The organism is Mitsuaria sp. MSU3D (genome assembly GCF_056867975.1).
Genome location: NZ_CP200314.1, coordinates 4,764,600 through 4,879,273, shown reverse-complemented (window position 1 = coordinate 4,879,273; position 114,674 = coordinate 4,764,600). Strand labels below are relative to the sequence as shown.

The 114,674-nt window shown below is 67.9% G+C and carries 93 protein-coding genes (2 of these 93 cut by a window edge); 56 read left to right on the top strand and 37 right to left on the bottom strand.

From position 1 onward, the window contains the following. The 4 genes from AC1VNM_RS21380 to AC1VNM_RS21365 form a co-directional block, all read right to left on the bottom strand. Positions 1-508, bottom strand: the 5' portion of a protein-coding gene (locus tag AC1VNM_RS21380) for an aldose epimerase family protein (protein WP_483108228.1). Its footprint begins 287 nt before the window's first position; the window shows 508 of its 795 coding nt (coding positions 1-508); it begins with the start codon at positions 506-508; its stop codon lies beyond the left edge, outside the window. 136 nt (positions 509-644) lie between these two features. Next, the gene (locus tag AC1VNM_RS21375) at positions 645-1,787 is read right to left on the bottom strand and encodes an HD-GYP domain-containing protein (protein ID WP_483108227.1); all 1,143 of its coding nucleotides are present in this window, start codon (positions 1,785-1,787) and stop codon (positions 645-647) included. 192 nt (positions 1,788-1,979) lie between these two features. Beyond that, positions 1,980-3,101, bottom strand: coding sequence for an alkene reductase (locus AC1VNM_RS21370; RefSeq protein WP_483108226.1), 1,122 nt, complete (start codon positions 3,099-3,101; stop codon positions 1,980-1,982). 39 nt (positions 3,102-3,140) lie between these two features. Next, complete coding sequence (locus AC1VNM_RS21365; RefSeq protein WP_483108225.1) at positions 3,141-3,845, bottom strand: SDR family oxidoreductase; 705 nt, start codon at positions 3,843-3,845, stop codon at positions 3,141-3,143. A 96-nt stretch (positions 3,846-3,941) separates the two neighbouring features. Between AC1VNM_RS21365 and AC1VNM_RS21360 the strand changes: the two genes are divergently transcribed. Further along, the gene (locus tag AC1VNM_RS21360) at positions 3,942-4,853 is read left to right on the top strand and encodes a LysR family transcriptional regulator (RefSeq protein WP_483108224.1); all 912 of its coding nucleotides are present in this window, start codon (positions 3,942-3,944) and stop codon (positions 4,851-4,853) included. Between the two features lie 47 nt (positions 4,854-4,900). Here the strand turns inward: AC1VNM_RS21360 and AC1VNM_RS21355 are convergent, their stop codons facing one another. Further along, positions 4,901-5,767 (bottom strand): alpha/beta fold hydrolase, encoded by an 867-nt coding sequence (locus AC1VNM_RS21355; RefSeq protein WP_377159109.1) that lies wholly within the window; start codon positions 5,765-5,767, stop codon positions 4,901-4,903. 158 nt (positions 5,768-5,925) lie between these two features. Here AC1VNM_RS21355 and AC1VNM_RS21350 point away from each other — a divergent pair, with 158 nt between their 5' ends. Beyond that, positions 5,926-6,849 (top strand): LysR family transcriptional regulator, encoded by a 924-nt coding sequence (locus tag AC1VNM_RS21350; protein ID WP_483108223.1) that lies wholly within the window; start codon positions 5,926-5,928, stop codon positions 6,847-6,849. A 3-nt stretch (positions 6,850-6,852) separates the two neighbouring features. On the opposite strand, the gene AC1VNM_RS21345 is transcribed toward AC1VNM_RS21350, so the two are convergent. After that, positions 6,853-7,320 (bottom strand): Cd(II)/Pb(II)-responsive transcriptional regulator, encoded by a 468-nt coding sequence (locus AC1VNM_RS21345; RefSeq protein ID WP_431100771.1) that lies wholly within the window; start codon positions 7,318-7,320, stop codon positions 6,853-6,855. A gap of 56 nt (positions 7,321-7,376) precedes the next feature. On the opposite strand from AC1VNM_RS21345, the gene AC1VNM_RS21340 reads away from it, so the two are divergent. From AC1VNM_RS21340 to AC1VNM_RS21320, 5 genes are all read left to right on the top strand, one after another. Beyond that, positions 7,377-9,773 carry a heavy metal translocating P-type ATPase gene (locus tag AC1VNM_RS21340; RefSeq protein WP_483108222.1) on the top strand — a complete coding sequence of 799 codons (2,397 nt, stop codon included), beginning with the start codon at positions 7,377-7,379 and terminating at the stop codon, positions 9,771-9,773. Between the two features lie 217 nt (positions 9,774-9,990). Beyond that, positions 9,991-11,532, top strand: coding sequence for a peptide MFS transporter (locus AC1VNM_RS21335; RefSeq protein ID WP_377159113.1), 1,542 nt, complete (start codon positions 9,991-9,993; stop codon positions 11,530-11,532). Between the two features lie 351 nt (positions 11,533-11,883). Further along, positions 11,884-13,077: an efflux RND transporter periplasmic adaptor subunit gene (locus AC1VNM_RS21330; RefSeq protein ID WP_483108221.1), complete on the top strand. Its 1,194-nt coding sequence runs from the start codon at positions 11,884-11,886 to the stop codon at positions 13,075-13,077. An 18-nt stretch (positions 13,078-13,095) separates the two neighbouring features. Continuing rightward, positions 13,096-16,392, top strand: coding sequence for an efflux RND transporter permease subunit (locus tag AC1VNM_RS21325; protein ID WP_377159115.1), 3,297 nt, complete (start codon positions 13,096-13,098; stop codon positions 16,390-16,392). Then, positions 16,389-17,828: an efflux transporter outer membrane subunit gene (locus AC1VNM_RS21320; protein WP_483108220.1), complete on the top strand. Its 1,440-nt coding sequence runs from the start codon at positions 16,389-16,391 to the stop codon at positions 17,826-17,828. Before AC1VNM_RS21325 ends, AC1VNM_RS21320 begins: the two co-directional genes overlap by 4 nt. A gap of 1 nt (position 17,829) precedes the next feature. Here AC1VNM_RS21320 and AC1VNM_RS21315 read toward each other — a convergent pair whose 3' ends face one another. The 9 genes from AC1VNM_RS21315 to AC1VNM_RS21275 form a co-directional block, all read right to left on the bottom strand. Beyond that, complete coding sequence (locus AC1VNM_RS21315; RefSeq protein ID WP_483108219.1) at positions 17,830-19,947, bottom strand: alpha/beta hydrolase domain-containing protein; 2,118 nt, start codon at positions 19,945-19,947, stop codon at positions 17,830-17,832. Next, positions 19,947-20,768 (bottom strand): LytR/AlgR family response regulator transcription factor, encoded by an 822-nt coding sequence (locus tag AC1VNM_RS21310; protein WP_483108218.1) that lies wholly within the window; start codon positions 20,766-20,768, stop codon positions 19,947-19,949. Before AC1VNM_RS21310 ends, AC1VNM_RS21315 begins: the two co-directional genes overlap by 1 nt. An 84-nt stretch (positions 20,769-20,852) precedes the next feature. After that, a complete protein-coding gene (locus AC1VNM_RS21305; protein ID WP_483108217.1) occupies positions 20,853-22,031 on the bottom strand; it encodes a sensor histidine kinase in 1,179 nt (392 codons plus the stop codon). A 189-nt stretch (positions 22,032-22,220) separates the two neighbouring features. Then, positions 22,221-22,976, bottom strand: coding sequence for a class II glutamine amidotransferase (locus AC1VNM_RS21300; protein ID WP_483108216.1), 756 nt, complete (start codon positions 22,974-22,976; stop codon positions 22,221-22,223). A 54-nt stretch (positions 22,977-23,030) separates the two neighbouring features. Beyond that, positions 23,031-24,278 carry an NAD(P)/FAD-dependent oxidoreductase gene (locus AC1VNM_RS21295; RefSeq protein ID WP_483108215.1) on the bottom strand — a complete coding sequence of 416 codons (1,248 nt, stop codon included), beginning with the start codon at positions 24,276-24,278 and terminating at the stop codon, positions 23,031-23,033. A 188-nt stretch (positions 24,279-24,466) separates the two neighbouring features. Beyond that, positions 24,467-27,145 carry a TonB-dependent receptor plug domain-containing protein gene (locus AC1VNM_RS21290; protein ID WP_377159122.1) on the bottom strand — a complete coding sequence of 893 codons (2,679 nt, stop codon included), beginning with the start codon at positions 27,143-27,145 and terminating at the stop codon, positions 24,467-24,469. 591 nt (positions 27,146-27,736) lie between these two features. Beyond that, positions 27,737-30,478 (bottom strand): TonB-dependent receptor plug domain-containing protein, encoded by a 2,742-nt coding sequence (locus AC1VNM_RS21285; protein WP_483108214.1) that lies wholly within the window; start codon positions 30,476-30,478, stop codon positions 27,737-27,739. A 364-nt stretch (positions 30,479-30,842) separates the two neighbouring features. Then, positions 30,843-33,530, bottom strand: coding sequence for a TonB-dependent receptor (locus AC1VNM_RS21280; protein ID WP_483108213.1), 2,688 nt, complete (start codon positions 33,528-33,530; stop codon positions 30,843-30,845). Positions 33,531-33,864: 334 nt separating this feature from the next. Then, positions 33,865-36,072, bottom strand: coding sequence for a malate synthase G (locus AC1VNM_RS21275; protein WP_483108212.1), 2,208 nt, complete (start codon positions 36,070-36,072; stop codon positions 33,865-33,867). Positions 36,073-36,245: 173 nt separating this feature from the next. Here AC1VNM_RS21275 and AC1VNM_RS21270 point away from each other — a divergent pair, with 173 nt between their 5' ends. Together AC1VNM_RS21270 and AC1VNM_RS21265 are read left to right on the top strand one after the other, a co-directional pair. Beyond that, the gene (locus AC1VNM_RS21270; RefSeq protein ID WP_377159126.1) at positions 36,246-37,172 is read left to right on the top strand and encodes a LysR family transcriptional regulator; all 927 of its coding nucleotides are present in this window, start codon (positions 36,246-36,248) and stop codon (positions 37,170-37,172) included. Continuing rightward, positions 37,169-37,624: a DUF2214 family protein gene (locus AC1VNM_RS21265; RefSeq protein WP_377159127.1), complete on the top strand. Its 456-nt coding sequence runs from the start codon at positions 37,169-37,171 to the stop codon at positions 37,622-37,624. Before AC1VNM_RS21270 ends, AC1VNM_RS21265 begins: the two co-directional genes overlap by 4 nt. Positions 37,625-37,744: 120 nt before the next feature. Here the strand turns inward: AC1VNM_RS21265 and AC1VNM_RS21260 are convergent, their stop codons facing one another. After that, on the bottom strand, positions 37,745-38,074 hold the full coding sequence (locus AC1VNM_RS21260; protein ID WP_377159128.1) for a PsiF family protein: 330 nt from the start codon (positions 38,072-38,074) through the stop codon (positions 37,745-37,747). 167 nt (positions 38,075-38,241) lie between these two features. Beyond that, a complete protein-coding gene (locus AC1VNM_RS21255; protein ID WP_483108211.1) occupies positions 38,242-39,624 on the bottom strand; it encodes a serine/threonine-protein kinase in 1,383 nt (460 codons plus the stop codon). Between the two features lie 86 nt (positions 39,625-39,710). On the opposite strand from AC1VNM_RS21255, the gene argS reads away from it, so the two are divergent. The 11 genes from argS to AC1VNM_RS21200 all read left to right on the top strand — a co-directional run bounded on the left by argS (position 39,711) and on the right by AC1VNM_RS21200 (position 52,733). Next, positions 39,711-41,441, top strand: a complete 1,731-nt coding sequence (gene argS / locus AC1VNM_RS21250) for an arginine--tRNA ligase (protein WP_483108210.1) — start codon at positions 39,711-39,713, stop codon at positions 41,439-41,441. Then, positions 41,438-42,112 (top strand): SPOR domain-containing protein, encoded by a 675-nt coding sequence (locus tag AC1VNM_RS21245; RefSeq protein ID WP_377159131.1) that lies wholly within the window; start codon positions 41,438-41,440, stop codon positions 42,110-42,112. The genes argS and AC1VNM_RS21245 overlap by 4 nt, the downstream gene beginning before the upstream one ends. A gap of 117 nt (positions 42,113-42,229) precedes the next feature. Then, a complete protein-coding gene (locus tag AC1VNM_RS21240; protein ID WP_483108209.1) occupies positions 42,230-42,910 on the top strand; it encodes a thiol:disulfide interchange protein DsbA/DsbL in 681 nt (226 codons plus the stop codon). Between the two features lie 191 nt (positions 42,911-43,101). Further along, positions 43,102-44,025 carry an SPFH domain-containing protein gene (locus AC1VNM_RS21235; RefSeq protein ID WP_377159133.1) on the top strand — a complete coding sequence of 308 codons (924 nt, stop codon included), beginning with the start codon at positions 43,102-43,104 and terminating at the stop codon, positions 44,023-44,025. An 87-nt stretch (positions 44,026-44,112) separates the two neighbouring features. Next, the gene (locus AC1VNM_RS21230) at positions 44,113-44,700 is read left to right on the top strand and encodes a hypothetical protein (protein WP_483108208.1); all 588 of its coding nucleotides are present in this window, start codon (positions 44,113-44,115) and stop codon (positions 44,698-44,700) included. 18 nt (positions 44,701-44,718) lie between these two features. Further along, a complete protein-coding gene (locus AC1VNM_RS21225; RefSeq protein WP_483108207.1) occupies positions 44,719-44,991 on the top strand; it encodes a type II toxin-antitoxin system antitoxin in 273 nt (90 codons plus the stop codon). 66 nt (positions 44,992-45,057) lie between these two features. Continuing rightward, positions 45,058-45,687, top strand: a complete 630-nt coding sequence (locus tag AC1VNM_RS21220; protein ID WP_483108206.1) for a TetR/AcrR family transcriptional regulator — start codon at positions 45,058-45,060, stop codon at positions 45,685-45,687. 354 nt (positions 45,688-46,041) lie between these two features. Then, positions 46,042-47,328, top strand: a complete 1,287-nt coding sequence (locus tag AC1VNM_RS21215) for a solute carrier family 23 protein (RefSeq protein ID WP_483108205.1) — start codon at positions 46,042-46,044, stop codon at positions 47,326-47,328. Positions 47,329-47,426: 98 nt separating this feature from the next. Next, positions 47,427-49,622 (top strand): GGDEF domain-containing protein, encoded by a 2,196-nt coding sequence (locus tag AC1VNM_RS21210; protein WP_483108204.1) that lies wholly within the window; start codon positions 47,427-47,429, stop codon positions 49,620-49,622. A 56-nt stretch (positions 49,623-49,678) separates the two neighbouring features. Next, positions 49,679-51,694, top strand: a complete 2,016-nt coding sequence (locus AC1VNM_RS21205; RefSeq protein WP_483108203.1) for a GGDEF domain-containing protein — start codon at positions 49,679-49,681, stop codon at positions 51,692-51,694. 46 nt (positions 51,695-51,740) lie between these two features. Then, positions 51,741-52,733 carry a Bug family tripartite tricarboxylate transporter substrate binding protein gene (locus tag AC1VNM_RS21200; protein ID WP_483108202.1) on the top strand — a complete coding sequence of 331 codons (993 nt, stop codon included), beginning with the start codon at positions 51,741-51,743 and terminating at the stop codon, positions 52,731-52,733. 144 nt (positions 52,734-52,877) lie between these two features. Here the strand turns inward: AC1VNM_RS21200 and AC1VNM_RS21195 are convergent, their stop codons facing one another. Next, positions 52,878-53,663: an exodeoxyribonuclease III gene (locus tag AC1VNM_RS21195; protein WP_483108201.1), complete on the bottom strand. Its 786-nt coding sequence runs from the start codon at positions 53,661-53,663 to the stop codon at positions 52,878-52,880. A 351-nt stretch (positions 53,664-54,014) separates the two neighbouring features. Here AC1VNM_RS21195 and AC1VNM_RS21190 point away from each other — a divergent pair, with 351 nt between their 5' ends. The 3 genes from AC1VNM_RS21190 (at position 54,015) to AC1VNM_RS21180 (ending at position 57,949) form a co-directional block, all read left to right on the top strand. Continuing rightward, entirely contained in the window at positions 54,015-56,276 is a 2,262-nt protein-coding gene (locus AC1VNM_RS21190; RefSeq protein ID WP_377159142.1) for a TonB-dependent receptor, read from the top strand. Positions 56,277-56,486: 210 nt separating this feature from the next. Continuing rightward, positions 56,487-57,188 (top strand): orotate phosphoribosyltransferase, encoded by a 702-nt coding sequence (gene pyrE / locus AC1VNM_RS21185; RefSeq protein ID WP_483108200.1) that lies wholly within the window; start codon positions 56,487-56,489, stop codon positions 57,186-57,188. Beyond that, complete coding sequence (locus AC1VNM_RS21180; RefSeq protein ID WP_377159143.1) at positions 57,188-57,949, top strand: hypothetical protein; 762 nt, start codon at positions 57,188-57,190, stop codon at positions 57,947-57,949. The genes pyrE and AC1VNM_RS21180 overlap by 1 nt, the downstream gene beginning before the upstream one ends. 54 nt (positions 57,950-58,003) lie before the next feature. Here AC1VNM_RS21180 and gatB read toward each other — a convergent pair whose 3' ends face one another. The 3 genes from gatB to gatC are packed head-to-tail and all read right to left on the bottom strand — an operon-like array spanning position 58,004 to position 61,250. Beyond that, complete coding sequence (gene gatB / locus AC1VNM_RS21175) at positions 58,004-59,458, bottom strand: Asp-tRNA(Asn)/Glu-tRNA(Gln) amidotransferase subunit GatB (RefSeq protein WP_483108199.1); 1,455 nt, start codon at positions 59,456-59,458, stop codon at positions 58,004-58,006. A gap of 5 nt (positions 59,459-59,463) precedes the next feature. After that, positions 59,464-60,954 (bottom strand): Asp-tRNA(Asn)/Glu-tRNA(Gln) amidotransferase subunit GatA, encoded by a 1,491-nt coding sequence (gene gatA, locus AC1VNM_RS21170; protein WP_377159144.1) that lies wholly within the window; start codon positions 60,952-60,954, stop codon positions 59,464-59,466. Then, the gene (gatC, locus tag AC1VNM_RS21165; RefSeq protein WP_377159145.1) at positions 60,951-61,250 is read right to left on the bottom strand and encodes an Asp-tRNA(Asn)/Glu-tRNA(Gln) amidotransferase subunit GatC; all 300 of its coding nucleotides are present in this window, start codon (positions 61,248-61,250) and stop codon (positions 60,951-60,953) included. The genes gatA and gatC overlap by 4 nt, the downstream gene beginning before the upstream one ends. Before the next feature lie 308 nt (positions 61,251-61,558). Here gatC and AC1VNM_RS21160 point away from each other — a divergent pair, with 308 nt between their 5' ends. The 5 genes from AC1VNM_RS21160 to rodA are packed head-to-tail and all read left to right on the top strand — an operon-like array spanning position 61,559 to position 67,417. Next, positions 61,559-62,602, top strand: a complete 1,044-nt coding sequence (locus tag AC1VNM_RS21160) for a rod shape-determining protein (RefSeq protein WP_067280645.1) — start codon at positions 61,559-61,561, stop codon at positions 62,600-62,602. A gap of 55 nt (positions 62,603-62,657) precedes the next feature. Then, entirely contained in the window at positions 62,658-63,638 is a 981-nt protein-coding gene (gene mreC, locus AC1VNM_RS21155; RefSeq protein ID WP_431100728.1) for a rod shape-determining protein MreC, read from the top strand. After that, positions 63,635-64,156 (top strand): rod shape-determining protein MreD, encoded by a 522-nt coding sequence (gene mreD, locus AC1VNM_RS21150; RefSeq protein WP_377159147.1) that lies wholly within the window; start codon positions 63,635-63,637, stop codon positions 64,154-64,156. The genes mreC and mreD overlap by 4 nt, the downstream gene beginning before the upstream one ends. Before the next feature lie 22 nt (positions 64,157-64,178). Further along, on the top strand, positions 64,179-66,266 hold the full coding sequence (mrdA, locus tag AC1VNM_RS21145; protein WP_483108198.1) for a penicillin-binding protein 2: 2,088 nt from the start codon (positions 64,179-64,181) through the stop codon (positions 66,264-66,266). Next, positions 66,263-67,417 carry a rod shape-determining protein RodA gene (gene rodA / locus AC1VNM_RS21140; RefSeq protein WP_377159149.1) on the top strand — a complete coding sequence of 385 codons (1,155 nt, stop codon included), beginning with the start codon at positions 66,263-66,265 and terminating at the stop codon, positions 67,415-67,417. Before mrdA ends, rodA begins: the two co-directional genes overlap by 4 nt. A gap of 30 nt (positions 67,418-67,447) precedes the next feature. Here rodA and AC1VNM_RS21135 read toward each other — a convergent pair whose 3' ends face one another. Further along, positions 67,448-68,953, bottom strand: coding sequence for a sensor histidine kinase (locus AC1VNM_RS21135; protein WP_483108197.1), 1,506 nt, complete (start codon positions 68,951-68,953; stop codon positions 67,448-67,450). 71 nt (positions 68,954-69,024) lie between these two features. Next, on the bottom strand, positions 69,025-69,696 hold the full coding sequence (locus AC1VNM_RS21130) for a response regulator (RefSeq protein ID WP_091730277.1): 672 nt from the start codon (positions 69,694-69,696) through the stop codon (positions 69,025-69,027). A 318-nt stretch (positions 69,697-70,014) separates the two neighbouring features. On the opposite strand from AC1VNM_RS21130, the gene recA reads away from it, so the two are divergent. From recA to AC1VNM_RS21070, 12 genes are all read left to right on the top strand, one after another. Further along, on the top strand, positions 70,015-71,061 hold the full coding sequence (gene recA, locus AC1VNM_RS21125) for a recombinase RecA (RefSeq protein ID WP_431100723.1): 1,047 nt from the start codon (positions 70,015-70,017) through the stop codon (positions 71,059-71,061). A 15-nt stretch (positions 71,062-71,076) separates the two neighbouring features. After that, positions 71,077-71,640, top strand: a complete 564-nt coding sequence (locus AC1VNM_RS21120; RefSeq protein ID WP_483108196.1) for a regulatory protein RecX — start codon at positions 71,077-71,079, stop codon at positions 71,638-71,640. 438 nt (positions 71,641-72,078) lie between these two features. Further along, a complete protein-coding gene (gene sucC, locus AC1VNM_RS21115; RefSeq protein ID WP_483108195.1) occupies positions 72,079-73,239 on the top strand; it encodes an ADP-forming succinate--CoA ligase subunit beta in 1,161 nt (386 codons plus the stop codon). 27 nt (positions 73,240-73,266) lie between these two features. Next, a complete protein-coding gene (sucD, locus tag AC1VNM_RS21110) occupies positions 73,267-74,160 on the top strand; it encodes a succinate--CoA ligase subunit alpha (RefSeq protein WP_297524421.1) in 894 nt (297 codons plus the stop codon). A 192-nt stretch (positions 74,161-74,352) separates the two neighbouring features. Then, positions 74,353-75,084: a TerC family protein gene (locus AC1VNM_RS21105; RefSeq protein WP_483109314.1), complete on the top strand. Its 732-nt coding sequence runs from the start codon at positions 74,353-74,355 to the stop codon at positions 75,082-75,084. Between the two features lie 84 nt (positions 75,085-75,168). Further along, positions 75,169-76,173, top strand: a complete 1,005-nt coding sequence (locus tag AC1VNM_RS21100; RefSeq protein WP_483108194.1) for a serine/threonine-protein kinase — start codon at positions 75,169-75,171, stop codon at positions 76,171-76,173. After that, entirely contained in the window at positions 76,170-76,964 is a 795-nt protein-coding gene (locus AC1VNM_RS21095) for a Stp1/IreP family PP2C-type Ser/Thr phosphatase (protein ID WP_377159154.1), read from the top strand. Before AC1VNM_RS21100 ends, AC1VNM_RS21095 begins: the two co-directional genes overlap by 4 nt. A 40-nt stretch (positions 76,965-77,004) precedes the next feature. Then, the gene (locus tag AC1VNM_RS21090) at positions 77,005-77,661 is read left to right on the top strand and encodes an FHA domain-containing protein (RefSeq protein WP_377159155.1); all 657 of its coding nucleotides are present in this window, start codon (positions 77,005-77,007) and stop codon (positions 77,659-77,661) included. A gap of 241 nt (positions 77,662-77,902) precedes the next feature. Then, complete coding sequence (locus AC1VNM_RS21085; RefSeq protein ID WP_483108193.1) at positions 77,903-78,685, top strand: MBL fold metallo-hydrolase; 783 nt, start codon at positions 77,903-77,905, stop codon at positions 78,683-78,685. A 287-nt stretch (positions 78,686-78,972) separates the two neighbouring features. Beyond that, complete coding sequence (locus AC1VNM_RS21080) at positions 78,973-79,392, top strand: pilin (protein ID WP_483108192.1); 420 nt, start codon at positions 78,973-78,975, stop codon at positions 79,390-79,392. Between the two features lie 96 nt (positions 79,393-79,488). Continuing rightward, positions 79,489-80,250 carry a TfpX/TfpZ family type IV pilin accessory protein gene (gene tfpZ / locus AC1VNM_RS21075; protein ID WP_483108191.1) on the top strand — a complete coding sequence of 254 codons (762 nt, stop codon included), beginning with the start codon at positions 79,489-79,491 and terminating at the stop codon, positions 80,248-80,250. Positions 80,251-80,330: 80 nt separating this feature from the next. Further along, positions 80,331-82,121: a PglL family O-oligosaccharyltransferase gene (locus tag AC1VNM_RS21070; protein ID WP_483108190.1), complete on the top strand. Its 1,791-nt coding sequence runs from the start codon at positions 80,331-80,333 to the stop codon at positions 82,119-82,121. 41 nt (positions 82,122-82,162) lie between these two features. On the opposite strand, the gene moaC is transcribed toward AC1VNM_RS21070, so the two are convergent. Continuing rightward, a complete protein-coding gene (gene moaC, locus AC1VNM_RS21065; RefSeq protein WP_483108189.1) occupies positions 82,163-82,645 on the bottom strand; it encodes a cyclic pyranopterin monophosphate synthase MoaC in 483 nt (160 codons plus the stop codon). On the opposite strand from moaC, the gene AC1VNM_RS21060 reads away from it, so the two are divergent. Further along, on the top strand, positions 82,581-84,278 hold the full coding sequence (locus AC1VNM_RS21060; protein WP_483108188.1) for a M48 family metalloprotease: 1,698 nt from the start codon (positions 82,581-82,583) through the stop codon (positions 84,276-84,278). The genes moaC and AC1VNM_RS21060 overlap by 65 nt on opposite strands. A 7-nt stretch (positions 84,279-84,285) precedes the next feature. On the opposite strand, the gene AC1VNM_RS21055 is transcribed toward AC1VNM_RS21060, so the two are convergent. Then, positions 84,286-84,642 (bottom strand): phage holin family protein, encoded by a 357-nt coding sequence (locus AC1VNM_RS21055; protein WP_377159163.1) that lies wholly within the window; start codon positions 84,640-84,642, stop codon positions 84,286-84,288. Between the two features lie 302 nt (positions 84,643-84,944). Here AC1VNM_RS21055 and AC1VNM_RS21050 point away from each other — a divergent pair, with 302 nt between their 5' ends. The 9 genes from AC1VNM_RS21050 (at position 84,945) to AC1VNM_RS21010 (ending at position 94,797) form a co-directional block, all read left to right on the top strand. Continuing rightward, the gene (locus tag AC1VNM_RS21050; RefSeq protein ID WP_483108187.1) at positions 84,945-85,934 is read left to right on the top strand and encodes a TerC family protein; all 990 of its coding nucleotides are present in this window, start codon (positions 84,945-84,947) and stop codon (positions 85,932-85,934) included. A 353-nt stretch (positions 85,935-86,287) separates the two neighbouring features. Then, positions 86,288-88,546, top strand: coding sequence for a catecholate siderophore receptor Fiu (locus tag AC1VNM_RS21045; RefSeq protein WP_483108186.1), 2,259 nt, complete (start codon positions 86,288-86,290; stop codon positions 88,544-88,546). A 102-nt stretch (positions 88,547-88,648) separates the two neighbouring features. Continuing rightward, positions 88,649-89,329: a Fe2+-dependent dioxygenase gene (locus AC1VNM_RS21040; protein WP_377159166.1), complete on the top strand. Its 681-nt coding sequence runs from the start codon at positions 88,649-88,651 to the stop codon at positions 89,327-89,329. After that, positions 89,326-89,976 (top strand): PepSY-associated TM helix domain-containing protein, encoded by a 651-nt coding sequence (locus AC1VNM_RS21035; protein WP_483108185.1) that lies wholly within the window; start codon positions 89,326-89,328, stop codon positions 89,974-89,976. Before AC1VNM_RS21040 ends, AC1VNM_RS21035 begins: the two co-directional genes overlap by 4 nt. A gap of 127 nt (positions 89,977-90,103) precedes the next feature. After that, the gene (locus AC1VNM_RS21030) at positions 90,104-90,649 is read left to right on the top strand and encodes a DUF2271 domain-containing protein (RefSeq protein ID WP_431100710.1); all 546 of its coding nucleotides are present in this window, start codon (positions 90,104-90,106) and stop codon (positions 90,647-90,649) included. Between the two features lie 44 nt (positions 90,650-90,693). After that, complete coding sequence (locus AC1VNM_RS21025; RefSeq protein ID WP_483108184.1) at positions 90,694-91,554, top strand: DUF4198 domain-containing protein; 861 nt, start codon at positions 90,694-90,696, stop codon at positions 91,552-91,554. Further along, positions 91,551-92,636: an FAD:protein FMN transferase gene (locus tag AC1VNM_RS21020; RefSeq protein WP_483108183.1), complete on the top strand. Its 1,086-nt coding sequence runs from the start codon at positions 91,551-91,553 to the stop codon at positions 92,634-92,636. The genes AC1VNM_RS21025 and AC1VNM_RS21020 overlap by 4 nt, the downstream gene beginning before the upstream one ends. Then, positions 92,636-94,090, top strand: coding sequence for a sulfite reductase subunit alpha (locus AC1VNM_RS21015; RefSeq protein ID WP_483108182.1), 1,455 nt, complete (start codon positions 92,636-92,638; stop codon positions 94,088-94,090). Before AC1VNM_RS21020 ends, AC1VNM_RS21015 begins: the two co-directional genes overlap by 1 nt. 284 nt (positions 94,091-94,374) lie before the next feature. Further along, the gene (locus AC1VNM_RS21010) at positions 94,375-94,797 is read left to right on the top strand and encodes an SWIB/MDM2 domain-containing protein (protein WP_377159173.1); all 423 of its coding nucleotides are present in this window, start codon (positions 94,375-94,377) and stop codon (positions 94,795-94,797) included. Between the two features lie 102 nt (positions 94,798-94,899). Here AC1VNM_RS21010 and AC1VNM_RS21005 read toward each other — a convergent pair whose 3' ends face one another. Next, positions 94,900-95,277, bottom strand: coding sequence for a response regulator (locus tag AC1VNM_RS21005; protein ID WP_377159174.1), 378 nt, complete (start codon positions 95,275-95,277; stop codon positions 94,900-94,902). A gap of 308 nt (positions 95,278-95,585) precedes the next feature. On the opposite strand from AC1VNM_RS21005, the gene AC1VNM_RS21000 reads away from it, so the two are divergent. Then, positions 95,586-96,377, top strand: coding sequence for an MHFG family PEP-CTERM protein (locus AC1VNM_RS21000; RefSeq protein WP_483108181.1), 792 nt, complete (start codon positions 95,586-95,588; stop codon positions 96,375-96,377). Between the two features lie 166 nt (positions 96,378-96,543). Here AC1VNM_RS21000 and uvrA read toward each other — a convergent pair whose 3' ends face one another. Further along, positions 96,544-99,552, bottom strand: a complete 3,009-nt coding sequence (gene uvrA / locus AC1VNM_RS20995) for an excinuclease ABC subunit UvrA (protein ID WP_483108180.1) — start codon at positions 99,550-99,552, stop codon at positions 96,544-96,546. Positions 99,553-99,743: 191 nt separating this feature from the next. Between uvrA and AC1VNM_RS20990 the strand changes: the two genes are divergently transcribed. The 3 genes from AC1VNM_RS20990 (at position 99,744) to AC1VNM_RS20980 (ending at position 102,709) form a co-directional block, all read left to right on the top strand. Further along, the gene (locus tag AC1VNM_RS20990) at positions 99,744-101,753 is read left to right on the top strand and encodes a putative bifunctional diguanylate cyclase/phosphodiesterase (RefSeq protein ID WP_377161688.1); all 2,010 of its coding nucleotides are present in this window, start codon (positions 99,744-99,746) and stop codon (positions 101,751-101,753) included. 155 nt (positions 101,754-101,908) lie between these two features. Then, positions 101,909-102,091 (top strand): hypothetical protein, encoded by a 183-nt coding sequence (locus AC1VNM_RS20985; protein ID WP_377159177.1) that lies wholly within the window; start codon positions 101,909-101,911, stop codon positions 102,089-102,091. Between the two features lie 315 nt (positions 102,092-102,406). Continuing rightward, positions 102,407-102,709 carry a hypothetical protein gene (locus AC1VNM_RS20980; protein WP_483108179.1) on the top strand — a complete coding sequence of 101 codons (303 nt, stop codon included), beginning with the start codon at positions 102,407-102,409 and terminating at the stop codon, positions 102,707-102,709. A gap of 166 nt (positions 102,710-102,875) precedes the next feature. Here the strand turns inward: AC1VNM_RS20980 and recQ are convergent, their stop codons facing one another. Continuing rightward, positions 102,876-104,744: a DNA helicase RecQ gene (gene recQ / locus AC1VNM_RS20975; protein WP_483108178.1), complete on the bottom strand. Its 1,869-nt coding sequence runs from the start codon at positions 104,742-104,744 to the stop codon at positions 102,876-102,878. 126 nt (positions 104,745-104,870) lie between these two features. Between recQ and AC1VNM_RS20970 the strand changes: the two genes are divergently transcribed. Continuing rightward, positions 104,871-105,839, top strand: a complete 969-nt coding sequence (locus tag AC1VNM_RS20970) for a GGDEF domain-containing protein (protein WP_483108177.1) — start codon at positions 104,871-104,873, stop codon at positions 105,837-105,839. 237 nt (positions 105,840-106,076) lie between these two features. Beyond that, positions 106,077-106,634 carry a single-stranded DNA-binding protein gene (locus AC1VNM_RS20965; RefSeq protein WP_088408626.1) on the top strand — a complete coding sequence of 186 codons (558 nt, stop codon included), beginning with the start codon at positions 106,077-106,079 and terminating at the stop codon, positions 106,632-106,634. A 148-nt stretch (positions 106,635-106,782) separates the two neighbouring features. Here AC1VNM_RS20965 and AC1VNM_RS20960 read toward each other — a convergent pair whose 3' ends face one another. The 9 genes from AC1VNM_RS20960 to AC1VNM_RS20920 all read right to left on the bottom strand — a co-directional run. Further along, a complete protein-coding gene (locus tag AC1VNM_RS20960; RefSeq protein WP_483108176.1) occupies positions 106,783-107,736 on the bottom strand; it encodes a hypothetical protein in 954 nt (317 codons plus the stop codon). Between the two features lie 566 nt (positions 107,737-108,302). After that, positions 108,303-108,776 carry a RidA family protein gene (locus tag AC1VNM_RS20955; protein WP_377159182.1) on the bottom strand — a complete coding sequence of 158 codons (474 nt, stop codon included), beginning with the start codon at positions 108,774-108,776 and terminating at the stop codon, positions 108,303-108,305. A 39-nt stretch (positions 108,777-108,815) separates the two neighbouring features. Continuing rightward, positions 108,816-109,502 carry a YoaK family protein gene (locus AC1VNM_RS20950; protein ID WP_483108175.1) on the bottom strand — a complete coding sequence of 229 codons (687 nt, stop codon included), beginning with the start codon at positions 109,500-109,502 and terminating at the stop codon, positions 108,816-108,818. Continuing rightward, positions 109,499-109,951, bottom strand: coding sequence for a DoxX family protein (locus AC1VNM_RS20945; RefSeq protein WP_483108174.1), 453 nt, complete (start codon positions 109,949-109,951; stop codon positions 109,499-109,501). The genes AC1VNM_RS20950 and AC1VNM_RS20945 overlap by 4 nt, the downstream gene beginning before the upstream one ends. Positions 109,952-110,044: 93 nt before the next feature. Continuing rightward, entirely contained in the window at positions 110,045-111,973 is a 1,929-nt protein-coding gene (locus AC1VNM_RS20940; RefSeq protein ID WP_483109313.1) for an amidohydrolase, read from the bottom strand. Further along, the gene (locus tag AC1VNM_RS20935) at positions 111,966-112,256 is read right to left on the bottom strand and encodes a XapX domain-containing protein (RefSeq protein WP_377159185.1); all 291 of its coding nucleotides are present in this window, start codon (positions 112,254-112,256) and stop codon (positions 111,966-111,968) included. Before AC1VNM_RS20935 ends, AC1VNM_RS20940 begins: the two co-directional genes overlap by 8 nt. Positions 112,257-112,287: 31 nt before the next feature. Then, positions 112,288-112,941: a hydrolase gene (locus AC1VNM_RS20930; protein ID WP_377159186.1), complete on the bottom strand. Its 654-nt coding sequence runs from the start codon at positions 112,939-112,941 to the stop codon at positions 112,288-112,290. 79 nt (positions 112,942-113,020) lie between these two features. Beyond that, on the bottom strand, positions 113,021-114,013 hold the full coding sequence (locus tag AC1VNM_RS20925; protein ID WP_483108173.1) for an alpha/beta fold hydrolase: 993 nt from the start codon (positions 114,011-114,013) through the stop codon (positions 113,021-113,023). A gap of 132 nt (positions 114,014-114,145) precedes the next feature. Then, positions 114,146-114,674, bottom strand: the 3' portion of a protein-coding gene (locus tag AC1VNM_RS20920; RefSeq protein ID WP_377159188.1) for a response regulator. It continues 104 nt past the right edge of the window; only the last 529 of its 633 coding nucleotides appear in the window; its start codon lies off the right edge, out of view; the stop codon is at positions 114,146-114,148.

The following is a 114,674-nucleotide window of genomic DNA, read 5'->3' as shown; positions in this document are numbered from 1 at the left end:
GATCGCGGCCGGAGAGCTTCACCACGTCCAGGGAGTCGTCCAGCCACGCGGCGTCGGCGAAGTCTTCCGGGAAGTTCAGCAGCCACCCCAGGCGCGCCGGCATCGGCATGCGGCTCAGGTTGCGCACCGACAGGCTCCAGTCCAGCCGGTGTTCGTCCAGGCGGAAGGTCTGGCTCGCCTGCAACCCCCAGGTGCCCGGCGAGGGGCTGCGAGGATGCAGCATCAGCGTCATCGCGTCGGGCGCCTGCTGGGTGACGCGCCAAGGCTCGTCGAAGGCGCCCGGGTCCGGGACCAGGGCCGCCATGTCCTCGGGCACGTCGGACGGAGGCGCCAGTCTCACCGCGCCGCCGCCGATCAGCCTGCCCCGCTCGATCAGCAGCGGGCGCAGCCACGGTTGACGACCGCCGGGCCCGCTCTCCCCCAGCCAGCGCAACCGTCCGCCGCGATCCGGCGCGATCACCGCGCGCCAGCGCCCCGATTTCAGTTCGACGACTTGACCCACATGCATCCCCCATGTCCAAAAGCGGCGGAGTCTGCGCGCGAGGGCATGGGTCCAGCTCTACCGAAAGAGGGGTGGATCCTTGCAGGTGTGATGCATCGAGGTGGGTCGGCTGCAAGGCTTTGCAGGGCGCCCCTCGCGGCCGCTACGCGCCGGCGATCAGCGCGGCGATGCGCTCGTCGGAGAGGCGGATCGGCGAGGCGTGCGTGGGCAGCAGGGCGACCACAGCGTGGTCCTCGCGGCTGCTGTCGCGCAGCACCGGCGTGTGGCGCGGCTCGCCATTGGCGTTGGTCAAGGCCGACACCATCGGACGGTGCGCCTTGTCGCCGTTGCGCACCACCAGCCCCACCTCGCCGCTGGCCAGCCGCACCAGGCTGCCCGGCGGAAAGATGCCGAAGGACTTGATCAGCGCCGCCGCCAGCGGGCTTTGCGCCGCCATCTGGTGGAGCTCGCGACCCGCCTGTGCGGCGCTCATCGCGGGCCGGTTGGCCCGGCTGCTCAGGCGCGCGGTGTAGATGTCGGCGTAGCGCAGCATCTCGGCCAGTTCACCGACGTCGCTGATCCCGTGCGGGTAGCCGCGTCCGTCCGGCGTCTCGTGGTGCTGCAGCACGGCGTCCAGCCAGTCGGGATCGTCGATGCCGGCGGCGCTCAGCATCTCAACGCTGCGGATCGGATGTTCATTGATCGCCTCGCGCTGCATCGACGTCAGCGGCGAGACCTGGCTGGACAGCCGCGCCTGCAGGTCCAGCATGCCCAGGTTCATCGTCAGCGCGGCCTGGAAGGCGCGCCGCTGGTCGTCCGGACCCCAGCCCAGATAGCGGGCCGCCGCGTGGCACGCGGTGGCTGCATGCAAGGAATGCGTAACGCCGTAGTGCCCGCTAGTGGATTCAGGCTGTCGCACCACCTGTGAGAGTGCGACCTCGGGCGAGCTGTCGATCAGGGTCAGCATCAGCGCCGTCGCGCCGTCGAGCGCCCCGGCCATGCGATCGGGCGACGCCGAGAGGGCGTTGCGCACATCCTGCATGCCGCGGTCCCATTCCTCGGGCAGCCGGTCGCGCAGGTAGGCGGCGGAGCGCGTCGGCGCGGGCGTGGCCTGGCGCGCGGACTCGGCGAGTTCGTTCGCGTCGACCAGCGCGCCGCGACGCATCAGCGCGTCGAGCTGCGCCGCGTCGGCGATCACCTGCCCGCGCGCAAGCAGCAGCGTCCTGTCGGTGTCGCGCACGCTGAAGGCGAGCGGCTGACCGAGGACGATCCGGTTCTTGACCGATGACAGTGAACAGACACGCATGACAGACGTGGGGAGCGGAGGGCAGGCCGGCCACGTGTCGACATGTCTTGAAGTTGTAACGTGGGCGGCCCGGACTCTACATCGTCCGTTCGGGCTCCGACCTGAACGGTCGCGGCAGCCCCCGCGCCCCGGTGGGGCGGGAAAGCGCCGACTCCGTCACGGATCGGCGCCCGGGGACAGGCGGCTGGCCGGTCAGGCGGCGACGGCCGTGACGCCCGCGGCGGTCTCGGTGGCCGCCGGATAGTCGCTGTACCCGGCCGCGGTGCCGCCGAAGAGCGACTCGCCGTCGAAGCCCGCGAGGGGCAGGTCTTGCCGCAGCCGCGCTGGCAGGTCCGGGTTGGCGATGAACGCGCGCCCGAAGGCGACCAGGTCCACCAGACCCGAGGCCAGCAACGACCGGGCGCGCGCGGCGTCGTAACCACCCGCGACGATGATCCGGCCATCGTAGGTCTTGCGCAGCGCGCGGCGGAAGTCCTCCGGCACCTGCGGCGCATCGTCCCAGTCCGCCTCGGCCAGATGGAGGTAGCCGACGCCTCGGCGGGACAGCTCGCGCGCGGCCTGCAGGATGGTCGGGATGATGTCGGGGCAGTTCATGTTGCGCGCGGTGATGAAGGGCGCCATCCGCACGCCGATGCGCGCCGGATCCACCTCCGCGGCCACGGCGTCCACCACCTCCAGCAGGAAGCGCAGGCGGTGCTCGCGGGGGCCGCCGTACTCGTCCTCGCGGTGGTTGGAGGTCGTGCGCAGGAACTGGTCGATCAGGTAGCCGTTGGCGGCATGGATCTCCACGCCGTCGAAGCCCGCGCGCATCGCGTTGGCGGCGGCGCGACGGAAGTCGTCGACGACGGCGCGGATCTCGTCGCGCGACAGCGCGCGCGGCACCGGGCAGTCGACCATGCGGCCGATGCCGTCCTCGCCGGCGACCCAGACGCGCGCCTCGGGCGACAGCGCCGACGGTGCGACCGGCAGTCCGCCGTCGTGGAAGACTTGATGGGACATCCGGCCGACGTGCCACAGCTGCAGCACCATGCGGCCGCCGGCGCGGTGCACCGCCCGGGTGACGAGCTGCCAGCCGGCGACCTGTTCGTCGCTGTGGATGCCCGGCGTGAAGCTGTAGCCCTGCCCCTGCGGCGAGATCTGCGTGGCTTCGCTGACGATCAGCGCGGCGCTCGCGCGCTGCGCGTAGTAGTCGGCCATCAGCGTGTTGGGGATGTTGCCGGGCTGGGTGCTCCGGGCGCGGGTCATCGGCGCCATCACGACGCGGTGGGGCAGCGTCAGCGGGCCGAGGGTGATCGGGGTGAAGAGATCGGTCATGGGGGGGCCTTGAGGAGGGGTCGGGCGAATCGCCCCGGGTCACTGGATGAGGGCGCCGCCGTCGATGTCGATGACGGCGCCGGTGACGAACGGGTTGTCGATGACGAACAGATATCCGGCGGCAATGTCCTGCGGGCGACCCGCGCGGCCGGCGGGCAAGGTCGACGCGGCCTTGGTCAGCATCGCGTCGCGTGCCGCAGGCGCCATGCCGTCGTAGGCCTCCGTGTCGGTCAGTCCGGGGCTGACGACGTTGATGCGCAACGGGGCCAGTTCGCGCGCCAGCACCTTGGCGCCGGCCTCGATCGCGGCGTTCATCGCCGTCTTGACGAAGGTGCCGGGCGTGGCGCGTCGCGCCAGGAAGCCCGAGGTCAAGGTCAGCGTGCCGCCCGGGCGCAGCCGGCCGGCGGCCGCGCGGGCCACGGCGATCGCGCCCCAGAACTTGACGTCGAACGCCGCCTTGGCGGCGGCCAGGTCCAGCGAGGCGACGGGGCCGCCCGGCGCTTGCGACCCCGCGGTGACGACGACATGGTCCACCGGTCCGATCGTGGCGAGGAAGGCCTCCACGGCCGCCGGATCGGCGATGTCCAGGTCGGTCGATCGACCCGCGACGACGACGCGGCCCGGGCGTGCGCGGAGCGCGTCCGCCACGGCGCGCCCGATGCCGGAGGTGCCGCCGAAGACGACGCTGACGGTGTCCGCCGTGAAGGCGGAGGAGGCATGGGCTGGGGCGGGTTGAGTGTCCATGTTTGTTCCAGGCTGTTTGATGGTTGACAGTCTGGAACTGATGGGCTCGGGGTTGAGGTCCCTGGCGGACGAAGCTTTTTCAAAGAAAATCGAACAATGGCCCGGATTGCTGACCTCGAACTGCTGGTGCGCATCGCCGACCTCGGCAACCTCACAGCCGCGGCGAAGGCCCTGGACTGGTCACCCGCCGCTGCCAGCGCGTCGCTCAAGCGCCTGGAGGAGGAGCTGGGCTTCCCGCTGTTCGTGCGCAGCACCCGCAGCCTGCGCCTGTCCGGCGAAGGCCAGCGCTACCTGCCGCATGCGCGCGCCGCGTTGCGGGCGCTGATCGATGGGCGCGATGAAGCGCTTGCAGGGCGCGAGGCGCTCAGCGGCGAACTGCATCTGACGGTGCCCTCCGACCTGGGCCGCCATGTGCTGCTGCCGTGGCTGGAACAGTTCCAGGAACGCCATCCAGCGCTCACGCTGCGACTGCAGATCGGCGATCCGCTGACGGACCTGCTGCGACGTCCGGTCGACGCCGCCGTCCGCTACGGCCAACCGGCGAGCGGTGCCCAGGTCGCGTTGCCGCTGCTGCCGGACTGCCGCCGGGTGCTGGTCGCCGCGCCGCATTACCTGGCGCTGAATGGCATGCCGACGTCGCCCGAGGACATGTCGCGCCACGAGGCACTGCGCTACCTCGTCGCCGGCGAGGTGCCGACCCACTGGCCCGTCGAGATCGCCGGCCAGCCAGTGGGACTGCCACTCGCCGGACGTCGCGTCGCCGACGACGGCGAGGTCGTCAAGCGCTGGGCGCTGGCCGGCCTGGGGCTGGCCTACAAGTCGTGGCCGGACGTGGCCCAGGAACTGGCCAGCGGCCAGCTGGTCCACGTCAATCCGCACTGGCGCGGTGACCCGGCGCCCCTGCACCTGATCGTGCCGGGCCGCGCACAGCTGTCCCCCGCGCTGCGGCTGGTCCGGGACGAACTCCGCCGACGGCTGGAGGAATTCGCCCGGGCCATGCCGCGCTGAGCGGCGGCGTCGGCTCGTCCCAGGCTCACCCCTGGTTCATCCCTGGTTCAACCGAAGACCGCCTTGATCTCGGCTGCGACCTGCGGGGCGAACTCATCCAGCACGAAGTGGCCGCCGTCCAGCCAGACCAGCCTGGCCTCGGGCAGGTCGTTCAGGTAGGCACGCGCACCGGGCGGGATGAAGATCGGATCGTTCTTCCCCCAGACGATCAGCGTCTTCGGGCGGTAGCGGCGGAAGGCGGCCTGCCACTCCGGATAGAGCGCGACGTTGGTCTTGTAGTTCTCCAGCAGGTCGACGTTGGCGTCCTGCATGCCGGGCCGGTCCAGCAGCGCCTGATCGACGATCCAGTGATCCGGGTCGATCAACTCGGGGTCCTTCACGCCGACCAGCCAGTGCCACTTCGTGCCGGCCATGGTGATGAGCTGGCGCGCGGGCGCTTCGCTCTCCGGCGTGCGCGATGCCCACAGCGGGCCGAACACCGACTTGGCTTCCTCGCCCACGCCGTCCAGGTAGGCGTTGGCGTTCTGGATGATGAAGCCCTTCACCTGCTCGGGCCGTTGCTGAAAGAGACGGAAACCGATCGGACCGCCGTAGTCCTGCATGTAGAGCGTGTACGAGCTCAGTTCGAGTGCGTCGACGAGCCCGGCGACATGCGCCGCCAGGTGGTCGAAGGTGTACGCGAAGTCCTCGCGCTTGGGCGCGTCCGAGTGACCGAAGCCGATGTAGTCCGGCGCGATCACGTGGAAGCGGTCCGCCAGCAGCGGGATCAGCGGATTGAACATCCGGCTGCTGGTCGGCAGGCCGTGCAGCAGCAGCAAGGTCGGGGCGGTCGGGTCGCCGGCCTCGCGATAGAACACCTGGCGACCGAGAACGGTCGCGGTGCGGTGGCGGATGGCAATGTTGGTGGCGCTCATGGCGGTGTCCTTGGCGCCCTCCCCGGGTCGGCGACCCGCCTTGGAAGGCATGGGATGCAGTCTCCGCATTCCCGGATTTCTGCGGAAGCCGCTAGGATCGAGAGCAACCCTCCCGAAAACTGGAAGGCCTGGCCGCTGACGCCCGGTCGCGAGTGCGCATGGATCGAATCGACGCAATGGCGATGCTGATCGCCGCCGTGGACGCCGGCAGCCTGTCGAAGGCGAGTCAGCGGCTCGGGCTGCCGCTGGCGACCGTGAGCCGCAAGGTCGCCGACCTGGAGAAGCACCTGCGCGCGTCACTGCTGATCCGCTCGGCCAAGGGCCTGGACCTGACCGACGCGGGACGCTCCTACGTGGAGGCGGCGCGGACGATCCTCGACCAGCTCGACGAGGCCGAGCGCGCCGCCGCCGGCGAGTACACCGAGCCGCGCGGCGAGTTGATCGTGACCGCGCCGACGATGTTCGGGCGCTTGCACGTGCTGCCAACGGTGATGGCCTTCCTGGATGCTTTTCCCGAAATCGCCGTGGAGCTCAAGTTCACCGACCGGGTCACGCATTTCCTCGACGACCAGATCGACGTCGCCCTGCGCATCGGCGAGTTGCCGGACAGCAGCCTGGTCGCCACGCGACTCGGCGAGTGCCGCCACGTCCTCTGCGCGTCGCCCGCCTACCTGGCCAGTCACGGGGCGCCGGAGACGCCGGACGACCTGCGTCGCCACCGCGTGGTGTCCTTCGGGAGTCTCTCCAGCGACGGCGAGTGGCCGTTCCGGCAGGATGGCGCGGTGCGCACCGGGACGTTCCGATCGCGCCTGAGCGTGACGACGATCGACGCCGCCATCGATGCCGCGCGCGCCGGCGCGGGCCTGGCGCGGGTGCTGTCGTACCAGGTGAACGAGGACGTCCGGGCAGGTCGGCTGCGACTCGTGCTGGAGCCCTTCGAGCCCGCGCCGCGGCCGGTGCATCTGATGTATGCGCCGCGCAGCCAGAGCCGGCTGCCGTTGAAGCTGCGGGCGTTCATCGACTTTGCGGTACCGCGGCTGCGGGAGCGGCTCGTGCAGGCCGCGCTGCCGTCGGCGGGCTGAGCGTCAGGTACGAGCGACGCTGCTGCGCGGCGCTGTCGGCGCCTCATCCGGATGGCAGGCGCACGCCTCGCCATGCGCCGCCGACACGAGCTCTTCGAGGATCCCGCAGGCGTGATGGTCGTGGTCCGCGTCGCAGCGCTTCTGCAGGGCGACGAGCTGCGCCTCCAGCGCCCGCATGCTCTGCAGCCGAGCGCGGACCTTGCCGAGCTGCGATGCCACCAGCACGTCGACCTTCACGAGCTCCTCCGGATCGCGGGTCTCCAGACTGTTCAGCAGCAGCGTGACGTCCGCCAGCGACATGTCCAGCGCCCGGCAGTGCCGGATGAAGGCCAGACGCTCCAGGTGCTCATGGGCGTAGTCGCGGTAGCCGTTCTCGCTCCGCGCGGGCGGAGGCAGCAGGCCGCTCTTCTCGTAGAAGCGGATGGTTTCGATGTCCACGCCGGTGGACTTGCTCAGTTCGCCGATTCGCATGTCGATCAGGATAGCCGCTTGACCTTGGAGCGGCTACAGACTATCCAATCGACCCCATGGCACATCAGGAACACGATCACCGCCCCGCCGCGCCCGAGTCTTCGGCCTCGTCCTGCGGGGGATGTTGCGGTCACGCCGCCGACGTCGCGACAGCCGCACTCGTCGCGCCAGCCGCCACGCCCGCTCATCGACACGCGGGCCATGCGCACGGACACGGGCAGGGTCACGACCACGACCACGACCACGACCACGACCACGGGCATGGCGCATCGTGCGCGGCGCCCGCGCCGAAGTCTCCGGCCCCGAGCGCCGAGGAACTGGCCGGCACCACACGCCAGCGCTACTTCATCGCCGGCATGGATTGCCCCACCGAGGAAGGCCTGCTGCGCAAGCAACTCCAAGGCAAGCACGGCGTGGTCGCGCTGGAGTTCGACCTGATCAACCGCCTGCTCGACGTGCACCACCGCCTGCCCGACGACGCGCCGTTGCGCGCCGCGATCAGCGCGGCCGGCATGAGCGCCGAGGCCATCGAGGCCGAAGCCCCGCCGCCCGTGCCGCCGCCGGCGATCTCGACCAGCCTGCGCTGGCGCATGGCGATCGCCGGCGTTGCCGCGATCGCGGCGGAGACGCTGGCGTTCTCCGGCTTCGACGAGTCCGGTCCGCTGGTGATCGCGCTGGCGGTCGCGACGATGCTGCTCGGCGGTCTGCCGACCTTGCGCAAGGGCTGGATCGCGCTGAAGAGCGTGACGCTCAACATCCACCTGCTGATGAGCCTCGCGGTCATCGGTGCGATCGTGCTCGGCCAGTGGCCGGAGGCGGCGATGGTGGTGTGGCTGTTCGGCCTGTCCGAGATGATGGAGAGCCTGAGCCTGGCTCGCGCCCGCGACGCGATCCGCGCGTTGACGCAGCTCGCGCCGGAGACCGCGCAGGTGCAAGGCACCGATGGTCGCTGGACCTCGGTGCCCGCGGCAGACGTGGCGATCGGCGCGCGGGTTCGTGTCCCTCCGGGCGAACGCGTGCCGCTCGACGGCCGCCTGCTCACGGGCCGCTCCAGCCTGAACGAAGCGGCCCTGACCGGCGAGGCGATGCCGGTGGACAAGGCACCCGGCGATGCGTTGCTGGCCGGCAGCATCAACGGTGACGGCTTGCTCGAAATGACCGTCACCGCCGGCAAGGGCCACACGCTGCTCGACCGCATGGCCGCGGCCGTGCAGCAGGCCCAGTCGCAGCGCGCGCCGACGCAGGCCTTCATCGACCGCTTCGCCCGTGTCTACACGCCGGCGGTGGTGCTCGTGGCCGTCGCGCTGGCGGTGCTGCCGCCGCTGCTGGGCTTCGGGACCTGGAGCGACTGGATCTACAAGGGCCTGGTGCTGCTGGTGATCGCGTGCCCCTGCGCGCTGGTGATCTCCACGCCGGTGACGGTCGTCAGCGGCTTGGCCGCGGCGGCGCGGCGCGGCATCCTGATCAAGGGCGGGCTCTACCTGGAGCGCGCCCGGCAGCTGAAGACGCTGGCCTTCGACAAGACCGGCACGCTGACCGAAGGCAAGCCGCAACTGGCGGCGGTGCAGCCGCTGTACCCGTCGGTGAACGCCGATCAGGCGCTGCACCTGGCCGCGCGGCTCGATGCCGGCAGCACGCACCCGCTCGCACAGGCGATCGTCGCGGCGCACGCGCAGCGCGTGGGGTCCGTGCTGGAGCCGGTCGATCACCTGCAGAACCTGCCGGGCCTGGGCCTGACCGCGCAACTGGACGGCGCCGAATTCGCGCTCGGCAACGAACGTCTGGCCGAGCAGCGCGGCGCCGTCGACGACGAGGCTCGCAACGCGGCCCGTGCGCTCCAGGCGCAGGGCCACACGCTGGTCTGGCTGATGCGAGGCGCGCAGACGCTGGCCTTGCTGGCGCTGTCGGACACGCCGAGACCCGAGGCCGCCGAGGTGCTCAAGACGCTGCGCGCGCGCGGCCTGTCGCTGACGATGCTCAGCGGCGACCAGCGCGCGAGCGCCGTCGCGATGGCGGGCCGCCTCGGCATGCCGGAGGACGCCGTGCGCGCGCCGCTGCTGCCGCAGGACAAGCTCGACGCGATCGCGACGCTCGCGGACGAGCAGGGACCGGTCGCGATGATCGGCGACGGCGTCAACGACGCGCCGGCGCTGGCCCGCGCCGACATCGCGATCGCGATGGGCGCCGCCGGCAGCGCGACCGCGCTGGAGACCGCCGACATCGCGCTGATGCAGGACGACCTGCGCAAGCTGCCCGAGCTGATCGACCTGTCCGAGCGCGTCGCGACGGTGTTGAAGCAGAACATCGTCGTCGCGCTGGGGCTGAAGGCGATCGTGGCGGCGTTGACGCTCGCGGGCATCGGGTCCCTATGGCTGGCGGTGCTGGCCGACGCGGGCGCGAGCCTGCTGGTGGTGCTCAACGGCTTGCGGCTGCTGCGCGAAGAGCGCCCCTGACGGCCATCCCTACCTAGGGTGAGCCCTAGTGCGGACGGGCCGGTTCCAGCTGACCTTTGGCTGACAATGGCGCCGCCTGCCGCTGGCGGGCCCCAAGGGATCGGATCGATCCGGGGCCTGGACCAGCGGCAAACGCGTTCTGATCCCTGGAACGCGGTTTCCCGTGACCCGGAGCGCCGGGTCATTGATCCCTCAGCGATCCATCACGGAGCGTCGTTTGAACACAATTCAAACTCCCGGAGCGCGGCAGACCATCCTCGGCCAGCCCAACAGCCTGTTCGTCCTGTTCTTCACCGAAATGTGGGAACGGTTCTCCTACTACGGCATGCGGGCGCTGCTCGTGCTGTACCTGATCTCCGAGGCCGCCAAGGGCGGTTGGGGCTGGACGCGCGAGGAGGCGACGAGCCTCTACGGCACGTACACGATGCTCGTGTACCTGACGCCGATCATCGGCGGCTACATCGCGGACCGGTTCCTCGGCACGCGGCGCTCGGTGGTGCTGGGCGGCTTCATCATCGCGGCGGGCCACATCGCGCTGTTCTTCGACACCAAGGCGACCTTCTACGTCGGCCTGGGTCTGGTGATCCTGGGCACCGGCCTGTTCAAGCCGAACATCTCGGCGATCGTCGGCCAGCTCTACAACAAGGACAACGAGGGCCAGCGCGACGGCGGCTACACGCTGTTCTACATGGGCGTGAACGCGGGCGCCTTCTTCGGCATCTCGCTGTGCGGCTACATCGGCGAGAAGATCGGCTGGCACTACGGCTTCGGCCTGGCGGCGGTGTTCATGATCCTGGGCGCGCTGCAGTTCTGGCTGGCGCAGGGCATCTTCGGCGACATCGGCGGTGCGCCGGGCAAGGACGCGCCGCTGGTGGACGCGAGCGAGCCGCTGGACGACACGCCCGCGCACATCGTGCGCGACCGGCTGATCGCGATCGGCGTGTTCTCGTTCTTCACGATCTTCTTCTGGTTCGCCTTCGAGCAGGCCGGCGGATCGATGACCATCTTCGCTGCGGACTACACCGACCGCGCGCTGGTGGGCACGAGCGGGCTGATCTTCAAGATCGTCAACTCGCTGATGACGCTGATCCCGGTGGCGATCCTGAGCTGGCTGCTGGTCAAGCTGGGCCGCAGCACCGAGGGCCTCTACAAGCTGTCCAACGCCCTGCTGGCGCTGGCGCTGGCGGTGATCTGGGGCCTGTCGCTGTGGATGCTGGGCCGCGAGTTCCAGATGGAGCAATCCGAGATTCCGGCCACCTGGTTCGGGGTCCTGAACTCCTTCTTCCTGGTGATCCTGGCGCCGATGTTCAGCAAGATGTGGGAACGTCGCTGGAACCCGAGCGGTCCGGTGAAGTTCGGCGTCGGCCTGGTGCTGCTGGGCCTGGGCTTCGCGGCGCTGTCGTATGGCGCGTCGGGCATCCCGGCGGGCGCGAAGACGGCGCAGGTCAGCATGATCTTCCTGACGCTGGCCTACCTGCTGCACACGATGGGCGAGCTCTGCCTGTCGCCGGTCGGCCTGTCCTACATCTCCAAGCTGGCGCCGGCGCGTCTGCTGGGCCTGATGTTCGGGGTCTGGTTCGTCAACGCGGCGATCGCCAACAAGATCGCCGGCATGACGGGCTCGTACATCGACGCGATCTCGTCGACGTACTCGATGTCCACCTTCTTCCTCATCTTCACCATCGTCCCCGCGGGCGCCGGCGTGCTGCTGATGCTGCTCAGCCCGGTGATGAAGAAGCTGATGCACGGCGTGCATTGAGCAATGCGCCAGGGTCCTCATGGACTCACCAGGAAGAACCCGGGCCATGCCCGGGTTTTTTGTTGCCCGTGAGGCGGCGCGCGAAGGGATGACCGGCCGACCGAAGCACCAATCTGGTTCAGTCCGGCGTCCTTGCCCAATCCTCCGAACCCCCAGCCTCCTGACGTTTTCCGGCAGTGTCTCCCGCGAGACTTGCTCACAACCTTGCCCAGGCAGTCAATCAGGTTGATGTATGCCCTCCAGCCTAGGGGCAGGTATTGCCCCAGGCACTGGTCGGTGATTCGTGTACCGCGTACATTCCGCCGCACGCTGCGGTGCAACAGATGCTGCGGGCGCTTTCGGGAGTGATGCATGGCTGGACCTTCTTTCAATCGCAACGCCGTCGCCGGTGCCTTCGTGGCGCTGCTGCTGACCGCCTGTGGACAACAGGATCAACAACAACAGCATGGCGGCCCTCCGCCCGTGACGGTCGCCCCGGCGATCTCGCGCGAAGTCCAGGACTTCGATGAATTCACCGCGCGCCTGGAAGCGCCCGACACCGTCGAGATCCGCGCCCGTGTCGCCGGAACACTCGACAAGGTCCACTTCCGCGAAGGCCAGGTCGTCAAGAAGGGCGACCCGCTCTTCACCATCGACCCGCGTCCGTTCCAGGCCGAGCTCGCCCGCGCCGAGGCGCAGGCCGCCGCCGCCCGCACCGCCGCCGACCTGAGCAAGTCCGACCTGGGCCGCGCCGAGAAGCTCGTCGCCATCCAGGGCGTCAGCCAGCAGGAGATCGACCAGCTCAAGGCCGCCGTCCGCAACAACGAGGCCAACATCCGCGCCGCCGAAGCCGCCGTCACCCAGGCGAAGTTGAACGTCGAGTTCACGCAGGTCCGCGCCCCGGTCGCCGGCCGCAGCTCGCGCGCCAACGTGACGCCCGGCAACCTCGTCAATGTCGGCGAGCCGGTGCTGACCACCGTCGTCTCCAGCGACAAGGTCTACGCCTACTTCGACGCCAGCGAGGCCACCTTCCTGAAGTACGCCGCCGCCGCCCGCGCCGGTGGCGCCAAGCGCGAGCAGGCCAACAGGATCCGTCTCGGCCTGGCCAACGAGCAGGGCTACCCGCACGAGGGCCGCATGGACTTCGTCGACAACCGCCTGAATCCGGCCACCGCCACCATCCGCGGCCGTGCCGTGTTCGACAACAAGGACGGGCTCTTCACCCCGGGCCTGTTCGCGCGCGTCAGGCTGGAAGGTTCCGGCTCCTACACCGCCACGCTGATCCCCGACCGCGCCATCGGCACCGACCAGGCCAACAAGGTCGTGATGGTGGTCGGCGCCAACAACATCGTGGCGCCGCGTCCGGTCGTGGCCGGCGCCCTGTTCGACGGCTACCGCGTGGTCCAGGGCGTCAAGCCCGGCGAGCTCGTGATCATCGACGGCCTCCAGCATGTGATGCCCGGCGCGCCGGTCACGCCGCAGCAGGCCAAGCTCGACGACAAGGGACGCCCCGTCGCCGCGCCGCAAGGCGCCGCCCCCGCCGCTCCTGCCGCGTCGTCGAAGTAACCCGACGCGAGGCCGTCCATGGATATCTCACGCTTCTTCATCGAGCGGCCGCGCTTTGCGTCGGTCCTCTCGATCTTCATCTTCCTGGTGGGCCTGCTGGCGATCTTCCGGCTGCCCATCTCCGAGTACCCCGAGGTCGCGCCGCCGCAGGTCGTCGTGCGCGCCCAGTTCCCCGGCGCCAATCCGCGCGTGATCTCCGAGACGGTGGCCACGCCGCTCGAGGAACAGATCAACGGGCTGGAAAACGTCCTGTACTTCGACAGCCAGGCCACCGCCGACGGCGGCATGACGCTGACGGTCACCTTCAAGATCGGCACCAACCCGGAAGCCGCGGAAACGGCGGTCCAGAACCGCATCAACCGCGCGCTGCCGCGCCTGCCCGACATCGTCCGGCAGATCGGCGTGACGACCGAGAAGTCCAGTCCCAACCTGACCATGGTCGTCCACATGGTCAGCCCGGACAACAGCCGCGACGCGCTGTACCTGCGCAACTACGCGCAGCTGCAGGTCCGCGACGAGCTGCTGCGCGTGCAGGGCATGGGCTCGGTGCAGGTCTTCGGCTCCGGCGACTACGCGATGCGCGTCTGGCTGGACCCGGCCAAGCTGGCCGGTCGCGGCCTGACCGCCTCCGACGTCACCAACGCCATCCGTGAGCAGAACACGCAGGTGGCGGCCGGTGTCGTCGGCGCGCCGCCGGCGCCCAAGGGCACCGACTTCCAGCTGCAGATCAACACGCAGGGCCGCCTCGTCACCGAGGAGGAATTCGCCGACGTCATCATCCGCACCGACACCGCCACCGGCGGGCTGGTGCGCGTGCGCGACGTGGGCCGTGTCGAGATGGGCCCCGGCACCTACGCGCTGCGCAGCCTGCTGAACAACAAGGAAGCGGTCGGTATCGGCATCTTCCAGGCCCCGCAGTCCAACGCGCTGAACATCTCCAAGGATGTGCGCGCGACGATGGAGCGCCTGAAGACCAGCTTCCCCGCCGGCGTCAGCTACGACATCGTCTACGACCCGACGCGCTTCGTCGCCACGTCCATCGAGAAGGTCATCCACACCCTGATCGAGGCCGTGCTGCTGGTCGTGCTGGTGGTGATCATCTTCCTGCAGACCTGGCGTGCGTCGATCATCCCGCTGCTGGCCGTGCCGGTGTCCATCGTGGGCACGTTCGCGGTGCTGCTGCTGCTGGGCTACTCGATCAACACGCTGACGCTGTTCGGGCTGGTGCTCGCCATCGGCATCGTCGTCGACGATGCGATCGTGGTCGTCGAGAACGTCGAGCGCAACCTCGAGGACGGCCTCACGCCGCATGCCGCGACGATCAAGGCGATGCAGGAGGTCTCCGGACCCATCATCGCGATCGCGCTGGTGCTGTGCGCGGTGTTCATCCCGCTGACCTTCGTGCCGGGCCTGTCGGGCCAGTTCTATCGCCAGTTCGCGGTCACGATCGCGATCTCGACGGTGATCTCGGCGTTCAACTCGCTGACCCTGTCGCCCGCCATGGCGGCCTTGCTGCTGCGTCCGCACGACGCGCCCAAGGACCCGATCATGAAGGTGATGGACAAGCTGTTCGGCCGGTTCTTCCACTGGTTCAACTGCTTCTTCCAGCGCCGCAGCGAAGGCTACAGCCGCGGCGTCACCGGCATCCTGAAGCGCAAGGGCGGCGCGCTGGTCGTCTACGCGATCCTGCTGGGCCTGACCGCGCTGCTGTTCACGCGCATCCCGTCGGGCTTCGTGCCGGCGCCGGACAAGCAGTACCTGATCGGCATCGCGCAGCTGCCGGCCGGCGCCACGCTGGACCGCACCGAAGAGGTCATCCGGCGCATGAGCGACATCGCGCTGAAGGTGCCCGGCATCCGTGACTCGATCGCCTTCCCGGGCCTGTCGATCGCCGGCTTCTCGGCCGCGCCCAACGAAGGCATCGTGTTCTTCGGCCTGGACGAATTCGAGAACCGGACCTCCGCCGACAAGTCCAAGGACGCGATCCTGGGCAAGGTCAACGGCGCGATCCAGCAGATCCAGGGCGCGCGCATGTTCGTCGTGCCGCCGCCGGCGGTGGACGGCCTGGGCAACGCGGGCGGCTTCAAGGTGCAGGTGCAGGACCGCTCCGGCCTCGGCGAGCAGGCGCTCTACGGCGCCGTCTGGGGCACGCTGGGTCCGATCTACGGCGACCCGAAGAGCGGCATCGGCACGCCGTACTCGACCTACGACATCAACGTGCCGCAGCTCTTCGCCCACGTCGACCGGGTCAAGGCCAAGCAGATGGGCGTGAAGCTGCAGGACATCTACGACACGCTGCAGATCAACCTCGGCTCGCTGTACGTCAACGACTTCAGCCGCTTCGGCAAGACGTATCAGGTCATCGTGCAGGCGGACGCACCCTTCCGTTCCAACGCCGGCAGCATCACCGACCTGAAGACGCGCAACGAGAAGAACGAGATGGTGCCGCTGGGCGCGCTGATGAACGTCGATCCGACCTTCGGACCGACGCGCGTGACGCGCTACAACGGTTTCCCGAGCGCGGACATCAACGGCGCGGCCAAGCCCGGTTTCTCCAGCGGCCAGGCCGAGGCGGAGATCGAGCAGCGCCTGAAGAACCTGCCGCGCGGCATGACCTACGAGTGGACGGAGCTGACCTACCAGGACCGGCTGACGCGCGACATCAAGGTCGGCGGCTTCTCGATCCCGACGCTGGGCGCCGTGCTGGCGATCTCGGTGCTGCTGGTGGTGCTGGTCCTCGCGGCCCAGTATGAAAGCTGGTCGCTGCCACTGGCCATCATCCTGATCGTGCCGATGTGCATCCTGTCCGCGCTCTTCGGCGTGTGGCTGTCGCACTTCCCACCGTTCGCGCAGGCCGGGGATCTCAACATCTTCTCGCAGGTGGCGCTGGTGGTGCTGGTCGGGCTGGCGTGCAAGAACGCGATCCTGATCGTCGAGTTCGCCAAGGAACTCGAGGAACGCGGCGAAGCGCTGCACGACGCCATCATCCACGCCTGCCGCATGCGGCTGCGTCCCATCCTGATGACCTCCATCGCGTTCTGCGCGGGCGTGATCCCGCTGATTCTGGGCTCCGGTGCCGGCAGCGAGATGCGTCGCGCGATGGGCATCGCGGTGTTCTCCGGCATGGTCGGCGTGACGCTGTTCGGCATCTTCCTGACGCCGGTCTTCTACGCGCTGCTGCGCAAGAGCACCGAGAAGAAGCGCGCCCATGCGGTCGAGCTGCGTCATCAGATCGATGCGGCCGCCCATCCGTTCCATCCGGGCGTCGACGACGCCGACACGCCCAAGGGCAACCCGACCAAGGGGGGCGCATGATGTTCTTCCGAGTCTCTCTGATGGCCGCTGCGGCGGCCGCGACGGTGGCGCTCACGGGCTGCTCGACGGCCCCCGCGCCGAAGAAGTCCGAGGTGCCTCTGGCGAATGGCTTCGCCAACGCACCGCAAGGTGACGGCGCCACGCTGGCGCAGGCGCCGGTGGGACGCTTCTGGCAAGGCTTCAACGACAGCGGGCTGGACTCGCTGGTGAACCGCGCGCTGCAGGCCAACACGGACCTGCGCATCGCTTCAGCCAACCTGCGCGAAGCGCGGGCGCTATCGCGCTTCGCCGATGCGCAGCTGTTCCCGACCGTCGACCTGACGGCCGGGGCCGGCCGCGCCCGTGCGCCGGACTACCAAGGCAATCCGCAGAGCAGCAACGCGTTCTCCGTCGGCTTCGACGTGCGCTGGGAGGCGGACCTGTTCGGTCGCCTGTCCGACGAGCGACGAGCCACCGCGGCCGAGCTCCTGGCCGGCGAGGCCGGCCTGCGTTCGGCGCAGGTCAGCGTCGCGGCGGAAGTGGCGCGCAACTACTTCGAGCTGCGCGGTCTGCAGGAGCAACTGCGCGTCGCCCAGCAATCGCTGGAGACGCAGCAGGGCGCGCTGAAGCTGGTGGCCGGTCGCCAGGAAGCGGGCCGCGGCAACGGCTTCGACACCGAACGCGCCCGCGCGCTGGTGCAAAGCACAGCGGCCACGATTCCCGCGCTGGAGATGGCGCTGGCGCGCACGCGCTACCGCCTCGCGGTGCTGACGGGTCAGCCGCCGACGGCGCTCGACGTGGAGCTGTCCGACGTCAAGCCCTTGCCGGGCCTGAAGACGATCGCGCTGGACCGCATCGGCACCCCTGAGGACCTGCTGCGTCGTCGCCCGGACGTCCGCGCTGCAGAAGCGCAGGCGGCCGCGGCTGCAGCGCGTGTCGGCGTGGCGCGTTCGTCGATGTTCCCGCGCATCACGCTGGGCGGCACGATCGGCCAGAACGCCTCGCGCATCGGCGACCTGGGCGATGGTCCGGCGTACGCCTACAACCTCGGCGCGCAGCTGGTGTGGAACCTGATCGACTTCGGTCGCATCCGCGCTCAGATCGCTGCGGCGGACGCGCGCAACGAGGCGGCCTTCATCAGCTACGAGCGCACCGTGCTCGCCGCGCTGGAAGAGACCGAAGGCGCGCTGGTGACCTACAACCGCAGCCAGCAGCAGGCGCAGGCGCTGTTCGATGCGGCGGTGTCGGCGGAGCGCGCAGCCAACATCGCACGCGAACGCTTCAAGGTCGGCATCAGCGACTTCCTCGCCGTGCTCGACGCCGAGCGCGAACTGCTCACCGCACGCAACCAGCTGGCGCAATCGCAGACGGCGGCGGCGACCTCGCTGGTCGGCGTCTACAAGGCGCTGGCGGGCGGCATCGACGCCGAGGCGCCTGCACCGACGGCGATGCGCTGAGTCAGCGCAGCACCTCGCTCTCGGAGGCTTCCTTGAGCAGACGATCGCGATCGGCGGACAGGAGAAATCCTTCCGCCGATGCTTTTTCTGCGGCCGCTTTCACGGCGGCGACGTAGCCTGCGTGATCGCGGTAGCGCTCTTCCAGCGACAAGCGCGGGTCTCCCTTGGCCTCGCGCTCCGCGCGCGTGCGCGCGAACGGCACATAGCCGCCGGCGTAGTTGCAGACCTGCCCGGCATGGAGGCCGTTGCCGGTGATGTTCCAGCCGAGGTAAGTCCCCAGCGGTGCCATCGTCAGCACCGTCGGTACGCCGCCGACCTCGTTGCCATCGGCATCGACGCGCGGCACCTTCGCCGGCAGCACGCGTTTGATCTTCGGCGGGATCTGGTCCGGCACGCCTGACGCTTCGACGCGATCGAAGCCAGGACCCCAGTCGTAATCGAAGACGGGGAAGATGAAGTTCTCCGGCAGGAACACGCGCTCAGGAATGCCCGGCACGCCGCGCGGGAAGCCCATCGCCGCGCGCGTCGGATCGGCGAGCTCGCCGCGGGCCAGCGTCGGATAGCGACTCGGCGGCGGCGACGTGCCCTTGAGCACCCAATCGCGCATCGCCGCGCTCAACACGTTGCGCAGCTCGCGATGCGGCACCGGATTGGGCGCCAGCGTCGCCTGCCCGAAGTGATTGCCCGGACAGCTGAACGACGTGCTCTCCGCCTCGTGACGGAAGCCGCCAGCCCCGCCGCCATGCGGGCTGCCGGCGACGTAATAGCGGCGCACGTTCCGCGCGAGCGGGATGTCGGTATCCGCCGACGATCCCACCCATGCCAGCGACAGCTTCAACGCGTAGACCTCGGCGGCGCCGAAGTGCTCGAACACCTTCGGGCAGGTCCTGCTCGCGGTACACCGGGTCAGCAATCCCTTCGCGGGCAGGCCCCGCGCCTTGTCGGCCCAGTCGACCCACCATTGCGGCCCTTCGCTGCCCATCTGGAAAAGCTCCAGCACGCCGTCCGGCTGCGCCCAGCGCGCGTTCGCCGCGACGCGCCGTCCCGCGATGATGGCCCACGCGCCGTCGTGGACCTGGCGGCCGGCCTCGTCCTGGTTCAGGCCCATGAACAGGAACTGCCGGACCATGTTCCCCGATTGCGAGACACCCCGGATCGCGCTGCCCCGCACCTGGCCGGCGATCGGGTTGGGCGTGCCGGCGTCATCCGCCTTCGCGTGGCGGAAGAAGGCCCCGACGTCGCGGAACGCCGCCATCCCCACGCCCAGCACGTAGGCGTTGCCGGCCGTGTAGACGAGCTGGTAGACCTTGTCCGCTTCGAAGCCATTGCGCAGGCAGACGTGGATCGGCAGGTTGGCCGGCGCGCGCGCCGGATCGATGTCGATGGGCGTGCCGGGGAAAGCTTGTCCGCGATCGCAGCGGGCGAAGGCCCAGTCCTTCGGGTCGACGGTTCCGGCCGTCGTGATGCGGCCGTCGACGGTCTCCTTCGTGTGGACCGTCAGCGTGGCGCCCGTCGTGTCCAGCGAGACCGGCAGGTAGGGCATCGGGTTGCCCTGCACCATCAACGGCTGCGAGTCCGGCCCGCTGCGGTTGACGATGCGCGCCATCACGCTGCCGGTCACCGGCTTGCCGTCGATGCGCGCGATCGGCACGCGGACGTAGTGGTTGCGGGCCGCTTCAGGCCGCGTGCGCGGCACGCCGGTGTTGCCCGCGTTGTCGGCCTGCCAGCCGCTGCGCAGGCCGATGTCGCCGGCGGCGAGTTCCCCGGGCTGCAGCCGGACGTCGCCACCGCGATTGGGCACGTCGTGCCACAGGAAGCCGCTCGAAGGCTTTCGACCGACGGGCCGGGTGAGCACCCAGTTCGTCTCGTAGCGCACGAGGCCGTCGGCATCGGCGCCCAGCTTCAGATCGGTGATCACCGCGTTGTGCGGATCGGCCGGATCGAGCTCGCCGAACGCGCGTCCGCGGATCTGCTCGTAGCCGCGCTGCTCGCCGATCAGCGGCGACACCTCGTCGACGACGATGCGCGTCACGCGCGCCTGTGCCGCGCCGGCGGCGAGCAGGGCCATCGTCAGCAGCGTCGTTGCCTGGAGGCCTCGTCGCGTGCGGCGATCCCGCATCACTGGCCCTTGAACAAGCCCTGGAACTGCCGCGATACCGGCAGCTTCTCCACGCAGCCCTTCAGCGAGAGCTGCATCGTGTTCTCGTCGACTCGCGTCGCGCTGGTGATGAAGCGGCTGTTGACCAGCACCGAGCGGTGGACCTGCCAGAACACGCCCGGGTCGAGGTCGCTCAGCAGTTCCTTGAGCGCGGTGCGGATCCAGGCCTCGCCGTCGCGATGCACGACGCGGGTGTAGCGGCTGTCGCTCTGGAAGAACAGGATGTCGTCGGGGGCGATCAGCTGGATCTCGCGGCCCTGGCTGGCCTGGATGGGGCGCATCGAGGGCCGCTGCGCGGGCAGCAGCTGGCGCAGCAGTTCCAGCGTGGGCGCGGGCATCGCCGCCGGGGTCGCGCGTCTGTCCTCGCCGTCGTTCGATCTGTCGTCATCGGAGGCCGTGCCGTTGGAGGCCTGCCGCTGTCGCAGTCGCTGGAGGCATTGCTCGAGCCGCGCATCCTCGACCGGCTTCAACACGTAGTCGACCGCGCCCGCCTCGAAGGCCGAGAGCGCGTGGTCACCATAGGCCGTGACGAACACGACCTGCGGCGGCTCCGCCAGCTGTGACAGGCGCTGTCCGACCTCCAGGCCGGACATGCCCGGCATGCGGATGTCCAGGAAGCAGAGGTGCGGCTCATGTTCGAGGCAGTCGTCCCAGGCGTCGCAGCCGTTGACGCTCGCCGCCACGATCTCGATCTCCGGCGCCAGCCGGGCCAGCGCGGCGCGCAGCTGCTCGCGCGGGCCTTCCTCGTCGTCCGCGATCAGGGTGCGGATCTTTGTCGTCATGCGTGTTGTCTCCCCGATGTGACCGATGAGGTCTTCGATGTGTCCTTCGGACTGTCCCGACGGCGGCCGCCGATCCTGCGACCGTCAGGCGGTCGGCACCTCGACCCACGCGAGGCACCCGGGCGCTTCTGCCGAACCCGACTCCAGGCCCAGCGCGGCGCGGGCGCCGAACTGGGCGCGGAGCCGCTCCCGCGTGTTGGCGAGCCCCAGACCCTCGCACGCCCCTGGCGGCAGACCCTGGCCACCATCCTGCACCTCCAGGCGCAGGTGCCCGTCCGCCGCCTTCACCCGCACGGCGATGTGCCCGCCGCGCAGGCTGGGCTCGATGCCGTGCGTGATCGCGTTCTCCGCCAGCGTCAGCAGCGTGCCCGGCGGCAGGCTCGTGCGGGTGATCGCGGCCTGCGCCGTCTCGTCGGTGTCCAGCGACCAGCTCAATCGCTGCCCCAGCCGCGCCTGCATGATGTCCAGGTAGCTGCGCACGATCTGGAGCTCCTGCTCCAGCGGCAGCCGGTCCTGCTCGAACATCGGCAGCGTCGCCCGCAGATATCGCGTCAGCGAGCGCAGCATCGGTCCGGCGCGGTCGTCGCGCGTGTCGACCCAGTGCTGCAGCGACGCGAGCGTGTTGAAGAGGAAATGCGGCTGGATCTGCGCCGTCGCCAGCCGCTGCGCCATCGCGATGCGCTCGTCCTGGGCGTCGAGCTCCGCGAGCCGCGCGCCCAGCTGCTGCGTCCGGTACAGCGTCAGGAACCACCAGGACGAGACCGTCAGCGTCATCCCGCCGGCCACGAAGGGCAGCAGGTCGCGGGCTTCCTCGCGGAAGCCCGCCTTCACCATGCCCAGCGTGAACAGCACCATCAGCACGCTCAGCGCGAGCGTCGCGCCGTTGAAGCGGGTGCGGGTCGGCTGGCGCCACAGCCAGCGCGCGACTGCCAGTCCCACCGACGCCATCGCCAGGCCGCCGATCAGGATCACATGCGCCAGCTCGCGCGGCAGCATCGTGTAGAAGACCAGCCCCAGCACCAGCACGTTGCTCATCACGTAGCTGTCGATGGCGGTGGACCACCGCTTCAGGCCGGAGCGTTCGATCTCCGCCTCGCTGAACGTGCGCCGCGGGCCCGGGAACAACCACTGGGTCCAGTCGACCTGGACGGTGCCGGCGTCGGCCGATGAGGCCGTTGCCGTGGCGGTCGGTGCCGCGGTGCCAGCCGCCACGGGCGGCTTGGCGTCAGGGACCGCGTCGGCGGGAGCGCTGGGCGAAGTCATGGGGCGAGTCTAGGCGAGGGGTCCGGCAAGCGTCTCCGGATGCGGCGAATGGCGGTCGGCAGCGACGGTTGGCCGACTGCGAGGGTTGGCCGACTGCGACCGAGCGAACGCCGTGGCGGCCGGTGCCCCGTTCCGCTCAATCGCCTCCTCACGCTCGGCATTCGCTTCACGGGGCACCGGCCGCCACGGCTAGCAGAAGGGCTCGCCGCCGACGAAGACCTTCAGCGTGCCGGGCTCGATGGGGAGCCAGGCCTCGTCGCGCGTGAGCGGCTCGGTGGCGACGATCGCGATGCGGTCGTCCTCGGTGGTCTTGGCGGCCAGGTCGACGCTCACATCCTCGTCCTGCAGCGTGACGTGGCCGAACGGCGGCCGGCGCAGCAGGTAATGCAGCTTCGTCGAGCCGTGCGCCCAGAGCGCCTGGCCGTTGGACAGCAGCATGTTGAAGGTGCCGTGGCCGTTGAGGCGCGGCAGCAGCTCGCGCAGCGTGTGGTTCAGCTCCTCGATCGCCGGCATGTCGGCGTGCGCCTTGGCCAGTTCCTGCATCAGCCAGCAGAAGGCCTGCTCGCTGTCGGTCTGCCCGACCGGCTTGAACGCCGCATGCAGACGAGGCGTGAAGCCCTTCAGGTCGCCGTTGTGCGCGAACACCCAGTAGCGGCCCCACAGTTCGCGCACGAACGGGTGCGTGTTCTCCAGCGACACGACGCCCTGCGTCGCCTTGCGGATGTGCGCGATGACGACGTCGCTGCGGATCGGGTAGGTCTTGACCAGCTCCGCCAGCGGCGAGACCCGCGCGCTGTGGTGGTCGACGAAATGCCGCAGCCCGCGGCCCTCGAAGAACGCGATGCCGAAGCCGTCCTTGTGCTCGTGCGCCCGCGTCGCCAAGCCGGCGAAGCTGAACATCACATCGGTCGGTCGGCGGGCGTTCATGCCCATCAGCTGGCACATCGCGGTCTCTCCAGGCTCAGGTCGCGGCGCTCATCCTAGGCGACTTGCCGAATCTCATTCGAGGAACAGCCGCGTGAGCCCCTTCAGGCTCACCAGGTTGCCGGGATTGCTGGTCTCGTTGAGCACGCCGCTCATCCGCTTCAGCAGGCGCGGGCTCTTCTGCGCGCGCCAGATCAGCAGGTCCGCCAGCCAAGGGAAGCGGTTCACGCGGTTGCCGCGCTCATAGAGGTCGTACTTCGGCTGCAGTGCGCGCAGGCCCTGCTCGTACTGCTCGCGGACCTGGACGTCGACTGCGGCGGCCGTCGTTCCGGCCCGGTGCGCCAGGATGGCCTCCGCGGCCAGCAGGCCGGTCTCCATCGCTTTGCCGATGCCCTCGCCGGTGAACGAGTAGGTCGAGCCCGCCGCCTCCCCGGTGACCAGCAGGCCGGGCCGTGTCCAGCGCGCGCCGTTGAGCGTGCAGCGCAGCGGCGCGCCCTTGAGCTCGCCGATCAGTTCGCCCTCGGCCATCAGCCGTTTCGCGGGCGGGTAGTGCTCGACGAAGGCATCGAAGATGGCGCGCAGGTTCACGTCCTTCTTCTGCCCCTTGCCGGCCATGTCCTTGTGGCTGTCGGTCACGCCGACGCCGATGTTGAAGCTGCCGTCCGGCGCCGGGAAGATCCAGCCGTAACCCGGCTGCACCGGCTTGCACCAGACCACCTCCAGCGCCTTGATCTCGCCGACCATCGAGGGCGCGCGCACGTAGCCGCGCAGCGCGACGCCGCTGGGGGTGTGGCGTTCGCACATGCCGGCGGCCGTGAGGGCCTTGGGCACGGCGCCGGTGGCCAGGATCACCCAGTCGGCGGCGATCTCGTGGGGCTGGCCGTCGATGGTGAGCCGCGCGCCGCGCACGCGGCCTTGATCGTCTTCCAGCGCCGCTTCGAAGCGGGCCGGCGCCAGGAATCGCGCACCGGCCTCCTGCGCGCCGAGGTTCAGGATCTCGTCGAGCTGCTTGCGCGGCAGCACCGCGAGGTGACCCGGCACGTCGATCCGGCCGCCGCGCGGGCCGATGCAACCCACGTGCGCCGAGCGCTGCGCCCTGGCCATCACGCGGTCCAGCAGGCCCAGGCGGTCGAGCGCCTTGTGCGCGTCCGGGATCAGCCCGTCGCCGCAGACCTTGTCGCGACCCAGCGGCTGCTGGTCGACGAACACCACGTCCACGCCCGCCTTGGCCAGCCAGCGCGCCGCCGCGCTGCCGGCGGGGCCGGCGCCGATGATGAGGATCTGGCAGGCGGCGGGCAGACCCGCGGGAGACTCGACGGACATGTGGGCGCTTCGAACGGAGACGAGGAACCGCCCATTCTAGGGAGCCTGCCGACCCGCCGGGACCGGCGATTCCCACCCGTCGCGCCGTGGCTGGGCACGGACGAAAAAAAACGAGAGGGGGATCCCTCTCGTTTCGTGCCACTGGCGCGGGACGCCGGAACGCCGAAGCGTCCCGGCCTCGCCGGCGATCAGTAGTTGTAGGTGGCGCGGATGTAGTACGCGCGGCCCGTCGCGTCGGCGTAACGCGAGTCCCAGCCGCCGGCCTGGAACAGGTCGGTCTGGTTGGTGAACGGCGGATCGCGGTCGAACAGGTTGCGCACGCCCACGGTCAGCGACAGGGCCTTCGCCGGCGACCACGTGCCGTAGACGTCGGTCGTCGTGTACGACGGGACGAACGGATGGGCCTTCGGGTCGAAGTCGACATAACCCGACTTGTAGCGGACGACGAAGCCGCCGCCGAAGTCGTTGTAGTGCCAGTTCGTCGCGAAGTTGTGCTGCCAGCGGAAGACCGGACCCGACTCGCCGTACTGACCCACGGCCGAGACCCAGTAACCGTTCTTGAAGTCCTGGAACTCGTACTTGTTGACGTAGGTGCTGTTCAGCGCGAAGTCGAAGGCGCCGATCTGCGACGACAGGCGGTACTGGGTGCTGAAGTCCAGGCCGTTGGTGCGGACCTTGCCGAGGTTCTGCAGGGTCTGGTCGACGTAGCCGCACTGCGCGCTCGGGCAGTTGCTGATCACCGACAGCTGGCCCGTGCCGGTCGGGTGGAAGTACTGCTGCAGCTGCGGGTAGTTGGCGTAGTTGTTGAACAGCGCGAACTGCGGGATCGCGCCGATCGAGTCCTTCAGCCGCACGGACCAGAAGTCCACGCCCACGCTCAGGTTGTTGGCCGGCTGGACCACGACGCCCAGGGTCTGGCTCTGCGACTTTTCAGGACGCAGGTTCGGGTTGCCCGAGTTCAGCACCTGGAACTGCGCCGAGCACTGCGAGCCGGTCGTGCCGTCCGGGCAGGTGATCGGGTTGGCGTAGTTGCCGGCGGTGTTCGTGAAGGCCGGGTTGCCGTACAGCTCATACAGCGTCGGCGCGCGGAAGCCCGTCGAGGCGGAACCGCGGAACAGCACTTCCTTGATCGGCTGGAAGCGGAAGCTCAGCTTGGGGTTGGTGCTGCTGCCGAAGTCGCTGTACTTGTCGTAGCGCAGCGAGCCGGTGATGTCCAGGGTCTTGAGCACGGGCAGGTTCAACTCGCCGTACAGCGCGTAGACCTTGCGGGAGCCTTCGGCGTGCGAGTCCGGCGCGACGCCGGTCGACACTTCCACCTTCGACGCGAAGTCGGGCTCGGCGACCGACTTGAACTTCTCGTAGCGGGCTTCGACGCCCAGCGCGAGCTGCGTCGAGCGGCCGGCGCCGAACCAGTCGCCGAACTCGCGGCTGGCGTGGGCGTTGACGTCGTAGACCTCGCCGATGGCGTGCTGGAGCTTGCCGTTCAGGGCGGCGTCCTGCAGCAGCTTCGTGCCGGCGGCGGTCTGGGCACCGAAGGGGTTGATGATCCCTTCCAGCAGGCCTTCGCCGATCATGTCTCCATCGCCGTAGCCACCGGTCAGGAACTGCTGCACCTTGTTGTGGTTGTACGAGGTCGCGACCGAGTAGTCCCAGCCCAGCGTCGCACCTTCAGCGGTCAGCAGCAGGCGCTGCTGGTCGTTCTGGTTCATCTGGGCGCGCGAGCCGTTCGGGAAGTCGCGCCACAGCACGTAGACGAAGCCCGGCTGCACGTTCACCGGGTTGGGGAACGCGCTGGTCGGCGCGAACGCCGGCGCGCCGGCGCTGCCGTCGTCGAAGGTGCCGCTGATGTTGGTGTTGCCGGTCGGGTAGTACGCCGTGCCCGGATTGATGTAGTAGCCGCCGTAAGGCACCGGCGCGACCAGCGTCGTGACCTTGCTGCGGGTGGCGAAGACCTCGGCACCCAGCGTCAGGTCCTTGTTGACCGCCAGCGAGCCCTTGAGCATGCCCGAGTACACCTCGGTCTTGGGCTGGAAGTCGACGAAGGCCGGGGTGACGATGCGGCACTCGCCGTTGACGTTCTTGACCTGCGTGCCGGAGCAGTCCGGCAGCGTCGGGTTGTAGTAATGCTCGAAGTCCTGCGTGTAGTTCGCCGGATCCGTGCTGTACGACAGGCCGCCGACGACGCGCTTGTTGAAGTCGCGCTGCGAGCCGGAGATGTTGTCCGTCTTCTTGTAGCTGGCGAAGCCGAAGACGTTGAAGCCTTGCGTCTCCAGATCGCCGTAGCCGAAGCCGGCGTTCACGCTGCGGGTCTTGCCGCCGGCGTGCTGCGGCGAGTCATAGCCGCCGGTGATGGTGACGCCCTGGTAGCTCGACTTGGTGATGAAGTTGATCACGCCGCCGATGGCGTCGGTGCCGTACAGCGACGAGGCGCCGTCCCGCAGCACTTCGATGCGGTCGATGGCCGCGAATGGGATCATGTTCAGGTCGGGTGCGGAGCCGTCCACCGCGTTGTTCGCGATCCGCTGGCCGTTCAGCAGCACCAGGGTCTTGTCGGCACCGATGCCGCGCATGTCGGCGAAGCTCGCGCCGCCGCTGCTGGAACCGATCGACTGGGCCGTGTTCGTCGACGACTGGACCGAGGTCAGGTTGGCCATGATCTGTTCGACCGACGTCACGCCCGACTTGCGCAGGTCGTCCATCTTGACCACGGTCACGGGGACGGCGGTTTCGGCGTCGATGCGCTTGATCGCCGACCCCGTGACCACGACCTTCTCCAGCGTGGAGTTGTCGCTCTGCGCCAGCGTCGGGAAGGACGCGGCCGCGAGGGTGGCGGCGACTGCCAGGCTCACCGCGTTCAGCTTGTACATATGCACCTCTAGGGAGAGCGCCCGCCCTCCTCGTGGGTGCGGCGAGCCGGAATTGAAACGGCCCCGCATCGCGAGGCCTGACAAAAGTGTGCTGACGAATTGCCAGAGGTCATAGGTGCCTGTTCGTAAAGCGCGCGAATTTGGAGCCGTGCGCGCCGAAACGGCCTGTTTTTGCGGGTTTCTCCTTACCGTTTGGTGACGGTTCGGTCGTACCTGCGCCACAGTTTCGGAATTTACGAACGCTTAACTCGCATTGAAATGTCGGATTTCAAACTGCGGGGTTTCGGTCGTTGGTCGCCCTAAACGTTTATTGACCGTTTGTCTGGTGTTAAGAGCTTGAGAAGATTCGTATGCGGACAGCAACAGTGAATTTATCGATTCAATTTGATGAATATGGAAAATGTTCGTAGATCCAATGATTTACGAATTACTGGTGGGGTTTGGAAACAATACTTAACTTGAACATAAGTGCCATGAGGGCTTGCGATGCATTCATGCCCGTGGCAGCCAAAGAAAAAGGACTCCCGGAGGAGTCCTTGTCGTGAAGCGGCCGATGCCCCGCCGTGGTGCGGCGGGACGTCGCGATCGCGATCAGAAGTCGTAGCTGGCCTTGACCTGGAAGGTCCGGCCCATCGGGCTGTAGTAGCGGTAGTCGAAGCCCAGCATGTGGCCGCCGTTGGCGCGCAGCGACAGGGGAGGTTCCTTGTCGAACACGTTCTTGATGCCCAGGGCGACCGTCAGCTGCTTGTTCCAGGTGTAGGCGGTCTGCCAGTCCAGGGTCACGTACGGCTTGACCTTCAGGCGGACCTCGTCGACATCGCCGTTGGCCAGGTTCTCGACTTCGGTCGGGAAGTCCTTGTAGCCCGACTGGAAGTTGATGTTGGCCGTGTTCGCCCAGTTGCCGGTCACCAGCGTGTTGCTCAGCTGGCCCTTCCAGCGGAAGGTCACTTCGCCGATCGACGGGTGGTTGTCCGCGAGGGTCGAGAAGTACTGTTCGCCGGCCACCAGCTGGCGCTTGTCGCTCAGCATGTAGGTCGCGTGCAGGTTCGACGTCAGGCGGCCGATCGGGGTGTTGAACCGGCCGGTCACGTCGAAGTCGATGCCGCTGACGAAGCGCTTGCCCAGGTTGGTCGTGCTGGCGTTGTAGGCCAGGAACTTCTCGCCCGTGACCGGGTCGGTGTAGACCAGGAACAGGTTGGAGTACTTCTGGGCGTTGTTGAACGCCTCGTTCTCATCGACCGAACCGAAGGTCTTGTCGATGCCGGCCCACCACCAGTCGGCGCCGAACGAGAAGGTGCTCGTCGGCTCGACGCGGAAGCCCAGCGTCGCCTGCTTGGACTCTTCCGGCTTCACGGAGTCCACGCCGCCCGTGTAGACGTTGTACTGCTTGCTGCCCGGCTGGCAGGCCGCGCCCAGGCTGGCCGCGACGGCGGCCATTTCCGGCGTGCAGTCGTAGGGCGTGGCGGTCACGCCGAATTCCTGCAGCGGACGGTAGAGCTGGCGCAGCGTCGGGGCGCGGAAGCCCGTGCCGACCGAGCCGCGGACCAGCACTTCCGGCACCGGGGTGTACTTGAACGAGACCTTGCCGTTGACCGCGCTGTCGACGTGGCGGTAATTGTCGTAGCGCACGCCCGCGGTGACTTCGAGGTTCTTCACCACCGGCACGATCAGCTCGGCGAAGGCGCCCATCGAATCGCGGCTGGCGCTGTAGGGGATCACGACCGTGCTGTCGCCGAAGCGCTGGTCGTCGCCGTTGACGCCGCCCTCACCGCGCGCCACGGCGCCCGGATCGTCGGTGACCTTGTCCTTCTGGAACGCGGCGCCCAGCGCCAGGTAGGCCGGGCCGGCCGAGGTCGAGAACAGCTCGCGCGAGGCGCGCAGGTCGGCGTTGAACAGCGTGCTGGTCTCGGTGTCGTAGACGCCGGAGATCATGATCTGCTTGACCGCGTCCTTGGCGGCCTGCGACTGCTGGCCGGCGAGCACGAACGGGTTGTAGACGCCGCTGCGCAGCAGGGCGCCGAAGGCCTTGGCCAGCGGGTAGCCGGAGTTGCTTTCCTCGACTTCCGCGCGCTGGTAGCCGGCGGTCGCGGTGTAGTCCCAGCCGGCCACCTGGCCGTCGAGCTGCAGCCACAACGCCTTGTTGTCGCGCTCGAAGGTGCTGGTGCGGTTGCCCAGGTCGAAGGCGCGGTACGACACCGACGCGATGCGGTTGGGGTCCAGGCCGATCGAGGTCAGGTAGGCGGGGGTGTAGCCGACCGCGGCCAGTTCGGCGGCGAAGGGGCCGTTCGGGTCCACGGCGACCGCGCCCGGCACGGCGGCGATCTTGCCGCTGGTCTTGGTCTTGCCCAGCAGCACGTCGGCGCGCAGCTGCTGGCTGCCCAGCTTCACCGTGCCGGAGCCGAAGAAGTTGGTGCGCTCGCGGTCCGGGAAGGCTTCCACGGTGCCGGCGTAGTCGAAGTAGCAGGACGCGCCGACCTGGACGTTGCGCTCCGCGCAGGAACCGTTCTGGGCCAGGTACACGTTGCGCAGGTCCGAGCCCAGCGTGCCGTCGGCGTTGCGCACCGGCACGTTCACGTTGCCCGGGATGGCGGACGGCGAGCCGTTGAAGAACTGGTACTCGTTGCCGTTGTGACCGAAGTTGATCACGCCGGTCTTGCTGAAGTCGCGCTGGCTGGCGGTCAGCGAGTCGCGCTTGTCGACCGACAGCGCGGCCATGATGTTGAAGCCGTCGCTGTCCAGGTCGCCGAAGCCACCGGACAGGGAGGCGCGACGTTCCTTGCCGCCCTTGTGCTGCGGGATCGAGACTTCCGCGGCGATGGTCTTGCGGGTGGAGTTCGTGCGGGTGATGAAGTTCACCACGCCGGCCACGGCGTCGGAGCCGTACAGCGCCGAAGCGCCGTCGGTCAGCACGTCCACGCGCTCGATGATCGACAGCGGGATCATGTTCAGGTCCACCGCGCCGCCGGCTTCGCCGATCAGGCGACGGCCGTTCAGCAGCACCAGCGTGCGATCGCCGCCGAGGTTGTGGATGGACACGGTGGCCTGGCCGCCGCCGCCGCCGCCGACGGTGTCACCCTCGGTGATGCCGCCCTGCACGGACGACAGGTTCTGCATCAGCTCGACCACCGAGGTCACGCCGCTGCGTTCGATCTCGGCACGGGTCACGGTCTGCACGGGCACGGAGCCCTCGACCGCGATCCGCTTGACGGCCGAGCCGGTCACGACGACGCGCTCCAGCTGGGTCTGGTCCTGGGCTTGGGCGATCGCGGCCGACGACGCGATTGCAATGGTGGCGGCGACTGCCAGGCTCACCGCGTTCAGTTTGGTCTTCAAAGAAACACTCCTAAAGGTGTCGAGCGGCGGCGCTTGTGACGTCGCGCGAAACATGTCCGGACGACCTTGGTCCGCAGAATTGCGTGAAGGTCACGTGAAAGAAGTGTCAATGACTGGAATTCGACAACCGGCGCGGGTTCCTACCAATTGAGGCAGTACCGGTCCCCGGGAAACGGGGCATCCCTGGAAGGACCGATACCCCTGCATGACCGGCGTCACGGGTGACTTCCGGCCATGCAGGGGTATCGGCGGGCAATCCTCTCCCGAGGATTGCCCGATTCATCATGCGCCCAACTCGTTGTTGAGTAGCAACAAACAGTATCCCGGCTGCCACAGGCAGCCGGAAGGGTTTGTCAGGGATTCATCAGAAACCGTACGCGGCGCGCACGAAGAAGGCACGGCCCAGCGGGTCGGAGTACCGCGGGTCGTAACCACGCTGCGAGCGCGAGGATTGGTTGGAGAACGGCGGATCGGTATCGAACAGGTTCTTCACGCCCAGCGTCAGCGAGGTCGCCTTGCTGAACTTGTACGTGCCCGACAGGTCGACCAGCGTGTACGAGTCGACATTGCCGTAGAACGACGGGCCGCCCACGACGGTGGTCGGATCGTTCTGGTCGCGGTAGCCGGACTGGTGGCGGATCGCCAGGCGAGCGCCCCAGTTGTTCATCGCCCAGGCCGCCGACACGTTGTGCTTCCAACGGAACACCACGCTGCCGTCGTTGTAGACGCCCAGACGGGTCTTGAACGCGTCGGCCGGGCTGGTCTGGTAGTCGTACCGGTGGACGTAGGTCGCGTCGTAGCCGAGCGACAGGTTGCCGAAGCCACCCAGGCTCTGGCTGTAGGCAGCGCTCAGGTCCAGGCCGTCCGTCTTCACGCGGCCGATGTTCTCGTTGTGCGTGATCAGGTAGCCGATCGCCGGGCTGTTGGCCCACAGGCCGCCGCAGCGCTGCAGGTTGACCTGCTCGGCGGCGGGCAGCTGGTTGCAGCGGATGATGCGGTCGGCGTAGCGGGTCGCATTGGCCAGCATCGAGTCCACCGGCAGCACGTCGATCTGGTCGCGCAGTTTGATGTTCCAGTAGTCGACCGACAGCGTCAGCGCCTTCATCGGCTCGAAGACCGCACCCAGGGTGAAGGTCTTGGACTTTTCCGGCTTCAGGTTGGCGTTGCCGCCGTTCTGCACCTGGGGTTGCTGACCGCAATCGCGGCTGGCAATGCCCCCTGCCGAGGTGATCGGCTTGCCCTGCGCATCGCACAGCAGCGGGTCGTTCTTGGCGCCGGCCGTGAAGGTGACCGCCAGCGGTGCGTACAGGTCGTCCAGCGCGGGGGCGCGGAAGCCGGTGTTGTAGGACGAGCGGATCGCCAGTTCCTTCATCGGCTGGAAGCGCAGGCCGATCTTCGGATTGGTCGTGCGACCGGCGTCGGAGTAGTCGTCGGTGCGCAGCGCCAGCTGGACTTCGACCATCTTGTGCACCGGCAGCAGCAGCTCGACACCGATCGCCTTCACGTCGCGTTCGCCGCCGACATGGTTGGGCGAGCGGCCGGCCGAGGGGATCGCCAGCACGACGGCGTCGTTGGTGTCGCTCTTGTAGAACTCCTTGCGGAACTCGGCGCCGATGGCGACCGCGGCGGGGCCGCCGGGCAGGTCGAAGATCTCCTTGCTGACGCGGGCGTCGACGCTCTTGGTCGTGCCGAGCGCGTTGGCGAAGACGCCGGCGCGCTTGGCCTGCTGGATGATCGCCAGCTGGGCCGGCGTGGCCTCGCCGAACGGGTTCAGGTTGCCGGCGGCGACCTGGGCGCGCACGAAGGGCGCGTTGACGTAGCCGTCGACGGCGGCGTCATTGGCGGTGCTGCGCGAATAGAGCGCGCCCAACTTGTAATCCCAGCCCAGGATCACGCCGGACAGGTCGGCCACCAGGCGTTGCGCCTCGGAATGCGCGCCGTTCGTGCGCGGACCCGCCGGCACCATGCGCCAGCCGACGCTGATCGGCTGGGTCAGGTTGATGCCGGGCGTGGTGCGCGGGAAGAAGGGGTTGCTCGGCTGCATCGTGATGCCGGTGACCGGATCCGGCGCAACGCGCGAGGTGTTGTCGTTCGTGGTCTGCGTGCCTTCGAGCGAGAACTGGTGGTTCTCGTTCAGCTTGAAGGTGAAGCGGCCGGCGAGGGTTTCCTGGTCGACGTCCGGGATGATGTCGATCGTCGAGCTGAAGTCGAAGATGCAGTTCGCGGCGTTGGTCGGGTTGGCGACAGACAACGGCGCCTGGCAGCCCGGCGCGCTGGGGTTGCCGCCGCCGGTGCCTTGCGTGAAGTTGCCCGGGAAGGTGGTGCCCGAGCTGCCGGCGACGCCGCGCTCGCGGATGATGCCGGTCTTGGAGAAGTCACGGTCCAGCGCGCGGACACGGTCCTGGCGACGCTTGTCGTAGGAAGCCCAGAAGTTGACGCGGTCCTTCTCCAGGTCGCCGAAGCCGACCGTGACGGACGCGCCTTCCTTCTTGCCGCCGTCCTCGCTGGGACGGGTCGCTTCCACCACGACCTGGCCGCCGCGGTAGCTGGTCTTGGTGATGAAGTTGATGACGCCGCCGATGGCGTCCGTGCCGTAGACGGCGGAGGCGCCATCGCGCAGCACTTCGACGCGGTCGATCACCGCGAAGGGGATCGAGTTCAGGTCCACCGCGGTGGCGCCGAAGGCGAAGGCCGTCATGCGGCGGCCGTTCAGCAGCACGAGGGTCTTGTTGGTGCCCAGGCCGCGCAGGTTGGCGTAGGCCGCTCCGCCGGTGCTCGAACCGATGGAGTTGGAGCCTGTGCTGCTCGACTGGCTCGAGGCCAGCAGGTCGATGATCTGCTCGACGCTGGTCACGCCGGACTGGCGCAGTTCTTCCGCCTTGATGATGGAAATGGGCAAGGCGCCTTCATCGGCGATCGAGCGCTTGATGGCGGAGCCGGTGATCTCGATGCGTTCGAGCTGCGTGGCCGATTGGGCTTGCGCGGCGCCGATCGAAGCCGCAGCAATCGCGGTAGCGATGCAGACGCGGCGGAGTTGATGCGAAGGGGTCATGCCTGTTCCGTGAAATGGCAAAAATGATTGCTGAGCCGATGGGTTTTTGTCACCGGACACTGCGCGTAAGTGAAGAAACTTTAAGGAACAGGAAATGCCGCCCACCCCAGGGCCCTCCCCTAAGGGTTTCCCATGCTTGAAGGTTCATGTTTCGCCCTTTGCGGTATGTCGCAGGGCATGCGTATGCCGAAAGTCACTCGGACTGGTTTTGCCGAAGTGCTGAAAGTGACAGGGCCGCAACGAGAAAAGCGGCCCGGAGGCCGCTTTCGCATATGGAGACGTACGCCGCACGATGGCGGCGATACGCTGCAGATCGTTACCGTTGCCGCGTCATTCAGTGACCGGTGGCGTTGCCGGCGGCCTTGCGTTTCTGCCGCCACGCGTGCAGCAGCGGCTCGGTGTAGCCGCTCGGCTGCTCGCGTCCCTTGAACACCAGATCGAGCGCCGCCTTGTACGCCATGCTGTCCGGATGGCCGGCCATCGGTGCGTACAGCGGGTCTCCAGCGTTCTGGCTGTCGACAACGGCTGCCATCCGTTCGAATGTCGCCCGAACCTGTTGTTCGGTCACGACGCCGTGGTGCAGCCAGTTCGCCACGTGTTGGCTCGAGATGCGCAATGTCGCACGGTCTTCCATCAGGCCGATCTGGTTGATGTCCGGCACCTTCGAGCAACCGACGCCCTGATCGATCCAGCGCACCACGTAACCGAGGATGCCCTGGATGTTGTTGTCGAGCTCCTGCTGCTTCTCCGTGTCGCTCCACGACGGGGCCGCCGCCACGGGAATCGTGAGCAGGCGCTGGAGCAACTCGGCGCGATCGACGCCGGGCGCCTCGGCCTCGATCTGCTGCTGGACCTGCGCGACGTTGACCTGGTGGTAGTGCAGCGCGTGCAGCGTCGCGGCGGTCGGGCTGGGCACCCAGGCGGTGTTGGCGCCGGCCTTCGGATGGGCGATCTTCTGATCGAGCATCGCGGCCATCAGGTCGGGCATCGCCCACATGCCCTTGCCGATCTGGGCGCGGCCGCGCAGGCCGGCGCTCAGGCCCGTCAGCACGTTGTTGCGCTCGTAGGCCTGGATCCAGGCGCTGGCCTTCATGTCGCCCTTGCGCAGCATCGGACCGGCGAGCATCGCGGTGTGCATCTCGTCGCCGGTGCGGTCCAGGAAGCCGGTGTTGATGAAGGCGACGCGGCTCGGCGCCGCGGCGATGCAGGCCGCGAGGTTGACGCTGGTGCGGCGCTCCTCGTCCATGATGCCCAGCTTGACCGTCGAGGCCGGCAGGCCGAGCAACTGCTCGACACGGCCGAACAGCTCGTTGGCGAAGCCGACCTCGGCCGGGCCGTGCATCTTCGGCTTGACGATGTAGATCGAGCCGCGGCGCGAGTTGCGCAGCCCCGAGCCCGAAAGCTGCTTCAGGTCGTGGATCGAGATGAGCGTCGTGATGACGGCGTCCAGGATGCCTTCGGGGATCTCGCGATCGCCGTCGAGCAGGATGGCCGGGTTCGTCATCAGGTGGCCGACGTTGCGGACGAACAGCAGCGAGCGGCCCGGCAGCACGACGTCGTCGCCGCCGCCGGCGGCCTTGTAGACGCGGTCCGGATTCAGTCGGCGGACGAAGGTCCGGCCGCCCTTGCTGACCTCCTCGGTCAGCGAGCCGCGCAGGATGCCCAGCCAGTTGCGATAAGCCAGCAGCTTGTCCTCGGCGTCGACGGCGGCGATCGAGTCCTCGAGGTCGAGGATGGTCGACAGCGCCGATTCCATCAGCACGTCCGAGATGCCGGCCGCGTCGCCCTGGCCGATCGTCGAGGTGCGATCGAACTGGATCTCGAGGTGGATGCCGTGGTGGCGCAGCAGGATCGCGGCCGGTGCCGCGGCATCGCCCAGATAGCCGATGAACTGGGCCGCATCGGCCAGCGCGACCGTGCGGCCGTCCTTCAGCGCAACGGACAGCGCGGTGCCGCTGACCGTGTAGCCCGTCGCGTCGGCGTGCGACGCGCCCGTCAGCGGCGCGGCCTGATCCAGCACCTGGCGCGCGAAGGCGATGACCTTCGCGCCGCGGACCGGGTTGTAGCCGCCGGCGCGCTCGGCGCCGTCGGTCTCGGGAATGACGTCGGTGCCGTAGAGCGCGTCATAGAGCGAGCCCCAGCGCGCGTTCGCCGCGTTGAGCGCGTACCGGGCATTCAGGATCGGCACCACCAGCTGCGGACCGGCCTGGATCGCGAGCTCGGCGTCCACGTTGGCGGTCGTCGCCTTCGGGTCCGCCGGCAGCGGCACCAGATAACCGATCTGCTTGAGGAAGGCCTGGTAGGCGGCCATGTCGGTGATCGGGCCAGGATGGGCGCGATGCCAGCCGTCGATCTCGGTCTGCAACCGGTCGCGCTCGGCCAGCAGCGCGGCGTTCTTCGCGGCCAGCTCGTGCGCCAGCGCGTCGAAGCCCTGCCAGAACGCGGCTGGCTCGACGCCGGTGTCCGGCAGCGCCTCGGTTTCGATGAAACGGGCCAGGGCGGCATCGACCTGGAGACGGTGGTGTTGGCTGCGTGCGGTCATGGCGACTCCCAAAGGCGGTTCAACGGTTCAGCGGTCCGTCGACTGTAGGACGTGCGGGGGTGCCGATTCATGTCGGCCCTGGTCGAAGATCCCTGACTTTTTTGCACAAATAACAACGCTCAGGGTCGTCATTCATTGCTCCGGGCGGCGCAACGGGCCAACAATCGTCGCCCATGGACCGCCTCAAACAGATCGAGTCCTTCGCCCTGGTCGCGACCAAGGGCAGCCTGACCGCCGCGGCGCAGGCCGAGGGCGTGGCGCCAGCGGTGATGGGTCGCCGCCTCGACGCGCTGGAGGCGCGGCTCGGGGTGAAGCTGCTGCTGCGCACGACGCGCAAGCTCACGCTGACGCACGAGGGGATCGCCTTCCTCGAGGACTGCCAACGCCTGCTTGCCGAGTTCGCCAGCGCGGAGGCCAGCGTCAGCGCCGGCGGCGTGAAGGCCAGCGGACACCTGCGCATCACCGCGCCGGCGGGCTTCGGCCGGCGCCACGTCGCACCGCTGGTGCCGGACTTCCTGTCACGGCATCCGGAGGTCAGCGTGTCGCTGAACCTCAGCGATCGCGTCGTCGACATCGTCAACGAGGGCTTCGACTGCGCGGTGCGTGTCGGCGACCTCAGCGATTCCAGCCTGATCAGCATGCGCCTGGCCGACAACCGACGCCTGTGCGTGGCCGCGCCGTCCTATCTGAAGCGCGCTGGCACGCCGAAGCATCCATCCGAGCTGATGCGGCACGAATGCCTGACGCTGAGTTCCGACGCGAGCCAGACGCGGGGTTGGGCCTTCCGCATCGACGGCCAGGTGCAGCACCTGCGGCCCAGTGGGCGGCTCGACTGCAGCGACGGCCAGGTGCTCCACGACTGGTGCCGGCAGGGACTCGGCCTGGCCTGGCGCAGTACCTGGGAAGTGGCCGCGGCACTGCGCGCGGGCGAACTGGTCAGCGTGCTCGATGACTTCGCCGCGCCGCCCAACGGCATCTTCGCCGTGCTGCCGCAGCGCAAGCACCTGCCGCTGCGGGTGAGGCTCTGGATAGATTTCCTGAAAGAGCACCACGGCAGCCCCGACTACTGGGCGCGTGCCTCCACTTGGGAGACCCCATGACACTCGAAGCCCTGCTCGCCGGCCTGCACATCGTGGCCATCCTCAGTCTGGTCGTGTTCCTGTCGAGCCAGGCGGCGCTGTGCCGCAGCGAATGGATGAATCCGGCCGTCGTGCGTCGGCTGTCGAGGCTGGACATGATCTACGGCATGACCGCGGTGGCGGTGCTGCTGACCGGCCTGGCCCGCACCTGGTGGGGCATGAAGGGCCTGGGCTGGTACTGGCACCAGCCGCTGCTGCACTTCAAGTTCGGGATGTTCGTCGTGATCGGGTTGATCTCGATCAAGCCGACGCTGACCTACCGGCGCTGGCTCAAGACGCTCGACGGCGGCGGCGGCCTGCCCAGCGAGACCGAGGTGCGCGCCACGCGCCGCCTCGTGATGATGCAGGCGCACCTGCTGATCCTGATCCCGATCGCCGCAGTGATGCTCGCGCGCGGCGTGCTGGTCAAGTAGCGCTCAGTCGGCGGAGGAACGCGGCGTCGCATTGGGATGCCCCGCCAGGCGCAGACCGGAGCCATGGCGGCGCCATGGCGACGATCTGCAACGAGGCGGGGCGCCCAATGCGGCGTCGCGTTACTTCGCCGAGAGGCATTCCTTCATGAACGCCTTGCGCGCATCGCCGGTCTTGCCCTTGGCGTCGGCATTGCAGGTCGTCATCTTGGTCTGCTGAGCGGTCTTCGCCGGACCCGAGGCGGTCTCGCCCTTCAGGCAGGCGCTCATGAAGGCCTTGCGCTCGTCGCCGGACTTGTCCTTGGCGTCGGCGTTGCAGCTCTTCATCAACTGCTGCTGCTTCAACTGCTTCTCGGACGGCGCCTTCTTCGCGTCGTCCGCGGCGTGCGCGCCCAGCGCGGCCAGGGCCAGCAAGGCACCGGCAAACAGCGAGGTCGGGGTCAGGTGTTTCATCACTCTCTCCTACGGGGCTACAGGGGGTTTGGGGAAGGACCTGTGCAGCAGTTGAGCATACGAACGAACCGCCCTCAAGTGCGGTTGACGTACGTCAAGAAACCCGGTGACCGGAACCGGCTGACATCCATTCGACTCGCGCTTCCCGACGCGAGTCAGATGACCACTCACATGATCCGGCGCGGAGAAGCCAGCGCCTCATGGGCGAGATGGAGTCGCCTGACAAGAACCTGGATGAAAGCCCGGTCGAAGCGGTGCTGGCACTCGGGACTGAGCTGCCCCAGCGACTCCGGCGTGAAGGACACGGTTGTGCAAAGTTGGGTCACCCGGATGTCGGTGCTGTGGCGGCGCAGATCGGGATTCGGCGCCAGGTAGGCCATCTCGCCGACGGAGGTGCCGGTGCCCAGGGTCGCGACCAGCGCCTCGTCGCGCCAGACCTCGACCTCGCCCTGCGTGATGATGTGGAAGGTGTTCCCTTCCTGGCCCTTCTTGAACAGCAGGTAGTCGAGCGGATAGCGGCGCCAGCGCGCGCGCCGCACGACCTCCCAGAGCTCGACGTCGCCGAAGCCCGCGAAGAACTCCAGCCCGCGCAGCAGGTTGAAGCGCTCCGAGTCCTTCACCTCGTTGAGCCGCGCCAGCGGCACCAGCTGCTTTGCGACCAGCTCCGACAGCGCCTGGCCGAAGGACTCCCAATCCGGGTAGCGCTCGGACGGGTGCTTGTAGAGCGCCCGCTGGATGACCGCGTCCAGTTCCGCCGTCACGCCGCCGCGCTGGCCCAGCAGCGGCTGCGGCGCCTGGTGGTAGATCTGATGCATCAGCGCCATCTGGTTGGGCGCGTCGAAGGGCGGCCGGCCGCTGACCAGGTGGTACAGCACGGCGCCCAGCGCATAGATGTCGGCCTGCGCGCCGACGTCGCCGCCCTCGATCTGCTCCGGCGGCATGTAGGCCAGCGAGCCGACGCGATGCACCTGCGTCATGTCCGCGTTGAGGTTGAGCGCGCTGCCGAAGTCGCTGACCTTGACGTCGGTGACCTGACCCTGGTTGTCGAGCACCGCCAGCAGGTTCGCGGGCTTGATGTCCCGGTGGACGACGCCCTGGCGGAAGACATACGACAGTGCCATCGCGCACTTGAAGCCGAGCTCGACGATCTGGTCCAGCGGCAGCAGCCGGTCGTTGCGGCAGAAGTGCTTCAGCGTGACGCCGTGGACGAACTCCATGACGAGATACGGCAGGTCGCCGTCCTGCACGGCGTCCAGGATCTGCACCACGTTCGGGTGCTGCAGCCGGCCGGCCAGCGCGGCCTCGGCGGCGAAGAAGCGGATGCTGAGCGTGTCTTCCTCGGTGCGGCCGCCGGCCGACCAGGTGCGCATGCGCTTGATGGCGACCTCCTGGCCCTTGAAGTCGTCCATCGCGAGGAAGACGTCGCTGGTCGCGCCTTCGCCCAGCCGTCTCAGCACGCGGTACTTGCCGATCTGCTCCGGCAGGTCGGCCAGTCCGCCGAGCGTCGAATCGGAAAAGGCGGAGGGACGGAGATCGTCGGAGGCGCTCATCGGAGGGCCATCCTGCCCCAGGGAGAGGGTGCGGGCAAGGGGGGCACACGGTCTCTTACAGGGGAGGTCCCCTAAAATGCGGCCCCATGATCCAAGCCAAGCAGGAATTGCTCGCCGCCCTCGGCACCGTGCTCCAGGGCCTGAGCCAGGAGGCCGTCGACGCCGGCCTCATCGCCGCCGCGCCCGTGGCCGCCTTCGAGAACCCCAAGCAAGCCTCCCACGGCGACTTCGCCTGTACCGCGGCGATGCAGCTGTCCAAGGCGCTGAAGAAGAACCCGCGCGAACTGGCGCAGACGCTGATCGCCCAGCTGCAGGCGCAGCCCGCGTTCGAGCGCTGGGTCGACGCGCTGGAGATCGCCGGCCCCGGCTTCATCAACATCCGCCTGAAGCCCGCGGCCCGGCAGGCCGTGGTCGGCGAAGTGTTCGCGGCGACCTCGCGTTTCGGCCATCAGCCGGCGCGCGACACGTCGGCGCTGGTCGAGTTCGTCTCCGCCAACCCGACCGGTCCGCTGCACGTCGGCCATGCGCGCCAGGCGGCGCTGGGCGATTCGCTCTGCCACCTGTTCGCGACGCAAGGCTGGAAGGTCAGCCGCGAGTTCTATTACAACGACGCCGGCGTGCAGATCGCGACGCTGGCGCAGTCCACGCAGTCGCGCCTGAAGGGCCTGAAGCCGGGCGATGCCGGCTGGCCCGAGTCGGCCTACAACGGCGACTACATCCAGGACATCGCCGACGCCTTCCGGCGCAAGGAGACGGTGAAGGCGGACGACCGCGAGTTCACCGCCTCCGGCGACATCGAGGACCTCGACGGCATCCGCCAGTTCGCCGTGGCCTACCTGCGTCACGAGCAGGACCTGGACCTGCAGGCGTTCGGGCTGCGCTTCGACAACTATTTCCTCGAGTCCTCGCTGTACAGCGGCGGCCAGGTCGAGGACGCCGTGTCGCGCATCATCGCCAACGGCAAGACCTATGAAGACGGCGGCGCGCTGTGGCTGCGCTCGACCGACTACGGCGACGACAAGGACCGCGTGATGCGCAAGTCCGACGGGACCTTCACCTACTTCGTCCCGGACGTCGCGTACCACGTCAACAAGTTCAAGCGCGGTTTCTCCAAGTGCATCAACGTGCAGGGCAGCGATCACCACGGCACGATCGCCCGGGTGCGCGGCGGCCTGCAGGCCACCGGCGTCGGCATCCCGCCCGGCTTCCCCGACTACGTGCTGCACAAGATGGTCACGGTCATGAAGGGCGGCCAGGAGGTCAAGATCTCCAAGCGCGCCGGCAGCTACGTCACGCTGCGCGACCTGATCGACTGGACCAGCCGCGACGCGGTGCGCTTCTTCCTGATCAGCCGCAAGGCCGACACCGAGTTCGTCTTCGACATCGACCTCGCGCTCAAGGCCAACGACGAGAACCCCGTGTTCTACGTGCAGTACGCGCATGCGCGCATCTGCTCGGTGCTGCGCAGGGGTGCGGAGCAGGGTCATGACGAGGCGTCCGTGGCCGGCGCCGACCTGTCGCTGCTGACCGCGCCGACCGAGTCCGCGCTGATGCTCAAGCTGGCGGACTATCCCCGCATGCTGACGGCGGCGGCGCAAGACCTGGCCCCGCACGACGTCGCGTTCTATCTGCGCGACCTGGCCGGCGCGCTGCACAGCTACTATGGCGCCGAACGCGTGCTGGGCGACGACCCGGCCCTGACGCGCGCGCGCCTGGCGCTGCTGGCCGCGACGCGGCAGGTGATGCGCAACGCGCTGGCGGTGCTGGGGGTGTCGGCCCCGGACGCGATGGAACGTGACTCGCAGGAGCAGCAATGAGCAAAGAGAAGCAGCGCGGCGGATTCGCCATGGGCCTGATCGTGGGCCTGCTGCTGGGGCTGGGGATCGCGCTGGGCGTGGCCCTGTACGTGACGAAGGCCCCGGTGCCGTTTGTCAACAAGCTGCCGCAGCGCACCGCGGAGCAGGACGCCCAGGAAGCGGAACGCAACCGGAACTGGGACCCGAACGCGCCGTTGGCCGGCCGCGCCGGCGCGAAGGCCGCGTCGGGCGTGGTGACGCCGGCGGTGGCGCCGCCCGCGACCCAGCCGGCCCCGCAGGTCAGCACGGGCACGACGCCGGCACCGGCGGTCGAAGGCCGCCCGGTGGAACGCGCCCCTGCGGTTCAGCCGCAGGCCCAGAGCCAGATCCCGTCCGTCAAGCCGGAGCAGCGTCCCACCGAGCCGCGCGCCGACGGCGCGCGTCCCGACGGCTCGCGCGGCAGCTTCTTCGTCCAGGCCGGCGCCTACACGCGCATGGAAGACGCCGAGCAGCAGCGCGCCAAGCTGGCGATCCAGGGTTTCTCCGCCAAGGTCATGGAACGTGAGCAGTCCGGCCGTACCGTGTTCCGCGTCCGCCTGGGGCCCTTCGACACGCGTGACGAGGCCGAGGCGCAGCAGAAGAAGCTCGAGGGCGCCGGCGTCGAGGCCAACCTCGTGGCGATCCAGCGCTGAGCGCCTGAACGGCGTCCGTACCGCCTCCGTACAACGTTAATGCCGCTCTAAGTTTGACTTTCTAGGATGGCCGGCCGCTGCGGCGCCGGTCGAAGCGGAACCAACAAGGAATCGAAGATGAAGCGTCGCGAATTCAACGCCCTCACGGCCCTGTCGACCGCCGCGGGCGGTGGTGCGCTCCTGGCCGGCGCGTCGGCGCAGGCGCAGGGCGGCCCGGTCGAAGGTCGCCAGTACCAGCGCCTGGCCACGCCGGTGGCCGGCTCGGTGCCGGGCAAGGTCGAGGTGATCGAGTTCTTCTGGTACGGCTGCCCGCACTGCTACGTCTTCGAGCCGACGATCGAGGCCTGGGCCAAGCAGCTGCCCGCGGACGTGGTGTACCGCAAGATCCACGTGGCCTTCCGCGCCAACGTGAAGATCCACCAGCAGCTGTTCTTCACGCTGGAAGCGATGGGCAAGGAAGCGCAGGTCCGTCCGGCCATCTTCAACGCCATCCATCGCGGCAACCAGAGCCTGCTCGACGTGGAGGAGATGGCCAAGTTCCTGGCGCCGCTGGGCGTGGATCCGGCCAAGTTCAAGGAAACCTTCAAGTCCTTCACCGTGCAGTCCAAGTGCCAGCAGGCCGAGAAGCTGCAGAACCAGTACAACATCGATGGCGTGCCCAGCGTGGCGATCGGCGGGCGTTTCCTGACCTCGCCGGCGATGGCCGGATTCGGCCTGCGCGTCAGCGAGGAAGAGCTCGGTCAGCGTTGCATCGCCGTCGCCAACTACCTGCTGCCGCTGGCGCGCAAGGGCGCCTGAACGGTCTGATCGACGTACTGCCCCGGCGGCAGCCCCTCACCCCCGCCCTCACCCGCGGTGCGGGAGAGGGCGTCCAGCCGGAGTCCTCAGTAAGCGCCCCTCGTGGGCGCTTTCTGCTTTTTCGGTGCCAGGACTTGCGCAACCGTGTGTCCGGGGCTTAAAGTGATATCACCTTTTTGGAGGAGTTGGTGATGAGCACGACCGCAGTCCCGAAAACCCCCCCGTTGCGCGCCGCGGCGCCAGCGACGATGGAGCGCCGCGCCGGGACGGCCAACGGCTACGCCGCGCTGCTGATCGGCCTGGGGCTGCTGGCCTTCGCCGTCTGGCGCGTCATCGCGTTTCGCCACGATGCGATCGACCTGACGCAGTTGACGCTGATCCTGGCGGGTCTGATCCTGCTGTCGGGCCTGTACATCCAGCAACCCAACGAGGCGCGCCTGCTGACGCTCTTTGGCCGCTATGTCGGCACCGACCGCGTGTCCGGCCTGCGCTGGACGATCCCGCTGTTCATGGCGAAGCGCCGTCTCTCGCTGCGCGCGCGCAACCTGGACGCGCCGACGCTGAAGGTCAACGACAAGCGCGGCAATCCGGTCGAGATCGGCGCGGCCGTGGTCTGGCGGGTCCAGGACACGGCGCGCGCGGTGTTCGAGGTCGACGACTTCGAGCAGTACGTCAGCATCCAGGCGGAGGCCGCGATCCGGCATGTCGCCTCGCAGTTCGCCTACGACGAGGGCGATGACATCGACAGTCAGGAGATCACGCTGCGCGCCGGTGCCGACGAAGTGATGGCCGCGATGATCGACGAGCTGCAGGCGCGTCTCCAGCCCGCCGGCGTCAGCGTCGAGACGGCCATGCTGACCCACCTGGCCTATGCGCCGGAGATCGCGCAGGTGATGCTGCGCCGCCAGCAGGCCGAGGCCATCATCAGCGCCCGCAAGAAGATCGTGCACGGCGCGGTCAGCATGGTCGAGGAAGCGCTCAAGGGCCTGAGCGAGCGCGAGATCGTGCAACTCGACGATGAGCGCAAGGCCGCGATGGTGTCCAACCTGCTGGTGGTGCTGTGCTCCGACAAGGACACGCAGCCGATCATCAACGCGGGCACGCTCTACAACTGAGCGCGGCAAGGAGCAGGCATGGCCACGACACCGCGGACATCACGCGCATCACGCACGCCATCGACCGGGACCTCCGCGGAGACGGTCATGCCGTCGAAGGGGGGCGGCTGGAGCCCCTGGCGGGCCTTGTTCCTCGCGTGCTGGGGCGCGCACCTCTCGTTCATCCTGTTGTCCGCCGATTCGTTGCCGGCCGTCGTGGTGGATCCTGCCCACGGGGGCAAGGCCTGGAGCCGGGACGCTTATCTGGCGATCTCGCTCGGCATGGGAGTCTTCGTGCCCGCGATGTGCACCTGGGGCGTGACCTTCATCGCCCGGCACTTCACCGGTGCGCTGAACATGCCGAACAAGGACTACTGGATGGCGCCGGCGCGTCGCGCATCGACGCTCGCCGCGCTGGGCCGTCTGATGTGGCCGCTGGGGCTGCTGATCGTCCTGGCGCAGGTGGGATCGACCGTCGCGGTGCTGGCGTCGGTGATGCATTGGCCACTGCCCCCCGAGGCGCCTATCGCGGGTGGGGTGCTGTGGGCCGTGGCCATGGCGGCCTGGGTGGTCGTGGTGCTGCGCACTTTCCGCCTGCCCGAGCGCCCATCGATGTCGTCGTCATCATCGCTGCCGTCGGCGATGCCCGGCGATCGTCAGAGACCGCGCACCCCCCACCGCCGTCCCGGGCGCTGACGACGGAGCGACGCAGCGATGGGCAGTCCCGGCAAGAAGCAGTTTCCGCTGCGCCTCGATCCCGCGTTGTGGGAGGAGATCGAGCGGCTGGCCGCGGTCGAACTGCGTTCGTCCAACGCGCAGATCGAGCTGCTGCTGCGCGAGGCCCTGAAGCGCCGCGGCATCAAGCCTGCGCTCTCGCCCACGCCACGTCGCGGTCGCCCGCCGGCGGTCGACGCGGACGCCGACGCCAGCGGCGGCAGGGCGAGCGACGAGGCCCCTGGTCATCCTGGCGACCACGCGGACGAATAACCCGTCCGCTGTCCCCGCCATCGTGGTGAGCAGCGAACTTCGCACGACCGTGCTAAATTGCGCTTCATGGAAGCCAAGACCGCCCGCAGCGAACTGACGCAGAGCGCCATCGTCGATGTCGCGCTGGAGATGGCGCGCCTGGACGGTCTGGACAGCCTGTCGATCGGCGAGGTGGCCAAGCGGCTGAACCTGTCCAAGAGTGGCGTGTTCTCTCGCATCGGCTCGCGCGAGGCCTTGCAGGCCGCGGTGCTGGATGCGTTCGAGAAGATCTTCCAGCAGGAGGTCATCCTGCCGGCGCTGCGTGAGCCGCGTGGCCTGCCGCGGATGGACGCCATGGTGCGTGCCTGGCTGAACCGCGTCGACGGACCGCATGGCAACTGCCTGTACGTCGCCGGCGCCTTCGAATACGACGACCGCGACGACGTGATGCGCGATCAGCTGCTGGACGGCGTGCGACGCTGGCGCGGGACGCTGCGACGCACGCTGCTGCAAGCGCAGGACGCCGGCCAGCTGCGCGCCGATGCCGACCTGGATCAGTTGATCTTCGAGCTCGACGGCCTGTTCACCGCGCTGGTCCGCGAGGTGCGTTTCCTGCGCACGCCGGACGCCGTCGATCGGGCCTGGACCAGCTACCGCCGCCTGATGGCGCCGGCGCTGGCCGCGGGCGATCCGCCCACTCCCGTTTCCCCCGCCTGAGGCTGCCGACCATGAACCGCCTCGCCCGCATCGTTTCCACAAATTTCGCACGACCGTGCGAAGTCGTTTGCGGCGTGCGCCGCGACGCCTCTTTATGACCTTCAAGGAGTCGATCATGACCATCCTGTTGATCCTGAGCCTGCTGTCTGGTGGCGCGCTGTGGCGTGCCTGGGCGTCCTGGCGCCGCCTGCTGCGGCAGCTGCCGCGGCGCAATCGCGACATGGTGCTGTTCTGATCCCGCGCCGCGAGGACGCCGATCCGCCGTCGGCCGACCACCCGGTCACGGGATAAGCCGGAGTGGCGATGCCATGAGCGCTCCTTACACTCGATGGCTTGTCCCATTGAGGAAAGTCCATGGCGTGGTTGATGCGCTGGCGGCCCGTGACCGTCGGCCCCGAGAAGGCGATTGCTCCCGATGAACGCCTGTCCTGGCCGCAGACTGCGGCGCTCGGCCTGCAACATGTGATCGCCATGTTCGGCGCCACCGTGCTGGCGCCGCTGTTGATGGGCTTCGATCCCAACGTCGCCGTGCTGATGAGCGGCGTGGGCACGCTGCTCTTCTTCTTCCTGACCGGCGGCCGCGTGCCGAGTTACCTCGGCTCGAGCTTCGCGTTCATCGGCGTGGTCATCGCCGCGACCGGCTATGCCGGCAGCGGTCCCAATCCCAACCTGCCGCTCGCGCTGGGCGGCATCATCGCCTGCGGTGTGCTGTACACCGCCATCGGCCTGCTGGTGTCGGCCACCGGGAGCGGCTGGGTCGAGAAGCTGATGCCGCCGGTCGTGACCGGCGCCGTGGTCGCAGTGATCGGGCTGAACCTCGCGTCGGTGCCGATCAAGAACATGGCGCCGACGCCTTTCGACGCCTGGATGCAGGCGGCGACCTTCGTCAGCGTCGCCGTGGTCGCGGTCTTCGCGCGCGGCATGCTGCAACGACTGCTGATCCTTGCCGGCCTGATCCAGGCCAGCCTGATCTACGCGCTGCTGACCAACGGCTTCGGCCTGGGCGCCCCGATCGACCTGTCCAAGGTCTCGGCGGCGGCATGGATCGGCTTGCCGCAATTCCATGCCCCGGTCTTCGATGGCGCCGCCATGCTGATGATCGCGCCGGTCGCGCTGATCCTGGTCGCGGAGAACCTGGGCCACCTGAAGGCGGTCGGCGCGATGACGGGCCGCGACATGACGCCCTTCCTCGGTCGCGCGTTCATCGGCGACGGCCTCGCGACGATCGCCAGCGGCGCTGTCGGCGGCACCGGCGTCACGACCTACGCCGAGAACATCGGCGTGATGGCCGCGACCCGCATCTATTCGACGGCGGTTTTCGTCTTCGCGGCATTGATGGCGCTGGCGCTGGGCTTCTCGCCGAAGTTCGGCGCGCTGATCCAGGCCATCCCGCTGGCCGTGATGGGCGGCGTCAGCATCGTCGTGTTCGGGCTGATCGCGATCGCGGGCGCCCGCATCTGGGTGGACCACCAGGTCGACTTCCGCGACCCGCGCAACCTGATGGTGGCCGCGATCACGCTGGTGATCGGCACGGGCGACTTCACGTTGAAGCTGGGTGGGTTTACCCTGGGCGGCATCGGAACTGCCACCTTCGGCGCGATCCTGCTGCATGCGCTGCTCCGGCGCGGCCGCACGGACTGACCCCAACGCCGCATGCACGAGCGCGAACTCGTGCACGCTTCACCTGTTCAACAGGGTTGGACCTCAAGTAACGAGACATACAACTCGACATCAGCACGATGAGCAAGGTTGGGGTGTTGCGAGCAGCGGTGACAGCAGGGTCGTCGGCGGGCGTGGCCGATGGACGCGTGCGTCCGCCCGCCCGCCGCTCGGCGTCCTTCATCCGCCTGGTGCTCCCGGCGCTTCCGGATCTCTGTGCAACGGCGCTGGCGCTGGCGGTGAGCCTCGCGCTGCTGTCCGGCTGCGGGCCCGGCGACGGCGCCGGATCGCGCGGCAGCGCCGCCTCGGCCGGGTCCGCCGGACCGGCCATGCAGGATCGCGCGCTGCAGGCCGAACTCGAACAGCAGGAGCGCGTCGGTCAGGCCCATCCCCGCGAGCATGTGCGGGAACTGCAAGCCATCGAGGCGCGCGCCCCGGTGGGCAGCGCCGAGCGCCTGGAAGCGCTGAGCCAGCGCGCGGCGCTGCTCGCGCAATTGCGCGACCGCAGCGGTCATGAGGCGGCGCTCGAGCAGCTCAAGGCCTGGCCCGAGGCCGCGCCGACGCGGGGGCAGATTCCGCTGGCGCTGATGCTGGCGCGCGCGCAATGGCTCAAGGCGAACGGTGAACTGGGTGCGGGCGTGCGGCTGCTGGGCGGGCTGTCCGACATCGACGCCGCCACCGCCGACCGCCGCATGATGTGGCGCGCGACCGAGTTGCGCGCCTACATCCAGGGCGATTACGGCGAGGTCGACGCGGCGGTCGAGAGCGGACTGAAGGCGCTGGATCAGGCACGCGCGACGGAATCGCGCTGGCGCGCCGCGACCACCGAGGCGACCCTCGCCTTCAACTACTATCGCAGCCAGCAGATCGACCATGCCAAGCGCACCGCGCGCGACGCGTTGCAGGCCGCGCAGCAGGATCCCGACCCGGTGCTGCTGTACTCGGTCCACACGATCCTGGGCATCGTGTACTCGCAGGACGAGGATCCGAAGTTCAGCCAGCAGGCCCGCGAGCAGGCGCTGCAGTACGCCCGCGAGGCGCAGGCCCAAGGCCTTCAGGCGCTGGCGCTGGGCAACCTGGCGGACTACGAACTGCGCAGCGGCAACTACGCGCGGGCCCTGGAGATGTCGACGCAAAGCCTGGCACTGGCGCACGAGAGCGGCGACATCTCGACCGAGATCCTGGCACGGCACAACTCGGGCATCGCCAAGATCGGCCTGCGCAAGCTGGAGGAGGGCAAGCGCGACGTGCTGCAGGCCATCACGATGGATGCCCAGCGCGAGGCCGGCAGCTACACGGCCGAGTCGTGGCTCGAGCTTGGCATCTACCTGGAGAAGTTCGACGACCTGCCCGGCGCGATCGCGGCCTTCCATCAATCGCGCAAGGAATTCGACGAGGTGCTGCGCGACGAGACCCGCAAGGCCGTGCTCGAGGCGCAGGCGCGCTTCGAGGACCAGCAGCGCCAGCGGGAGATCCGGCTGCTCAACCAGGACAACAGCCTCAAGGCCGAGCAGATCCGCACGCGGGACCTGCAGCTGAAGCTGTGGGCGGAGGTCGGCGGCTGCGTGCTGCTGTCCGGCGCGCTGCTGGCGCTGGCCTATCGGCGCATCCGGCGCACGAACGCGGCGCTGGCGCAGACCAACGAATCGCTGCGCGTGCAGAGCGAGCGCGATCCGTTGACGGGACTGGCGAACCGGCGTCACTTCCAGCAGGCCATCGCGTCGCGCACCCGCGAGGGCGGGCTGCGCGGCAGCCTGTTCCTGATCGACATCGACCACTTCAAGCGCATCAACGACCAATGGGGCCATGCGGCCGGCGACACCGTGCTGGTCGAGGTCGCGCGCCGTTTGCGCGGCGTGCTGCGCGAGCAGGACCTGGTCGTGCGCTGGGGCGGCGAGGAGTTCCTGATCCTGGTGAATTCCGAGGCCACCGAGGATGCGCGCCAGCTCGGCCAGCGCCTGCTGGACCAGATGGGCGGCCAGCCCGTCGACCACGGCGCGCTGCGCATCCCGATCAGCGCGTCCATCGGCTTCGCGAGCTTCCCGATGGCGCCGCAAGACCTGACCCTGGAATGGGAGCGCGCCATCGATCTCGTCGACACCGTGATGTACATGGCCAAGGCGCACGGCCGCAACAAGGCCTACGGTGTGGCGGCGATGCAGGCGCGCGACCGGGATCAGCTGCTGGCACTGGCCGGGCGCATCGAGTCCGCCTGGCACCAGGGGCAGGTGCAGCTGGTCAGCCTGCTCGGCCCGACGCAGGAGCCGCGCGCATGAGGACAGGGTTTCGTGCCTGCTTGATGACTGCCGGGAGGGCCCGGACGGCCGCCAGGATGGCTCTCCTGACGACCGTCCTGCTGGGCCTGGGTGCGACCCAGTCGCGCGCGGAGATCCCCGACCGCGCGCTGGATGCGCAACTCGCGCAGCTGGACCGCTTCGGCTACAACGAGCCGGGCAAGGCGGGCCAGCAACTGCGCGCGCTGCTCGCGGAGCCGGCGCATGCGCCACATCGTCTCCACATCGAGTACACGCTGGGTCGCAACGCGGTGCAGGCCGGGCGTCCCGAGGAGGTGCGCCGCATTGCCCGCGAACTGGAGGCCAAGCCTGGCGGGCGGCCGCTGTCGCGCATGCTGCTGGCCGAGTTGCAGGATCGGCAGGGCCAGACCGGTCGCTCCGGCGAGATGGCCCAGCTGGCGCTGGATGAATTGGCGCCGGCCTGTGCGTCCGCATCGGCGTCGACGATTCCACCTGGCTGCGATGCGCGCGTGATGATCCAGGCCCTGCGGCTGATCGCCCGGGCCCAGGGCGCGCGCGGCGAGTACGCCTTCGCCGAGACCTCGTTGCGGCGCGCGTTGGCGCTGGCCCAGGCGATCCAGGACCACAGCGTGACCGGCACGATGATGGGATCGCTGGCGGTCAACAGCCAGGTGAGGGACGAGTCCACGGCGGCCCAGCAATGGATGGCGCAGGCGTGGCAACTCGCGCAGGGCGACGTCTCGGCGATGAGCCGCGCGAAGATGGTCGAGTCGATGGTCGCGTCCCGGCGCGGGGACCGGACGACCCAGCTGGCCGCGCTGGAAGATGCGCTGCGGCTCGCCGAGCAGGCGGGCGGCCGGCGCGATGTCGCGCTGCTGCAGAACAACCTGCTCGACGCCTACATCCATACCAACCAGTCCGCCAAGGCCGTGCAGCTCGCGCGACTGGCGCTGCCCGTGGTGCAGTCCTACAACGACCAGACGGTCGAGCGCACGCTGCGCCACAACCTGTCGGTGGCGCTGGTCCAGCAGCGGCAGTTCGAGGCGGCGCGGCGCGAGATCGCACGGGTCCTCGAGCTCGCGCAGGGCGACTTCGATCCCGTGCGTCGCGCGCTGCAGCTGCGGGAACTGGGCGAGGCTTACGCCAAGGTCGGTCAGGCCAAGGAAGCGCTGCGGCTCTATCACGAGGAACGCGCGCTCAGCGCGGACACGGCGCGCCGTAACCGCGAGTCCTCCTTGCAGCAGCTGCGGCTGAAGTACGACAGCGAGGCCAAGCAGCGCGACCTGGAACTGCTGCGCCGCGAGCAGACGCTCAAGGACCGCGAGCTCGGCAACCGCCGGCTGGCGCAGTATGTCGGCGTCGGGCTGGCGGCGCTGCTCGGGCTGTCGCTGATCCTGATGGGCGTGATGCTGGCGCGCGTGCGCGAGGCCAACCGCAAGCTCAAGGCCAACCAGAGTCTGCTGCGCGCGGCGAGCGAGCGCGATCCGCTGACGGACCTCGCCAACCGCCGGCACTTCCTCGCGGTCATGGACCGCCATGCGAAGGACATGTTCACCGGCGCGCTGCTGATGATCGACATCGATCACTTCAAGCACGTCAACGATCGCCACGGCCATGCGGCCGGGGACGCCGTGATCATCGAGGTTTCCCGGCGCATCGCGCAGGCGGTGCGGGCGGAGGACCTGGTGGTGCGCTGGGGCGGGGAGGAGTTCCTGGTCTTCGCGCGCAATGTCGCGCCGGACCAGCTGCAGCTGCTGGCCGAGCGCGTCCTGTTCATCGTCGGCGAGGCGCCGGTGCAGACGGCGGCGGGGCCGCTGCGGGTGACCTGCTCGATCGGCTTCGCGCATTTCCCGCTGCCGCCGGCGCAGCTCGCGCTCCACTGGGAGCAGGCCGTCAACTGGGCCGACATGGCGCTGTACACGGCCAAGTCGCAAGGGCGCAACCGCGCGCGCGGTATCGTCACCGTCGAGGCCGGCGACGCGCAGGCGCTGATCCAGATCGAGGCCGACTTCGACGCGGCCTGCAGCTCGGAGCGCGTGCAGCTCCAGACCATCCTGGGTCCGGAGTCGCCCGAGGTGCCCGGCGCGGACTAGTCACCCATACTGGGGCGGCCAAGATCACAACATCGGAGACGCCCCCATGAGCCTGAACCGCCGCGCGCTGCTCGCGCTGTCGTCCACTGTCTGGCTGCCGGAACTCGTCCGCGCGCAAGCGGCCTGGCCCTCGCGCCCGCTGCGCATCGTCGTGCCGTTCCCGCCGGCGGGCACCACCGACCTCCTCGCCCGCGCGATGGCGCCCGAGCTGCAGAAGGCGCTCGGCCAGCCGGTCGTCGTGGAGAACAAGCCGGGCGCGGGGGGCAACACCGGCTCCGCCGACGTGGCCCATGCGACCGATGGGCACTCGCTGCTGATGGGCACCGTGGGCACGCATGCGATCAACCAGTCGCTGTATCCGAAGATGCCTTTCGATCCGGTCAAGGACTTCGCGCCCATCACGCTGGTCGCGGCCGTGCCCAACGTGCTGGTCATGAATCCGGCGAACGCGCAGAAGTACGGCATCAACAGCGTGGCCGACCTGGCCCGTGTGGCCAAGGCCAACCCGGGCAAGCTGAACATGTGCTCCAGCGGCAACGGCACCTCCATCCATCTGGCGGGGGAGTTGTTCAAGAGCCTGACCGGCACCTACATGATCCACTTCCCGTACCGCGGCTCGGGGCCGGCGCTCCTGGACCTGATGGGCGGGAACATGGACCTGATGTTCGACAACCTGCCCTCGGCGCTGCCGCACATCAAGTCCGGCAAGCTGAAGGCGATCGCGGTGACCAGCGCGAAGCGCAGCGAGGCGCTGCCTGACCTGCCGACGATCGCCGAGAGCGGCGTGCCGGAGCTGAAGGCCTTCGAGGCCTCGTCATGGTTCGGATTGCTGGCGCCGGTCTCTCAGCCGGCCGATCAGGTCGCGCGCGTGCAGCGCGAGGTCGCCAAGGCCCTGTCCACGCCCGTGATCAAGGAGCGCATGGCCGCGCAAGGCGCGGTCCCCGGCGGCGGTACGAGCGCGGAGTTCGCCGCGCTCATCGCTCGCGAGACGACCAAGTGGGCGAAGGTGGTCAAGGCATCGGGCGCGAAGGTCGACTGAACGCGTCTAGGCGATGGCGCCCCTCGATCCGAAGCCGGCGCTGCCGGTGCCCCTCAGAGCGAATGCCGAGCGTGAGGAGGCGATTGAGCGGCGAGGGGCACCGGCAGCGCCGGCTGGCGCAGTCAGAGAACGTCTTCAAAAGACTCAGAACTTGAAGTCGTAATCGATCGTCAACGGCGCATGGTCGCTGAAGCGCTGGTCGAGGTAGATCGCTTCGCGCGTGGCCAGGTGGGCCATGCCGGGGGTTGCCAAGTGGTAGTCCAGGCGCCAGCCCACGTTCTTCGCCCAGGCCTGGCCGCGGTTGCTCCACCAGGTGTATTGATCGGGCTTGTCGTTGAGGAGACGGAAGACGTCCACCAGACCGACGTCCTTCTCGAGCAGGCGCGTCATCCAGTCGCGTTCCTCGGGCAGGAAGCCGCTGTTCTTCTGGTTGCTCTTCCAGTTCCGGAGGTCGATCTCCTTGTGGGCGATGTTGACGTCGGCCACGAGGATGAACTCGCGCTCCGCGCGCAGGGCCATCAGGTAGGGGTACATCTCCGCCAGGAAGCGGAACTTCGCGGCCTGGCGCTCCTCGCCGCTGGAGCCGCTGGGGAAGTAGCAGCTGATGAGGCTGAGCTTGCGTCCCGGCTTGTCGAAGCGCTTCTCGATCCACCGGCCTTCGTTGTCGAACTCGCTGCTGCCGAAGCCGACGATCACGTCGCTGGGTGTCTCCTTCGTGTAGAGGCCGACGCCGGAGTAGCCCTTCTTCTGCGCGTAGTGGAAGTGGCCGCTCAGGGTGTCGTAACCCGCGAACTGCGATTCGACGACGTCGGCTTGCGCCTTGAGTTCCTGGACGCCGACCACGTCGGCCTGCTGCGGCGGCAGCCAGTCGAAGACGCCCTTGGTGGCGGCCGAGCGGATGCCGTTGAGGTTGAGGGTGATGAAGCGCATGGGCGGTGGACGGGTGACCCTGGAAGAGGGCGGCAGTATCGCAAAGCCTCGTTCCGAAGTTGGCAGCAGCGGGGGGAATGCGGCCCGCCGTCGAGGGATCACGCTGCACCACGTAGCGCCCGCTTCATGCGCCGTCCACGCTCATTCGGGCGACACGCGATCAGGTGCAGTGTTTGGGCAACAGAAAGCGCACCGCCGTGGTGCGGAGGGTGACGTCTTTATGACGAACTTGCTAGATTCGCGTCCACCGCGCCAACCGGCGCCCACATTTTTGCCGTCTGTGAACCCGGTTTACCCGTCGGTGTCCCGGTCGGCCTCCCCGGTTTTCCATCCTTCCCCCGGAGTCCATCCATGAATCGATTCGCCACCCAGCGCGCCGCCGTCCCGGCGCTGCGCGAGGCCGCCGCGGCCGTGTCGCTGGCCCTGCTCGCCTGGCCCGCACTGGCGCAGGACGCCCAGACCGATGCCGCAACCAAGGAGAAGGGTCAGCTCGAGACGGTGACCATCACCGCGGAGCGTCGGGTCGAGAACATCAAGGAAGTGCCGAACGCGGTCACGAAGATCTCCGGCGAAAAGCTGGACGTGCTGAATTCCGCCGGCCAGGACGTGCGCTTCCTGTCGGGCCGCGTGCCCAGCCTGAACATCGAATCGTCGTTCGGCCGCGCCTTCCCGCGCTTCTACATCCGCGGCTACGGCAACACCGACTTCCGCCTGAACGCGTCGCAGCCGGTCTCTCTGGTGTATGACGACGTGGTCCAGGAGAACCCGATCCTGAAGGGCTTCCCGGCCTTCGACCTGGCCGCCGTCGAAGTGGTCGCCGGCCCGCAGGGCACGCTCTACGGTCGCAACACGCCGGCCGGCGTCGTGAAGTTCGATTCGGTCAAGCCGTCGCAGCGCCAGGAGGGCTACCTGAACGTCTCCTACGGCACCTACGGCACGATGAACCTGGAAGGCGCAGCCAACGTGCCGCTGACCGGCGACTGGGCCGCCCGCATCTCGGCGCAGATCCAGCACCGTGACGACTGGGTCAAGAACCAGGTGCCCACCGGCAAGACCGGCGAGCTCGAGGGTTACGACGACCGCGCCCTGCGTCTGCAGGCGCTGTACCAGCCGCACAAGGATTTCAGCGCGCTGTTCAACTTCCACGGCCGCGACCTGAAGGGCAGCGCGCGCGTGTTCCGTTCCTCGATCATCAAGACCGGCACCAACGACCTGGTCGACGGCTTCGATCCCGAGAAGTCCTACACCGACGGCGTCAACGAGCAGACCCTGCACGCCACCGGCGGCAGCGCCCGTCTGCGCTGGGGCCTGGGCGCGATCAACCTGTACTCGATCACCGGCTACGAGTCGGTGCGCCCCTTCAGCCGCGGCGACGTGGATGGCGGCTTCGTGTACTTCGGCCCCAAGCCGTACACGCAGGAAGGTCAGGCGACCTTCCCGGCCGAGTCGTCGAGCTCGATGAGCGGCCATCGCCAGATCACGCAGGAGTTCCGCGTCGAGTCCGCCGCGGCCGGCCCGCTGCGTTGGCAAGGCGGTCTGTACTTCTTCGACGAGCGCTACACCGCGCGCAGCACCGACTACACGACCGCGACCGGCCTGGCCGCCGGTTATGTCGACACGTACCAGAAGAACACCGCGTGGGCGGCCTTCGGCTCGGTGAACTACGCGGTCACGCAGGACTTCCAGCTGCGCGGCGGCCTGCGCTTCACGCACGACAAGAAGGACGTCAAGGTCAGCAGCGACTACACCGACCTGAACACCTCCACCGGTGTCACCGCCAACACCGGCGACTCCAAGTGGAACTGGGACGTGTCGGGCACCTACAAGGTCACGAAGGACACCAACCTGTATGCGCGCGTGGCCACCGGCTTCCGCGCCTCGTCCGTCCAGGGCGCGTCGCGCTTCGCCGGCCAGTCGCAAGCGACGCCGGAGAACGTCACCTCCTATGAAGTGGGCGTCAAGTCGGACTTCTGGGATCGCCGCGCGCGTCTGTCGGCCAGCGCCTTCACCTACACCGTGAAGGACCTGCAGCTGACCGCCGTCGGCGGCCAGAACAACGCCAACCGTCTGCTGAACGCCAAGAAGGCCGAAGGCAACGGCGTCGAACTGAACCTGGAAGTGCTGCCGGTCGATCAGCTGCTGATCACCCTGGGCGGCAGCCTGAACAACACCAAGATCCGCGACAACACGCTGTCGCTGCCGGCTTGCGGCGGCGGTTGCACGATGACGGATCCGCTGGTGGCGGGCTCGACGACCAACTACAGCATCGACGGCAATCCGCTGCCGAACGCGCCGAAGTGGGTCGCCAACCTGACCGCGCGTTACTCGATCCCGACCGCGGCCGGCAACGAGTTCTACATCTACACCGACTGGGCCTATCGCTCGAAGGTCAACTTCTTCCTGTACGAGGCCAAGGAGTTCACCGGCAAGTCGCTGACCGAAGGCGGCCTGCGCGTGGGCTACATCTGGAGCAACGGCAAGTACGAAGTCGCTGGCTTCGTCCGCAACATCACGGACCAGATCCGCGTCACCGGCGCGATCGACTTCAACAACAACACCGGCTTCATCAACGACCCGCGCACCTACGGCGTCCAGTTCAAGGCGATCTTCTGATCGGCTGAACCACACCGCGTCGCGCAGCACAGTGGCCCGCGGGCCACCCTGCAAAAAGTGGGCCTGCTTCCGGCGACGGAGCAGGCCTTCTTCTTGCTTCAACTGCTGAATTCAGGCGACATGACGCGCTGCGTCACCCGTGGGGTGGCCAAGACCGACGCCCTACAATTCCGGCCCAATTTCAATCTCACGTCTCGACGTCCCGCTGCCATGACCACCGCCGCCAATCGCCAGGCCCAGAGCCCGGATTCCCAGGACGCCCTGGCCCAGGAATTCGTCGCCTTCGCCGTCGACACCGGCGTGCTGCGCTTCGGCGAGTTCAAGACCAAGGCGGGTCGTCTCAGCCCGTACTTTTTCAATGCGGGCCTGTTCGACGACGGCCTCAAGATCGGCCGGCTGGCGCAGTTCTACGCGCAGCGGCTGCTGGCCTCGGGCGTCGAGTTCGACATGATCTTCGGCCCCGCCTACAAGGGCATCACGCTGGCCGCGGCGGTCGCGATCGAACTGGCGCGGCTGGGCCACAACAAGCCGTTCGCCTACAACCGCAAGGAAGCCAAGGACCACGGCGAAGGCGGCACGCTGGTCGGCGCCAAGGTCCAGGGGCGCGTGCTGATCATCGACGACGTCATCTCCGCCGGCACCTCGGTGCGCGAATCGATCGCGATGATCCAGGCCGCCGGCGCCACGCCCTGCGGCGTGGCCATCGCGCTGGATCGCCAGGAGAAGGCCGCCGAGAACGGTCAGGATCTCCCCTGGTCGGCGGTACAGTACGTGCGCGACCAGTTGAAGCTGCCGGTTGTCGCCATTGCGGGCTTGTCGGACCTGCTCCAGTATCTGCAGACCACCAGCAGCACCGCCGTGTCCGCCCATGCGACGGCGGTCCATGCCTACAGAGATCGCTACGGAGTCTGATGCGCGCTTCCCTCTCACGCCGTCTGCTGTCCCGCCTGATCATGAGGTCGACGCTGTCCGGTCTGCTGCTGACCGGCGCGCTCGCGGGCGCCGCCTGGGCGCAGACGAAGGCGCCGCCGCCGTCCAACATCTATACGTGCACGACGCCCGATGGGCGCCGGCTGACGTCGGATCGCCCGATCCCGGAATGCCAGTCGCGTGAGCAGCGGGTGCTGAACTCCGACGGCTCGGTCCGCCGGATGCAGCCGCCGGCGATGTCGCCCGAGGAGCAGGCGGCCTTCGATCAGCGCAAGCGCATGGAGGAAGTCCAGCGCGCCGCCCAGCAGGACGCGGTCCGACGCGACCGCAACCTGTTGCAGCGTTATGCCGATCAGGCCGCGCATCAGCGCGCACGCGAGGCGGCGCTCGACGACATCCGTGAAGCGATGCAGCAGTCCGAGAAACGCTTGCAGGTGCTCGCGGCCGAGCGCAAGCCGATGCTCGACGACGCGGAGTTCTACAAGGGCAAGCGGATGCCGATGAAGCTGCAGCACCAGCTCGACATGAACGACGCTTCCGCCGCCGCGCAGCGCGAGTCGATCGACAACCAGAAGGCCGAGATCGTGCGCGTCAACAAGCTCTATGACGATGAGTTGGCGCGCCTGAAGCGGCTGTGGGCCGGCGCGGCGCCGGGCTCGCTGGAGAAGTCCGCGACGTCCTCCCCGTCGCAGCCCGCGCCGGCGAAGCCGGCGGTGCAGGCCTCCCCGGCCAGCGGGCGCTGACGCGCGGGCTCGGCGACGCGCGGGTCAGGCCGCCCGCTCGGGCGGTTCACACGCTCAGGCGCCGAGCTTCTTCTTCAGCAGCTCGTTGACGGTGGCCGGATTGGCCTTGCCCTTGGCCGCCTTCATCGCCTGGCCGACCAGCGCGTTGAACGCCTTCTCCTTGCCGGCGCGGAATTCCTCGACCGACTTGGCGTTGGCGGCGAGCACCTCGTCCAGGATGCGCTCGATCTCGCCGGTGTCGTTGGACTGCTTCAGGTCCTTGGCGTCGATGATCGTGTCGACATCGGCGCCCTCGCCCGTCCACAGCGCCTCGAACACCTGCTTGGCGGAGTTGTTGTTGATCGTGCCGTCATGGATGCGCTTGATCAGCGCGCCCAGTTGCGCGGGCGTCACCGGCGCGCTGTCGATGCTGCGTTCCTCGCTGTTGAGCCGGCGAGAGACCTCGCCCATCACCCAGTTCGCGACCAGCTTCGGCGCGCCGCAGAGGTCGCGCGCGGCCTCGTAGAAACGCGCCGTCGCCAGGCTCTGCGTCATCATCGTCGCGTCGTAGGCGGGCAGGCCGTCGGCCTCCTGGAAACGCGCGGCCATCACGGTCGGCAGCTCGGGCATCTCGCCGCGCACGCGATCGACCCACTCGGCCGAGATCATCAGCGGCGGCAGGTCCGGGTCAGGGAAGTAGCGGTAGTCGGCCGCGTCTTCCTTCGTGCGCATCGAGCGGGTCTCGCCGGTGTCCGGGTTGTAGAGCACCGTCGCCTGCTGGATCTCCAGGCCGTCCTCGATCTGGTCGATCTGCCAGTTGACCTCGTAGTTCACCGCGTCGACCAGGTAGCGGAAACTGTTGAGGTTCTTGATCTCGCGACGCGTGCCGAAGGGCGCGCCGGGCTTGCGCACCGAGACGTTGACGTCGCAGCGGAACGAGCCCTCCTGCATGTTGCCGTCGCAGATGCCCAGCCACATCACCAGCGCGTGCAGCGTCTTCGCGTATTCGACGGCCTCGGCGCCGGAGCGCATCTCGGGCTCCGAGACGATCTCCAGCAGCGGCGTGCCGGCTCGGTTCAGGTCGATGCCCGACTGGCCGTGATAGTCCTCGTGCAGGCTCTTGCCGGCATCCTCTTCCAGGTGGGCGCGAGTGAGCTTCACGACCTTCTTCTCGTCGCCGACGAAGAACTCGATGTGGCCACCCTGCACGACGGGAATCTCGTACTGGCTGATCTGGTAGCCCTTGGGCAGGTCCGGATAGAAGTAGTTCTTCCGCGCGAAGATCGACAGCGGCGCCACCTTCGCGCCGACGGACAGGCCGAAGCGGATGGCACGCTCGACCGCGCCGCGGTTCAGCACCGGCAGCGTGCCGGGCAAGGCCAGGTCGACGGCGCTGGCCTGCGTGTTGGGGGCCGCGCCGAACGCGGTCGACGAGCCGCTGAAGATCTTCGATTCGGTCGAGAGTTGGACGTGGTTCTCCAGGCCGATGACGACCTCGTAGCCCCGCACCAGTTGACTGTTCTTGCTCATGACGTTCACACCCCCGCCGGATGCTGGCGATGCCAGTCGGTGGCCTGCTGCAGCGCGTGCGCGGCGTGGAGCAGGGTGCCTTCCTTGAAGTAGTTGCCCAGCAGCTGCAGGCCCACGGGCATGCCGCCCTCGCCGCTGCCCACCGGCACGCTCATGCCGGGCAGGCCGGCCAGCGAGCCGGGCAGCGTGAAGATGTCGGCGAGGTAGGCCTTCACCGGATCGTCCGCGCCCTCGCCCTGCTTCCATGCGACCGTCGGCGCCACCGGGCCGGCGATCAGGTCACAGTGCTGGAAGGCCTGCTGGAAGTCGTCCGCGATCATGCGGCGCAACTTCTGCGCCTGCAGGTAGTAGGCGTCGTAGTAGCCGTGCGAGAGCACGTAGCTGCCGATCATGATCCGGCGCTTGACCTCGGCCCCGAAGCCTTCGGCGCGGGTCTTCTCGTACATGTCGATGAGGTTGCCGTAGTCCTTGGCGCGGTGCCCGAACTTCACGCCGTCGAAGCGCGACAGGTTCGAGCTCGCCTCGGCCGGGGCGATGATGTAGTAGACCGGGATCGCGAGCTCGGTGCGCGGCAGCGACACGTCCACCAGCGTCGCGCCCAGCTTCTCCAGCTCCGCCAGACCGGCGCGAACGGCGCCGTCCACGTCGGCGGACAGCGCCGCCGGGAAGAACTCCTTGGGCAGGCCGATGCGCAGGCCCTTGAGCGGCTGCGTGGCGGTCGCGCCTTCACGCGGCGTCAGCATCTGCGCGCTGAAGTCCTGCGGCGGCTGCTGGACGCTGGTGGCGTCGCGTTCGTCGAAGCCGCTCATCGTCGACAGCAGCAGCGCGCAGTCCTCGGCCGAGCGCGCGAACACGCCGGCCTGGTCCAGGCTGGACGCGAACGCGATCATCCCGTAGCGCGAGCACACGCCGTAGGTCGGCTTGATGCCCGTGATGCCCGAGAAGCTGGCCGGCTGGCGGATCGAGCCGCCGGTGTCGGTGCCGGTCGTCGCGGGAACGAGGCAGGCGGCCACGGCGACGGCCGAGCCGCCCGACGAGCCGCCCGGCACGCGCGTGCGGTCCCAGGGGTTCAGCGCCTTGAAGTAGGCGCTGTTCTCGTTGGCCGAGCCCATCGCGAACTCGTCGCAGTTCAGCTTGCCCAGCGAGACCGTGCCAGCGGCGTTCAAGCGCTCGACGACGGTGGCGTCGAAGGGGCTGAGGTAGCCCTCGAGCATCTTCGAGCCGGCCGTGGTCGGCATGTCGCGGGTGACGAAGATGTCCTTGTGCGCGAGCGGCACGCCGATCAGCGCGCCCGCTTCACCGCTGGCCAGCCGCGCGTCCGCGTCCTTGGCCCGGGCGAGCGCGTAGTCCGCGTTCACGTGCAGGAAGGCGCCGAGATCCTTCGCCGCGGCAACACGCGCAAGCAGATGTTGCGTCAGTTCGGTGCTGGAGACCGTCTTGGCGCGCAAGGCGCGGCCGAGCTCGGCCACGCCGAGGTGGTGGAGGGGCGTGGTCATTCGATGACTTTCGGGACCAGGAACAGGCCATCCTCGACGGCGGGGGCGCTGCGTTGGTTGAGTTCGCGCTGGTCGGTTTCGGTGACGCGGTCCTCGCGCAGCCGCAGGGCCACTTCCTGGACCGCCGACAGCGGCGTGTAGAGGGGGTCGACACCGCTGGTGTCGACCGCGCTCATCTGCTCGACGATCGAGAAGAAGCCATTGAGCTGCGGCAGCAGCGCGGCCTGCTCGTCGCCGGAAAGTTCCAGCCGGGCCAGTTTGGCGATCCGGCTGACGTCGTCGTGGGTGAGTGCCATGGAGATTGAAACGCTTACGGATGGCTTGCAGACGGGCCAAACCAGGGGGTGATCAGTTATTATCCCCGCTTATCTCCATGAGCCGAGGCTGCCAGTGCAGCCTCGTTCCTTATGGCAAGGAATCTCGCTCGCGCGGACGCCGCCGGTCCGCGCGGTTACCCGACCCGAACCGCCCCGAATCGCAGCCGCCCGGACAGAACGCAGACGAACGCCGCTTGATGCCGTCGAATGCCGCCGATTGCGTGTAGTTCGACGTTGACCAGCGGCTCCAGGTGCCGAAGCGTCTTGTCCAGGTCTTGCCTACACACATGTTCGCCTCCCTGCGCCGCTATTTCTCCACCGACCTCGCCATCGACCTGGGCACCGCCAACACGCTGATCTACGTCCGCGGAAAAGGCGTGGTGCTGGACGAACCGTCCGTCGTCGCCATCCGCCACGAAGGTGGCCCGAACGGCAAGAAGACCATCCAGGCCGTCGGCCACGAAGCCAAGGCCATGCTGGGCAAGGTGCCCGGCAACATCGAGGCGATCCGCCCGATGAAGGACGGCGTGATCGCCGACTTCGTGGTGACGGAGCAGATGATCAAGCAGTTCATCAAGATGGTGCACGACACCAAGCTGCTGCGTCCGTCGCCCCGCATCATCATCTGCGTCCCCTGCGGCTCCACGCAGGTCGAGAAGCGCGCGATCCGCGACGCCGCGCTGGGCGCGGGCGCCTCGGAGGTCTACCTGATCGAGGAGCCGATGGCGGCCGCGATCGGCGCGGGCCTGCCGGTGTCGGAAGCGTCGGGCTCGATGGTCATCGACATCGGCGGGGGAACGACCGAGGTCGGCGTGATCTCGCTGGGCGGCATGGTCTACAAGGGCTCGGTCCGCGTCGGCGGCGACAAGTTCGACGAGGCCATCATCAACTACATCCGCCGCAACTACGGCATGCTGATCGGCGAGCCGACCGCGGAGTCCATCAAGAAGAACATCGGCTCGGCCTTCCCCGGCTCCGAGGTCAAGGAGATGGAAGTCAAGGGCCGCAACCTCAGCGAAGGCGTGCCGCGCAGCTTCACGATCTCGTCCAACGAGATCCTGGAAGCGCTGACCGACCCGCTGAACCAGATCGTCTCGGCCGTGAAGAACGCGCTGGAGCAGACCCCGCCGGAGCTGGGCGCCGACATCGCCGAGCGCGGCATGATGCTGACGGGCGGCGGCGCGCTGCTGCGCGACCTGGACCGGTTGCTGGCCGAGGAAACCGGCCTGCCGGTGCTCGTGGCCGAAGACCCGCTGACCTGCGTCGTGCGGGGTTGCGGCATGGCCCTGGAGCGCATGGAACGCCTGGGTTCGATCTTCACGAACGAATAAGTGGATGCGGCCTCAGATGGCCGCTTTGCGTTGAATCTCCTTCGCTGAGATCTTCATGCCTCTCGGCACCCTCGACCGCAATCCACCGCCGCTGTTCCGCGAAGGCCCGTCAGCATTGACGAAGCTGGCCTTCTGCGCGGCATTGGCGGTCTTCCTGATGGTGGCGGACTCCCGCTTCCAGGTCACGGCGCCCGCACGCGCGGGGCTGGCGCTCGCGCTGCATCCGCTGCAGCGCGCGCTGCTGGCGCCCGTCGATGCCTGGGAGCAGGCCGGCGACTACGCCCGCGGCATGGAGAAGGCCACGGAGGCCGAGAACCAGGCCCGGCAGCAGCTCGCCTCGCAGGCGGTGATCCTGAGCCGCGCGGCGCAGCTGCAGGCCGAGAACACGCGCCTGCGCGCGCTGCTCGAGCTGCGCGAGGCACTGCCGGTGAAGGGCCTCGCCGCCGAGGTGCTCTACGAGGCGCCGGATCCCTTCTCGCGTCGCATCATCATCGACCGCGGCGGCCATGGCGGCGTGCGGCTCGGCGCGCCGGTGGTCAACGATGCCGGCGTGCTCGGCCAGGTGACGCGGGTCTATCCGCTGTCCGCCGAGGTGACCCTGCTGACCGACCGCGACGCCACCATCCCCGTGCTCAATACGCGTACCCAGCAGCGCGGCGTCGCCTATGGCGGCGAGCGCGGCGTGATGGAGCTGCGCTTCATCGCCGCCAACGCCGACATCAAGCCCGGCGACGCGCTCGCGACGTCGGGCCTGGACGGGCTCTATCCGCCGGGCCTGCCGGTGGCGAAGGTCGCCGAGGTCGAACGCCGCGGCGACACCAGCTTCGCTCGCGTCGGATTGGCGCCGATCGCGCAGCCCGACAGTGCGCGCCACGTGCTGGTGCTGGAGCCGCTGGAAGGTCAGGAGTCCGCCCGCACCGAAGCCGCGCAGGAAGCGGCCAGCGCCGCGATTGCCGCCGCCGCTGAAGCCGCCAGCAGACCGGCGCGCGGCCGCGCGGCATCGGCCGCGTCCGCGCCGAAAGGAGGCACACGATGATCATGCCCCGTGGCGCAAGCCAGCTGCTGTTGCCCGCCAACCCCCTGTTCATCGCGTTCAGCCTCATCGTCGGGCTGCTGATCGACATGGTCCCCGTCGGCCGGCAACCCTGGATGCCGGACGTGCTGGCGCTGGTGCTGGTGTTCTGGAACGTCCATCAGCCGCGTCGCGTCGGCGTCGGCTGGGCCTTCGTCTTCGGCCTGATGATCGACGTCCACCACGGCGCGCTGCTCGGCCAGCATGCGCTGGCCTACAGCCTGCTCGCCTTCGGTGCCGTCGCGCTGCACCGCCGGCTGCTGTGGTTCACGCTGGGCGCGCAGGCACTGCACGTGCTGCCGCTGTTCGTGCTCGCGACAGCGATCGCCGTCATCGTCCGGCTGATCGTCGGCGGCATGTGGCCGGGTTGGAGCCTCTTGCTGGCGCCGCTGCTGCAGGCGGCCTTGTGGCCGATCGCCGCGGCGCTCCTGCTCGCGCCTCAGCGCCGCGCGCCGGATCCCGACGCGCACCGCCCGCTCTGAGGGTGCCGGGAACAAGCCCGCGATGACGGTCATCAAGAACCTCCAGGCGGAGCTGAGCCGCTTCCGGCTGCGGCTGTTCGCGGCGGCGGCGTTCGTGCTGTTCTGCTTCGGCCTGCTCGTCGCACGCCTCGTCTACCTGCAGATCACGCAGCACGATACGCTGCTCGAGCGCGCCGAGACCAACCGCGTTTCCGTCGTCCCCATCGTGCCCAACCGGGGCCTGATCGTGGACCGCAACGGCGTGGTGCTGGCGAGCAACTACTCGGCCTATACGCTGGAGATCACGCCGTCGAAGGTGCCGGACCTTGAACGTACGATCGACGCGTTGTCCGCCGTCATCGACATCCAGCAGCGCGACCGCCGGCGGTTCAAGCGGCTGATGGAGGAAAGCAAGAACTTCGAGTCGCTGCCCATCCGCACCAAGCTGACCGACACCGAGGTGGCCCGTTTCGCCGCGCAGCGCTTCCGCTTCCCCGGCGTGGACATCAAGGCCCGGCTGTTCCGCAGCTATCCGATGGGCGACATCGGCGCGCACCTGCTGGGCTACATCGGCCGCATCAACCAGGCCGAGAAGAAGGCGATGGACGACTGGTCGGAAGAGGACGTCGCCAACTACCGTGGCACCGAGTACATCGGCAAGCTCGGGTTGGAGCAGGCCTATGAGCGCGAACTGCACGGCCAGACCGGGTTCGAGGAGATGGAGACCAGCGCGGGCGGCCGCGCGGTGCGCCGCCTGCGCAACCGCCCGCCGACGCCTGGCAACACGCTGCACCTGTCGGTCGACATCAAGCTGCAGGCACTGGTGGAGCGGCTCTTCGGCGACCGACGCGGCGCGCTCGTCGCGATGGATCCGCGCAACGGCGAGGTGCTGGCCTTCGTCTCCAAGCCGACCTTCGATCCCAACCTGTTCGTCGACGGCATCGACGCGGACAGCTGGCGCGAGCTCAACGAGGACATCGACAAGCCGCTGCTGAACCGTGCGCTGCGCGGCACCTATCCGCCGGGCTCGACCTTCAAGCCGTACATGGCGATGGCGGCTTTGAACACGGGCAAGCGGGCCGCCAACGTGGTGATCCAGGACAACCTGAACTTCAGCTTCGGCGGCCGTGTCTTCGGCAGCGCCACCGGCGACCGCGCGGGGCCGAAGGACATGCGGCTGGCGATCGTGACGTCGTCGAACGTCTACTTCTATTCGCTGGCCAACGAGATGGGTGTGGACATGATCCATGACCAGCTCGAACCTTTCGGCTTCGGCCGCAAGACCGAGATCGACCTCCAGGGCGAGGTCACCGGCCTGCTGCCCAGCACCGAATGGAAGCGCCGGGCATTCAAGCGGCCCGACCAGCAGAAGTGGTACGCCGGCGAGACGATCTCGCTGGGCATCGGCCAGGGCCAGAACAACTTCACGATGCTGCAGCTGGCGACTGCGATGTCGACGCTGTCCAGCGGCGGCGAGCGTTACCGGCCCAGGCTGGTGCGGGAGATCGAGGACGTCGTCAAGCACGCGCAACGGCGCGTGGCGAGCGATGCCTTGGCGCCGCTGGCGCTGCGCAAGGCGGACGTCGACGTGATCCGCAACGCGATGCACGACGTGACGCTGGAAGGCACGTCGCGCGCGGTGTTCGCGGGCGCGCAGTACCAGAGCGCCGGCAAGACCGGGACGGCGCAGGCGGTGGGCCTGCGTGCCGGCCAGACCTACAGCAGCATCAAGGCGGACGAGCGCAAGCGCGATCACTCGTTGTACATCTCGTTCGCGCCTTACCAGGCGCCGACCATTGCGCTGGCCTTGATCGTCGAGAACGCGGGCTTCGGCTCCGAGTCGGCCGCGCCGATCGCACGCCGCGTGTTCGACTACGTGCTCACCGGGACTTACCCGAGCGAAGAGGACATCGCCAAGGTGCGGGTCGGCCAGGTCGGCGCGCCGATCGGCACGCCGCGCCGCGTCGAAGACATTCCGCTGCCCAACGCCGCCGCCAGCGCGCCGGAGGCGGCGGCCTCGGCGGTCGCCTCGCCCGCCTCTGCCCCTTCGCGGGCCTCCGCGCCTTCGGCGCCGGCCGCGCCCGTCGCGCGGGCCGCCGCGTCGCGTCCCACCCAGGGAGCCTCACGATGAGCGCCGTCTTCAGCAAACCCAGCCTGCTGCAACGGGTGAAGCCGCTGTTCCAGGGCTTCGACATCCCGCTGCTGCTTGCGATGGCCTGGCTCATGGGCCTGGGCCTGATGTGCATGTACTCGGCGGGCTACGACCACGGCACCCGTTTCGTCGATCACGCCCGCAACATGGTGCTGGCCATGGGCGTGCTGTTCGTCACTGCGCAGGTGCCGCCTCAACGGCTGATGCAACTCGCGTTGCCGCTCTACGCCGTCGGCGTGACCCTGCTGGTGGCGGTGGCGCTGTTTGGCATCACGAAGAAGGGCGCGACCCGCTGGCTGTACGTCGGCACGCAGATCCAGCCGTCGGAACTGCTGAAGATCGCGGTGCCGCTGATGCTGGCCTGGTGGTTCCAGAAGCGCGAAGGCCAGTTGCGGCTGCCCGACTTCGTCGCCGCCTTCATCCTGCTGGTGGTGCCGGTCGGGCTGATCGCGAAGCAGCCGGATCTGGGCACGTCGCTGCTGGTGCTGGGCGCGGGCCTGTACGTGATCTTCTTCGCCGGGCTGTCGTGGAAGCTGATCATCCCGGCCCTGGTGCTGGCCGGCGCGGGCATCACGGCGCTGGTCTTCAGCGAGGACCAGATCTGCCAGCCCGACGTGAAATGGGTCGTGCTGAAGGACTACCAGAAGGACCGTGTCTGCACCTTGCTGGACCCGACGAAGGACCCGCTGGGCAAGGGCTTCCACATCATCCAGGGCGAGATCGCGATCGGCTCCGGCGGCGTGACCGGCAAGGGCTTCATGAAGGGCACGCAGACGCACCTGGAGTTCATTCCGGAACGGACGACCGACTTCATCTTCGCGGCCTACGGCGAGGAGTTCGGACTGATCGGAGCGGCGGGACTGCTGATCGGCTTCACCGCGCTGATCCTGCGCGGACTGGCGATCGCGCACGAGGCGCCGACCTTGTTCTCGAGACTGCTCGCGGGGGCGATCACGTTGAGCTTCTTCACCTACGTGTTCGTGAACATGGGCATGGTCACCGGCATCCTCCCTGTGGTGGGGGTGCCGCTGCCGTTCATCTCCTATGGGGGAACGGCGATGGTGACGCTGGGCTTGTCGCTCGGGATGCTGATGTCCATCGCCAAGAGCCGGGGCGGGACGCAGCGCTGAGCGGGCGGCGGCTCCCGGTGGCGGAAGCGGTCAGGAGCCGGCGTTCTGCAGCGGGTGCGCGGCGAACCGGACCGTGAATCGCGCGCCCGGCCCTGCGCCTTCCGATTCCGCCTGTCGACGCGCTCGCGTGTCATCGACCGCAATCTCCGCTTCATGCTGCTGGACGATCTCGCGCACGATCGCCAGCCCCAGTCCGGAGCCGTCGACGTTGGTGCCCAGCGCGCGGTAGAACGGCTGGAAGATCTGCTCGCGTTCCGACTCGGCGATGCCCGGTCCGGAGTCTTCCACCTGCAGCACGCAGACCTGTCCGAACGGGTCCTCGACCACGCGCACCGTGACCGTTCCGTCACTCGGCGTGTAGAGCAGCGCGTTGTCGACGAGGTTGCGGATCAGCTCGCGGATCAGCAGCGGATGCCCGCTGATGCGCAGCCCGGCCTGGCTCGCTTCCGGTCCCTCGTAGCCAAGGTCCAGCCGCTTCTCCATGGCCCGCGGCACGAAGTCGCGCACGGTCTCGATCGCCAGCACGGCGAGGTTCACTTCGCTGCGCCGGGCGGCGTGCTCCTGGTCCTCGGCGCGGGCCATCGCCAGCAGCTGGTTGACCATGTGCGCCGCGCGCTGACTCGATACCGCGATCTGCTTCAGCGATCGGCGCAGCTCCGCGGGTGAGCTGCGTCCCTCGTCGATCTCGCGCTGCGCCAGCTCGGCCTGCGTGCGCAGCCCCGCGAGCGGCGTCTTCAGCTGATGCGCGGCGTCGGCCAGGAAATGCTTCTGCGACCGGATCGACTGGTCGAGCCGCTCCAGCAGATCGTTGATCGCCTGCACCAGCGGCGCGACTTCGTCGGGGATGCGCTGTTCGTCGATGGGGCTCAGGTCCGAGCTGTCGCGGGAGCGGATGCGCCGCTGCAGGTCGTTCAGCGGCGCGATCCCGCGCGCCAGTGCCAGCCACACCAGCAGCACCGCCAGCGGCAGGATCACGAACTGCGGCAGGATGACGCCCTTGATGATCTCGTTGGTCAGCCGCGAGCGCTTGCCCAGCGTCTCCGCGACCTGCACCAGCATCATCCGGTCGCTGCCCGCCATCCCCTCTGGCACCACCCACAGGTAGGACACGCGCACCGCCTCGTTGTTGATCTCGTCGAACCGGCGATTCACCTCCCAGGGAACGATCGGCGGCTCGACCTCGGGCACCGGCAGCAGCGCATCGCCGCTCAGCAGCTCGCCGCGCAGGCCCAGTACCTGGTAGTAGACGGTGTCGGATTCGTCCGCGCGCAGCAGGGCGGCGGCCTCGGGCGCGAGCGCGTAGCGCGACCGGCCGCGCCGCGCCGCCGCATCGCCGGGCCCGGGCTCGGTCACGACCTGCAGGCCGAGCGTGCGCGCCATCTCGTCGAGCTCACGGTCATAGGGCTTGTTGGCGATGCCCTGGGCCACCAGCCAGGTCAGTGCGACGCTGATCGGCCAGATGACCAGCAGCGGCGCGAGCATCCAGTCGAGGATCTCGCCGAACAGCGAGCGATGGCCGGTGGAATCAGTCGCCATGACGCGCACCGTGGGTCAGGCGTCCGCGCGGAGCTGTCCCGCGCCTCGCGCGGCCAGGCCCACGCGACCGCTCAGCCGGGAATCTTCTCAAGGCAGTAGCCCAGTCCGCGCACCGTCGCGATGCGGATCGGGCCCTGCTCGATCTTCTTGCGCAACCGATGGATGTAGACCTCGATCGCGTTGTTGCTGACCTCTTCGCCCCACTCGCACAGGCGCTCGACCAACTGGTCCTTGCTGACGAGGCGGCCGGCGCGCTGCAGCAGCACTTCCAGCAGCGACAGCTCGCGCGCCGAGAGTTCCACCATCTGGTCGTTGATGTAGGCGACGCGTCCCGTCGCGTCGAAGGTCAGCGGACCGTGGCGGATGACGCTCGAGGCGGTGCCCAGGCCGCGGCGCGTGAGTGCGCGCACGCGGGCTTCGAGCTCCTGCAGCGAGAACGGCTTGGCCATGTAGTCGTCGGCGCCCAGGTCCAGGCCCTTGACGCGTTCCTCGATGCTGTCGGCCGCGGTCAGGATCAGCACCGGCACGGAGGATCCTCGTGCGCGCAGCCGCCTCAGCACCTCCAGGCCGTGCAGCTTGGGCAGGCCCAGATCGAGGATCAGGAGATCGAATTCATGCGAGGCCAGCGCGGCATCCGCCTCGCTGCCGCTGCCGACCTGATCGACGGCGCAGCCCGACGCCCGCAACGAGCGCAGCAGGCCGTCGGCCAGGACCTGGTCGTCTTCGGCGATCAAGATGCGCATGTGTCGTCCCCTCTGGTTATGGAGACATTCTAGGGAGCGGCCTGCTGGTGTTCCCTAGGCGTTTCCGAGGCGTTCGCTCGGCATGCGTCGGGCGTGGCGACTCACACCGACGACAGCGCGGCGTGGGGATGACTCCCACCGAAGGCGGAAAAAGGTGGGAACTGCGACGGCTGGCTCATCCAGTGAGCCATCTGGTGCTTAGGATGCCTACATCGACCCGTTGCCGGCACCGCAAAGCGCATCCGGCCGCTTCGACAAAGTACTGTACAGATATACAGATTGCGCCATAATCCGCCGCAGCCAACAGGAGAAGATTGCATGGACGCCCCCGTGAAGAACGCCAACACCGAAAAAGCCAAGGCCCTGCAGGCCGCCCTCGCCCAGATCGAAAAGCAGTTCGGCAAGGGCTCCATCATGCGGCTGGCCGAAGGCGAGAAGATCGAGGACATCCAGGTCGTCTCCACCGGCTCCCTGGGTCTCGACATCGCGCTGGGCGTCGGCGGTCTGCCGCGCGGCCGCGTGGTCGAGATCTACGGTCCTGAATCCTCGGGCAAGACCACGCTGACGCTGCAGGTCATCGCCCAGATGCAGAAGCTGGACGGCGTGTGCGCCTTCATCGACGCTGAACACGCGTTGGATGTCCAGTACGCGCAGAAGCTGGGCGTCAACCTGCAGGAACTGCTGATCAGCCAGCCCGACACCGGCGAACAGGCCCTGGAGATCGTGGATTCGCTGGTGCGCTCGGGGTCTGTCGACCTGATCGTCATCGACTCGGTCGCCGCGCTGACGCCGAAGGCGGAACTCGAAGGCGAGATGGGCGATTCGCTGCCCGGCCTGCAGGCCCGACTGATGAGCCAGGCGCTGCGCAAGCTGACCGCCACCATCAAGAAGACCAACTGCACCGTCGTCTTCATCAACCAGATCCGGATGAAGATCGGCGTGATGTTCGGCAGCCCGGAAACGACCACCGGCGGCAACGCGCTGAAGTTCTACGCTTCTGTGCGCCTGGACATCCGCCGCATCGGCTCGATCAAGAAGGGCGAGGAAGTCATCGGTTCCGAGACCAAGGTCAAGGTCGTCAAGAACAAGGTGGCGCCGCCGTTCAAGACGGCGGAGTTCGACATCCTCTACGGCGAAGGCATCAGCCGCGAAGGCGAGATCATCGACATGGGCGTGGCCGCCAAGATCGTCGAGAAGGCCGGCTCCTGGTACGCCTACAGCGGCGAGAAGATCGGCCAGGGCAAGGACAACGCGCGTGAGTTCCTGCGCGAGAACGCGGACCTGGCGGTCGAGATCGAGAACAAGATCCGCGAATCCCTGGGCATCCCCCTGTTGGGCGCAACGCCCGGCGGCGACGCCGAGTAAGCGCGGGGCTTTCGCATGACCCCGCCCGACGGTCGGCGGGGCCGAGCCTCGCAGCCTCTGTCGCTGAAGGCTCGCGCGATTGCGCTGCTCGCGCAGCGCGAGCACAGCGCGATGGAGCTGCGACGCAAGCTGCTGCGCATCGCGCGTGATCGGCAAGCCGAAGCCAGCGAGGCTTCGGAACCGAGGGGCGACGAATTCGCGGATGAAGCCGGGTCGAAGGACCTGGACGACGAAGTCGACGCGGTACTCGATTGGCTCAAGGCCAACGCTTATCTCGACGAGTCGCGGTTTGTCGAATCCCGCATCCACGTACGCTCTCAGCGCTTCGGTCAGCGACGTATCGAGCAGGAGCTCGCCCAGCATGGGCTCGCTTTGGACGCGGAACAGCGGTCGACACTTGTGGCCGGCGAATTGGATCGCGCCTGCGAATTGCTTCGGCGCAAGTTCGGTGATGGCCCCGCCCTCGATGCAGCGGCGCTAGCCAAACGCCTGCGTTTCCTCATCGGACGGGGATTCGGTTCGGATCTCGCGCGCCGGGCGGTCCGACGCGTCGCCGAGGGCAGCGATGCCGATGCGTGAAGCGCGCGTCGGACCGGTCACTGGTCTTGCCGCCTGAATGAGCGACAGGGGCTGAAACTCCCCGAAACTTCGTGCGTCATGAGCACCTTGCGGCGCGCTGACAAGCCCACGCCAGTGCGCGTCTCAACCGCGCCAAGGGCTTGATGCAACGCAGCATGCTACATTTTCGGCTTCGCAAAACAGCCCGCCGGCGTTCGTCCGCGGGCGTGTTTTCGCGTGTTTGCATCGGTTTTATGTCTTCCTCCGCCTCCCCCGAGCGCCATCCGCCGCATCATCGTCGCTCCGTCGACGTGCGGTCCTATGGTCGCGACGACGGGTTCCTTGTCGCGGAGACCCGGTTGAATCCGGCGTTGCAAACCTCCTCTCCACGCCGGCACCGCGGAGCGCCCGCGGCACTGGCAGCCTCTTCCTGATTCATCCATCAAGCGAGACCTCCCTATGAAGATTCACGAGTACCAGGGCAAGGAAATCCTGCGCCAGTTCGGCGTGCCGGTGCCGCGCGGCATTCCCGCGTTCACGGTGCAAGAGGCGGTCGAAGCCGCGCAGAAGCTGGGCGGCCCGGTCTGGGTGGTCAAGGCGCAGATCCACGCCGGCGGCCGCGGCAAGGGCGGCGGCGTCAAGCTGGGCAAGAGCCTGGACGACGTGAAGGCGCTCTCCGAGCAGATCCTGGGCATGCAGCTGGTCACGCACCAGACCGGCCCGGTCGGCCAGAAGGTCCGCCGCCTGTACATCGAAGAAGGCGCGGACATCAAGAACGAGCTGTACATCTCGCTGGTGACCGACCGCGGCACGCAGAAGGTCGCCTTCATCGCGTCGAGCGAAGGCGGCATGGACATCGAGGAAGTCGCCCACTCGACTCCCGAGAAGATCATCACCGAGTACATCGATCCGCTGACCGGCATCACGGCCGAGCAATCGAAGAAGATCGCCGCGGCCATCGGCCTGAGCGGCGCTTCGGTGGATCAGGCCGTCGACCTGTTCGCGAAGCTGTACAAGTGCTACATGGACACGGATGCGTCGCTGGTTGAAATCAACCCGCTGAACTGCGATTCGAAGGGCAACCTGATCGCGCTGGACGCGAAGTTCAACTTCGACGCCAACGCCCTGTTCCGTCACCCGGAAATCGTCGCCTACCGTGACCTGGACGAAGAAGACGCGGCTGAAATCGAAGCCTCGAAGTTCGACCTGGCCTACATCTCGCTGGACGGCAACATCGGCTGCCTGGTGAACGGCGCCGGTCTGGCGATGGCCACCATGGATACCATCAAGCTGTTCGGCGGCGAGCCGGCCAACTTCCTGGACGTGGGTGGCGGCGCCACCGCCGAGAAGGTCACCGAAGCCTTCAAGATCATGCTGAAGAACCCCGAGGTGAAGGGCATCCTCGTGAACATCTTCGGCGGCATCATGAAGTGCGACACCATCGCCGAAGGCGTGATCACGGCCTGCAAGGCCGTCAACCTGAACGTCCCGCTGGTCGTCCGCATGAAGGGCACCAACGAGGAGCTGGGCAAGAAGATGCTGGCCGAGTCCGGCCTGCCCATCATCGCCGCCGACACCATGGCCGAAGCCGCGACCAAGATCGTCGCCGCCGTCAAGTAAGCCGAAGACCCAGCCAAGGAATACGACATGAGCATCTACATCAACAAGGACACCAAGGTCATCACCCAGGGCATCACGGGCAAGACCGGTCAGTTCCACACCCTGGGCTGCCAAGCCTACGCCAACGGCAAGAACGCGTTCGTCGCGGGCGTGAACCCGAAGAAGGCGGGCGAGAAGTTCTCGGACATCCCCATCTACGGCACCGTGAAGGAAGCCGCTGCCCAGACCGGCGCCACCGTGTCGGTGATCTATGTGCCGCCGGCCGGCGCCGCCGCCGCGATCTGGGAAGCCGTCGAGGCCGATCTGGACCTGGCGATCTGCATCACGGAAGGCATCCCCGTCCGTGACATGCTGGAAGTGCGCAACAAGATGAAGGCCAAGGAACTGGCTGGCGGCAAGAAGACGCTGCTGCTGGGCCCGAACTGCCCCGGCCTGATCACGCCCGACGAGATCAAGATCGGCATCATGCCCGGCCACATCCATCGCAAGGGTCGCATCGGCGTGGTCTCGCGCTCGGGCACGCTGACCTATGAAGCGGTGGCGCAGCTGACTGAAATCGGCTTGGGCCAATCCTCGGCAGTCGGTATCGGCGGCGACCCGATCAACGGTCTGAAGCACATCGACGTGATGCAGGCCTTCAACGACGATCCGGACACCGACGCCGTCATCATGATCGGTGAGATCGGTGGCCCGGACGAGGCGGAAGCCGCCCGTTGGTGCAAGGCCAACATGAAGAAGCCGGTGGTCGGTTTCATCGCGGGTGTGACCGCGCCTCCCGGAAAGCGCATGGGCCACGCTGGCGCGCTGATCTCCGGCGGTGCCGACACGGCCGATGCCAAGCTCGCCATCATGGAAGAGTGCGGTTTCACCGTGACGCGCAACCCGTCGGAAATGGGCAAGCTGCTGAAAGGCCTGCTGTAAGTAGCAGGAAAAACCTGATGCCAGGAGCTGTTGCTGCGTAATTTCACGCACTGCGGTTCCTGGGGGCGGGCGCGGACAATCCAGCCGTACCCCCCAAACAAATGAAGGGGCCCATGGGGCCCCTTCATTCGTTTGCCCTCCAACGCTTTAGACTGGGCTCTCGTTGCGCGAGGCCCGGCGCGGGTTCCCTACATGGACATGCTCACCAGCCCCGAGTTCTGGCTCGCCGTCGGCCAGATCATCCTGATCGACATCCTGCTGGGTGGCGACAATGCCGTCGTCATCGCGCTTGCCTGCCGCAAGCTGCCACCGAATCTGCGCACCAAAGGCATCCTTTGGGGCACCGCAGGTGCCATCGTGCTGCGCGTTGTGCTGATCTTCTTCGCGCTGACCCTTCTCAAGCTCCCGTTCCTCAAGCTGGTAGGCGGCGTGTTGCTGCTGTGGATCGGCATCAAGCTCCTGATCCCGGAAGGCGAGGACGACCACTCGAAGATGGAGGCGAGCGACAAGCTCTGGGGCGCGGTGAAGACCGTCATCATCGCGGACTTCGTGATGAGCCTGGACAACGTCATCGCGATCGCCGGCGCTGCTGAAGGCGCGGGCGGTCAACATCAGATGCCGCTGGTGATCTTCGGCCTGTTGGTGTCGATCCCCATCATCGTCTGGGGTAGCCAGCTGGTGATCAAGCTGATGGACAAGTTCCCGATCGTGATCACGCTGGGCGCGATGCTGCTGGGTTGGATTGCCGGCACGATGGTGGTGACCGATCCCGCGCTCAATGCCTGGGTGCCGATGCAAGCGGGCAGCAAGCCCGGTACGACGGAAGTGCTGCCGCAGGTGTATTACGCCCTGGGTGTCGGCGGCGCGCTGTTCGTCCTGCTCGTCGGCAAGCTGCTGGCCGCGCGCCGTCCGGCGCAAGCCTGACGAAAGGCCTGTCATGTCATGAGCGCCTCCGGCTTCCTGAAGAGACTTCTGGGCCGAGGCGCATCTGACGATGGGAGTCTGGGCGTGTCCGACACCTTGCCGACGACGCAGCCGATGCCGCGATCGGCGGCTGTGGCGCTGGACGACTACGACATCGGCGAGGAAGTTGGCCGGGGTGCGATGGCCGTCGTTCATCGGGCTGTCGACCGCCGTAGCGGCCGGACCGTCGCCATCAAGCGCCTGGCGCTGCAACGTGAGTTTGCGGCGGAGGACCTGATCGACGTTCGCGACCGCTTCATGCGTGAAGCGAGCGCGGCCCGGCATCTGGATCATCCCGACATCCTGCGCGTGCTTGACGCTGGCGAATGCGCTGGCGAGACCTGGATCGCGATGGAATACGTCGTGGGGCAGGATCTCAGCCACCACACGCGGCCTGGCCAGCTGCTGCCCTTGCGCGAGGTACTGCTGCTCGCCGCGCGCCTGGCGCGGGCGCTCCAGTACGCCCATGGTCACGGGGTCGTACATCGCGATATCAAGCCCGCCAACGTCATGCTGGAACGGGAATCCGGCAGCGTGAAGATCATGGACTTCGGCATTGCTCGTGTCGCCGATGGCAGTCGGACGCGGACGGGATTGGTCCTGGGTACGCCGTCCTACATGTCGCCGGAACAACTGGCCGGCCTGCAAGTGGATGGTCGCAGCGACCTCTACTCGTTGGGCGCGATGCTGTTCCAGCTGTTGACCGGCCACCTTCCGCATCAGACGGAGTCGATGGCGACGCTGATGCACCAGATCATGAATCAGCCGGCAGCGGATGTCCGTCGTCTTCGGCCTGAGTTGCCCGAGTCGCTGGCCATGGTCGTGGCGTTGGCGCTGGAAAAGCGTCCCGAATTGCGCTACCAGCGCGGCGACACGCTGGCCCAGGATCTGGAGGCGGTGCTGGCTCAGATTCCAGTGGAACTGGCCAATAGCACGGGTGCCACACCCCCCCCACCGGCGGGACAGGCATTCGAGCAAACTTTGCGGCTACAGTCCCAGGGCGCAGTGCACAATCCCCTTCCCCCAGCCGATCCCGCCAGCAAGACATGACCCTGGAGTTCTTCAGCGCCACCGATACCGGTCGTGTGCGCGACAACAATGAAGACTCGGTCGCCCTGGAACCGGGCGTCGGGCTCGCGGTGCTTGCCGACGGTATGGGGGGGTATAACGCGGGGGAGGTCGCCAGCCAGATGCTGACGACGTTCATCAAATCGGAGTTGGGTCGATGGCTGGCCGAGTCTGGCCAGCATGCGACAGACATCGATGTGCGACGGGCGATGGACATTTGCGTGGACAACGCCAACCGCGCGATCTTCAACGCCGCCAACACCAATCCGCGCTATGCGGGGATGGGGACGACGCTGGTGCTGGCGGTCTTCCGGGAACAGAGCCTGTTGCTCGGGCATGTGGGCGATTCGCGGGCCTATCGCTATCGGGAAGGCCAACTTGTCCAGCTGACGCGTGACCATTCGTTGCTGCAGGAACAGATCGATGCAGGTCTACTGACGCCAGAGGAAGCCGTCTTCAGCAGCAACAAGAATCTGGTCACGCGAGCCGTTGGCGTCGAGGATACGGTGATGCTGGAGGTGCATCAGCACGAGCTGCTGCCCGGGGACCAGATCCTGCTGTGCAGCGATGGCCTGTCCGACATGGTCGATGACGCCAGCGTGGCACAGGTGCTGCAAAGCCACAATGATCTGCCTGAAGCAGCGCAGGCGCTGGTGGACACGGCCAATGATCTCGGTGGCAAGGATAATATTGCGATCGTTCTGGTTCGCGCGGAAAGTCGCACCAAGCCATGGGCGTGGTGGCCATTCAGTCGCAACAATGGGCGCCGTTGAGGCGGCCCTCTACAAATAAAGACAGGACTCGAGGTCAAGCATGGGCAAGCTGGTGGTGTCGCTCGACGGCGTGGTGATCAAGGAAGTGCAGATCACCAAGGACAAGACCACGCTCGGCCGGCGGCCGTACAACGACATCGTCATCGACAACCTAGCGGTGAGCGGCGAACACGCCGTGCTGCAGATGGTCGGGGCGGATGTGTTCATCGAGGACTTGAACTCGACGAACGGCACGTACATCAACGGCAAGGCGATCAAGAAGCAATTGCTGTCGCACAGCGACGTGATTGAGGTCGGCAAGTACAAGATCAAGTTCCTGCTCGAGGACAACGGCGACTACGAGAAGACGATGATCCTGCGGCCCGGCACTGCGCCGAGCAGCGGTTTCGGTCTGCCTTCCTCGTTCGGTGGGCTGGGTCCGGCGCCGGTGTCGACCGCGCCAGCGGCGATCAAGGTGCTGAACGGACCTGCGGCGGGCCGCGAGGTCTCCCTCACCAAGGTCGTGACGACGGTGGGCAAGCCGGGCGTGCAGGTGGCGTCGATCACCAAGAGACCGAGCGGCTATGTGTTCGCGCACGTCGAGGGTGGCGCCCGGCCAGTGGTGAATGGCGCGCCGTTGACGGCCGAATCGGTCCCCCTGAAGAACGGTGATGTGATCGAACTGGCTGGTACGCAGATGCAGTTCGTGCAGGCCTGATCGGTCCGTCTCGATACGAAGGGGGCCCGCAGGGCCCCTTTTTGCTGCCCGGTCGGTGATCCGGCGGCGTGGTTTAGGCGCACCATCCTGTATCGAGATGATTCGGTGCTGTCGGGCGAACACCTACACGCGTGCAGGTTTTCACGGCATGGCGGCGGGGTCGCGTAAGCGACGGCAATAAACCTTCGAATCGAGGATTCGGCGCTTAGCGCCACACGAGGGTGCCTCTACAGTCTTCCGCATGAAGATTCGCGTGCTTGGTTGCGCTGGCGCCCTGGCGGCCGGCTACAGGACCACTTCCTTTCTGCTCGACGACGATGTGCTCATCGACGCCGGCAGCGGCGTGGCTGAGCTCACCGTGGACGCGATGGCCAAGGTGGACCACATCCTGGTGACGCATTCGCATCTCGATCATGTTTTGGCGATCGGCTTGCTAGCCGATACGGTCCAGCGCCGACGCGCGCAAGCTGGTCGTCCCCCGGTCAAGGTACACGCGCTGCCCGAGACTCTGCAGGCACTGCGCGCACATGTCTTCAACGGCGTGATTTGGCCCGACTTCACGCGCCTCCCGTCGCTGGAACGGCCGGCTCTGACCTTCCATGAGTTTGCGGTGGGTGACCATCTCGATCTGGGCGGTGGCCGCCGGATCGAAGTAATCAGCGCGGCGCACACCGTACCGGCTGTGGGATTCGCAGTCGATGGCGGCGCATCGGGTCACTGGGTCTTCACTGGCGACACCGGCCCGAACCCGGCGCTCTGGCGGCGCCTGTCGGAAATCAAAGTGGCGCATCTGATCATCGAGTGCGCCTTCGGCGACGACGAGTGCGGTCTGGCCGGCATCAGCAAGCACCTGTGCCCGACGACGCTTCGGGATGAACTTGCAAAACTTGGCGGTGCAATCGACGTGCACATCACCCACATCAAGCCAGGTGAACGCGCGGCGGTGATGGACGCGGTCATGGGCCTGCGTACGACGCACAGGATTTCGGCGTTGGAGAACTTCCAGGAGTTCACGTTGGCTTGATGTCTTCTTGCCGCGTTCTCGCCACTTGCAGCCCGCGCCGGAGGTCCGCCGCGGGCTGCGTCGCTTCTGGATCGCCGGATCTTCGCGTCTGCGTGATCTGACAAACCTTGTCAGCGTCGGAAGAGGTGACAAATCTGGGCGGGCGGCCTGACAAAAAACGTCACTTGAAGCCATGCCTGACTCCGCCAGTCCGTGATGTCGTGCACTAATCAAGGAAAGAAGCGGCTGGCACGAGCCCTGCGTACATCTGCTTCGTCTCTACCCCACTTCTTCTCTTTGGAGTTTTTATGAAGCGCGTTCAACAAGGTTTCACCCTGATCGAACTGATGATCGTCGTGGCGATCATCGGTATTCTGGCTGCCGTGGCTCTGCCGGCGTATTCGGACTACATCAAGAAGACGAAGGTCTCGGAAGTGATGATCGCCGCGACGCAGCCGAAGGCCAACATTCAAGAGTGGGCCTCGGTCAAGGGCGCGTTGCCTGGCGCTGCCGATATCGTCATTCCGGTCCCGACCAGCTCGTATGTGAGCGCTGTCGCTTGGGACGGCGCCGCTATCACCGCCACTGCCAAGGGCACGGGCGACGCATTGATCGATACCCACAAGATCACTCTGACGGCTGCCGGCGGCACTGCTGCGGCTGAACAAGTGACCTGGACCTGCAGCAGCGACATCGACAAGAAGTACTTGGCTGCTTCCTGCAAGTAATTCGGTCTCTTTCAAGATCGTTCAAATGGGGCTTCGGCCCCATTTGTCGTTCTTGGCGCGCCACAATCGCCACGTTGCTCATTTTCGATTCGGCCCATGACGCCCACCCTCCGAGGACGCCTGAAGGCGTCCTCGCTCCACCTCGTCTTCACCATGATCGTAGCCGCCTCCGTGGCGGCCGCCGTATTCCTGCTTTGGTATCCGTGGCCCTATAGCGAGGTGTCCGGGGGGGGCGGCCTGTTCCTGTTGATCGTGTGCGTTGACGTGGTTCTCGGGCCTTTGATCACGCTTGTGGTCTTTGATCCGCGCAAGCCTCGGGGGGAGTTGTGGCGAGACATGTCGGTCGTCGTCGTCCTTCAACTGGCCGGTCTGGCTTTTGGAGCGCACACGATGTTCATTGCCCGACCTGTAGTCTTGGCTCTTGAGGGAGAACGCTTCCGCGCCGTGATTGCTGCCAGCGTGGTCGAACAGGAACTGTCGAAGGCGACTGAATCTCTGCGCACGCTGTCCATCACCGGGCCTCGGCTGGTGAACACAAGAGACGTCAAGGCTGAAGAGAAAATGGACGCCGTCTTCGCGGCCTTCGGCGGCGCCGATCTCGGCATGCGTCCGAGCTTTTGGCAGGAATGGGATGCGCGAGGGCGAGCGCAGGCCCTGAAGGTGGGTAAGCCGCTCACCGTCCTACTTGAGCGTCACCCTGAACAGGCAGAAGTCCTGCGTGCTGCCACTGCCAAAGCGGGCAAACCGATCGAGCAGTTGCTTTATATCCCGCTCATCGCGCGCCGCTATGACTGGTCTGTTCTGATCGACAAGACCACCGGCGACCCGGTCGGCTTCGCTCCGGTCGACGGCTTCTGAGCCCAACGTTGCATCGCGTTCCAGGTGAACCGTCCCGCGGGCGTTAGAGTTCCGCCCTGTCCCCACGACCCGGACCGTTCATGACGCTCGCCGCGACAGCGCCCGCCGCCGATCTCCCTGCCTCCTCCACCGCGCCGCACTTCCAGGTCCTGACGCTGATCGGCTTGCTGCTGGGCGTAACGCTGGCGCCCCTGGTCGCCTATAACCAAACCCCCTCGGCCACGCTTTACAACCAGTTGGCGGCATTCGCAGGGCTGGGCCTGCTGGTCGCTGGTTTGGCCTGGGGACGATCGCTGCTGGCCGGCTGGCGCGTCGATGGCGTTTCCCTCGGGTTGCTGCTGATGACGGTGGTGGCTGTCGCCGCACCGTTCACGCACGAGCTGCCTTGGTCGATGGCGCTGACCAGCATCGCCATGCTGCTCGGCGTTCTGCTTGCGGTACAGACCGGTCGAGCCGTGACACCCAGCCAGCGCGACGGCGTCCTCACGCTCTTTTGTATCGCACTTGTAGGCGCGGGTCTGCTGAGCGTGGTGGTCAGCTTCGTCCAGATGTTCTTTCCGTCGCTCGCCGACGGCACTGTCATCGCCCGCTCTGGCCTCGTTGGTCGCGCGGTCGGCAATATGCGCCAGCCGAATCACCTCGCCAGCCTGCTGATGTGGGCCTGCGTGGCGTCGGTCTGGCTGGCACAGAGCGGCTGGCTCGCGCGGAGGCTGGGCGGCGCGCTGCGAGGCACGATCGCGCTGTACCTGCTGCTGTTCCTGTTCGTGTTCTGCGTCCTGCTGAGCGCGTCCCGCACCGGGATGATCGGCATCGGCATGCTGGCGATCTGGGGCGCGATCGATGGTCGTCTCTCGCGCCGCGTGCGCATTGCCTTGGGGTCGACGCTGATCATGTTCGCGATCGGCTGGGGCCTGCTCGAGTGGTACACCGCCGTCAGCCACCACGCCTTCGGCGCGCAGTCGCGAGTCTCGGAAGAAGGCGCCGGTTCCCCGTCCCGCATTGCGATCGTGAAGAACGCAATCGGCCTGCTGCAGCGCTATCCGCTCACAGGCTCCGGCTGGGGTGATTTCAACTTCGCCTGGACGATGACGCCATTTCCGGATCGTCCGGTGGCCTTCTTCGATCACACGCACAACCTCGAGCTGCAACTTCTCGTCGAGATGGGTCTGCCGCTGGGTCTGCTCACGTTGACGCTGCTGGCCTGGGGCCTCTGGGTCGGCCTCAAGCGGTCGATCAAGGGCGATGCCGCGACGCGCTGTGCAGGAATGCTGGTCGCGATGATCGGCCTGCATAGCCAGTTCGAGTACCCGCTCTGGTATGCCTATTTCCTGTTGCCCGCGGGGCTGGCATACGGCCTGTGCATGGTCGAGGTCGCGAAGGAGCCGGCCAAGAAGGCTGAGGCGGGCCAACGCCGACCTGCGCTGGCGGCGCTCGGTCTTTTGACGGCAGCACTGGTGCCGCTCGTCGTGTTGGACTACCTGCGCATCGTCCACATTTACGCGCCGCCGGCGGGCGCTGCGTCGCTCGACGATCGAATCGCTGCGGGCCAGCGCTCCCCGCTGTTCGCGCTGCAGGCAGACTACGCCGAAGCGACGGTTCAGCCGCCCGGCGCAGTGGCGCTCGAAGCATCGCGGCTGACCGGTCATCACCTCATCGACACCCGGCTGCTGATGTCCTGGGCGAAGTCGCTCAACGCGGTGGGAGAGACCGACAAGGCCCGCTACCTGGTGCAGCGGCTACGCGAGTTCCGCAACGCAGCGAGCGAGGAATGGCTGGCCGAATGCGATGAAGTGGCGGCGCTCGGCGCGGCGGCGAAGCCGTTCCAATGCGAGCCTCCGCAGCGCGAGTACAGCTTCCGCGAGCTGCGCTGAGGGTGTCGATGAAGGCGAGATCGGTCGGGTGACCGACGCGCTCAGACCTCAGCGTGCCAGCCGCCCGACTTTCCGCCCTGCTTCTCCAGCACCCGGATCTGCTCCATGACCATGCCGCGATCCGCCGCCTTGCACATGTCGTAGACGGTGAGGAGTCCGACCTGTACAGCCGTCAGCGCCTCCATCTCCACACCGGTGCGTCCGAGCGTCTCCACCTGAGCCGTACAGATCACAGCGCTCGATGCCTCGTCCAGCTCGAACTCGACCGCGACTCGCGTGATCGGCAGCGGATGACAGAGCGGAATCAGATCCGATGTTCGCTTCGCGGCCTGGATCGCCGCAATCCGCGCCACCCCGATCACATCGCCCTTCTTGGCATTTCCATCGCGGATCAGCGCCAGTGTCTCAGCCTTCATCCGGATGCGACCGGCGGCCCGGGCCACACGGTGCGTGACATCCTTGCCGGAGACGTCCACCATGTGGGCTTGTCCGTTGGCGTCAAAATGGGTCAGAGGCGAGCTCATGAGCGCGGCAACAATCGCGAAACCGAAGAGGCGTCATCATAGTTCCCGCCCTGGAGATCCCTTGAAGCGAACGAACCCCATTCCCTTCACCCGGCGCTGCTTGGCGGTGCTGCTCAGCGCGGCGCTGCTTGGCCAGGGCGCCATCGCGCAGGTGAACCTGCCGGCCTTGGGCGACTCGGTGTCGGCCGACGTCAGCATCAGCGCAGAGAAGAAGCTCGGCGATCAGGTCATGCGGCAGATCCGTCCGGACCCGGACTACCTCGATGATCCGCTTCTGCTCGAGTACGCGCAGAACACCTGGCAGCCGCTGGTGGATGCCGCGCGTCGACTCGGCAACATCAGCGATGACACCAGCGATCGCTTCGCCTGGGAGCTCTTCCTGGTCCGCGACCGGTCGGTGAACGCGTTCGCGCTGCCGGGCGGCTACGTGGGGATCCACCTGGGCCTGATCGCGATGACCGGGGCGCGCGACGAGATGGCGTCGGTGATGGGCCATGAGTTGTCGCACATCACTCAACGCCACATCGCGCGCAGCATCGTCGGAGACTCCCGCACCAGCGCGCTCGCCACGGTGGGTCTGCTTCTCGGCATCCTGGCCGCGGCGAAGGCTCGCAGCATGGACGGCGCTCAGGCGGTGATCGTCGGCAGCCAGGCGGCAGCTGCACAGGCGCAATTGAACTTCTCGCGCGACATGGAGCGCGAGGCTGACCGCGTCGGCTTCCAGGTCATGACGCAGGCCGGCTACCAGCCGGCCGGCATGGCTAGCATGTTCGAGCGCATGGAGCAGGCTTATCACCTGATGGATTCGGGGCAGTACCCCTACCTGCGCAGCCACCCGTTGACCAGCGAACGCATTGGCGAAGCGAAGGCCCGACTGGGCACGAGCACTCAAGCCAAGCTGGTCGGAACTCCGGAGCACGCCTTGATGGCGGCACGTGCGAAGGTGTTGATGGACCAGCGGACCGACCCTTGGCGGGTGCTCCAGGGCCTGGACGCCGGATCGAGAGCCGGAGAGAAGAACATCGACCAGTTGGCCGCCCGATACACGAGCGCGCTCGCGTCGATCAAGCTGCGTGACTTCTCGCGCGCCGAAGCCACCTTGAAGACGGCCGATGCCTTGGCCGGTCTGCTCGGCGCAGACCCGGGCGCGAAGCGCCTGCTCGTGTACGCGCATGCCGAGCTGGAAGTGGCACGAGGCAAGCCCGAAGCCGGCTTCGCGGCACTGGAGCCATTGAAGAACGAACGCTCGCGTCCGATGCTGATGATCCGTGCAGACCTCGCGCAGGCGGATCCGCGGCCGGAGGTGAAGCGCGAAGCCGCCGAGGCCCTCCAGACCCACCTTGCGCTGCATGCCCAGGACGCTCTGGCCTGGCAGGAAAGCGGGACCTTGTGGCAGCAACTCGGCCAGCCGCTGCGCTCGTTGCGGGCGCAGGGAGAGACGCGAGCGGCGCTTGGGGACATCACTGGCGCGATCGACCGGCTCGCCTCCGCGGAACGGCAAGGTCGGGCGAGATCGGCCGACCAGTTCGAAGCCTCGGTGATCGACTCGCGCCTGCGGGACCTGCGCTACGAACGTCGCCAGATGCTCATGGAGATGTATCCGCGCGGCGTTCCGCCAGGCGCTGAGCCCTGATCGAGCGTTACTCGCTGTCCGGGAACAGGCGTTCGATCAGCACGTCGATGGCCATCCCGCACAGCGAGTAGATCAGCGAGCCGATCAAGGCTGCGCCGAAGCCCGCGACGGTGAAGCCGTCCAGCACGCTGGCCGTTGCCCAGAACAGCAGCGCGTTGATGACGAACAGGAACAACCCCAGCGTCAACAGCGTGACCGGGAGCGTGAGCAGCACCAGCACCGGCCGCAGGACGGTGTTGAACAGGCCCAGCACGAAGGCCGCGATCAGCGCGGTGACGAAGCCCTTCACCTGGACGCCAGGATAAAGGTGCGCCACCAGCAGCAGTGCGGCGGCCAGCAGCAACCAGCGGGTCAGCGTTTTCATGTGCTCAGCATACCGGTATCGATCATCAGTAAAATACGAAGTTGAAGTTTTATAAGTGAAGGATAATCCGAACCTTCCGAAGGGGGAGTAGCCGCGCGGCGCAGGCCGCGGCAGACGCCCGTCAAGACGTTGCCGTGAAGGCAGCCGGGCCCTGCACCTGATGCCGGACTCGAGAGGTCGTCAGACCCCGAGCGGCATCAGCCTTGCAAGACCCTTCGGCCTCAGCGTGCCACCCTGGCGGCACGCTGTCGTTGAAACCGGGACGGCGCTTGTCCGCCGTCCGCTTCTTGCAAGGAGCTCTCATGAGCACGATCGTCCCCATGTGGCTGTGGGTGGTATTCGTCGGCATCGTCGTGGTGTCCCTGATCCTGGACTTCGTCGTCCTGCGCAAGCAGGGCGCGCACGACGTGGGCGTCAAGGAGGCGATCAACTGGTCGCTGGTGTGGGTGGCGCTGAGCGTCGCCTTCATGGGCCTGCTCTGGTGGGCCGTACGCGACGGCACCGGCAGCACGGAACTCGCCAACACGAAGGCACTGGAGTTCATCACCGGCTACCTCATCGAGAAGTCGCTGGCGGTCGACAACATCTTCGTCTTCCTGATGATCTTCACCTACTTCGCGGTGCCCTCGGCCTACCAGAAGCGGGTGCTCATGATGGGCATCATCGGCGCCATCGTGCTGCGCACGGTGATGATCCTCGTGGGTGGCTGGCTGATCGCGCAGTTCCACTGGATCCTCTATCTCTTCGGCGCCTTCCTGCTGATCACCGGCATCAAGATGTGGTGGGCGGCCGGCCAGGAGCCCGACCTCGAGGACAACCCCGCGCTGAAGCTGCTGCGACGTGTGCTGCCGGTCAGCAAGAACTTCGACGGGGAACGCTTCTTCACGCTCGAGAACGGCAAACGGATCGCCACGCCGATGCTGCTGGTGATCGCGCTGGTGGGCATGACTGACGTGATCTTCGCGGTGGACTCGATCCCGGCGATCTTCGCGATCACCAACGATCCGTTCATTGTGCTGAGCTCCAACATCTTCGCGATCCTGGGTCTGCGCGCGATGTACTTCCTGCTGGCGGCGATGGCGTCCAAGTTCCATCTGCTCAGCTATGGCCTGGCGGTGGTGCTGGTGTTCATCGGCGCGAAGATGATGCTGATCGACGTGATCAAGATCCCCGTGCTGCTGTCGCTGGGCGTGGTGGTGGCGATCCTGGCCATCACCATGGTCTGGAGCCTGCGCACCGCGCCCAAGCTGCCGGCACGCCATTCGGACGAGCCCCAGAAGGCGGTCGACTGACGCCGGCCTGACCGGATCCGGGCGAATGCCGGGTCCAGCGTTCATTGCCCCTTGAAACCCGCGCGACGCGCCAGCGTCCCGCGGGTTTTTGCTTTACAGAACAGAAACAGGGGCGTCGCGCGTTCGCCACGCGGAATGACCGCGGAACAGCAATTCTTTGACATAGTCAAATGAGAATGCTTAGCATTTGCGGCTTTTGAGCCCAACCGCTCTCAATCACTCGCCACCGCCAGCCAGACGCGATCAGGGAGGAGGCCCGCCACGTGCGCCGTGAAGCGCCGGGACGACGCCGCCAGCACGCGCAGCCAGCCGAGCCGATTCCTACAAGAACTTTTCCCTCGGAGCTCGATTCCATGTCCCGCTACATCAAGAGCCGCAAGCACGCGGTGGCCCCGCTGGCCGCGCTGGCAGCCTCCCTGACCCTCCCGCTGGCCCACGCTGCTGACACCCCGGCTCCCGCCGACGCCTCGACCGCCTCCGCCGCTGCCGCGCCCTACCTGCCGCAGGTGAAGGTCGAGGGCACCGCGCAGTCCGACTACAAGGCCGACAAGAGCGCTTCCTCGAAGCTGACCCAGCCGCTGCTGGAAACGCCCAAGACCATCTCGGTGATCAAGAAGGAAGTGCTGCGCGAACAAGGCGCCGTCTCCCTGATCGAGGCGCTGCAGAACACCCCGGGCATCACGATGCAGCTGGGTGAGAACGGCAACACCTCCGCCGGCGACACCTTCCAGATGCGCGGCTTCTCGGCCAGCACCTCGACCTTCGTCGACGGCATCCGCGACCTCGGCGCGGTGACCCGCGACGTGTTCAACATCGAACAGATCGAAGTCGTGAAGGGCCCGGCGGGCGCCGACACCGGCCGTGCCGCGAGCGCCGGCTACATCAACCTGATCAGCAAGCTGCCGCAAGTCGAGAACTCGATCGACGGCTCGGTGACCATCGGCGACGCGAGCCGCAAGCGCGCCTCGGTCGACGTCAACCAGAAGATCTTCGACAACAGCGCCGTGCGCCTGAACGCAGTGTGGCAGGACTACGGCGTCCCGGGTCGCGACGAGGTCAAGCGCAAGAACTACGGCATCGCCCCGTCGATCGCCTTCGGGCTGAACACGCCGACCCGCTTCTTCCTGTACTCGCAGCATCTGCGTCAGAACAATCGCCCGGACGGCGGCATCCCCACGATCGGCTGGCCCGGTTATACGGCGGTGTCCTCCGCGACGGTGACCCCCGCCCAGGCGGCCGCGCTGATGGCGGCCCCGAAGATCGACAGCAAGAATTTCTACGGCAGCGTCCACGACTATGAGGACGTCAAGGCGGACATGGTCACCGCCAAGCTGGAGATGGACATCGGCAACCAGATGACGGTGCGCAACATCTCGCGCTACGGCCGCACGTACATGGACCGCATGGTCACCGGCATCAACACGATCGTCGCGGTGAACCCGGCCGACCGCAGCACGTGGACGCTGAGCCGTTCACGTCAGCGCGTCAACCAGACGAACGAGATCCTCGCCAACCAGACCAGCATCAACACGACGCTGTCGACCGGCGGCATCAAGCATGACCTGTCGACCGGCATCGAGCTGATGTACGAGAGCCAGGACAACCGCGCCTTCACCCCCGCCGCCGCGACGCCCGCCAACCTGTACAACCCGAACCCGAACGTCGACCTCGGCGGCTCCACCCGCAACGTGGCCGGCGACACCTCGGGCAGCACGACCACCACCGCGATCTACGCGCTGGACACGATCTCGGTGACCGACGCGCTGAAGCTGACCGCGGGCCTGCGCACCGAGCACTACAAGGTGAAGTACGCCAGCGTCGCCACCGGCGCCCTGGACACCGGCAAGTGGGTCACCAGCTGGAACGTTGCCGCGCTGTACAAGCTGGCCGAGAACGGCACGGTCTATGCCGCCGCCGCCAATTCGCTGACCCCTCCGGGCGGTGCCAACTCGACGCTCGCCGCCTCGGGTCAGAACTCGACGGCTGCCGATGCGCAGGAAGCGAAGAACTACGAGATCGGCACGAAGTGGGACCTGCTGAACAAGCGTCTGAACCTGACTGCCGCGCTGTACCGCAGCGAGAACGACGGCCAGGTCAGCGTGGACTCGGTGACCAACGTCGCGACGCAGGGGGGCAAGACCCGCGTGCAGGGGATCGAGCTGGCCGCGGTCGGCCAGATCACCAACTTCTGGCAGATCACCGCCGGCGTCCAGACCATGGATGCCAAGGCGCTGAATCAGCGCAGCGTCAACGCGACCACCGGCGTGCAGACCGTCACCGACGGTGTGCGTTGGACGCCGAAGTGGTCCGCCACGCTTTGGAACTCGTACCAGTGGAACGACTTCACCATCGGCGGCGGTGTGCGCCACACGGCGGACCAGAAGCGTGTCGTGACCGTGGCCGCGACGCCGTCGAACGGTCTGTCGACGCTGCCGGCCTACACCGTGGTGGACGTGATGGGCGCCTACCGCGTCAACAAGAACCTCAGCCTGCAGCTGAACGTCACCAACCTGTTCGACAAGGAATACATGTCCTCGCTGAACAACGGCGGCAGCCGCCTGGTGCTGGGCGCTCCGCGTGCCGTGACGCTGATGGCCAACATCGGCTTCTGAGCCGGGCCTGACCGTTTGAGGTAGCGTACGACCGGCCCGTCCCTGTCCTGGCAGGGGCGGGCCGCCGTCCGTCCCGGCCTCCTGAATTGATTCGATCCGGACATGCTTCTTCACATCCCCGAAGTGCTCAGCAAGCAGGACGTGCGCGAGATGCGCAAGCTCCTGGACGCCGCGGACTGGACCGACGGCCGCGCCACCGTCGGTGAGCAGGGCGCGAAGGTCAAGCACAACCGGCAACTGCCGGTCGAGCATCCGGCCGCGCGCGAGATCGGCGCACACATCCGGGAGGTACTGGCGCGGCATCCGCTGTTCATCTCGGCGGCGCTGCCGCTGCGCACGCTGTCGCCGCTGTTCAACCGCTACGAGGGCGGCGAGCATTACGGCTTCCACGTCGACGGCGCGATCATGCGCCAGCAGGGCACCGACCAGCCGCTGCGCAGCGACGTGTCCTCGACCCTCTTCCTGAGCGAGCCCGACGAGTACGACGGCGGCGAGCTCGAGGTCGTCGACACCTACGGCACGCACGAGGTGAAGCTGCCCGCGGGCGACCTCATCGTCTACGCGAGCACCAGCCTGCATCGCGTGACGCCGGTGACGCGCGGCGCGCGCATCTGCTCGTTCTTCTGGACGCAGAGCCTGATCCGCCAGGACTGGCAGCGCGCGATGCTGTTCGAACTCGACCAGACCATCCAGAAGCTGCGCGGCCGACTCGGCGACGATGCCGAGACCACCGCGCTCACCGGCCACTATCACAACCTGCTGCGCCTCTGGGCCGAGACATGAACGGACCCAAGAGTGCGAATCCCGGCAGCCACGCGAAGCGGTCCGGCTGGCTGAAGCAGCTGCACCAGTGGCACTGGATCAGCTCCGCGATCTGCCTGATCGGCATGATCCTGTTCGCCGTCACCGGCATCACGCTGAACCACGCCGCCGACATCGAGTCCAAGCCGGCCATCGTCAGCAAGACCGCGCAATTGCCGGTCGAGCTGGCCGCGCCGCTGAAACCGAAGTCCGCCGACGAAGCCGACAGCAAGGCCCCGGTGCCCGCCTCGGTGCGCACGTGGCTGGCCAAGGAACTGGGCCGCGCGATCGACGGCCGCGAGGCCGAGTGGAACCGCGATGAGATCTACCTCGCGATGCCGCGCCCCGGCGGCGATGCCTGGGTCCGCATCGCGCGCGACAGCGGCGAGGTCGAGTTCGAGGACACCGACCGCGGCTGGATCTCCTACCTCAACGACCTGCACAAGGGCCGCCACACCGGTGTGGCCTGGAGCTGGTTCATCGACATCTTTGCCGTCGCCTGCCTGCTGTTCTCGATCACCGGGCTGCTGATCCTGAAGTTCCACGCGGTCAGCCGACCCAGCACCTGGCCCCTCGTCGGCCTGGGGCTCGTGATTCCCGCGCTGCTGGCGCTGTTGCTGATCCATTGACCGTCCGACGACCGACACGCGCCGCTCCGACGGCGCGGTGGTCGTCTTCCAGTTTTCTCGCCGCTTCCTCTTCTTCTCCGCTCCGAGCCGCCGCCAGGACCTCCCCACCTTCAACCGAGACTCGACCATGAATCGCTCCGCAAGTCGTACCCTCCTCCAGATCGGTGCCCTCGGCACGCTGGGCACCCTGGCCGTCGGCTCGTCCGCCTGGGCCGCCACCGTCCAGCTCAAGCTGGAAGTGCCGCGCCTGAACGTCGCCGAATACCACCGCCCCTACATCGCCGTGTGGGTCGAGAAGGCCGGCGAGTCCGGCCCGGCCGTCGCGCAGCTGGCGGTCTGGTACGACACCAAGAAGCAGAACAACGCCGGCACCAAGTGGCTCAAGGACATGCGCCAGTGGTGGCGCCAGGGCGGCCGCAATCTCACGGTGCCTGCCGACGGCGTCACCGCCGCCACGCGCGCGCCGGGCGAGCACGCGATCTCGCTGGACACGAGTGCCGCGCTCGCCGCGCTGCCTCCGGGCAAGTACGAAGTCGTCGTCGAATCGAGCCGCGAAGCCGGTGGCCGTGAAGTGCAGCGCCTGCCGCTGACCTGGCCGGTCAAGGCCGCCGCGACGGCCAAGGCGCAGGGCGAGCACGAGCTCGGCGCGCTGGAACTGACGGTCAAGCCCTGATCGCGCCGCGACAGGCTCCACGACAAGACACGGAGGAACTCACCATGATGAAGACTTCGATCGCTTCGCTGATCGGTACCCGCATGGCGACACGCGTCGCTCCCGTCGCGCTGGCCATCGCCGCGCTGCTCCCGCTGACCGCGCACGCGCACATGACCTGGCTGCTGCCCAACAAGGCGGCCTTCGACGGCAAGGAGCCGGTGGCATCGTTCGACGCCGCCGTCTCGGAAGACCTCTTCAACTTCGAGCGCGCGCTCAAGCTGGAGACCGTGCGCGTCACCGCGCCCGACGGCAAGACCGTCGAGGCCGAGAACCGCAGCGCCGCCCGCCATCGCGAGAGCTTCGACGTGAAGCTGACGCAGGACGGCACCTGGCGCATCAGCAACGTCAGCCAGTCGCTGATGGGCGCGTACAAGCAGGGCGGCGAGACCAAGCGCTTCCGGGGCACCAAGGAAAGCTTCGCCAAGGACGTGCCGGCCGATGCCGAGGTCACCGCGCTGACAGTGATGAGCAATCGCCAGCAGACCTTCGTCAGCAAGGAAGAGGCCGGCAAGGTCGACTTCAAGCCCGAGGGCGACGGCCTGGAGCTGCTGCCGCTGGGCCCGGTCACCGACCTGAGCCACGGCGACAAGACGAAGTTCCGTCTGGTGCTGGACGGCAAGCCGGCCGCCGACGTGCAGCTCAAGCTGATCCGCGAAGGCAACCGCTATCGCTACAAGTTCGGCGAGGTCGAACTCAAGTCCGACGCGAAGGGCGAATTCACCGTCGAATGGACGGAGCCGGGCCGCTACTTCATCGGCGCGAGCACCGGTCCCGCGCGCGGCCCGAACGCGGCCACCGGCACGCGCGAAGCGCCAGTGCAGCGCGCCAGCGTGAGCGCCACCTTCGAGGTGTTGCCGAAGTGAGCGTGACCAGCGGGACGATGGCGACGCGCGGCGCGGGCATCGCGCCGGAGCCGCGCGTTCTCGTCCCGCTGCGCATCGACGGCGAGCCGCCGGCGCTCGGCCAGGCCGTGCATGCGCTCGCCGGCGAGACGATGGGGACGACCTGGTCCGCGCGATTCATCGGTCCGTCGGGACTTCGCCTCGCCGCGATCGAGGCGGCGGTCGTCCACGCCTGCGACGAGGTCATCGCGCAGATGAGCAGTTGGGACGCGAACTCGGACCTCTGCCGTTTCAATGGCGCCGCGGCGGGCACGGCGTTCCCCTTGCCCGACGGTTTCGCCACCGTCGTCGACGCGGCGCTGCGCATCGCGGCCGAGAGCGACGGCGCCTATGACCCGACCGCCGGCGCGCTCGTCGCGCTGTGGGGCTTCGGCCCCTCGGGCGAGACCGCGCGCGCGCCGCGCCACGAGGCGCCCGACTTCCATGCGCCGACGCCCGAGGCCTGCGAACGCGTCCATTGCGGCTGGCAATCGCTGCCATGGGACGGCACGCGGCACGTGCTCATCCAACCGGGCGAGGCGACGCTGGACCTGTCGGCGATCGCCAAAGGCTTCGCGGTCGACCGCGTGTCCGCAGTCCTGACGGCACTCGGCATGCCGGACCACCTCGTCGAGATCGGCGGTGAACTCCGCGGGGCCGGGCTCAAGCCCGAGGGGCAGCCCTGGTGGGTCGACCTGGAGCCGCCATCCGCCGATTGCGGCCTGGCGCCGGTGCGCATCGCGCTGCACGGACTGTCGGTCGCAACGTCCGGCGACTACCGGAAGTTCTTCGAGGAGGCCGGCGGACCGCGACGTTCCCACACCATCGATCCGCGCACCCGGCGGCCGATCGAGCACGGCCTGGCATCGGTCACGGTCCTGCACGACAGCGCGATGTGGGCCGACGGCTGGTCGACGGCGCTGATGGTGCTCGGGCCGGATGAAGGCCTCGCCTTGGCGGAGCGACTCGGACTGGCTGCGCTGCTGGTGCGGCGTCGCGCGTCGGCTGAAGGCGGCGGCTTCGAGGAGCGCTTCTCCACCGCGATGCGCGCGCTGATGCTCTGATGGCTCCGATCCTGTCCCGACCCGCGGTGGCGCTGCTGCTGATCGCGCTCTATCTGCTGATGTGCGCCGCGGTCTGGTGGCGTCATCGCCGCCGACTGCGCCAGGCCGCCGCCGCCGCCGCCGCGCTGCTGCCCGCCGCCGACGCGGGACCGCCGGTGCTGGTGCTGCACGCGAGCCAGACCGGTCAGGCCGAGGAGATCGCCTGGCAGACCGCCAAGGCGCTGCACCTGGCTGGCATGCCGGTGCGCGTGGTCGCGCTCGGCGAGATCGATCAGGAGGCCTTGCGCGGCGCGCGACATGCGCTGTTCATCGCCAGCACCTACGGCGAAGGCGACGCGCCGGACAGCGCGTCGCCATTCGCGCGCGACCTGATGGCGGCGGAGGGGAGCGGCCTGGATCTGTCCTCGCTGGAAGTCGGCGTGCTGGCGTTGGGCGACTCGACCTACACGCACTTTTGCGGCTTCGGCCGCGCGCTCGATGCCTGGTTGCACGAGCGCGGCGCGCGTCCGATGTTCGATCGCATCGAGGCCGATCGCGCCGACGAGCATGCGCTCGCCTCATGGCGCCAACGGCTCAGTCACTTCGCCGGCACCGCCGATCTCGCCGAATGGGAGATGCCGGTCTTCACGCCGTGGCGTCTGCGCGCGCGGCGACATCTGAATCCGGGCAGCCAGGGCGGCCCGGTGTTCCATCTGGAACTGACACCGGCGGACGGCTCGCCGCTGCCGGGCTGGGAGGCGGGCGATCTGGTGCAGGTGAGCGTCGTGGCCGATGGCGCCGACGACGCCGATCACGACGCGCAGCGGCCGCGCGAGTACACGATCTCCTCGCTCCCCTCGGACGGGCGCGTCGAGCTGATGGTCCGACGCACCGCGCGCGAGGACGGCACGCCCGGACTCGCGTCGGGGTGGCTGACCGGAGGGCTGCCGCTCGAAGGCACCGTGGCGATGCGCCTGCGCTCGCACGCGAGCTTCCGCATCGGTGCGAACGCCGATCGCAAGTTGATCCTCGTCGGCAACGGCACCGGACTGGCGGGACTGCGCGCGCACTTGAAGGCGCGGGCAACGACCCGCATGGACACGACGAACGCCGCCGGCGGCCCGGCCGATCACGAGAAGGCGCACGCACCGGTCTGGCTGCTCTTCGGTGAACGCCAGTCGGCGCACGACGCGCACTACCGCGATGAGATCGAGGCCTGGCAGCGCGACGGCCTGATCGCGCAGGCGGACTGGGCCTTCTCGCGCGACCAGACCGAGCGCGTGCATGTGCAGCATCTGCTCGCGCGGCACGCGCAGCAGCTGCTTGAATGGGTCGCCGACGGCGCCGCGTTCTATGTCTGCGGCAGCCTGCAAGGCATGGCCGGCGCGGTCGACGCGGTGTTGCGCGAGACGCTCGGCGAGGCCGATGTCGACGCCCTCATCCGCGATGGCCGCTACCGTCGCGACGTCTACTGAGCGCGCCGACCTGGATGCGGACGCCGATGCGCGCGCGGCGCGATGACCACGGGGAACCCCGTAGGTGAAGACGTGCGGCGCGCGTAGGACACGCGGAGATTGATGCGCGGCTGCGACAAACACAGGCCGCGACGTTGACTTCGAGGCCGTTTCCCCCCGGTAAAGCCTTCTCAATGACAGAGGTGCGCAGTACCATTGCCCGCGCAGGGTGCCATCGAGTACCGAAGGCGTCAGACCTTCACCAGGGCCCGGCACATCAACAACCCTTGATGGAGAGAATCGAAATGGCAACTGCGAAGAAGGCTGCGCCCGCCAAGAAGGCGGCACCGGCCAAGAAGGCGGCTCCGGCGAAGAAGGCCGCCGCTCCCGCGAAGAAGGCGGCTCCGGCGAAGAAGGCCGCGCCCGCGACGAAGGCGGCAGCCCCTGCGAAGAAGGCTGCTGCTCCCGCGAAGAAGCGCACCCCCAACGCCGCCTTCATGAAGGCCCTGACCCCCAGCCCCGCGCTGGCCGCGATCGTCGGCGACAAGCCGCTGCCGCGAACCGACGTGGTGAAGAAGGTCTGGGAATACATCAAGAAGCACAACCTGCAGGACGCTGCGCAGAAGCGCGTCATCAACGCCGATGCCAAGCTGAAGGAAATCTTCGGCAAGGCCAAGGCCGACATGTTCGAGATGACCCGACTGATCAACAGCCACCTGAAGGATTGAGCGGAGGGGTCGCGAGACCCCGCCGCATTCCGGACAAGGCCCGCCTCGCGCGGGCTTTTTTACGTCCGCCGGTCGGCCGCGCTCAGCGCGGCTCAGCGAGGCTCAGAGCCGTTCAAGGGCCGCGCGCAACTGGCGCACGTCGATCGGCTTGAGCCAGTAATCCTGGAAGCCCGCGGCACGCGCACGCTGGCGTTGGTCGTCCATCACATCGGCGGAGAGCGCGATGCAGCGCAGCTGAGTGAGTTGCGGCTGGGCCCGGACCAGGGCCATCAACTCCAGGCCGTTCATGTCGGGCAGGTTCATGTCCATCAGCACCAGCGAGGGCGTGACGCGCGACAGCGCGTCCATCGCCTGCGCGCCGGTCTCGGCGATGTCCAGGGTCCAGCCGGGCATCAGACGGAACACCTCTTCCATCAGCACGATGTTGATGCGGTCGTCCTCGACGTAGAGGACGTGACGGGCGGCGGTGGGGGACGACATGGCGGTGGCTGGCAGGGGACACGGCACGATAACAGCGAATCTCCGAGAGGGCAGCGTTGTCCATGCCGCCGGTGCTTTTACCCTGGGTGTGCGAACTGCGAGAGCAGTGTGACAAAAACCACGCGCGACCACACCCCCGGCTGAGGGGGACGGCCCGTAGCGACGGGGTTTCGCTCCCTACACTCCCGACCAATTCCTGTCACATCCCGTGATTCAAGCGCACGGATGGATACAGGAAAGACTGCCGGCAAGGCCTGACCCCGACGAGGTGTTCTCACGGAGGCGGCCGCCGAATAAAGAGATCAGTCATGTCGTTGGTGGCCGCATTCGCGTTGGCCGCGTCCACGGTGACGCTGCCGAACTGTTCCTGGGATCGACCCGGCGTGAACCCGTTCATGGGGGATCTCGTCGCGGCCGTGGACCGGTACAAGGACATCCCGGCGGCCACGCGCGCCAAGCTGAAGACCCGCATGGCGGCGCGTCAGTACGACGAGATCGTCGACATCCATCGCGACAGCATCGTCGGCCGCTACGACTACGGCGCCGAGATCCGCGACATGCACTTCGGCGCCGGATCGGTCTGCAAGACCGTCACGCGCGGCAAGTGGACCGAGCAGACGCTGGAACGCGGCCTCGTGTATTGCGAGGACGGTCAGTGCATCCTGGTGCCGACGGTCTGCCGCAATGTGAGCCGCATCTCGCGCGGCAAGCTCAAGCCCGCCGCGGGCGGCGCGCAGACGGCGAAGAACGAGGAAGATCCGCTCATGTTCGAACCGCCGGCGGCCGGTGCCGCCGAAGGCGCGGGCGATCCGGGCAGCTTCTCGCGGACAGCAGCGCTGCCGCCGACGGCGACGTCCGATACCAGCCTGCTCGCGCCCACCACGCCCGGCAGCAGCAGCGGCGGACTGAGCGGCGGCGCAGCGCCCCCTGCGGGTGGCAGCCCCGGCATCATCACGCTGCCGCAGATCCCGCAGAACAGCGGTGGCAACGGCGGCACGCTGCCTGTGGTGCCCGGTGTGCCGGAGCCGCAGACGTGGCTGCTCTTCGCGTTGGGACTGGGCGCGCTGGCGTTCGCGGTGAGGCGCAAGACGGTTGCTTGACTGCACCCTTTGGCGCGCGATCAAGCCGACCTCAGCCCCTCTTCTCCATCTCCCTCCTTCACTTGCCTACCGGCAAGTGAATTCCCTCCTTAAGTTCCGAAGAGGGGCTGAGGTCGTCTCGATCCGAACGATCGAGTGGGGCGAGGAGCGAGGTGCGGGGGGTTGATCAGCCGCGGGCGAGGAGCGGCTTCAGATAACGACCCGTGTGGCTGGCCTCGCAGGCGGCAACGTCCTCGGGCGTTCCTGCGACGAGCAGGCGGCCGCCGCCCGATCCTCCTTCGGGACCCATGTCGATCAGCCAGTCGGCCGTCTTGATGACGTCGAGGTTGTGCTCAATGATCACGATGGTGTTGCCCGCGTCGCGCAGTTGGTGCACGACCTTCAGCAGCAGCGCAATGTCCGCGAAGTGCAGGCCGGTCGTCGGCTCGTCCAGGATGTAGAGCGTGCGGCCGGTGTCGCGCTTGGACAGCTCCAGCGCCAGCTTGACCCGCTGCGCCTCGCCACCCGACAGCGTCGTCGCACTCTGCCCCAGCTTCACGTAACCCAGACCGACATCCATCAGCGTCTGCAGCTTGCGCGCCAGCGTCGGCACCGCGCTGAAGAAGGGCAGCGCGTCCTCCACCGTCAGGCCCAGCACCTCGGAGATGTTCCGGCCCTTGTAGAGCACCTCCAGCGTCTCGCGGTTGTAGCGCTTGCCGAAGCAGGTGTCGCACGGGACGTAGACATCAGGCAGGAAGTGCATCTCCACCTTCAGCACGCCGTCGCCCTGGCAGGCCTCGCAGCGGCCGCCGGCCACGTTGAAGCTGAAGCGGCCCGCGCCGTAGCCGCGCTCGCGCGCGGTTGGCATCTCGGCGAACAGCTCGCGGATCGGCGTGAAGAGGCCGGTGTAGGTCGCCGGGTTCGAACGCGGCGTGCGGCCGATCGGGGACTGGTCGACGTTGATGACCTTGTCGAAGGCCTCCATGCCCTCGATCTCGTCGTGCTCGGCCGGCTCGGCGTGGCTCTGGTAGAGCTTGCGCGAGACCGCCGCGTACAGCGTGTCGTTGACCAGCGTGCTCTTGCCCGAACCGGACACGCCCGTCACGCAGGTCAGCAGGCCGACCGGGAACTCCGCGGTCACGCCCTTGAGGTTGTTGCCGCGTGCGTTGACGATCTTCAGCGTGCGCGGGTCGGGGCTGTCCGCCAGCGCATGGCGCTTCTTCGGAACCTCGATGCGGTCGAGACCGCTCAGGTAGCGACCCGTGGAGGACTCATGATTCGCCGCGACTTCCTCGGGCGTGCCCTGCGCCATGATCCGGCCGCCGTGGACGCCCGCGCCCGGACCGAGGTCCAGCACGTGGTCCGCCGCGCGGATCGCGTCCTCGTCGTGCTCGACGACGAGCACCGAGTTGCCCAGGTCGCGCAGTCGCCGCAGCGTGGCGATCAGGCGGTCGTTGTCGCGCTGGTGCAGGCCGATGCTGGGCTCGTCCAGCACGTACATCACGCCCGTCAGGCCCGAGCCGATCTGCGACGCGAGCCGGATCCGCTGCGCCTCGCCGCCCGACAGCGTGTCGGCGCTCCGGTCCAGGCTCAGGTAGTTGAGGCCGACGTCGTTGAGGAAGTGCAGCCGCGAGGCGATCTCGCGGATCACCTTGTCGGCGATCTCGGCCTTGGCGCCCTTGAGCTTCAGCCCCTCGAAGTAGTGCAGCGCCTCGCGCAGCGTCGCGTGCTCGACCTCATAGATCGGCTTGCCGCGTTCGCCCTCGGCGGCTTCGGCCGGTTGCAGCAGCACGTTGCGGGCTTCGCGGCGCAGCCGCGAGCCGTCGCACTGCGGGCAGGGCTTGGCGCTCTGGTAGCGCGCGAGCTCCTCGCGCACGGCGGCCGAGTCGGTCTCGCGATAACGCCGCGTGAGGTTGGGCAGGATGCCTTCGAACGGGTGGGCGCGCTTGACGCTGCGCTTTTTCCCGTTCGCACCCTCGGCCTCGTAGGTGAAGCTGATCTCGTCCTCGCCGGAGCCCTGCAGCAAGACCTGGCGCGCCTGCTCGGGCAGCTCCTCGAAAGGCAGCTCGATGTCGAAGCCGTAGTGCTTGGCGACCGTCTCCAGCATCGAGAAGGTGTAGGCATTGCGCCGGTCCCAGCCCTTCACCGCGCCGCTGGCCAGGCTCAGGGTGGGGAAGGCGACGACGCGCTCCGGATCGAAGACCGTGACCTGGCCGAGGCCCTCGCAGGACGGGCAGGCGCCCACCGGGGAGTTGAACGAGAACAGCCGCGGCTCGAGTTCCGGCAGCGAGTAGCTGCAGATCGGGCACGCGAACTTGCTGGAGTAGATCGCCTCCGTGCCGCTGTCCATGTTCAGCACCAGCGCGCGGCCGTCGGCCAGGCGCAGCGCGGCCTCGAAGCTCTCGGCCAGGCGCTGGCGCAGCGTGTCGGCGCTGTCGTGGCGCAGCTTGATGCGGTCGACGACGACGTCGATGTCGTGCTTCTCGGCCTTCTTCAGCGCGGGCAGCTCGGTCACCTCGACGGTCTGGCCGTCGACGCGGAAGCGGACGTAGCCCTGCGCCTGCAGGTCCTGGAACAGCTCGACGAACTCGCCCTTGCGATCGCGCACGACCGGTGCCAGCACCATCAGGCGCGACTCGTCCGGCATCGCCAGCACCGCGTCGACCATCTGGCCGACGCTCGACGCCTCCAGCGGCAGGTGATGGTCGGGGCAGAACGGCGTGCCGGCGCGCGCATAGAGCAGGCGCAGGTAGTCGTGGATCTCGGTGACCGTGCCCACGGTGGAGCGCGGGTTGTGGCTGGTGGCCTTCTGCTCGATCGAGATGGCCGGCGACAGGCCCTCGATGACGTCGACATCGGGCTTGTCCATCAGCTGCAGGAACTGCCGCGCGTATGCCGACAGGCTCTCGACGTAGCGGCGCTGTCCCTCGGCGTACAGCGTGTCGAAGGCCAGCGAGGACTTGCCCGAGCCGGACAGGCCGGTGATGACGACCAGCTGGTTGCGCGGCAGGTCGACGTCGATGTTCTTGAGGTTGTGGGTGCGGGCGCCCCGGACGCGGATCATCGGCGTCTCGCCGACCGGTCGCAGCGCCTGTCCCAGGTATCGGCCGGCGCCCGACTGCAGCTCTGCGCCCGCCTTCGGCTCGGCGCTCGGCTCGGACGGGGCGGGGACGGCGGGCGGGACTTTCGTGGACATGGGGGCCGGGAGACAGCTGGAGTCGAACTCGCCATGATAGGGCCAGGGCTGGTTCCGCGCCGGGCCCTGCTGACACCGCGTGGCAGCGGGAGGAATGCCTAAATCCTTCCCGGCGACCCCGTCTTTGCGGGGGGGCTCCCACATTTCGGACGTGCAGAATCAGCCATCCCCCTCCTGCCCCACCCTCCTTGATGAAGCTCAAAGCGCCGTCGCTGTCGCTGCGCAGCGTGATCCTGCTTGCGGTGGTGATCGGAATCGCCGTGCCGGCGCTGGCGCTGGTGGCGTTCAGCGATGCCTTCATTCGGCGCAGCCTGGAGCCGGTGCTGGAAGGCCAGCGCGCGGCCGTGCTGACGCTCGCCGCGAACGGCCTGGCCGAGCCGCTGTGGACGGTGGACAGTCCGGCGGTGCAGCGGGCGCTGGATCAGCTGCTGTCGGACGTGAACGTCTGCGCGGTCGAGCTCAGCGAGGAACGCGCCGACACCCGCGATGTCGTCCGCACCAAGTGCAGCCCCGGCTGGCCGACGGTCACCCTGGCGGCGACCATCCAGCGCGACGCGCAGGTGCTGGGCAGCCTGCGTGTGCAGTTCGACGACGCCGCGCAGGAGCGCATGCTGGAAGAAGGCCGTCAGCAGACGGCGCTGATCGTGGCGTTCCAGGTGGCGGCGGGTGTCGTCATCGTGCTGCTGGTCTTCTATCTGCGTCTGGTGCGACCGATCGACCGCCTGAAGCAGCTGGCCAGCGCGATCGCCGAACGCCAGCCGGTCCCGCGCCTGCGCTGGAACCGCAAGGACGAGCTGGGCCAGCTGGGCGTCCACCTGGATCAGATGGGCCAGCAGATCGCCGGCCTGCTGGCGGACATGGAAAGCAAGAACGCGCAGCTGCATCAGCTGGCGATGTACGACCACCTGACCGGACTGCCCAACCGGACGCTGTTCCGCGAGGTATTCCTGCACGAGGCCGCCGTGGCGCGCCGCGAGCAGACGCATCTGGCGCTGCTGTTCGTCGACCTGGACCGCTTCAAGGCGATCAACGACTCGCTCGGCCACGCGGCCGGCGATCGCATGCTGCTGCAGGCCAGCGAGCGTCTGCGCCAGGCGGTGCGTGAATCGGACCTGGCCTGCCGCGTCAGCGGCGACGAGTTCCTGCTGCTGATGCGCGATTCGAGCGAGCACGTCGGGCACGCGGCGCAGCGGCTGATCGAGGCGCTGAACGCGCCGCTGCAGCTCGAAGGCGGCGTGGCGAGTGTGTCGGCCAGCGTCGGCATCGCGCTGTTCCCGCGCGACGGCGAGGACTTCGATACGCTCGTCCGGCACGCCGACCTGGCCATGTACCGCGCCAAGCAGATGGGGCGGTCGCGCTACAGCTTCTTCCAGCAGGACATGGACGCGGCGGCGGTGGAGCGGATGGAACTCGAGCGCGAGCTGAAGCTGGCGCTCGAACGCGACGAGCTGCTGCTCCATTACCAGGCCGTCGTGGACGCCCGCACCGGCGAGTGGTCGGGGCTGGAGGCGCTGATGCGCTGGCAGCATCCGCAGCGGGGTCTGGTCATGCCGGGCCAGTTCATCGAGCTGGCGGAAGAGACGGGGCAGATCCTGGCGCTCGGCTGGAGCACGATCGAGCAGGCCTGCGCCCAGCTGGCGCGCTGGAAGACGGCGGGGCGGCACCCGGGGCCGATCTCGATCAACCTGTCGGCGCTGCAGTTCCGGGAACCCCGGCTGGCCGAGCGCATCGCCGAGTCGATGCGCCGCCACGCCGTCGCTCCCGGCGAACTGGCGATCGAGCTGACCGAGAGCTCGCTGCTGACCGACACCGACACCGTCCTGCAGACGCTGGCGCGTCTGTCGGAACTGGGCCTGAGCCTGTCGGTGGACGACTTCGGGACGGGGTATTCCTCGCTCGCCTATCTGAAGCTGCTGCGCCCGGCGCGCCTGAAGATCGACCGGGCCTTCGTCCGCGACCTGCCCAACAGCGCCGACGACCGGGCGCTGGTCCGCGCCATGATGGGCATGGCCGAGGCGCTCAGCATCGACGTCGTCGCCGAGGGCGTCGAGACCGAGGCGCAGCGCGACGCGCTGCTGGCGCTCGGCTGCTGGCAGCAGCAGGGCTATCTCTACTGCCGGCCGCAGCCCGCCGTGGCGCTGGCGGACCGGCTGGCCGCCTGGCCGCCCCAGGCTGGGGCATCGCTCGCCGCGAGCGTCTGAGACCACCCCCCTAACTTCCGTTCAGCCGGCTGGCCGGCATTTCGGCGCGCGATTGCGGCAATTCGTCGCGTCCGGATGGCCTTGTCATGGACGGCGGCGCACAGTCCAACCTCGTTGAACCTTCCAGGACAGGAAAGACACCGCAGGGGACCACCATGAACGACGCCGCAAAGACCTTCCTCACCGCCTTGGCCGCCGTGGCCAGTGCCGCCGTCATCGCCTTGTGGCTGGCGGACACGAACGAGGCCGCGCGTCCGTCCAACACCCTGCCCCTGCACTGGGCCGAGCAGACCATGCCGGGACCTCAGGCCGATGAGGCCAGCAAGCCGCGCGGATGACCGTGCGGCCTGCGCTCCGATAGACGCCACGCTTCCCCCCGGCATTTCGAAGCCCGCCTGACCAGCGGGCTTCTTTTTTGACCGCTCCGGGTGTCCGCAGTGTCCGATGTGTCCGCGGACACAAGAAGCCAGATCGCTCAGAACACCGATGGAATGGGCGATCCCGGCGATCGAGGCCTTCCACTCATCCATTCGTCGCGATTCCGCGCAGTTCACTCCGCCGCCGCGCGCATTCGTCGCTTGTGGCTCGCGAAGCAGGGCCGCAATGACGACACTGACTTCACTGACACACGCAACCCCTTCAAGGAGATCGACATGAGCACCACCACTTCCAAGACCCGTTCCACGCGCAGCCCGCGCATCGGCATGACCGGCGCCGCGAGCTTCAAGGCCTTCGCCTTCGGCATCGGCGCCACGCTGGCGATCGCATTCAGCCTGCTCCACGTGCAGGAACAGCGCGAGCAACGCGCCGCCGTCATCACGCTGGATCCGGTGGTCATCACCGCCAAGCGCACGCAGCTGCCCACGGTCTACATCACCGGCCGCCGCGACACGTCGGCCGACGGCCGGCAACTGGCTTCGGCCGCGCAGGTCGGTTGCACCACCCAGCTCTGCTGAGCTCCCGCGGTTGCGCTGTCAGAGCGGCGACCGCGGCAGATCAGCTGTAGCGCTCGCCAACGAAAACGCCCGGCAATGCCGGGCGTTTTCCTTTTCATCAGGGCGATCGCATGACGATCGCATGACGCGACGAAGGGCTCGACGGGGCCGCGGGGTCAGTCCTCGCTCAGTCCTCGCTCAGCACGCGCAGCAGCGCGTCGCCGTAGGCCTCGAGCTTCTTCGCGCCGATGCCGCTGATGCCGGACATCTCGTCGAGGGACTTCGGTTGCACGCGCGCGAGCTCCGCGAGCGTGACATTCTGGAAGATCACGTAGGCCGGCAACCCGTGTTCGCGTGCCACCTCGGCGCGCCAGGTCTTGAGCGCGTCGAAGCGCCCCTGCGCCGCCGCGTCCAGATCGGCTTCCGCTTCCGAGCGCCGGGCCGACGACGCGCCCGTGCGGCTGGACTTGCTCCGCTTGGTCGGCGTGGCGGGCTGACGCAGCAGCATCCGCACTTCGCCGCGCAGCACGGCCTTGGCCTCGCCGCCGAGGGAGAGCGTGTTGTATTCGCCCTCCGTCACCGCGTAGCCCAGCGCGATCAGCTGGCGGATCACCGCGCGCCACTGCTGCTCGCTGAGCGATGCGCCGACGCTCCAGGTGCTCAGCTCGTGGTGCCGGTACTGCTTGACCTTGTCGGTCTCCTTGCCGCGCAGCACGTCGATCAGGTGGCCGGAGCCGAAGCTGAATCCCGTCACCTGATGGAAGCGGTAGATGCACGACAGCGCCATCCGCGCCGCCTCGGTCGCATCCCAGGTTGCGGGCGGGTTCAGGCAGTTGTCGCAGTTGCCGCAGGGCTGGCTGTCCTCGCCGAAGTAGGCCAGCAGGCGCACGCGCCGGCAGTCGATGGCCTCGGCCAGCGCCAGCAGCGCGTCGAGCTTGCCGCGCTGCACCTGCTTGAACTCGTCGGTGGACGGGCTCTCGTCGATCATGCGCCGCTGCTGGACGACGTCCGCCAGGCCGTAGGCCATCCATGCCTCGGCCGGCGCGCCGTCGCGACCGGCGCGGCCGGTCTCCTGGTAATAGCCCTCGATGTTCTTGGGCAGGTCCAGGTGGGCGACGAAGCGCACGTCGGGCTTGTCGATGCCCATGCCGAAGGCGATGGTCGCGACCATCACGATGCCGTCCTCGCGCAGGAAGCGGTCCTGGTGGCGCTTGCGCTGGTCCTGCTCCATGCCCGCGTGGTACGGCAGCGCGTTGATGCCCTTGGACCGCAGCCAGTCGGCGGTCTCGTCGACCTTCTTGCGGCTCTGGCAGTAGACGACGCCGGCCGCGTCCTCGTGCTCGTCCTGGATGAAGCGCAGCAGCTGCTCGCGCGGGCTGTCCTTCTCGACGATCAGGTAGCGGATGTTGGGCCGGTCGAAGGACGCGACGAAGACCCGTGCCTCTTCGAGCTGCAGCCGATCGATGATGTCGGCGCGGGTGATGTCGTCGGCGGTGGCCGTCAGCGCGATGCGCGGGATGTCGGGGAAGCGCTCGTGGAGCAGGCTCAGCGACAGGTACTCGCTGCGGAAGTCGTGGCCCCACTGGCTGACGCAATGCGCCTCGTCGATCGCGAACAGGCTGAGCAGGCCGCGCTCGTACAGCGACTGCATCTGCGCGATGAAGCGCGGCGTGTTGACGCGTTCCGGCGCGGCGTACAGCAGCGTGATGCGGCCGGCGAGCATCTCGCGCTCGATGCGCTGCGTTTCCTCGGACGTCTGCGTGGAGTTGAGGAACGCGGCCTCGACGCCGGCCTCCTCGAGCGCGCCGACCTGGTCGTGCATCAGGGCGATCAGCGGACTGACGACCACGGTGACGCCATGGCCGGCGCGCTGGCGCGCAATCGCGGGGATCTGGTAGCAGAGCGACTTGCCGCCGCCGGTGGGCATGAGGACCAGCGCGTCGCCGCCGGCGGTCACGTGATCGACGATCGAGGCCTGCTGGCCGCGAAAGGCGCTGTAACCGAACACCTCTTGCAGGATGTCGAGCGGGACGGGATGATGGCTGGACGAACTCATGGAGCTCTCGATTGTCCCGCACATCGACGGGTCCGCCGTTGACCCGATCCCGATCGAGCCGAGATCCGGGCCCCGGTCGGCGCAGAGCGGCATCGAACCTCCACAGCACAGGCAGACACGTCGACCATGATCGCTGCGCCGTTGCCCGATGACGAGAACGCCCGCCTGTCCACGCTGCGCGTGCTGCAGGTGCTGGACACGGATCCCGAGGAACGCTTCGACCGCCTGACGCGGATGGCCAGACGGCTGTTCCAGGTGCCGATCGCGCTGGTCAGCTTGATCGACGCGGACCGGCAATGGTTCAAGTCCGCGCAGGGCCTCGACGTGCGCGAAACACCGCGCGACCTCAGCTTCTGCGGCCACGCCATCCTGTCGGAAGACATCCTGCTGATCCCCGACGCGCATGCGGATCCGCGCTTCGCCGACAACCCGCTGGTGACCGGCCCGCCGCACATCCGCTTCTACGCGGGCTGCCCGGTGCGTGCGCCAAGCGGTCACCGGCTCGGCACGCTGTGCCTGATCGACCGCGTGCCGCGCGGCTTCGACGCGGACGACCAGGCGACGCTGCGCGATCTGGCCTTCATGGTCGAACAGCAGTTCGCGGCGATGTACATGGCGATGGTCGACGAACTCACGGGTCTCGCGAACCGGCGTGGCTTCGAATCGCAGGCGGGCCACGTGCTGGCGCTCTGCCGACGCCAGCAGTGGCCGGCGACGATGCTGTACTTCGACCTCGACCACTTCAAGCACGTCAATGATCGCTACGGCCACGCGGAGGGCGACTGGGCGCTGAAGTCCTTCGCGGACATCCTGCGCTTCTGCCTGCGGGCGTCGGACGTGGTGGCCCGCACCGGCGGGGATGAGTTCGTGGCGCTGCTCAGCGGCACGGCCACCGAGCAGATGGCCCCGGCGCTGGAGCGGGTGCGGACGCAGGTCGGCGCGCTCAATCTGCGCGCGCAGCGGGGCTACGAGTTGGCCTTCAGCGTGGGCGACGCGGCGATGCCCGCAGAGCAGCCGCTGGCCCTCGACGAACTGATGCAGCAGGCGGACGCGGCGATGTACGCGCACAAGCAGTCGAGGCGGCGGCTGGACTGAGCCGCGGGCTCCCGATCCAGGTCGTTCAGCGACTTGGAGATGCCATCGGATTGGTGTTTGCTTGGAAGTGTCCTGGGAAAGGGCAGGCGGCATAATCCGACCCCTGCGCCGCGTTTCGGGAAGCCGAACCGGTCCGAAACAGCTCAATGCAACCCGAAACGCCTGTTCCGGGCGATTGGCGGCGCAAAAGCATCCTTTTCAGAACACCCCAACCATACGCAAGCGAAGGCAACCACCATGGCCTCGGTCAACAAAGTCATCATCCTCGGCAACCTGGGCCGTGATCCCGAACTGCGCTACACGCCGAGCGGCAGCGCGGTGTGCAACGTGAGCATCGCGACGACGCGCAACTGGAAGAGCCGCGAAGGCGGCGAGCGCCAGGAAGAGACCGAATGGCACCGTGTGGTGTTCTACGACCGCCTGGCCGAGATCGCCGGCGAGTACCTGAAGAAGGGCCGCCCGGTCTACGTCGAAGGCCGCCTGAAGACCCGCAAGTGGCAGGACAAGGAAGGCAAGGACAACTACACCACCGAGATCATTGCCGAGCAGATGCAACTGCTGGGCGGCCGTGACGGCGGCGATGAGATGGGCGGTGGCGGTGGTGGCGGCTACAGCCGCGAGCAGCGCGGCGGCGGTCAAGGCGGTGGCCAGGGTGGCGGCGGCAGCGGTCGCGACAGCGGCGACTTCGACGCGCCGCGCGCGCCGGCTCCCCGCGCCGCAGCCCCTCGCGCCCCGGCCCCCGCGCCGAAGGCCGCGACCGGCTTCGACGACATGGATGACGATATTCCGTTCTGATCGCCATGGAGCGCAGGCTCCTTTGGCATCTGGCCCGTCGCTCAAAGCCGCGGGCCATTTTTTTGCCTGGAGGTTCTCCACCGGTCGGACTGAAAGTCGGCCGCGTGCCGGAGCGCCGCAGGGGCGCCGTGAGGCACCCCTCGCTACATCAGAAGAAGTAGCAGTACGGCTGCACCGGCGTGTTGGGGCAGAAGACCTCGTTGATGTAGGTCCGGTTGTCCCACAGCGCGAAGTTGTAGCCGTTGAAGTTCAGCGAGAACACCGGGTCGTTCGAGGTCGCCGTATGCGCATACCCGGTCGGACCGTGGATGTAGTGCTTCGGATCACCGATGGTCATCGTCAGGTCGATGGACCAGAACGCGTTGGCCAGGTCCGACTTGAAGCTCGGCCACAGGTCCGAGCCGTTCACGACGAACAGGTTGTTGGGCAAGGTGTCCAACCCCATCAGCTGAACCGGCGCCAGCTTGCTGACCTCGCCCAGCGCGTTGTAGGCCGCGCGGACGCCGTCGGCGATGGCCTGGTCGACGTAGTGATCGACGACGGCATCCACCACGATGTTGACGAACGGGATCCAGTCCAGGCTGGTGTCGCAGGTGTACGACGGCGTCACCGAGAAGTTCTCGACATTGGCGAAGGTGAACACGCCGGTGTACGGGTCGATCGTGCCGTTGACGCGCGTCGACGAACTGATCGTGGCCTGGACCTGGCAGCTCACCGTGACGCCGAGCTTGGACTGCTGCACGCGGACCGATCCGGTGGCCTGCAGACCCCAGAAGGAAGCGACACCGTTCTTCAACTGCAGGTAGACCGGTCCGCTGACGGTCGAGGCCGCGCTGTTGGCGACGGCGCCATTGACCGACTGCAGTGCCTCCTTGATCTTGGGCTGGATGGCCGACTTGATCTTGGACATCACCGCGGTCTGGGCATCGACGATCGGCCGGTAGACGCTGCCGGCCTGAGCCTGGTCGAAGCGTGTGTTGCGGCCATCGGGCAGGACCAGCGTGCCGCTGTAGACATTGGTGCTGGCGAACGCGGACAACGAGGTCAGTCCGCCGAGGGCCATCGCGGCGATGACGCCGAGTCGGGACAGAGTTCGATTCATGACAGAGAAGCTCCCTTGTTGAGTGGCCCAGCGACGGCCCATCGGGACACATGGCCGCGGATCAGTCAGGAGAGCGTGCTCACGCCGCGATCGGACATGCGGCGGCCTGCGAAGGCGGCGTCGCTTCTTTCCTGTCGTGGTGGAGCCCTCCCCTGGGCTTGTCCGCGTGTGGTCTGGTGTCGGACGGCGACGGCGCTTGGCGCCTGTCGCGAGGCCATGCTAGCGATGACCTTTCGCGGGCTCGTGCAGTGGAAACCCTGGACGGACCTCAGGCGTTCGCACTGAAGCGATCCGGCTCACGCGTTCTTGACGAGGCGCATCGTCATGGCCCGTTGCCTATCGGTAGCCGACGCGAACCCCGCTCGCCCGACCGCGACTGAGCCGACGCCTCCTGCCCGTCGCCAACGAAGATGACGGATGTCAGGTCGTCGAGGCGGCTGTAACGGGCGTGCACTTTCCATCCGTTCGTGCACGGGACAAACCTACGTCGGCGCGGCGTCTCCCGCAAATGCCGATCAGCAACGCGACGATGCGACGGGTGGGAGGCGCCCGTCGTCCTCCGCCCGTCAGGGCTGGACGGCGACCGTCAGATCCAGCTCCACGCTCGCATTCTTCGGCAGCGCGTAGACACCGACCGATGTCCGCGCATGCGTGCCCGCCGGGCCGAGGATCTGCACCAGCAGCTCCGACGCGCCGTCGGCCACTTCGCTGAGCTGGGTGAAGTGCTCGGCACCCTGCGTGAACACGTTGAGGCGCAGGATCTGCTTCACCGCGTCGAGCGAGCCGAGCGAGCGCTGCAGCAGCACCAGCGCGCGCATCGTGCAGATCTTCGCGGCGAGTTGCGCGCGGGCCAGGTCCACCTCGGCTCCGACGCGGCCCGTGACCACGACGGTGTCCTTCACGCGCGGCACCTGGCCGCTCACGTAGACGACATTGCCGTCGCGGATCAGCGGCTGGTAGTTGCCGCCGGCCTTGATCTCGCCGTCGAAGTCGTAGCCCAGTTGCTGGGCGGCCTGGGTGAGGGCCTGGTCTCTGCTCATGGTGTTCTCGTCGAAAGGGAATGACCCATTCTGACGCGATCACCCCTTGTGATCCGTCCTCACATCCATCACGACCAGACCGACGAGCATCACCAGCGGTAATAGCAGGGACCAGAACTTCCACCCTGCATACGCGAACGCTCCGGACAGCGCGCCGACCGCGAACGCCAGCACCGGCCAGATGAACCGCTTCAACCGGTCCCGCACCTCCGGGCCCGCCGCGCCGCGCAGCAGGTCGACGCTGTCGATCACCACCTGCGTGACGTTGCCGGTCATCACCGTCGTCGGCGTCAGCGCCGGCCATGCCAGCCGGCCCGCCGCGTTCTGCACGGCCATCGCGGCCGTCATGAACAGCCCCGTCGCCATCGCCCACGGCGCATCCGGCGCGAGCACCGCGCCCGCCGGCACGCTGCAGACCAACGCCACCAGCAGCAGCACCGTCTGCATCACCAGCAGCGGCCGGCTCGCCACCGTCTTCGTCCGCTCGCAGCGCAGTGCCACCAGCCGCGCAAGCGCCACCGCCGCGATGAAGGTCGGGAACACCAGCAGCTTCAGCAGCACGCTGTTGGCGCTCGCGCGGCTCAGCTCCGCGCCGATCAGCACGAAGTTGCCCGTCACATGCGCCGTGAACAGGCCGAACAACGCCACGAAACCCACCGTGTCCACGTACCCGCCGATGAAGCCCAGCGCGAGGCTTGCCAGCAGCAGCTTCTTCGCGCCGGTCATGCCGCCCCCTTGCGCTCGAGCACGGCGATCCTCGCCGCCATCGCCAGCGCACAGATCAGGCCGAGGTGCTCGAGGAACGCGTTCTTCGCCATGAAGCGCGCCTGACCGCTCAGGTCCCAGAAGTTGTTGGCGACGAGCATCGCCACCAGCGTCAACACGCCCAGCGCGCCGGCCGCCAGCCACACCTGGCGGTTGACGATCAGCAGCACCGCGCCGACCAGCTCCACCGCGATCGCCAGCACCGCCCACAGCGCCGCCGGCTGCAGGCCGAAGTGCGCCTGCTCCGCGACCGCGCCGGGGAAGTCCATGGCCTTGTCGATCCCGCCGATGAGGTAGGCCGAGGCCAACCCCACCCGAAGCAGGAGCCCGAAGGTGGGCCATTGCAGGATCCTCTCGACCCACCGCGGCGCCGCGGGGGGCAAGGTCTTCAAGGTTCGGAACTCGCTCATCACACTGCTTTCATCACGCGTCGCCCATCACACAGCGCTCATCACAGCGCCCATCAAAGCGCCCATTACACGGCGCTCCCTGCACGTCGCTCTTCACACCGCCCAGCACGCGCAACCCAGCGCGCCCCAGAAACCGCGCAGGTCCGACGCCGGAATTTCCGACGCCCACGCGTTCGCATGCGCATGCCCGTGGACGCCGCACGCCGTATCGCAGCAGGCGACGCGTTGCATCGCCGCCTGCAGCGGCTTGCCTTCCGAACCCCAAGCGCCGTAGCCGCCGAAGCGCCGCACCGGCGACCAGTCCGGCATCGCCGGCGGCGGTGCCGAGTCGTCGAGCTCCGCGAACTCGCCCGCGCCCCACACGACCTTGCCGCCGACCATCGTCAGCAGCGCGCTCGTGTCCGCGATGTCCGATTCCGGGCAGCCGAAGAAGTCGCGGTCCGGCACGACCAGGTCGGCGAGCTGGCCCGCCACGATCTGGCCCTTGTTGCCCTGCTCGTTCGAGAACCAGGTGACGTTCTCCGTCCACATGCGCAGCGCCGCCTCGCGGTCCAGGCAGTTGCGCTGCGGCGTGATCTGCAGCCCGCCGACGGTGCGTCCCGTCACCATCCACGACAGCGACACCCACGGGTTGTACGAGGCCACCCGCGTCGCGTCCGTCCCCGCCGAGACCTTCATGCCCCGGCGCAGCATCTCGGCCACCGGCGGCGTCGCCTCGGCGGCGCGCGCGCCGTAGCGCTCGACGAAGTACTCGCCCTGGTAGGCCATGCGGTGCTGCACCGCGACGCCGCCGCCCATCGCGGCGATCCGATCCATCGAGCGCGTCGAGATCGTCTCCGCATGGTCGAAGAACCAGTTCAGCCCATTGATCGGCGTGTCGCGATGGACCTTCTCGAAGACATCGAGCGCGCGCGAGATCGTCTCGTCGTAGGTCGCATGCATGCGCCACGGCCAGCGGTTCTGGACCAGGATGCGCACCACCTCCTCGAGCTCGCCTTCCATCTGGTCGGGCATGTCCGGCCGCGGCTGGCGGAAGTCCTCGAAGTCGGCGGCGGAGAACACCAGCATCTCGCCCGCGCCGTTGTGGCGGAAGTAGTCGTCCCCCTGCTTGTAGGTGACCGACTGCGCCCAATGGAGGAAGTCCTCCTTCTCCTGTCCCGCCTTCTGGGTGAAGAGGTTGTAGGCCAGCCGGATCGTCAGCTGTCCGGCGTCGGACAGCTTCTGGATGATCTGGTAATCCTCGGGATAGTTCTGGAAGCCGCCGCCGGCATCGATCGCGCCGGTGACGCCGAGCCGGTTGAGCTCGCGCATGAAGTGGCGCGTGCTGTTGAGCTGGTATTCGGGCGGCAGCTTCGGCCCCTTGGCCAGCGTCGCGTAGAGGATCGATGCGTTCGGCTTGGCCAGCAGCAGGCCAGTGGGATTCCCGGCGGCGTCGCGCAGGATCTGGCCGCCCGGAGGCTCGGGCGTCTCGCGCGTGTAGCCGACGGCCCGCAGCGCGGCGCCGTTCAGCAACGCGCGGTCGTAGAGGTGCAGCAGGAAGACCGGCGTGTCCGGCGCGACGGCGTTCAGCTCGTCGATCGTCGGCAGCCGCTTCTCGGCGAACTGGTGCTCGGTGAAGCCGCCCACCACGCGCACCCACTGCGGCGCGGGCGTGATGTCGACCTGCGCCTTGAGCATCGCCATCGCGTCGGCCAGGCTGCGCACGCCGTCCCAGCGCAGCTCCATGTTGAAGTTGAGCCCGCCGCGGATGATGTGGAGGTGGTTGTCGATCAGGCCCGGCAGCACGCCGCGGCCCTTCAGGTCGATGCGGCGCGTTGCGGGGCCCGCGAGCGCCAGGATCTCCTGGTTGGCGCCGACGCTCTGGAAGCGGCCGTCCTTGATCGCGACCGCCTCGGCGCGCGGCCGCGCGCGGTCCAGCGTCGTGAAGCGGCCGTTGAACAGCACCAGGTCGGGCCAGGCCGCCGCAGCGGAAGAAGCCGCCGAAGCGGCCGTCGATGAGGAGGTGGATCCTGTCTCAGACATCATGGGTCTCCGCCTTGGCCGGGGTCCCGGCCTGTGCCTTCGCCTGATCGCACCCGGGCATCTGCCCGAACATGTGCGGGCGCACCTTCTGCTCGATCCAGCTGGCCTGGTGCGTGTCGCGCTGCAGCCATTGCCGCACCAGCGGCGGGATCTGCTCGCCGGCGAGGATGCCCAGCAGGCCCACCAGCGCGATCACCGGCGGCGCCGGCGATCGCACGTTGAGCACGCCGTAGATCACCCCGACGAGCAGCCCCACGGCGGCCGACAAAACATATGCATTCATGAGGGCCGCCTTTCCGCGGGAACGAGGGCCATCAGCCCTCGTGGGCGTTGAACATCGTCTTGGCGTAGTTGATGCCGATGCCGTACGAGCCGCCGACCTTGCGCGCGATGCCGGTGGTCAGGTCGTAGGTCTCGCCGCGCGCCCAGTCGCGCTGCAGCTCCAGCAGGTACTGCAGCGACGTCATCGGCTGCGCGCCGGCCTGCACCATGCGTTCGACCGCGCGCTCATGCGCCTCGGCCGAGACGTCGCCGCAGGCGTCGGTGATCACGTAGACCTCGAAGCCCTGGTCGATCGCCGACAGCGCCGGACCCACGATGCACACGCTGGTCCACAGGCCGGCCAGCACGATGCGCGGCTTGCCGATGCGGTTGATCTCCTCGATCACCGCCGCGTCCTCCCAGGTGTTCATCGAGGTGCGGTCCAGCAGCTTCTGGCCGGGGAAGGGCGCGGTGATCTCTTCGAACATCGGGCCGGAGAAGCTCTTCTCGGCGACCGTGGTCAGGATCGTCGACACGCCGAAACCGGCCGCCGCCTGCGCCACCAGCGACGCGTTGGTGCGCAGCTCGTTGGCGGAGATCGAATGCGTGGCGAAGGCCATCTGCGATTGGAAGTCGATCAGGACCAGCGTGTGGTCCTTCGGGTTCAGCAACTTGGCGCCGGGGGCGGCCTTGGCGGTCGGGGTCATGGGAATCTCCTTCGGGGAATGAGGGGCCGATCGATGCCCGTCGGCGCGGGGGCCGGCGGCGGCGATCGACCCGGGACGATCAGGACTTGGCGAAGGCCAGCAGGTCGGCGTTGAGCTGGTCCTTGGCGGTGACCGCCAGGCCGTGGGCGCCGCCCTTGTAGACCTTCAGCGTGGCCTTGGGCGCGAGCTTCACCGACAGCTCGCCGGCATTGCCGATCGGCACGATCTGGTCGTCGTCGCCGTGGATGATCAGCGTGGGCACGGTGATCTTCTTGAGGTCTTCGGTGAAGTCGGTTTCCGAGAACTGCTTGATGCAGTCGTACTGCGACTTCAGCGAGCCCTGCATGCCCTGCAGCCAGAAGCTGTCGCGCGCGCCTTGCGACACGACGGCGCCGGGGCGGTTGGCGCCGAAGAACGGCGTGGTCAGGTCCTTGTAGAACTGCGAGCGGTCCTTCTGGACGCCGGCGCGGATGCCGTCGAAGACCTCCTTGGGCAGGCCGTTCGGATACGCGGCGGACTTCATCATCGTCGGCGGCACGGCGCCGACCAGCACGACCTTGGCCACGCGCTTCGTGCCGTGGCGGCCCACGTAGCGGGTGACTTCACCGCCGCCGGTCGAGTGGCCGACCAGCACCGCGTTCTTGACGTCCAGCTTGTCGAGCACCGCGGCCAGGTCGTCGGCGTAGGTGTCCATGTCGTTGCCGTTCCAGCTCTGGCTGGAGCGGCCGTGGCCGCGGCGGTCGTGCGCGATGACGCGGAAGCCGTTCTGGCCGAGGAACAGCATCTGGTCTTCCCAGGCATCGCTGCTCAGCGGCCAGCCGTGCGAGAAGACGACCGGTTGGCCGCTGCCCCAGTCCTTGTAGAAGATCTGGGTACCGTCCTTGGTGGTGACGTAGCTCATGGGGGCTCCTGGCAGGGTGTGATCGGATGAAGAAGAGGAAGAGGCCGCCGGGGTCGCGGCCGCGGCGCCGTCGGCCAGCGCGAGCGGCAGTGCCGCGGCGAGCGCGAACTGGCCGCCCAGCGCGAGCACGTCGCGGCGGGTGGGATCCGTGGGGATCGAGGGAGTGGTCATCGAGGGTCTCCGGGGAATGCCACCATCGTAGGAACGGCTCCCCGGTGGAACCAGCCGCCGATGGCGCACCCGATGCTCTCCCGTCGGAGGCAGGCCGGCGTGACGCCCCGTTGCAGTCGGGGTCCGGACGGATTACAGACGCAACAGACCGCGCTTGAGCGCGAGCACGACGGCATGCGTGCGGTCGCGCGCGTCGAGCTTGGACAGGATGGTCTTGACCCGCGCCTTGATGGTGTCCTCGGACAGCGAGAGCAGGCCGCCGATCTCCCGGTTGCTCCGGCCCTGCGCGATGTGCTCCAGCACGTCGATCTCGCGGCCGGAGAGCTGCTCCTGGCCGGCGTGGGCGGCGATTTCCTGCGCCACCTCGTTGGGGATCCAGCGGTTGCCGCGGTGCACGGCGCGGATCGCGTCCAGCAGCTCGGTGCGCAGCTGCGTCTTGAGCAGGTAGCCGCTGGCGCCCAGCTTCAGCGCCTGCCAGGCCTGGCCGTCCGACTTGAAGGTCGTCAGCACGATGACGCGCGCCGCCGGGCTCAGCGCCCGCAGCCGCGCCAGCGCCTCCAGCCCGTCCATGCCCGGCATCTGGATGTCCATCAGCGTGACGTCGGGACGCAGCCGCTCGAAGGCCTGCAGGCCCTGCCAGCCGTTGTCCGCCTCGCCCACC

Bases quoted from the DNA above. Each gene is read 5' to 3' on its own strand.
- AC1VNM_RS21205 (WP_483108203.1), top strand. From the start codon at position 49,679: ATGGCTCTCCTGACGACCGTCCTGCTGGGCCTGGGTGCGACCCAGTCG.
- AC1VNM_RS21190 (WP_377159142.1), top strand. From the start codon at position 54,015: ATGAATCGATTCGCCACCCAGCGCGCCGCCGTCCCGGCGCTGCGCGAG.
- AC1VNM_RS21130 (WP_091730277.1), bottom strand. From the start codon at position 69,696: ATGCGCATCTTGATCGCCGAAGACGACCAGGTCCTGGCCGACGGCCTG.
- AC1VNM_RS21305 (WP_483108217.1), bottom strand. From the start codon at position 22,031: ATGACTTCGCCCAGCGCTCCCGCCGACGCGGTCCCTGACGCCAAGCCG.
- AC1VNM_RS21340 (WP_483108222.1), top strand. From the start codon at position 7,377: ATGGCACATCAGGAACACGATCACCGCCCCGCCGCGCCCGAGTCTTCG.
- AC1VNM_RS21270 (WP_377159126.1), top strand. From the start codon at position 36,246: ATGGACCGCCTCAAACAGATCGAGTCCTTCGCCCTGGTCGCGACCAAG.
- rodA (WP_377159149.1), top strand. From the start codon at position 66,263: ATGAGCGCCGTCTTCAGCAAACCCAGCCTGCTGCAACGGGTGAAGCCG.
- uvrA (WP_483108180.1), bottom strand. From the start codon at position 99,552: ATGTCCACGAAAGTCCCGCCCGCCGTCCCCGCCCCGTCCGAGCCGAGC.
- AC1VNM_RS21235 (WP_377159133.1), top strand. From the start codon at position 43,102: ATGAGCACGACCGCAGTCCCGAAAACCCCCCCGTTGCGCGCCGCGGCG.
- AC1VNM_RS20925 (WP_483108173.1), bottom strand. From the start codon at position 114,013: ATGACCACTCCCTCGATCCCCACGGATCCCACCCGCCGCGACGTGCTC.
- AC1VNM_RS20970 (WP_483108177.1), top strand. From the start codon at position 104,871: ATGATCGCTGCGCCGTTGCCCGATGACGAGAACGCCCGCCTGTCCACG.
- AC1VNM_RS21040 (WP_377159166.1), top strand. From the start codon at position 88,649: ATGCTTCTTCACATCCCCGAAGTGCTCAGCAAGCAGGACGTGCGCGAG.
- AC1VNM_RS21200 (WP_483108202.1), top strand. From the start codon at position 51,741: ATGAGCCTGAACCGCCGCGCGCTGCTCGCGCTGTCGTCCACTGTCTGG.
- AC1VNM_RS21355 (WP_377159109.1), bottom strand. From the start codon at position 5,767: ATGAGCGCCACCAACATTGCCATCCGCCACCGCACCGCGACCGTTCTC.
- AC1VNM_RS20990 (WP_377161688.1), top strand. From the start codon at position 99,744: ATGAAGCTCAAAGCGCCGTCGCTGTCGCTGCGCAGCGTGATCCTGCTT.
- AC1VNM_RS21230 (WP_483108208.1), top strand. From the start codon at position 44,113: ATGCCGTCGAAGGGGGGCGGCTGGAGCCCCTGGCGGGCCTTGTTCCTC.
- AC1VNM_RS21295 (WP_483108215.1), bottom strand. From the start codon at position 24,278: ATGTCCGTCGAGTCTCCCGCGGGTCTGCCCGCCGCCTGCCAGATCCTC.
- AC1VNM_RS21050 (WP_483108187.1), top strand. From the start codon at position 84,945: ATGAGCACGATCGTCCCCATGTGGCTGTGGGTGGTATTCGTCGGCATC.
- recQ (WP_483108178.1), bottom strand. From the start codon at position 104,744: ATGAGTTCGTCCAGCCATCATCCCGTCCCGCTCGACATCCTGCAAGAG.
- AC1VNM_RS21365 (WP_483108225.1), bottom strand. From the start codon at position 3,845: ATGGACACTCAACCCGCCCCAGCCCATGCCTCCTCCGCCTTCACGGCG.
- AC1VNM_RS21030 (WP_431100710.1), top strand. From the start codon at position 90,104: ATGAATCGCTCCGCAAGTCGTACCCTCCTCCAGATCGGTGCCCTCGGC.
- AC1VNM_RS21005 (WP_377159174.1), bottom strand. From the start codon at position 95,277: ATGTCGTCCCCCACCGCCGCCCGTCACGTCCTCTACGTCGAGGACGAC.
- AC1VNM_RS21325 (WP_377159115.1), top strand. From the start codon at position 13,096: ATGGATATCTCACGCTTCTTCATCGAGCGGCCGCGCTTTGCGTCGGTC.
- AC1VNM_RS21090 (WP_377159155.1), top strand. From the start codon at position 77,005: ATGGGCAAGCTGGTGGTGTCGCTCGACGGCGTGGTGATCAAGGAAGTG.
- AC1VNM_RS20945 (WP_483108174.1), bottom strand. From the start codon at position 109,951: ATGAGCGAGTTCCGAACCTTGAAGACCTTGCCCCCCGCGGCGCCGCGG.
- AC1VNM_RS21180 (WP_377159143.1), top strand. From the start codon at position 57,188: ATGCGCGCTTCCCTCTCACGCCGTCTGCTGTCCCGCCTGATCATGAGG.
- AC1VNM_RS21210 (WP_483108204.1), top strand. From the start codon at position 47,427: ATGAGCAAGGTTGGGGTGTTGCGAGCAGCGGTGACAGCAGGGTCGTCG.
- AC1VNM_RS20935 (WP_377159185.1), bottom strand. From the start codon at position 112,256: ATGAATGCATATGTTTTGTCGGCCGCCGTGGGGCTGCTCGTCGGGGTG.
- AC1VNM_RS21320 (WP_483108220.1), top strand. From the start codon at position 16,389: ATGATGTTCTTCCGAGTCTCTCTGATGGCCGCTGCGGCGGCCGCGACG.
- AC1VNM_RS21330 (WP_483108221.1), top strand. From the start codon at position 11,884: ATGGCTGGACCTTCTTTCAATCGCAACGCCGTCGCCGGTGCCTTCGTG.
- AC1VNM_RS21290 (WP_377159122.1), bottom strand. From the start codon at position 27,145: ATGTACAAGCTGAACGCGGTGAGCCTGGCAGTCGCCGCCACCCTCGCG.
- AC1VNM_RS21160 (WP_067280645.1), top strand. From the start codon at position 61,559: ATGTTCGCCTCCCTGCGCCGCTATTTCTCCACCGACCTCGCCATCGAC.
- AC1VNM_RS21255 (WP_483108211.1), bottom strand. From the start codon at position 39,624: ATGAGCGCCTCCGACGATCTCCGTCCCTCCGCCTTTTCCGATTCGACG.
- AC1VNM_RS21265 (WP_377159127.1), top strand. From the start codon at position 37,169: ATGACACTCGAAGCCCTGCTCGCCGGCCTGCACATCGTGGCCATCCTC.
- AC1VNM_RS20950 (WP_483108175.1), bottom strand. From the start codon at position 109,502: ATGACCGGCGCGAAGAAGCTGCTGCTGGCAAGCCTCGCGCTGGGCTTC.
- AC1VNM_RS21070 (WP_483108190.1), top strand. From the start codon at position 80,331: ATGACGCTCGCCGCGACAGCGCCCGCCGCCGATCTCCCTGCCTCCTCC.
- AC1VNM_RS21345 (WP_431100771.1), bottom strand. From the start codon at position 7,320: ATGCGAATCGGCGAACTGAGCAAGTCCACCGGCGTGGACATCGAAACC.
- AC1VNM_RS21375 (WP_483108227.1), bottom strand. From the start codon at position 1,787: ATGCGTGTCTGTTCACTGTCATCGGTCAAGAACCGGATCGTCCTCGGT.
- AC1VNM_RS21275 (WP_483108212.1), bottom strand. From the start codon at position 36,072: ATGACCGCACGCAGCCAACACCACCGTCTCCAGGTCGATGCCGCCCTG.
- AC1VNM_RS21035 (WP_483108185.1), top strand. From the start codon at position 89,326: ATGAACGGACCCAAGAGTGCGAATCCCGGCAGCCACGCGAAGCGGTCC.
- AC1VNM_RS21105 (WP_483109314.1), top strand. From the start codon at position 74,353: ATGGACATGCTCACCAGCCCCGAGTTCTGGCTCGCCGTCGGCCAGATC.
- AC1VNM_RS20985 (WP_377159177.1), top strand. From the start codon at position 101,909: ATGAACGACGCCGCAAAGACCTTCCTCACCGCCTTGGCCGCCGTGGCC.
- AC1VNM_RS21095 (WP_377159154.1), top strand. From the start codon at position 76,170: ATGACCCTGGAGTTCTTCAGCGCCACCGATACCGGTCGTGTGCGCGAC.
- AC1VNM_RS20960 (WP_483108176.1), bottom strand. From the start codon at position 107,736: ATGAATCGAACTCTGTCCCGACTCGGCGTCATCGCCGCGATGGCCCTC.
- AC1VNM_RS21015 (WP_483108182.1), top strand. From the start codon at position 92,636: ATGGCTCCGATCCTGTCCCGACCCGCGGTGGCGCTGCTGCTGATCGCG.
- sucC (WP_483108195.1), top strand. From the start codon at position 72,079: ATGAAGATTCACGAGTACCAGGGCAAGGAAATCCTGCGCCAGTTCGGC.
- AC1VNM_RS21225 (WP_483108207.1), top strand. From the start codon at position 44,719: ATGGGCAGTCCCGGCAAGAAGCAGTTTCCGCTGCGCCTCGATCCCGCG.
- AC1VNM_RS21085 (WP_483108193.1), top strand. From the start codon at position 77,903: ATGAAGATTCGCGTGCTTGGTTGCGCTGGCGCCCTGGCGGCCGGCTAC.
- pyrE (WP_483108200.1), top strand. From the start codon at position 56,487: ATGACCACCGCCGCCAATCGCCAGGCCCAGAGCCCGGATTCCCAGGAC.
- AC1VNM_RS21245 (WP_377159131.1), top strand. From the start codon at position 41,438: ATGAGCAAAGAGAAGCAGCGCGGCGGATTCGCCATGGGCCTGATCGTG.
- AC1VNM_RS21000 (WP_483108181.1), top strand. From the start codon at position 95,586: ATGTCGTTGGTGGCCGCATTCGCGTTGGCCGCGTCCACGGTGACGCTG.
- AC1VNM_RS21370 (WP_483108226.1), bottom strand. From the start codon at position 3,101: ATGACCGATCTCTTCACCCCGATCACCCTCGGCCCGCTGACGCTGCCC.
- AC1VNM_RS20965 (WP_088408626.1), top strand. From the start codon at position 106,077: ATGGCCTCGGTCAACAAAGTCATCATCCTCGGCAACCTGGGCCGTGAT.
- mreC (WP_431100728.1), top strand. From the start codon at position 62,658: ATGCCTCTCGGCACCCTCGACCGCAATCCACCGCCGCTGTTCCGCGAA.
- AC1VNM_RS21080 (WP_483108192.1), top strand. From the start codon at position 78,973: ATGAAGCGCGTTCAACAAGGTTTCACCCTGATCGAACTGATGATCGTC.
- mreD (WP_377159147.1), top strand. From the start codon at position 63,635: ATGATCATGCCCCGTGGCGCAAGCCAGCTGCTGTTGCCCGCCAACCCC.
- recA (WP_431100723.1), top strand. From the start codon at position 70,015: ATGGACGCCCCCGTGAAGAACGCCAACACCGAAAAAGCCAAGGCCCTG.
- AC1VNM_RS21135 (WP_483108197.1), bottom strand. From the start codon at position 68,953: ATGGCGACTGATTCCACCGGCCATCGCTCGCTGTTCGGCGAGATCCTC.
- AC1VNM_RS21240 (WP_483108209.1), top strand. From the start codon at position 42,230: ATGAAGCGTCGCGAATTCAACGCCCTCACGGCCCTGTCGACCGCCGCG.
- AC1VNM_RS21300 (WP_483108216.1), bottom strand. From the start codon at position 22,976: ATGTGCCAGCTGATGGGCATGAACGCCCGCCGACCGACCGATGTGATG.
- gatA (WP_377159144.1), bottom strand. From the start codon at position 60,954: ATGACCACGCCCCTCCACCACCTCGGCGTGGCCGAGCTCGGCCGCGCC.
- AC1VNM_RS20930 (WP_377159186.1), bottom strand. From the start codon at position 112,941: ATGACCCCGACCGCCAAGGCCGCCCCCGGCGCCAAGTTGCTGAACCCG.
- sucD (WP_297524421.1), top strand. From the start codon at position 73,267: ATGAGCATCTACATCAACAAGGACACCAAGGTCATCACCCAGGGCATC.
- AC1VNM_RS21350 (WP_483108223.1), top strand. From the start codon at position 5,926: ATGGATCGAATCGACGCAATGGCGATGCTGATCGCCGCCGTGGACGCC.
- AC1VNM_RS21360 (WP_483108224.1), top strand. From the start codon at position 3,942: ATGGCCCGGATTGCTGACCTCGAACTGCTGGTGCGCATCGCCGACCTC.
- argS (WP_483108210.1), top strand. From the start codon at position 39,711: ATGATCCAAGCCAAGCAGGAATTGCTCGCCGCCCTCGGCACCGTGCTC.
- AC1VNM_RS21055 (WP_377159163.1), bottom strand. From the start codon at position 84,642: ATGAAAACGCTGACCCGCTGGTTGCTGCTGGCCGCCGCACTGCTGCTG.
- AC1VNM_RS21010 (WP_377159173.1), top strand. From the start codon at position 94,375: ATGGCAACTGCGAAGAAGGCTGCGCCCGCCAAGAAGGCGGCACCGGCC.
- AC1VNM_RS21280 (WP_483108213.1), bottom strand. From the start codon at position 33,530: ATGACCCCTTCGCATCAACTCCGCCGCGTCTGCATCGCTACCGCGATT.
- AC1VNM_RS20955 (WP_377159182.1), bottom strand. From the start codon at position 108,776: ATGAGCAGAGACCAGGCCCTCACCCAGGCCGCCCAGCAACTGGGCTAC.
- AC1VNM_RS20980 (WP_483108179.1), top strand. From the start codon at position 102,407: ATGAGCACCACCACTTCCAAGACCCGTTCCACGCGCAGCCCGCGCATC.
- tfpZ (WP_483108191.1), top strand. From the start codon at position 79,489: ATGACGCCCACCCTCCGAGGACGCCTGAAGGCGTCCTCGCTCCACCTC.
- AC1VNM_RS21215 (WP_483108205.1), top strand. From the start codon at position 46,042: ATGGCGTGGTTGATGCGCTGGCGGCCCGTGACCGTCGGCCCCGAGAAG.
- AC1VNM_RS21120 (WP_483108196.1), top strand. From the start codon at position 71,077: ATGACCCCGCCCGACGGTCGGCGGGGCCGAGCCTCGCAGCCTCTGTCG.
- mrdA (WP_483108198.1), top strand. From the start codon at position 64,179: ATGACGGTCATCAAGAACCTCCAGGCGGAGCTGAGCCGCTTCCGGCTG.
- AC1VNM_RS21310 (WP_483108218.1), bottom strand. From the start codon at position 20,768: ATGACGACAAAGATCCGCACCCTGATCGCGGACGACGAGGAAGGCCCG.
- gatB (WP_483108199.1), bottom strand. From the start codon at position 59,458: ATGAGCAAGAACAGTCAACTGGTGCGGGGCTACGAGGTCGTCATCGGC.
- AC1VNM_RS20940 (WP_483109313.1), bottom strand. From the start codon at position 111,973: ATGTCTGAGACAGGATCCACCTCCTCATCGACGGCCGCTTCGGCGGCT.
- AC1VNM_RS21045 (WP_483108186.1), top strand. From the start codon at position 86,288: ATGTCCCGCTACATCAAGAGCCGCAAGCACGCGGTGGCCCCGCTGGCC.
- moaC (WP_483108189.1), bottom strand. From the start codon at position 82,645: ATGAGCTCGCCTCTGACCCATTTTGACGCCAACGGACAAGCCCACATG.
- AC1VNM_RS21315 (WP_483108219.1), bottom strand. From the start codon at position 19,947: ATGCGGGATCGCCGCACGCGACGAGGCCTCCAGGCAACGACGCTGCTG.
- AC1VNM_RS21195 (WP_483108201.1), bottom strand. From the start codon at position 53,663: ATGCGCTTCATCACCCTCAACCTCAACGGCATCCGCTCGGCCGCCACC.
- AC1VNM_RS21220 (WP_483108206.1), top strand. From the start codon at position 45,058: ATGGAAGCCAAGACCGCCCGCAGCGAACTGACGCAGAGCGCCATCGTC.
- gatC (WP_377159145.1), bottom strand. From the start codon at position 61,250: ATGGCACTCACCCACGACGACGTCAGCCGGATCGCCAAACTGGCCCGG.
- AC1VNM_RS21260 (WP_377159128.1), bottom strand. From the start codon at position 38,074: ATGAAACACCTGACCCCGACCTCGCTGTTTGCCGGTGCCTTGCTGGCC.
- AC1VNM_RS21025 (WP_483108184.1), top strand. From the start codon at position 90,694: ATGATGAAGACTTCGATCGCTTCGCTGATCGGTACCCGCATGGCGACA.